The organism is Leisingera coralii, assembly GCF_049056525.1.
Taxonomy (GTDB): domain Bacteria; phylum Pseudomonadota; class Alphaproteobacteria; order Rhodobacterales; family Rhodobacteraceae; genus Leisingera; species Leisingera coralii.
Genome location: NZ_JBHUPT010000017.1, coordinates 1 through 109,236, shown reverse-complemented (window position 1 = coordinate 109,236; position 109,236 = coordinate 1). Strand labels below are relative to the sequence as shown.

The window sequence follows — 109,236 nt, the reverse complement described above, 5'->3', positions numbered from 1 at the left end:
GCAGGGATGGACCCATCATGACGGACGGCGGAAAGCAGCAGCGCGTTTACCGGGCTGATTTCACCTATGTAGACAAGCGGCTTGGCTGCGCGGTGATCGAGGATCGCAAGGGGCACGAAACTGACGTGTTTAAACTGAAACGGGCCATACTGCTCGCTCAGGGCATGGAGATCCTCGTGAGCCGTGCGAAGGGCTGAATTGATGGGGGAACTTCAGAACCTCGAAGCCGAGAACCGCCAGCTCCGCAAGTTGTTGGTAGAAGCCCAGCGCGCTGGGCGCCCCGCGCCACGAAAATCTTCAAAGCGGTCTGTCGAAATGCAGCTCGAGCTGCCGGAGGTGGCCCGCTATCCTCTGGCCGAGTTTGCTGCATCGCGTGGTCGCAATGTGCCGCTGCCGGAGACCGTCGCCGAGATTGCCGAGGTGATTGGTCGTGGCAATGCCGTTCGCTTGGTCGAGGGTACACGCGCCAAAGGCAGCCGGAAATGGCGGCGCCAGCTCTATGTGCCTGGAGAGATGCACGTTGAACATCGGATTGCGAAGATGATCGGCCGCGAGGCAGCAGACCTTCTGAGCCACAGTCACGCGAATTGCATCATTGAACTGCCAAGCTGCTTTGCGCTGCGCAAAGCATACATGGCTGACCATGCGTTGCTCCTTTGGGATACCGGGGCGTCACTCGATGAAATCGCCCGCGAGATGGGCGTCGAGCAGAAGACCGCAAAAAGATTGCTGGATGATGCGGAGTACTGGCGAGCTCGGTTGGTTAGCGAGGGCGGCTAAGGTCGCCCCGGCCATGTCAGGCAAAAACTGACTGGAGTTAGCTGAATGTTCTTGCGTGTTGGGGTGAAATCTCGCACCTTGTCAAAAAAATACCCAGAGGAAGTTTCGTCTTTCTGGTCGAGCGAGGATAACAGATGAATGAATTTGAACTTCTGCTTCAGAAGGCCGGACTGTCGGTTTCTGAAGCGGCTGAGCTGCTTGGTTACTCCGAAGGTCATGTATATCGCTGGAAACGTGGTGATGAACCGGCTCGCGAAGCGGTTCTCAAAGTCCTGCGAATGACTGTCGATGCCAAGAGGCCGTCAGAAGGCGCACCAGCGTTCTCGTTCATTGATCTTTTCGCAGGGATAGGCGGGTTGCGCAAGGCTATGGAAAGCATAGGCGGCCGGTGTGTCTTTACGTCCGAGTGGGACCGGTTCGCTCAGCAGACATACGATGCAAACTATAAAGATAACCGCCCAATCGAAGGTGATATTCGCGAGGTCGACGCAGATAGCATCCCGGAACATCAGGTGCTCGTGGCGGGCTTTCCTTGCCAGCCGTTTTCTATCGCTGGGGTGTCTAAGAAAAACGCACTCGGTCGTGCGCATGGCTTCGAAGATGAGACACAGGGGACGCTGTTTTTCGACGTATTGCGCATCCTTCAGCATCACAGGCCAGCAGCGTTCCTGCTTGAAAATGTTAAGAACCTGCGCAGCCATGATAAGGGCCGTACATTCGAAGTGATTATGCGAAAGCTGCGGGATGAACTTGGATATTTTGTGCCTGAACCGCGGGTCATTGATGCGGCACACTTCGTACCTCAGCACCGGGAACGTATCGTCATTGTCGGCTTCCGAAAAGACGTACCCTTTAGCTTCGATGACGTCTCACTCCCGCCTTATGGCATCAAGCGCATGCGGGATATTCTACACCCGGAAGATGGCACCGAAGATCCGGAAGGACATTTCACGCTGGGCAACGACGCGATCGTCAACAGCAAGTACACGCTGACTGACAAACTTTGGGCTTACCTGCAAAATTACGCTGCGAAGCATAAGGCCAAGGGAAACGGGTTCGGGTTTGGACTTGTCGATGGGGATAGTATCGCTCGGACGCTATCAGCCCGGTACTACAAAGACGGCTCAGAAATTCTTGTTAGCCGCGGCGAAGGTAAGAACCCCCGACGGCTCACACCCAGAGAATGTGCCCGTCTGATGGGCTATCCGGAAGATTTTCAGATCCCCGTATCTGATACGCAGGCCTACAAACAGTTTGGCAATTCCGTCGCAGTGCCCGTGTTCGCCGAGGTTGCGCGAGCTATGGAGCCGCACATCAGGCATCTGATTGAAGAAGAGCAAAAAATCCCGGTAGCTGCTGTTGCCTGATGTACACGACAAGGCAACGCGCAGCCGGAACATGGCAGCCATCCGTGGCAGCGATACCAAACCAGAAATGATTGTAAGGCGCGGGCTTCATGCCCGCGGCTTTCGTTTCAGGCTTCATGCTAAAGACTTGCCGGGCAAGCCAGACCTGGTATTGCCGAAACATCGAGCGGTAGTACTCGTTAACGGCTGCTTCTGGCATGGTCACGACTGCCCGCTCTTCAAGTGGCCAGCGAGCCGTGAGGAGTTTTGGCGTGACAAGATCCGAACAAATGTTGAACGCGACTTCAGGAACAGGAAGGCACTAAAGGCCAAGGGTTGGCGTGTGGCAGTTGTTTGGGAATGTGCTCTGAAGGGAAAGGGTAAAATGGTCGCGGGAGATGCGATTGACTCTCTCTCCCAATGGTTGCTGACTGCCGACTCGGAGCTCGTGATTGAGGGGTTCCGCTGAACTGAAGGAGTAGAACGTTTGTCGGGCCGTGGATTTCTATCGAAATACTTTATTGGTGCTGCGGCGAAAAGCCTTAGGGGAACTGAAGTCGATCCCAAAGTCTCGCGGGGGCATGAGTTCCAGGGCGTGGATGTCTTCCGAGCATTTGTCGGCACACCTACTGGCCGTGAAACTATCCCTGTCACCTACCTTTGGATGGATGACAGCGGAGAGGATCCGGTAAGCCTTGAGCTGACCGGAACCTGGTATAATAGCCGAAAACGACAGCCGCACCGTTCACCCGAATACCGCCTTTATTATCCTGCTGCGGCAGAACCCGTCGTTTATCGTGCCAAGGAAAACGATACGCTCTTCCTATGTATGACGGCGGACCGGAAGGTTCTGGCCATACTGTGTCCGTTAGGCAGTTCGATTGAGCAGAAGTTGCTCTGGCTGTTTGGTCTAACCCTGACCAGCGACTTTGAGTTGTCTCAGCGAGATATTGTGGGGGAAGGGGGACGTGATGTCGATTTCGCAGCACGATTTGTCCTAGAGGAAATCGGCATTGAACCTGAGGAAGCAACGCCAGCCGCGTTCGAGCAACTGCTGAAAAAGTTCGGATTGGTTTTTCCGCCTACAGCCAAGCTCTCCAAGTTCGCGAGAGACACGCTGAAGGATGTCGATCCTGTGGCTGAGCCGGACAAGACCTTGATGGCATGGATGGAACACGAAGAAGCTTTGTTCCGCCACATGGAAAAGGAAGTACTGGCAGAGCGTTTGAGAACAGGTTTCGTATCGGGAAGCGATGTAGATGTGGACGGTTTCCTGAAGTTCTCACTTGGCGTACAGAACCGTCGGAAGTCCCGGGCGGGCTATGCTTTCGGCCACCATATCGAGGCTGTATTGCAGGCAAACGCAGTACGCTACAAGCGTGAGGCGACTACCGAAAAACGGAACGCAGCGGACTTTCTGTTTCCTGGCGAAGCAGAGTATGCGGACCTGGCATTTCCTGCGGCCAGGTTGACTATGCTTGCGGCCAAGACGACCTGTAAAGATCGCTGGCGGCAGGTTTTGGCTGAGGCCGATCGAATCCAGGAAAAGCATCTGCTGACGCTTGAACCGGCAATTTCAAGAACGCAGACCGATGAGATGCTAAAGCAGAGCCTCAGGTTGGTGCTGCCGCAAGCGATACACCAATCATACCACGAAGATCAGCAAAGCTGGCTTCTGAGCGTGGAAAACTTCCTCGAAGTGGTTCGGAGCAAAGAGTAAAGGTGCCTTTGGTGCGCCGCCTAATGCAGATCGGAGCCTGATTTCCTCAGGCTCCGTTTCGCGGCTTCAATCATTCATCCAGTCAAAGTTGAAGCAAGCCGCATTTTGCCCGCAGAATTTTGACTGAACATTCAGGGAAAAGTGCCATAGGCAGTTTTTTCCGCTTTGCGCGACTGTGCTCAAAACGAGCACAAGGGCGCGCCGATGACGCTACACGAACGCATTGAACAGGCAACGACCGGGCTGGCAGTCGCTGCGGTTGCCGCCGTTGCCTCTGGTGCTGTCTGGCTGGTGCGTCGCATCTTCACAAACCAAAAACAGATCGAGTTGCTGCAGCAGTCTCTCGAGGCACGTGATCAGCTTCGCGAAGAAGACCGCGCGGGCTGGGCTGAGGTGCGTCAGGACGTGCGCGAAATGCGTGGCGAGATCCGCGAAATCCTTCATCGAAAGTGATCGGGCAATGCCCCGGTGCCGGGGTGAAAGGAGAGCTTTGCCATGAAACTTATTGAAAACTGGAAACAAACAGCCAAAGGCGCATGGTCGGTTCGGCTGATCGCCCTGGCGTGCATCATGTCGGCGGTGCCGGTGTCTGTCTCGCTGGTGTCTCCTGGCCTCTTGGGCATCGATCCCATCGTTTTCGCCGCGCTGGCCGCCCTGGCTAACGCGATGGCGATCCCGGCGCGACTGATCGCCCAGGCGGGTTTGACTGATGTATTGCGGGAGTTCCGAGCGGATGACAGTGGGGCGGTTTCCCGGCGCAGCGTCGGCGTCCTGGGCGCTGGCGGCGTTGCGCTGGCTGCAGCCGTCACCTTTGTCGGGCAATGGGAAGGTTTGCGCACCTCCGCCTATCAGGACTTGGTGGGCGTCTGGACGGTCTGCTATGGCAAGACGAAAGGGGTTCAGCCTGGCGACAGCTACACCAAGGCGGAATGCGATCAGATGCTCGCGCAAGAAATCGGGCGCTATGAAGCCGCATTGGACCGCTGCCTTACGGCCGACGTGCCGGTTGGCATGAAAATTGCCCTTGTATCCTGGACCTACAATGTCGGGCCGGGCGCGGCTTGCCGCTCGACGCTGGTGCGTAAGGCAAATGCGGGCGACCTGGTCGGCGCCTGTCAGGAGCTGCCACGCTGGAACCGGGCCGGTGGCCAGGTGTGGCAGGGACTCACAAACCGGCGGCTGTCTGAACGCAACATGTGCCTTGAAGCGGTTGCAAGGGCGGCATGATGCGCTTGCTGCCGGGCCTTTGTCTCTGTCTAGCTCTGGCGGCCTGTGGCTCACTCGCCGGGAAACTGGCGGGCGCTATCGGAGGCAGCCCAAACTTGGCAGCGAATGTGCAGGCCGGGCGCACCAACGCGCAAACGGTGGGGCAGGCCGTGTTCTCCGATCAACGGATCATCCGCCCGCAAGCGCGCAGCATTGAGCAAAGCGAAGGCCGCACGAGCGTGCGCAGCGAAAGCGTTCAAACCATCGTGGTGCAAGAAGATCCGCCGCCTTGGCTGCTGCTGGTAGCCTTGGCTGGCTGGCTGTTGCCGACGCCTTCGCAGATCGGCAGCGCAGCTTCGTCCGGCTTCCGCCGGATGCTTTCGCGGGTCCTTCCCAAGGGGGAGCACCATGTGGGTATGCGTATGCGCAGAAAATCATTTGTGCGTGGGGCCGGGGGATAGGGTTGTTTATTATTTAGATCGCGCAAGTTGCTGACAGAAAACGAACAATCGAGCTGAGAAAGTAAAATTGCGAGTTTCCGGCCCAGTTGGGCGGTTTCTATTTGCCGGGGGCGTAAGTGGCTGTGAATAAGAAGAAAGTACGTGGCAGAGAAGTAAACCGCGCGGATCTTGCGGAAATCAACGGTGTGTCGCTGCCAACCGTCGACGAGTGGGTGCGCCGTGGTTGCCCGGTGGTGCAGCGCGGCGGGCGCGGCCGGGCCTGGAAGTTCAACACCGCCGAGGTGCGCAGCTGGCGGGATGATGACATCCGGGCGCAGGCCGACCATGGCCCCAGCGCCACCAAGGAACAGCTGATCCTGCGCAAGCTGGCAGCCGAGACCGAACAGGCCGAGCTGGACCTTGCCAAGGCTCGGGAACAGGTGGTGCCGGTCGAGCAGCTCGAGCGCGCCCTGCAGAAGGCTTTTGGCGAGGTGCGGGCAGGCCTGCGCAATGTGGTGCCGAGCCGGGCTGCCCGGCGCCTGATCGGCGAGACCGACGAAACCGCGTTCAAGGAAGTGTTGCTGGAAGAGGTCGATCAGGCGCTGACCGCGCTGGCCAACAATGATCTGATCTTCGAGGAAGACATTGAAGGCGGCGAGGACGAAGAGGACAAGGGGGCGAAAGGTGAGTGAACGCCCGGGCTGATTTTTCCAATGCCCGCGCGGTCATTCGCGCATCGCGCCGGGCCCGCGCATTCCTGCGGCCGCCGCCCAAGCTGAAACCTTCGGAATGGGCCGAGGCGAATATTCAGATCCCGGTCGGCAATGCCGTGCCGGGCCCGCTGCGGTTCGACAATGCCCCATATCAGAGGGAGGTGGTCGACATGACGGCGGATCCGCGTTGCGAGCGGGTCACCCTGATGTGGGGTGCGCAGGTGGGCAAGACGCAGACGGCGCTGGCGGCGCAGGCTTATCGGATCGCCTTTGACCCGGTGTCGCAGATGATGATGCAGCCGAGCCAGGGCGACCTTACCACCTGGCTTGAAACCAAGTTCAACCCGCTGGTCGACGCCAATACCGATATGCAGGAGCTGATCGCCAAGCCGCGCGGGCGGGATGGCGTCAACAACCAGCGCATGAAGAGCTATCCGGGCGGGTTTCTGATGTTCAGCTGGTCGGGGTCGCCGAAGACAATGCGCGGCCGGTCGGCGCCCTTCATCGTCTGCGATGAAACTGATGGCTATGACCGGACCCAGGAAGGCCACCCGGTGGGGCTGCTGTGGCAGCGGGCGGCGACCTTCGGCGATCAGCGGCTGCTGCTGGAAATCAGCACCCCGACGCTCAAAGGGGCAAGCTGGATCGAGACCGCGTTTCTAGAAGGCGATCAGCGGCATTTCAATGTGGCCTGTCCGCACTGCGGCCATGTGCAAACCCTCAAATGGTCGCAGGTGGATTGGGACAAGGACGAAAACGGCGAGCACCTGCCCGAGACGGCAACCTACCTTTGCGAGGGGGAGGGCTGCGGCACCGCTTGGAATGACGGGGAACGGGTGGCGGCGATCCGTAACGCCGAGCGCGAGGGCGGCGGTTGGATCGCGAAGAAGCCGTTTCGGGGTCATGCCTCCTATCACCTGTCTGAGCTGTACAGCTGTTTCCGGCGGCTGAAAGACATCGTGCAATCCTTCCTCGACAAGAAGGCCGCGGGCGATCTGCAGACATTCGTGAACGTGTCGCTTGCCGAGACCTGGGAAGAGGAAGGCGACCGGCTCGAGTCTGGAGTGCTGATGAAGCGGGCAGAGGAATTTTCCGCACCGGTGCCGATGGGTGCCGGTGTGCTGACCGCTGGCATCGACATGCAGACCGACCGCCTTGAGGTCGAGGTGGTTGGCTGGGGGGTGGGCGAAGAATCCTGGTCGGTCGACTACCGAACCTTGTGGGGCGACCCGCTGCTGCCGGATGTCTGGCAGGAGCTTGACGATCTGCTGTCTGAGACCTGGAGCCATGAAACCGGCACCGAGCTGCGGATCTCTGCCGCCTGTCTCGATACCGGCGGCACCACCGGCGGCTATACACAGGCGGCCTATGATTACGCCCGAAAGCGGCTGGGCCGGAAGGTGTTTGCAATCAAGGGGGTCGGCGGCTGGGGCCGCCCGATCGTCACGGCGCCGACGAAGATCCGGCAACGCGGCGAGCGCCCTGTGCATTTGCACCCGATCGGCGTGGACGAGGCAAAGGTCGTGGTGGCGCAGCGCGCGCGGATCTCGGAACCGGGCAAGGGTTATTGCCACTTTCCGCTTGGGCGCGATCCGGCCTGGTTCGACATGTTCACAGCCGAGGCGTTGCGCACCCGTTTTGTCAAAGGTTTCGCCGTGCGGGAATGGCACAATGTGCGCCCGAGAAACGAGGCCTTTGACTGCCGCGTCTATGCCTATGCCGCGCTGCGCATCCTGAACCCCAACATTGCCCGCCTGGTGCGCGCCCTGGAAGAGCAGGGCCAGGAGGTCGAGGACACCCCTGCGGATCAGTCTGATCCGGTGCCAGACGGAAAACCGCCAGAGGCACCGGAGGCGCCGACAGGCGAGCCTGCGAAAAAGCGCGGTTGGGCGGCCAAGCGGCGTCGGCGGCGCAGGCACTGAATAGGGCGAGAACGTGGGCGGAATTCCAAAGGAAATCGGGGCGGGGCTGACCTTCCGCGCGGTGGTTGCGCTGCCGAATCTGCCAGCGCCAGAGTGGTCGCTGACCCTGCACCTGCGGGGCAATTCGGTCGTGGATCTCGCCAGCAGCGCGGAAGGTGTCGACCATCTTTTCGAAGCCGCCGCAGCGGTCACCGCGGCGTGGCAGCCCGGGCGCTATGCCTATGAGATCCGGGCGACGGACGGCTCGTACGTGCGCCGGGTCGAACGTGGCGAGCTGATCATCGCCCCGGACCTGTCTGCACAGGGCGAAAACTTTGACAGCCGGGATCATGTTCAGAAGGTGCTGGATGCGATCGAGGCGGTGATCGAGAACCGCGCGACCATCGATCAGCAAAGCTACCAGATCAACAACCGGTCATTGCAGCGCACGCCGCTGAGCGAGTTGCTGCAGCTGCGCGCCCGCTATCGCGCCGAGCTGGCCGCGAAAAAGAACGCGCGCCGGGGCTTTGGCCGCGTCATCAAGGTTCGGATGCGATGATCAGAAACTGGTTCAAGCGATCAGCGCCGGTCGAGGCGCAGCAAGACCGCCGCACGCCGCCGATGCTGATGGCGCCGCGCCGCAGGGGGCAGCGCATGTTTGCCGCGGCCGAAACCGACCGCATGACCAGCGGCTGGACCAACACGCCCATGCCTGCGGATCAGATTATCCGCCGCAATTGGCGGGTGCTGGTGGCGCGATCGCGCGAGCAGGCAGCCAATAACGGTTATGCCAAGGCCTTCAAGGCGAGCGCGCGCCGCAACCTGATCGGCCAAAAGGGTCTGGTGCTGCAGGCGCTGGTGTCCGAGGGCGATGGCAAGCCGGACGCAGGCGCAAACAAGGCAATCGAGACGGCTTGGCTTAACTGGTGCAAGGCTCGCAACTGCGACGTGAAAGGCCGCCGCACCTTCCGCCAGATCCAGAAAACTCTGGTGAACGGTCTTTGCACCGATGGCGAGTTCATGGTGCGCCTGGTTTATGGGCGCGATGCCGGACCTTGGGGCTTTGCTCTGCAGGTGCTCGATCCGGTTCTGTGCCCGGTGGATTTCGACGAGGAAAAGCGGCCCGGCGGCCGCTTCATCAGGGCCGGGATCGAATACAGCAAGATGGGCCGTCCTATGGCCTATTACTTCACCACGCTGGATCCGTCGCAGGCAGATTACCACTATTCCGGCCGGGCGTTCATCCGGGTGCCGGCCGATGAGATCATCCATTGGTTTGAAGAAGATTTCGTGGGCCAGAAACGGGGCTTGCCCTGGATGGCCACGGCGCTGTTGCGCATGCGTCAGCTGGGCGAGTTCGAACGCAGCGCCCTGAACAACGCCCGCGAAGGCGCCAACAAGGTCGGCGTGATCGAGTGGGATGAGGGCTATGGCCCGGCGATCGAGGATGGCGAGGAAGGCGAAACCTTCGAAGAGATCGAATTCGAAAGCGAGAGCGGGATCTACCATCAGATGCCCGGCGGCGCGCGCATGAAGAAGGTGGAAAGCCAGTATCCGAATGGCGAGCTGGCGGTCTTTTCTAAGCACATGCTGCGCGGCGCGGCGTCTGCGCTCGGAGTTGCCTACAATGATCTGGCGAATGATCTGGAAGGCGTGAACCTGTCGAGCATCCGGCACGGGGTGCTGAGTGAGCGCGACCAATGGCAGGAATTGCAGGAAAGCCTGATCGAGGCCTTCGCGCTGCCGGTCTATGAACAGTGGCTGGCACATGCGCTTTTGAGCAACCGTATCACTCTGGATAACGGATCTCCGCTGCCCGCAGCCAAGCGGTCGAAGTTCATGGCGGTGCGGTTCCAGCCGCGGCGCTGGCAATGGATCGATCCGGCCAAGGACGTGAAGGCTGACGCTGAGGCCGTCGACAATCTGTTCAAGTCCCGCGGCCAGGTGATCCGCGAGCGCGGCCGCGACCCGCGCGAGGTCTACGGCGAGATCGCCGCGGACATCGCGGCCATGCGGGAGGCCAAAATTCCCGAAAACGTCATCGAGGCGTTGATCTCAGCAAAATCCAAAGGAGGGCAGGGCAATGGCCAAGCAGCCGACCCAGAAGCCGGAAACGCCGGTGAAGGGGCCGACCAGGGAAATCCGAACACCGGCTGATCTTGTCGGGCGCACCCTGACCCGTGGGGTCACGCCGGAACAGATCAATGCGCGGGCCGAGGGAGGTCTGCGCCGGGCTGGTGAGGTTCGCGAGATCGATCAGGAAAGGCGCACGGTTGAGCTGGCGTTTTCCAGCACGACACCGGTGCGGCGCTGGTTCGGTGATGAAGTGTTGTCGCATGAGCCCGAAGCGGTCCAGCTCGATCGCCTGCTCGACGGCGGCGCGGTTCTGGTCGGGCACGATTGGGATGATCAGATCGGTGTCGTCGAAAGTGCGCGCATTGATGCGGATGGCGTCGGCCGCGCAGTGGTGCGGTTCGGCCGCAGCTCGCGCGCTGACGAGATTTTTCAGGACATCATCGACGGCATCCGGCGGCATGTGTCGGTTGGCTACCGGGTGATGAGGATCGAAGAGGAACACCGCGAGGCGGAGCCGAACCTGGTGACCGTCACGCGCTGGGAACCCTACGAGATCTCGATCGTGCCGGTTCCCGCGGATCCCAGCGTCGGGGTGGGCCGGGAACTGGAAATTCCGCCAGAGGGCGGCAGCCCCGCGGAGCGGCAAGCTGCGGGAGAAGTTACGGGCGCGGAAACCCAGCCCGCGGATACTCATAAAAGGGATAGTGAGATGAAAACGATCATCACCCGCGACGCCGAGGGCAATCTGGTCCGGGCTAAAGTGGACGCAGACGGCAAGATCGTCGAAGTGGTCGAGGTGCTCGAGCGTGCCGGAGAGGCTGAGACTGCAATCGTGCAGCGCGCACAGGAGCAGGAAGCGACCCGCGTGCGCGAGCTGACCGAGCTTGGCCGCGAATACAACGCGCCGGATCTGGCAAGCGAGATGATCGCGGAACGGCGCGGTGTTTCGGAGATGCGCGAGCGTCTGCTCGACCATCTGCATCAGCGCAGCACCGAAAATCGCCAGATCAACGAGCGCGGCGGCATCGGCCTGACCGATGGCGAGGCAGAGCAGTTCTCCTTCTTGCGGGCCATCCGTGCTTTGGCCAACCCGTCCGACCGGTCGGCGCAGGAGGCGGCAGCCTTTGAATTCGAGGCCTCGGACGCCGCAGCGGATGCGCAGGGCCGCGATGCCCAGGGCATCATGGTGCCGATGGAGGTTCTAATGCGTGCGCCGCTGAACACCGGCAGCGGTGGCGCCACTGCAGCGGATACCGGCGGGAACACCATTGCAAACCCGCTGCTGACCCAGAGCTTCATCCAGATGCTGCGTAACCGCACGATCCTGCTGCAGCTTGCGATGCCGCTGATGGGGCTGGTGGGCAATCCGGACATCCCGACCCAGGAAGGCGGTGCGACCGGTTACTGGATCGGCGAAGACGATGAGGCAGCCGAGGATCTGCTGAGCCTCGGGCAGCGCCAGTTCTCGCCGAGGACCGTTGCGGCCTATTCTGAGATCACCCGGCGCACCCTGAAACAGTCCAGCATGGATATCGAGGCGCTGGTGCGCAGCGATCTGGCGCTGGCTCTGGCGACATCGCTGGATCTTGCGGGCTTCTATGGCACGGGCACCGGCGATCAGCCGCTGGGGATTGCCAACACCAATGGCGTCAACGTGGTCGATTTCGGTGGCGCTGCTTCGGGCGGCGGCACGGCTCTGCCGACCTGGGCGGAGGTGATCGAAATGGAAAGCCAGATCGCCGCAGCCAACGCGGATGTGAACCGGATGGCCTATGTGCAGAACGCCAAGATGCGCGGCCACTTCAAGAGCACTCAGAAATTCTCGGGCACCAACGGGGCGCCGATCTGGGAGAGCGACAACACCGTGAACGGCTATCGCGGCGAAGTCACCAATCAGATTCAGGATGGCGACGTTTTCCACGGTGATTTCGGCAACGTTCTGGTCGGCATGTGGGGCGGGCTCGACATTACCGTCGACCCCTACACCCACAGCCGCCGTGGCCGCCTGCGCATCGTCTGCATGCAGGATGCCGACTACGTTCTGCGCCACCCGGCAGGCCTCTGCTACGGCACCGACGCCAGCTAACCTGCAGTGATCTTTTGCCCCGGCCAGTTGTGTCCAGGGCGATTTCCCCCGGAAGAGGACAAGAGACTATGAGCGACCAGAAAAAGCCCCAGAAAAAGACCTATACCGTCACCAGCGCATTCGTCTGGGACGGCGGGATCAAGAAATCCAAGGCCACCGTCGAGCTGACCGCTACCGAAGCCCATGGCCTGATCAAGCGCGGCAAAGTCGAAGCGCCGGGCGCGGTCAAGGGCAAGGCTTCGGCCGCCAAGAAAGAACCGGCAGCCAAGTCGGGTGAAGGCGAGGGCGGCGCAAGCTGATGCCTGCACCTTCCTGGGAAAATGCTGACGCCTTCCTGCAGCTTGATGATTTCGCCATCGAGGCGACCGTCACGCCGCAGGGGGGCGTTTCCCGTACCATCCGGGGCATCTTCGACGATCCGTATCTGAACGCCCAGCTCGGCGAGTATGAGGCCGACGCCAGCGACCCGCGCCTGACCTGCAAGGAAACGGACGTGGCCGATCTGGCTGAGCAGGACCAAGTGCAGATCGGGGCAAAAAACTATTACCTGCTGACCGCACCACAGCCGGATGGCACCGGCTTTGCGGTTCTGCGCATGGCCGAGGACTGAGGCCATGCTCGCCTTTGATTTCGATGCGAGGGAATTGAAACGCATCGCCGATGAGTTCGAGGCGAGCGAAAAAGATCTGCGGTTTGCCTATTCCCGGGCGTTGCGCCGCACCGCACAAACCATGAAGACCCGCGCCCGCAAAGGGCTGCGCACTGAGCTGCAGCTGCGCACGGCGGCAGAGCTGCGCAAGCGCCTGCAGGGGTTCCGGTTCAGCCGCGGCAAGAGCCTGGGCGAGGTGCGCATGTGGTTCGGTCTCAATGACATGCGCGTGTCTGCCTTCAAGGGCCGAGCCATGCGCACTGGCGGCGGCGCCCGGTATAGCGGGCAAGACTTCCCGGGGGCATTTGTCGGCCGGAACTCCAAGGGTCGGCCGACTGTGATGCGCCGGGCGACGCAGCGGGCCTATCCCATCAAAGAGGAACGCATGCCGATCGAGGACAAAGCGCAGATCTTCATCGAGGATGAGGTGTTCGACGAGATCGAAGAGTTGTTTTTCAAGAACTTCCGGGCCGAGGTGCGCGCCCTCACGATCTACGGCGTGGGGAGAGGGTAAGCTATGGTCGGCAATCTCGATCTGGATCAGCTGCATGACGCGATCAAAGCCAGGATCAGCGAACAGTTTCCGGCGCTGGCAGCCGTCGAGGATTACGGGGCTCCGCGGAAATCCCTGCAGGTGCCCGCGGTGCTGATCGAGCTTGCCGACATGGAAGCCGACCTGGACAGCGATCCGGGCACCGAACAGCTGGCTGTGGTGTCGAAATGGGTGGTGCGGGTGGTGTTGAGCTTCCGCGCCGAAAACGTGCAGCGAGAGATCCGCAAGCTGGCCGGAGCGCTGGGGGTGCTGGTGCAGCAAAACCGCTGGGGGCAGCGCGTGAGCCCGGCGCAGGTAACCTATATCGGTCCGGATGCCTTTGACCCGGAGTTGGACAAATTCGAGGTCTGGGCGGTCGAGTGGGACCAGCAGATTGATCTGGGGCAGAGCGTCTGGACCGGTGAAGGCGTCACGCCGGAACAGGTGATGATTGGCTACTCGCCTGACATCGGGCCGGGGCAGGAACCTGACTACACCGAGATTGATGGGAGTGGCGCATGAGCTATGGAGCGGCGCGCAATGAGCAGGCACGTGAGGGCATCGTGCGCTTTGGCTTGGTGACGGCCGTGGATGCAGGCGTCGCCCGCGCGAAGGTGAGCTTTGGCGGTGAAAGCGAGAGCAACTGGCTGCCCTGGCTGGCAGAGCGCGCGGCTACTATCAAAGTCTGGGCGCCGGTGGCCATTGGCGAGCAGGTGGTGGTTCTGTCAGAATCCGGCGATACCGCGCAGGGCGTGATTGTCGGTTCGGTGTTCAGTGCCAGCAACGCAGCGCCATCCGGTGATGGGGCGCAACACCTGCTGCAGCTGGGGGCTTCGTCGATAAGCGTGAAAGATGGTGCAATCGTGATTTCGTCAAACGGTTCAGCCATCACAATCGACGCTGGTGGTATCAGGCTCAACGGCGCTCGGATTGATTTGAACTGATGCCGGGTGTTTCGCGCATATCTCAGGATGCCGCGGGCGGCACGCTGATCGGCGTGCTGGCGCCGAGCGTCTTTGTGAACGGCACCAACGTCGCCGTGCTGGGCTGTGCGGTGGCTGGTCATGGAATTCCCCCGCATGCAGCACCGGTCATGGCGGGCGCCAGCAGCACGGTGTTCGCCGAGGGCATCGGCATTTGCAGGCAGGGCGACCCCGCGAGCTGCGGCCACCCTTCCAGCGGCTCTGGTAATGTAATCGCGCAGAGTTAATGTTCTTTCTGTGCTTCCAAGCATGTCCCAAAAGCGCAAATTGGGTGAAGCATTAAAGGTTTAGCTTGAACTCAAAATGTTCGACGCGACCATCTTTGATCCGTGCCAGTCTGTACTCGATCCTTTTCTCAAATCCTGTAGTAAAGTCGATGTGAAAGATGTTGTGGAAGAACGCCGAGCGAATTCTCGAAGGATCCATCCGAGTGGGAACCTGGTCGATCGCTGATCGTGCGTATTCATAATGATGACCTACCAGGGCGTGAAAGGTCGCCCAATCCAGTAGGGCATCTTCCCTGTTTGGATTGAACTGGGTTTGCCCAATAGGATTTGTCATAGGCGGGGTAGCGTTCCACCAGTCATTGATGCGGGAAAAGTAGACTTGGTAGCGGGCGATCATTACTGTCAACCATCGACGTGTAACAGGGTCAGCTGCACGAACGTTGTCTCGGATAATTTGAATGATCTCATCGTCTAACCGAAGCATCTCGCGCGCTTCCTCAAGACTGGTCGGCGGTCTGGAGTGTTCGCCAGAGGCGAGAAGAATGGCATTATCAGCGATGTCGATCATCCTTGTCAGCGCCAGAGGTAGAACTACTCGCGCAGAAGCAAGGTCTTGCCGTCGAACGTGGCTGAGTTGATACCGAGTGGTCCAAAGAACAACGAGTGCCGCCAAGAATGCGAAGGGTATCGCTGCCAAAGTTGCTAGTGTCGATTGTGACTCTGGCGAACTCTCTGAAAAAAGCCAAGCTAGCAGAAGCGCGAGCTCGCTTACACAGAATGATCCAAAAACGGCTCCATCCCAAAAATCAAACGTTCTGAAGCGACCCCTAATTGCCATTTCTATCCCCGTACACAAGATACTAAATGACCGACATTCTTTGCCAGCTAATTCGCGAGTAGTGTAGTCTCGCGCCCTCAGCAACCTGTCGGCGTACTTTATGTAGGGAAATCCGCCAGAGGGCAGGAGTTATCCTGCCCGGCCATGATCGCGGCATGATTGGCATCGACGCATCCACAGGAAAAGAACTCTCCGGCCTGGCGCATCTGCGGCAGTCGGTGCGGGATATCCTGACCACCCCCATCGGCACCCGCGTCATGCGCCGGGACTATGGCAGCCGCCTTTACCGGCTGGTGGATGCGCCGATGAACGACGCGACCCGCCTCGACATGATGGCGGCCACCTATGAGGCGCTCGAGACCTGGGAGCCGCGGCTGCAGGTCGAGCAGGTTTCAATAGAAATGCCCGAACCGGGGGGCATCGTGATCTCGCTCGAGGGGCAGTACCGGCCGACCGGTGAGCCGGTCACGCTTGATGGGATCGAGGTGCGCTAATGGCGGGCGGGTTTTCAGCAATTGATCTTTCTCTGCTGCCTGCGCCTGATGTGCTTCAGGCCGTAGATTACGAGGCGACCCTTGCCGCTATGCTGGCCGAGCTGCGGGCGCGTGATCCGGCCTTTGATGCTCTGGTCGAAAGTGATCCAGCTTTCAAGATTCTCGAGGTCGCAGCCTATTACCGGACCCTGGCATTGCAGCAAGTCAACGATGCGGCTCGCGCGGTGATGCCCGCCTATGCCCTTGGAGCGGACCTGGACAACATTGCCGCGCGCTATGGTGTGGAACGTCTGGTCATTGACCCGGGCGACCTGAGTGCTTTGCCGCCTAAAGCGCCTGTACTGGAAAGCGACGATGACTTCCGCCGCCGAATGCTGCTGGCATACGAAGGGTTGAGCACAGCGGGACCGGTGGGTGCCTATATCTTCCATGCGCTCGGCGCAGATGCGGATGTCGCGGATGCCAGTGTTCGAAGCCCGGCTCCTGGCGAGGTGCTGGTGACTGTCCTGTCCCGCACCGGGGATGGCTCTGCCAGCGCTGCTCTGCTGGCGGCAGTCGACGATGTGCTGAATGCCGACGATGTGCGGCCGCTGACAGACCGGGTGACCGTGCAAGGCGCGGCGATCCTGACTTATGCGATCGAGGCGGCCCTGACCGTGCTGCCAGGGCCCGACAGTGCGGTCGTGCGGCGGGCCGCAGAAAATGCCGCCACGGCCTATGCAGCTGAACAGCACCGGCTTGGCAGAGATGTGACGCTTTCCGGGCTCTATGCTGCCCTGCACCAGCCGGGCGTTCAGAATGTGGTATTGGCCAGTCCAACCGCCGACATCGTGACCAATTACGGGCAGGCGGCCTTCTGCACCGGAATTTCTCTGTCTGTGGGAGGCACCGGTGTCTGAGAGTCTGCTGCCTCACAATGCAACACCGCAGGAACGTTCAATTGAAGCTGTCACTGGCCCGGCCATGTTGCCGCAGGAGCAGTTTCGCGCGCTCTGGGATCCGCATAGATGCCCGGCCGAGTTGCTGCCGTGGCTCGCCTACGCTTTTTCGGTCGATGTCTGGGATCCGAACTGGCCGGAAGAAAACCGCCGGGCCGCTGTGCGTGAGGCCTTTGCCTTGCACCGGGAGAAAGGCACCAAGGCGGGTTTGGTGCGAGCACTGGCGGCCTTGGGCGTGGAAGTCGGCCTCGAAGAATGGTTCGAGTATGCGGGCAGGCCCTATACCTTCCGGGCGACAGTCCAGCCCACCGTGGATCTGATCGGCGATCCCAGCCGACCCTGGCTCAGCCTGGAACTGCGCGCCCAGGTGCGCCGGGTCCTGGAGAGTGTCAAACCGGCCCGGGCCCATGTCGATCTGGCCTTTCTGCTGGATTTCCCGGCTCAGCTCAAATCGGGTTCGTCCGCCCGCAGCCGCTCCTATTCCAGCGCCCGGCTGAGTATCGGCCGCATTGATCGTATCAGCCGCCTGGCAACCGTTGACAGTGCGGCACCCCGTGCGCGCCATTTCACCTATGCACGTTTGGAGGTCCAATGACCGTACCTGAGTTTCACCCGGTCTTGACGACTGTCGGCCGCGACGCAGTGGCCGAAGCACATGCGAACGGGCAAACCCTGCCCGTCACCAAGATCGCCATCGGCACCGGTTCCTACGTGCCGACCGGCGACGAAACCGCTCTGGCGGCTGAACAGGACCGCGCGAATATCCATCGCAGCGACTATGAAGGCGGCGGCGTCTGGCGCGTGGCCGCAACAGTGGAAGGCACCTCCAATTATATCGCCTGGGAAGCGGCGTTCTTTATCGAGGTGAACGGGCAGGATGTCCCATTGTTCATCCTGTCCAGCACAGAGCGGTCCTTCACCGCGGTGTCAGAAGGAGCCAAGACCACTATCGAGCTGCATGTGGCTCTGGGCGTCCTGCCGGAAGGGGCGGTTGAAATCCAGGTGCTGGATGCCGACCCGGTGACCTATGATGTTCTGGACGACATGTCAGGCCAGCATCTGCCCGGTAACAACTTCAATTTTGCGCTAACCCGCAATCTGAAGGAGCACATGTACAGCTCCATGGAGCAGTTCGAGCTGCTGGCGCAGATCCGCCGCGGCTACGGGCAATCCGGCATCCGCATGGGACGGCACTATGCCTATGGCGGCGATGCTGCTTATCATCGGCCCAGCGTTGCGGCCTTCGCCTCTTTCGGCGTCCACAACCATCCGAACTATCCGCTGATGTGCGGCATGCCCGAAATCACGGCCATCGTGAACGGGCACGAGGTCAATACGCGCCACATCGACTACAAGATCATACACAGCATCGGGGATGCCTATCTGGCGGTGGAAGATGCAGTGCCGCCGCCTGTGCCGCCGTCTGTTGCGGCGCAGGCGGCGCCCGAGGACCAGATCACGGAAATGCGCGAATACCTTCGGGCTTTCGGCGCCAAGGATACTGGCATACGCGATTACCGCCCGTATTTCGACACTTATCTGTCGGTGCTGGAAGTCTGGCTGGAGAACCTGGACGGCGACCAGCTGGTCGATACCTTCCCGAGCTTCCGCCACCAGCTTTCGAACCTCGGCCACAAGCACATGAACGATGACTACATCGCGCTGATGGCTTCGGGGTTGAAGCCCCGTTTTGAAAACGACGACTTCAAGCCGACAGTTGTGCGGGTCATGCGGCCGGACGGCGCTCCCCAGTTCGCGGTGCTGCGCTACCGTGTCAGCGCTGTTCGCCTGGGCAACTACGGCGAATATCCTGCGCATTTGATGACCAGCCAGGTTGATGATCCGGTGACACGCCAGGCGACCGGAAACTCCGATGCGCAAATGGATGCCAACCGCCTGGGGCGCTACCGGGTCAATTACGCGATCGGCGATGACAGCATCGCCCGCCGCTCAAATCCCGGCCTGCTGGATGAAATCATGAGCAAGGTGCCGGGCCTGGACGGGCTGGGTGCAGTGATCAATGAAGACTACACCGACACCAGTGACAGCGGAGCAGAGTTCGTCCAGCGTCTGATGAACTTCAAGACATCCGACCTGATGAACTCGGCCTGCTACGCCCGGTTCTACAGCTATGAGCATGCCGGAGCGGCCGGGCGCCGGAACTATCGTTTCGGCTACAATGACCCCTTCCTGTTCCGGGCCGCAACCACCCGCCAGGAGGTGACGTCTATACCCGGCATGGGGGGCGGACACCGCATTTCCTGGGCGATCCCGATGGAGCTGATCGTGGCCAGCCCGCTGGCCTCCTGGAACCCCTACAGCATTGCCGAGGGCGGATGGCCGACAGGGAACGGCAATTCCCAGGCAACGGCCTTTTCCAACGCGCACCGCAATGGACGCTGGTACATGACGCCGTCAGTCCTGTTCGATGGCGCAGGAGCGCCGCTGGACCCGGCGGACACCGATGCCGCGGCCTGGATGATGTGCGGCGACGGCCAAGCCCGGCTGATGCGCGGGTCCGGTGTGTACGTCCACATGCCTGAAATCCAAGGCGTGCAGACCGCCCGGATCCGCTATCCCATCGCACCGGTCCACCATGAGGGCAGCTTTGAGTTCGGCCACATGGAGGCGGTGCGCAAAGAAACCCAGCGTGCGTTGGCCGCGCTGGCAAACGAAATCCACGAAATGAAGCACACGGCTCGCTATGGAGGCAACAATGGGGCTTGAAAACAGCATTTCTGAAATGATCGAGCGGCAGGATAGCCTTTCGGACAAAGCTGACGCAGCGGAAGCTCGGCACGACGACTATATGGGCCAAACGGCACCCGGCCTTCAAACTCTGTTGGGTCTTCTGCCCAACCAGGCGGGTATCGACAGCACAGGAGATGGCCTCCCTGACGGGTGGTTCCTCCCCGCAAATAACGGCTTCACCTCGTGGTCATTGGCAGGCTCCAGCACCTACGGAGAGTCGACTGCCATCGTTCCGGGGTCTCTGGAAGAAGAGTTTTATCAATCGGTCCCTACCTCTTATCACGGAGGGGCGAATTTTCGGAATTTCACGTTCAACTTCTGGCGGTTCTCCTGGGATTTTTCCGCCGGAGGTGAGCCCGAGGACATTCAGGTTTTCAGCCAGTCCAATGTGCCCTTTACTGGCATGTTCGGGTGCTGGGTCAAAGAGGAAGTGCCTGGGATCCTTGATCACCTGACCGAGCACGCCCTCTTCACACGGGGTTCGAATAACTGGGCTGTCTGGCATTCGCCGTTGAGTGTCTATGGGCATCTTAACTCACCGGGTCACTATATCCATCCGCGGATGAACTTCCGTACTGCTGACATTCCCGATGTCGGTTCGCTTCTGGTCTGCGGCCCGCAGGCTCTTACAACCAAGTATCCAGCAGATGTCATCGGCTGGGGGTTCTTCCCCGGCTTGGTTCGATTAAACGACAATGGCGACTACCACCACAAACTCAATTTCGTGACAAACGCTTGGGAGGCAAAACCGTGAAAATCTTGCATGACGGCATCCACCTTTTTGATGTCAGTGGTTTCGTGCCGTTGGCTGAAGCTTGCTCCCAAGCGCAGGGGGTCATCAGTGAAGGGTACGACGCAGGGAAAGTGGAGCGCATCCCGGTTTCTGCTGAAGAGACCCGCGCGCTGATCCGCGAGGGGATCGCGGCCAGCGCGGGCGACACCTTGTCCCTCTTGGGCACCGCCAGCGATGGCAGTGCGCTGGCCTTGTACCACCTGGCAGCCCTGATCAAAGGCCTGCACAGCGCCCAGTCCCTGGAAGAGGTGCGCGCGGCGGCGGCGGCTTTCGAGCCGGTTGCCAGCAGCTTTTTGGCCAAGGTGGAAGCCGGAGATGTGAAACTGCCCTTCCTGGTCAAAGGGGAGGCCGAGGTTATGGCCGAGATCGAGAACCGCGCGACTGCTGTATCCGAAGCGCTGACCAAATAAGCCGCCGTCTTTTTTGTCGGGTGGAAAACCGCCAGAGGCTCACTGCCGCTGGCGGTTTTATTGTGTCGGGGAATGCAGCAAACGCGAGGAAGAAATGGCTGGTTTTCTCCATGGGGTCGAGGTGCTCGAGATCGACACGGGTCCGCGCCCGATCCGCACCATTTCCACTGGCGTCATTGGCATTGTCGGCACGGCGCCGCAGGCAGATGCAGACGCCTTCCCCTTGAACACTCCGGTTCTGGTGGCGGGCAGCCGCGTCGAGGCGTCGAAACTGGACACCACGGAAGATGGCACCGGTGGCGGCACGCTGCCGGGTGCGCTCGATGGAATCTTCGACCAGATCGGGGCCGTTGTAATCGTGGTGCGCGTTGATGAGGGCGTCGACGATGCCGCGACGCTGGCCAACGTGATCGGCGGTGTGAACTCCGGCACCGGCCAGTTTGAGGGCGTGCATGCGCTGCTGGGCGCCGAGAGCGTTGCCGGTCATGCCCCGCGCATCCTCTGCGCGCCGGGCTGGACCCATCAGCGTCCGGAGGATGACGGCAACCCTGGCACCTATCTGGCCAACCCGGTTGTGGCCGAGCTGGAAGGCATCGCCGACCGCATCGGCGCCGTGATCATCGCGGACGGGCCGAACACCACCGACGCCGCGGCGCAGACCTATGCAGGCGACTGGGGCACCTCGGGCCGCATCTATGTGGTCGACCCTTGGGTCAAGGTGCTCGACAGCGCCGGTGATGTCGTTGACGAACCGGCATCGGCCCGCGTGGCGGGTGTGATCGCGCGCACCGACAATGACCGCGGGTTCTGGGTTTCTCCTTCCAACCAGGGGATTTTCGGCATCATCGGCACGTCCCGGCCGGTTGATTTCAAGCTCGGCGATCCGTCGAGCCGCGCTAACCTGCTGAATGAAAACGATGTCGCCACCATCATCCGCCAGGACGGCTACCGCCTCTGGGGCAACCGGGTACCGACTGCGGATCCGAAATGGCAGTTCCTGTGCGTGCGCCGTACTGCGGATGTGCTGAACGAAAGCATCCAGCGCGCCCATATGTGGGCCGTAGACCGGGCGATCACCAAGACCTACATGGACGATGTGGTCGAGGGCGTTAACGGTTTCATCGCCACGCTGATTGCCCAGGGGGCGCTGCTGGGCGGCGAGTGCTGGGCCGATCCGGATCTGAACACCCCGGCCAGCATCCAGAACGGGCAGGTGTGGTTCAACTTCGATTTCACGCCGCCCTATCCGGCGGAGCGGGTGACCTTCCGCTCGCATCTTACCAATGAATATATCTCGGAGGCGTTGGGCTGATGGCTATTCGCAACATCCTGAAGAACTTCAATCTGTTCGTTGATGGCCGCGGTTTCGCGGGCGAGCTGGGCGACTACACCCCGGCCAGCCCCTCGGTGGCGGCCGAGGAATACCGCGCTGGCGGGATGGACGGCCCGACCGACATCGATATGGGCATGGAGAAGATGACAACCAGCTTTGTGCTGCGCAACTACAGCGCAGACGTGCTGGCGCTCTGGGGCATCGCCCCCGGCGTGCTGATCCCGGTTGCCGCCCGCGGCGCGCTGGAAAGCGAGGACGGCACCGTGACGCCGGTGATCCACAATATGCGCGGCAAGATCATCCAGCCCGACCGGGGCACCTGGTCGCCGGGCCAGTCTGCCACGCTCACCGTGAACATGACGCTCGAGGCGTTCAAGGAAACCATCGGCGGGCAGGTGATCACCGAGATCGACATCATCAATATGGTGCGCATGGTCGGCGGGGTGGACCGCCTGGCCGAGCAGCGCGCAGCCCTGGGCATCTAAGGAGTCCTCATGACCCAAGACAACAAACTGCCGGACTACATCACCGAAGGCGCTGACGGCGAGCTGACCGTCGATCTGCTGCGAGGCATCACTGTGGATGGCATGCCGCAGAAATCGCTGACCCTGCGCGAGCCCTGCGTCGATGACATGCTCGCTGCAGATAAGACCGCCAAGAGCGATACCGCAATGTCCGAGGTAATCCTGATCGCCAACCTTGCCGGTGTGGATCCCGCGGCGATCCGGTCGGCCAAGATGAAGGACTATTCCCGCCTGCAGGAGGCGCTGGGTTTTATGAATGGCTGACGCCGGAAGCGGCGCGCGCCGGGGTTCTCGCCCTGGCGCACGTCACCGGCTGGTCATGTGCTGAAATCACCGGAATGAGCGGCAGCCGCTTCCGCTGGTGGCTTGGGGGACTGGATGGCAAATCAACGCCTTAACGCCACCATCACGATTGGCGGCGTTCTCGGAAAATCGTTCAAGAAAAACATCGGCCTGATCCGTTCCGGATTCGAGAGCGTTGGCGACAGCATCAAGGATGTGAAGAAGCGGCAGAAAGAGCTGTCGCGCCAGCGTGCTGACTTGATTAAACAGGGCCGGTCTGTCGAAGCGCTGGACCGGGAATATGAAGACCTCGAGCGCACGCTCGAGGATCTGGTGCGCAAGCAGCGGCGCTGGGAACGCGCCCTGCGCGACAGCAACCGTGTCGGCGAAACCTTCGGCCGGATGGCCAGCAACATTGGACGCCTCGGCCGCCAGGTGGGGGCTGGGCTTGCGGCGGCAGGCGCGGGGGTCTTCGCGCTGGCCAGCTCGACCGCCTCTTATGGCGACCAGGTCGCAAAGACCGCGGGCAAGCTCGGCATCGGCATCGAGGCGCTTCAGGAATTCCGCTATGCGGCCGAGCGATCCGGCGTATCCACCGAAACATTCGACAGCTCACTGACCGCGATGCAGAAGCGCCTGGGCGAGGCAGCCCAGGGTACGGGCGCCGCAAAGAAGGCGCTCGACCAGATCGGCCTGTCGGCAAAAGACCTGATGGCGGTGGGGCCGGAACGGGCGATGGGCGAGATCGCCGACAAGCTGAAAAGCATCGAAAGCCCGGCCGAGCGCGCGGCCATCGCGGCGGCGCTGTTCAGCCGGTCGGGTATCGGCATGGTCAACATGCTGGGTAGCGGGTCCGAGGCGCTGCAGCAGCTGCGCGAGGATGCCCGAAAAACCGGCTATGTGCTGAGCGAACAGGCGGCGCGGGACGCCGAAGCCTTCGCCGATGCGCAGCTTGACGCGCAGCTGACCGTCAAGGGGTTGAAGAACACCATCGGCGCCGAGCTAATGCCGGTGGTCACCCGATCGATGAAGAGTTTCAGCGCCTGGGCGGTGTCGAACCGCGAGGGCGTGGCCAAGTTTGCCGACACCGCTGCGCGCAAGCTCGAGGCCGCCGTGCCGGTGATCGGGCAGGTGGTCGAGGGCATGGGCAAGGTTTCGTCGGCGATTGGCGGGGTGATTTCCAAGGTCGCCGCCATGGTTGGCGGGTGGGAAAACTTCGGCATGGTGGTCGGCGGTCTGTTTGCCGCGCGCACTATCGGCAGTGTGCTGAGCTTTGGCTTCGCTGTCGGGCGCCTGGGAGTGTCCTTGGCCGCACTGGTGCCATGGGCATCGGCAGCAGGCGGGGCCATGGGAACCCTGTCCGGCGGCCTTGCCTTGGTGAAAATTGGCGTTTTGGCAGTCGGCCGCGCGTTGCTGATGAACCCTATCGGCCTTGCCGTAGCGGCCATCGCGGGATCAGCATATTTGATCTACAAGCACTGGGACAAGGTCGGGCCTTGGTTTGGCAAGCTCTGGGGGAATGTCAAACAGACGTTCAAGGGCATCGGCGGCTTTATCAGCGGCGTTTGGCGTGGTGATTGGGATGCCGCGGCTGACGGGCTGTCGTCCGCGTGGCAGGGCGCCAAGGGTTCTCTCTCCACCATTCTCGACGGCATAGGCGGCGTGTTCCGGTTCGCGTGGGACAAAGGCATCAAGCCGATCACCGACAAGCTGGGGATCACCGACCACATCACCGGCGCTTGGGCAAAGGTCAGCCCGTGGTTCGAACGCCATTGGGACGGCGTCAAGGCGACATTCGGCGGGTTTGGCGACTTTGTCCGTGGTGTGTGGCGGGGCGATCTAGACGGGGCCGCGGCGGGGCTTGGCACCGCTTGGGATGGCGCAAAGTCGGTGCTGTCGAATTCTCTGGACGCGCTGGGCGGGGTGTTTCAGACGGTGTGGTCCAATGCCATCAAGCCTGTCACCGACAAGCTGGGCGTGACCGAAATGATCACCTCGGCGTGGGAGCAGACCCGGGCGGGAATCGACACCGTGGTGACCGGGATCGGCACAGCGCTACGCAGCGCGTATGACGGCACCATCGGCCCGGTGATCGAGGCGCTTGGCTCGACCGGCGGGATCTCGGCCGCGTGGGATGAAGTCGAGAAGGCAGTGGGTGCTGTTGTCGACTGGCTCGGCGAGAAGTTTGATTGGTTGATGGCCAAGCTGGAGCCCGTTCTAAACGGGCTGTCCTGGTTGCGCGACAAGGGCGCCGGGGCCGTTGACGGCATTCAGGGTATCGGATCGGGCCTTCGCAGCTGGTGGAATGGGGAAGAGCAGGGGCAGCCCAGTGGTCAACCTGTGGCTTCAGCGAAGCAATCCGCGCCCCCAAGCAATCCGCGCAGCGGACGAGCTATACCGAAAAGGATTTCTGGCTCCTATCTGGGCGGCACGATCGGGCGCGGCTTCCGCGAAGTGGGCGAGCAGGGGCCAGAAACGATTTGGACCTCGAAAGGTGGCTATGTAGCGCATGCCAATGCGACCGAGCGGCTGGCGAGGCTGTCCGACCGCGCCGCTCCGCTGCTTGATGCGCTGGGTGTTGGCCTGCGCGGTGCTATGGCCAAGGCCGAAACTGCGGCGGTGCCTGTGGTGCAGCAAGTACAGCTGGCCGCCGAACGCATGGCACCGGCCGCGATGCCAGCCCAGGCACCGGGGCCGCAACCTGCCCCGGTGGTTATCCATGCCCAGATCAACGCGCAGCATCTGAGCGCCGCGCAGATTGCCGAGGAACTGGAACGCCGCGGCCGCGCAGCGCAGGCAGGCGCGCTCTATGACCAGGCTCATGATTATGGCCAGTACGGGGGCGGATGATGGCAGGCACAATGCTGCAGCTCGGCAGCTATCAGTTCAGCATAGACAATGCGGCGTATCAGAACCTGCAGCGATCGACAGAATACCGCTGGGCCGCGCAAGAGCGGATTGGCGCGGCGGACTGCCTTCAATTTACCGGCTTCGGCTCCGACTCCATCACTCTGCAAGGGGTGATCTATCCGCATTTCCGCGGCGGCCTCGGCCAGGTCGACAAGATGCGTCGGACGGCATCGCTGGGATTTCCGTTGCCGCTGGTGGCGGGCACGGGCCAGGTGCTCGGCGTGTGGGTGGTCGAGGGCGTCAGCGAGGGCCAGCGCACCTTTGCCGCTCAGGGCGCGCCGTTGCGCCAGGACTTCACAATCAGCATCAGGAGATATGATGGCGGGCTCCGCAGTCTTCTACCGTTCTAAAGAGGGCGAGACAGCCGACGAAATCGTCTGGCGCCACTATGGCAACCAGGTCGCGGGTGCGCTCGAGATTGTGCTGCAGGCGAATCCGGGGCTTGCCGCCTTTGGGCCGGTTCTGCCGATTGGCACCCGGATCGAGCTGCCGGAGATCGAAGCGCCGAAGAAGGCGGAGGCGGTGCGGCTATGGGATTGATGGATTTCCGGCCGTTCTTCCGCGTGGTGGTCGACGGGAAGGACATCAGCAGCACGCTCGCGCCGCGGCTGGTCAGCTTGACGCTGACAGATGCCGCTGGGGTTCAGTCCGACCAGGTGCAGATCACGCTGAGCGACACCACGCTGTTCGGCAAACTGGCTGAACCACGGGCCGGGGCCGAGATCCGCGTGTGGCTCGGCTATCCTCTGCAGCTGAAATACATGGGGCTGTTCACAGCCGACAGTGTCGAGGTGGAAGGCCCGCCTGACCAGATGACGATCACCGGCGTGGCCTCGGTGAACGGCGAGACCTCGGGCGGCAAGACAGCGCTCACCGATCAGAAAAAGCGCAGCTGGCCGCTCGGCACCACCATCGGCGCCATGGTCGCCAAGATCGCCGGAGAGCACAGCCTCGAGCAAGCGGTCTCCGAAAGTCTGACCGGGGTGGAACTGCCGCACATTGACCAGATCGACGAAAGCGACATCAACCTGCTGTCCCGTGTGGCGCGGGATCACGACGCCATTGCCAAGCCGGGAAACGGTCGGCTGGTCATGGCAAAGCGGGGCGAAAGCCTGACCGCCTCTGGCAAGCCGATGCCGGTGCTGGCCCTGACGCCGAAGAAGGTGAGCCGCTGGCGCTACCGCAACAGCACCCGGGAGAAGGCCGGGTCGGTGGTCGCAGTCTATCAGGATCTCTGTCAGGGCAAACCGGTGGAATGCACCGCGGGCAAGGGCGAGCCTGCCCAGAGGATCAAACGCCGGTTTCCAAACCAAGCTGCTGCACAGAAGTCGGCCGAGGCCGAGCTGCAGCGCCTGCAGCGCGCTGGGCAGTCCCTATCGATCGCCATGCCGGGTGATCCGGATGCCATGGCCGAGGCCAAGCTGCAGACGACCGGGTTTCGGCCATTTGTCGACGGCGAATGGCTGATCACGAGGGCTACGCATAGCCTCGACAGAGGCGGGTATCGCACTGGTATCGAGGCGGAGCCGTTAAAGTAGGGAAAGTCGAGGCGCTGTAGCCCCCAATATCAGATTTTGCGGAAGTATTTCCCAAAGGCCAAATCAGCCGCGCGCCAGAGTATTTTTGCCGCTTTTGGGGCGTATGCGAACACGGGTGAGCGGGCCGAACGAGAAACTTGAAAGCGATTATTTGCGTCTAAACATTCACGGTTCGTTCACCGTATGTCTGGCACTTGTCTAGTCGAAAAATGTAATAATTTCAGCGTGTCGCGATGGATTTGCAATCCGCTGCGTCACCACTCCGCCAACTCGCCATCCGTGGTGTAAGCCGTGATTAATCACATGCCCGGCGCCGGTGCAAGAGGCGTTTTGCCTTTGCCTGGGCTTAAAATGTTTTTCTTTCCGGATGGCTAGTTTCCCGCCTGGCCGGGCTTTGGTCAAGGCCGGCAGTCTCAGGCCGCCGTGCGGATGGCCTCGGCGATCAGTCTGGGAACGCCAGGCAGCGCGCCTGTGACCGGCAGCACGAGGCCTCTGAACCGGGCGGCTTCCAGCGCTTCGGGGATGTCCTCTTTCACGTGATCGCCAGCCTGGGCAAAGAAGGGCAGGCAGAGGGAGCGGGCGGGCAGGGGCGCCGCAGACGTTTCAACCTGCGGGTTCTGTTCGACGTAACCGGGTGTAACCGTGCAGCCGGGGAGAAGCAGGCGCAGCTTGGCGGCGAAGGCCTCGGCGGCTTCGGCCGCCTTGGGGCCGCGGGCGGAGCCGTGGGCGGCCAGCAGCAGATGGAGCCCGGTGAGATCCCATCCTTGCACCTCTGCTGCCTGCCGGGCCGCTTGGGCCGCCAGCGGCGGCAGCGCGGAATCAAGGCCGAAAGGCGCCGTAATGCGGCAGCTGCGGCCCTGCAGCCGGTCTGGCACGACCTTGGCGGTGAAATACCCCTGGGACATGAAGAACGGGTAGACCACGGCGCCGTCCTCCGTCATTTTCTCCAGCCGTCCTTGTGTTGCGAGAGTGGCGGAGCGCACATCCCACCCCGGCAGATGCGCGGCAACTTCCGCGGCGAGTTTTGCCAGCTCCGCTTCGGCCGGGGCAGGGGCGGAGGGCTGGCCGTGGGAGGTGATGACGGCGGTTTGCGGGCTTCGGGTCACAGCGTGCGTCCGGATTGTTCAGGGAGCTGCCTGGCAGCTGGATTATCCCATCATTTGGGGGGCTTGGGGGGCGTTCCGCAAGGGCTGCACAGAATTTTCCGGCCGCCCCCGGAGAAACCGGATCAAGATGGTTGACCTTCCCCGGTGCTTCACCTAAATCAGCGAATGTCCTGAGCGGGTATGGTGAAATGGTATCATAAGAGCCTTCCAAGCTTAAGGTGCGGGTTCGATTCCCGCTACCCGCTCCAGACCTTCCCCCGCTGCCACCCTTATGCCGCCTGCCTGAGTGCCGCACTGATACAGTGTGACGCGGGCTGCAGTTGTTTTCATGCGCTGTTTGAAACTGCTCTGCGCTTGACGCGCGGGGGCTGCGGGGCCATGAACCATTGGCAAATGCGCGGGAAACTCCCCGCAAGACCAAAAGTGCAGAAGGATCCGGAATGGCGCGGAGACAAGCGGCCCCGAACGCGGAACAGGAGCGGGAGAGCTCCCGGAAGATTGGCGTGCTCTCGGCACTGTGGCCGTTCATGCGGCCCTACCGGGGGCTGATGTTTGCGGCCACCTGCGCGCTGGTGCTGACGGCGGCACTGTCGCTGACGCTGCCCTTGGCGGTGCGCCGGGTGGTGGACAACTTCCGGGTTTCCGATTCCGAGCTTCTGAACCTCTATTTCAGTGCAGCCCTTGTCATTGCAGCGCTGCTGGCGGTGGGGACCGGCGTGCGTTACGCGCTGGTGACCCGTTTGGGCGAACGCGTTGTGGCCGACATCCGCAAGGCGGTGTTCGACCGGGTGATCGGTATGAGCCCGGAGTTTTATGAACGCATCATGACCGGTGAGGTGCTGAGCCGGATCACCACCGACACTACGCTGATCCAGTCAGTTCTGGGCTCGTCAGTGTCGATTGCGCTGCGCAACCTGCTGATTTTCCTGGGCGGCATGGTGCTGATGCTGCTGACCTCGGCCAAGCTGACCGCGATGGTGCTGCTGATCGTGCCCGCGGTGATCGTGCCGATCCTGTTCCTGGGCCGCCGCCTGCGCGCCATCAGCAAGGAAAACCAGGACTGGATCGCCGCGTCCTCCGGCAATGCGGGAGAGGCGCTGGGCGCGGTGCAGACGGTGCAGGCCTTCACCCATGAAAGCGCCAGCCGCCTGAAGTTCGGCGAGATGACCGAGACCGCCTATGACGTCTCGCGCCGCCGGATCCGGACCCGGGCCTTGCTGACCGTTATCGTGATCTTCCTGGTGTTCTCCGGCATTGTCGGGGTCCTGTGGATGGGCGCGAATGATGTTCGCGCCGGTGTGATGACAGAGGGCACGCTGATCCAGTTCGTGATCTATGCGGTGCTGGTGGCGGGCTCCGTCGCTGCGCTGTCCGAGATCTGGAGCGAACTGCAGCGCGCTGCCGGCGCCACTGAGCGGCTGGTCGAATTGCTGAATGCCGAGGATACCGTGCTGGACCCGGCAGCGGCGCAGGTGCTGCCCGCGCCGGTCAAGGGTGAGATCGAATTTGAGAATGTCTCCTTCCGCTATCCGTCGCGCCCGGACGTCTCGGCGCTGGAGGAGGTTTCGCTGGCCGTGAAGCCGGGTGAGACAGTGGCTTTTGTCGGCCCGTCCGGCGCTGGCAAGACCACCATCATTCAGCTGCTGCAGCGGTTCTATGATCCGAACCAGGGCGCCGTGAAGCTGGACGGCGTGGCGCTGAAGCATCTGCAGCGGGATGAGTTCCGCCGCCATATCGCATTGGTGCCGCAGGATCCGGTGATCTTTGCTGCGTCGGCCCGCGAGAACATCCGCTTTGGCCGCCCGGACGCCTCCGACGCTGAGGTTGAAGCTGCCGCCAAGGCTGCCGCGGCGCATGAGTTCATCTCGAAACTGCCGGACGGCTATGACAGCTTTGTCGGCGAGCGCGGGGTTATGCTGTCGGGCGGGCAGAAGCAGCGGATTGCCATTGCCCGCGCGATCCTGCGCGACGCGCCGGTGCTGCTGCTGGATGAGGCGACCTCGGCGCTGGATGCAGAGAGCGAACGGCTGGTGCAGGCTGCGGTGGATGAGCTGAGCCAGGGCCGTACCACGCTGATCGTGGCGCATCGTTTGGCCACCGTGAAAAAGGCAGACCGGATCGTGGTGATGGACCAGGGGCGGATTGTGGCCATGGGCAGCCACGATGAGCTGGTGGCGCAGGGCGGGCTGTACGCGCGGCTGGCCAAGCTGCAGTTCACCGAGGGACTGGCGGCGGAGTAACCGCAGAAAACTGCAGAACGTCAGGCGCCCCGGACATCGTTCGGGGCGTTTATTATTGCAAATGGTCAATTTCGGATGTGCTTGGCGTCACGTCATGCCGCAACCTGCCTTGACGTGACCCCCTGCCGGCGCTTGCGCAAATGCGCGATTGCAATAGTCTGTGGCGAACGAGAACACACCCCGAAACACCGGGGGAACGGGGAGGAGATTTATGGGTTTTTCCGGAATTGCGGACCGCGACGCGCTGCAGAATGAAATGCCGTATGAGGCGCGGGATCTGCCAGCCACGCTGTATGGGCTGCTGTCGCGCACGGCGGACAAATATCCGGACAGCAACGCGGTCAGCTATCAGATCCTCTCCGGCCCCACGGACAAGGCAGAAACCCTGACCTGGCGCATCCTGAAGGAGCAGGTGAGCCAGGCTGCCAACATGTTCCGCGCGCTGGGCATTGGCGAGAAGGATGTGGTCGCCTATGTGCTGCCCAATTGCAATGAGACGCTGGTGACCATGCTGGGCGGTGCGGTGGCAGGGATCGTGAACCCGATCAACCCGCTTTTGGAGCCGGAGCAGATCGCCTCGATCCTGCGGGAAACCAAGGCCAAGGTGGTGGTGACCCTGCGGCCCTTCCCCAAGACCGATGTGGCGCAGAAAGTGGCCGAGGCAGTGCGCCATGCGCCGGGGGTGAACACGGTTCTGGAGGTGGATCTGAACCGCTACCTGACGCCGCCGAAATCCTGGATCGTGCCGCTGATCCGGCCCAAGCTGGACAACCAGGCCAAGGCGGCCCACGCCGATTACCTTGACTTCTCCAAGGAGATGGCGAAACAGCCCAAGACGCTGAACTTCGCCGACAGCGACGGCGACCGGGTGGCCTGCTATTTCCACACCGGCGGCACCACGGGCATGCCCAAGGTGGCGCAGCACAAGTATTCAGGGCTGGTCTACAACGGCTGGCTGGGCAGCACCCTGCTGTTCACCGAAGAAGACAACATCATCTGCCCGCTGCCGCTGTTCCACGTCTTTGCGGTGCATGTGATCATGATGGCAGCCATCGCGTCCGGCGCGCATGTGGTCTTCCCGACGCCGCAGGGCTACCGCGGCGAGGGGGTGTTCGACAATTTCTGGAAGCTGATCGAGCGCTGGAAGATCACCTTTATCATCACCGTGCCCACGGCGGTGTCGGCGCTGATGCAGCGGCCGGTGGATGCCGATATTTCTACCGTGAAGACGGCCTTTTCCGGCTCGGCCCCGATGCCGATGGAGCTGTTCAAGCGGTTCGAGAGCGCCTCGGGCGTCACCATCGTCGAGGGCTACGGGCTGACCGAGGCCACCTGCCTGGTGTCCTGCAACCCGCCCGGTGGTGAGAAGAAGGTTGGTTCTGTGGGCATTCCGTTCCCCTACACGGATGTGCGGATCGTCAAGCAGACCAACAGCGGCCCGATGGAATGCGGGGTAGATGAGGTTGGCGAGATTTGCGTTTCCAACCCCGGGGTCTTTGCCGGCAATACCTACACCGAGGCCGAAAAGAACGTGGACCTCTACTATCAGGACAGGTTCCTGCGCACCGGCGATCTGGGCCGCATCGACGAAGATGGCTACCTGTGGATCACCGGCCGCGCCAAGGATCTGATCATCCGCGGCGGCCACAATATCGACCCGGCGGAGATCGAAGAAGCGCTCCTGGGGCATGCAGCGGTGGCTTTTGCAGGCGCCATCGGCCAGCCGGACGCCCATTCCGGGGAGCTTCCCTGTGCCTTTGTCGAGCTGGTTGAGGGCGCCTCGGCCAGTGAGCAGGAGCTGCTGGAGTACTGCAAGATCCACGTGCATGAGCGCGCGGCGATTCCCAAGCACCTGACCGTGCTGGACGCACTGCCGAAAACCGCCGTTGGCAAGGTGTTCAAGCCGGACCTTCGCAAACACGCCATAACCCGCGTCTACAATGGCGCGCTGGAGCAGGCCGGGGTGGCCGCGCGCGTGGTTAGCGTAATCGACGACAAGAAGCGCGGGCTGGTGGCTCAGGTGGCGGCCAATGGCAGCACGGAGGCTGAGATTTCCGGCGTTCTGAACAGTTTCACCCGCCCCTGGGAACCTGCCGCGGCGGCCTGAAGCTGCCGGCAGATGCAACAGCAAAGGCGCCCTGCGGGGCGCTTTTTCATTCAGGCATTCCATTTGCGGGAATCTCTGCCTAGGCTCGGGAAAACGCGGCGTGCAGGGAGGCTCGCAGATGGATTACGAACGGCTGATCGACGAGGAGACCTGGGATTTCATCCAGAAGACCGGGGAGCTCTATCCCGACGATGCCGTGGAAATGACCATAGACGAGCAGCGCCGCATTTATGACTCCATGGCGCGGGAATTCCGGGCGCCGCGGCCGGATGTTGTGTCTCCGCTGGACACTAAGGCCGGCGGCGTGCCGGTGCGGGTTTACACCGCGGGCCACCCGACCCGTACGGTGCTCTACTGCCACGGCGGCGGATTTGTGGTCGGCGGGCTCGACAGCCACGACGATATCTGCGCCGAATTCTGTGCCCAGACCGGCTACAGGGTGGTGGCGGTGGATTACCGCCTGGCGCCGGAGCACAAGCATCCCGCCGGGTTCGAAGATGCCTGGACCGCGCTGAACTGGGTGGAGAAGACATTTGGCAAGGGGATTGTGATGGCTGGCGACAGCGCCGGGGCGAATTTATGTGCCGCGGTGGCGCATCATGCCCGCGGCCGGACCGATGCCCTGCTGGGGCAGGTGCTGATATATGGCGCCTTGGGCGGTGATATGGACCAGGGCTCCTATATCGAACATGCGCAGGCGCCGATGCTGACCCGCGAGGACGTGATTTATTACATGGATATCCGGACGGATGGAGAAGCGCCGAAGAACGACCCGTTGTTTGCGTCCCTGCAGGACAGCGATTTCTCCGGTCTGCCGCCGACAGTTCTGGTGACAGCCGATTGCGATCCGGTGCGGGACGACTCGCGCGAGTACCGGGATCGCATTGCCGAAGCGGGCGGCAAGGCGCATTGGATCAACGAGCCTGGGCTGATCCACGGTTATCTGCGCGCGCGCCACAGCGTTGCCCGCGCCCGTGACAGTTTCGAGCGCATCTCGCTCGCGATCGAGTCGCTGGGGCAGGGGATCTGGCCTTACGACGACTAGGCCCGCCTAGCCCGCAAAGTCCCGGCATTTCTCCTCAAACAGCGAAGTATCCAGCCAGCCGCCGCTGGTGACCTGCCAGTCCGGGCCCGAGGTGGTCACATAGCTCCAGCTGCCAACCGGAATATGGGAATAATTCACGTAATCACCGGGGGTGATCTGGCCGACCAGCGGGGCGTCCGGCCGGTGTCCGGCCCGCAGGCCCGTCGCCGGGCCCAGCCAGCCCAGGCAGGCGCTTTCGAACTCGTCACGCACCGGCAGGTCCCATAGCTGATAGCGCAGAAACAGGTCGTCCAGGTTCAGAGAGGGCTGCCTGTTGTTCACCCGGCAGCCAAAGCGCGCTTCCATCTCCTTGACCCGCGCCACCAGCCGCTCGTCCTGCGGCGGCAGGGAGACGGATTTGCCAATACAGCCCCGGTTGTCAAAGACGGCCTGCCCCAGCGGCGAGCCGAAGCAGTATCCGGCCCGGTCGATGACAGCGTTTCTGGTGAACCACAGGTCGTGGCAGGCATCGCTGGCCAGAGCTGGCGCGGCCAGCAGGCAAAAGGCGGCAACAAGGGATTTCATGGCAATCGGTCCTGACAATTGAAAACGGCGGCTGCGGGCCATCCTAGCATACAGCCGCCGCAATCAGGTTATTTCAGGAACGGTTCCGCCTTCATGGTTTCGGCGATGGGCGCGCCTAGCCGCTTTAGAATGGCCGGGGCCAGCTGGCGCTGGTCGATGATATCGCTGTGGTCGGGGCCGTCGGCTTCGCCAAAGTAATAGAGCGCGGTTTCCTGCTGCAGCGGGCTGCGGCCGCCATGGTGGCCGCGCTCGTCCTGGCCGTGGTCGGCGGTGACGATCACCTCATAGCCCAGATCGCGCCAGCGGGTGATGAAAGGGGCCAGCATCTCGTCCATCACGAAGCAGGCGTGGTCCATCTCCTGGCAGTCGTGGAAATAGCGGTGGCCCATGCTGTCCAGGGTGCAGGTGTGCAGCATGCCGTAGTCGAGGCCGAAGCGCAGGCAGAGGTTGGTCAGGGTGCCGAACAGATCGACATCCGACGGGGTCATCTGGTTGTCCTTACCGTAGCCGGTCATGGTGTGGAACCGGCCGTGGTTGATACTCTTGCTTTCGGGCTCGTCGTATTCGATGTCGCGGACGTAGTCGAACGGGTGGCGGTTGAAGAAGGAGGACCAGTAGCTGTGCGCCACGGCACCGGTCACGCCGCCTGCCTCGCGCACCTGGCTGAACACGTCCTTTTCCTTGAGCCGGAACACGTTGGCATTGCCGGTGCAGCCGTGGATGGCCGGTGCCACGCCGGTGTGGATCGAGGCATAGCAGCTGGCCGAGATCGACGGCAGCACGCTGCGCAGCTTCCAGACGCGGGCATCGCCGCTGTCCACCCAGCCTTCCAGGTTGCCGAACAGGCGGCGGAAATTTCGCCAGGGCACGCCGTCCAGAATGATGAGCAGAAGTTTGTTGTCCATGGCCCGAATCCTTTTGCCTTGCGGTGGCTTCGGTGGCCCATTTTGATGTCAGATTCTTGAAGCGCCATTCAAAAAGCGAATGGATGGTCTGAATCCGGCATTTTCGGGAGATCTGGCGGGTCAGTTGCGGCTCAGACAGCGGTGGCAATCAGGTACACGCCGGCAATCATCAGCAGGACGCCGGTTGCAGGAACAAACAGCCTGGCGCGCGCCAGGAGTTTTTCGGCAAGCACGTACAGGGCAATACCGGCGATCCAGTAGAGGTTCATGATCCCGCCTGCGAACAGAAGCAGCATCAGTGCCCAGCAGCAGCCGAGGCAGTACATTCCGTGATGGGCGCCTACCAGCACAGCACCAGCCAAGCCTGTGCGGTAGTGCGCGGTCAGAAAATGAACCGGCATACGGCAGTGGGAGAGGCAGGCGTGCTTGTAGGGGGTAAACTGATAGGCGCCCGCCGCTAACAGCAACGCACCCGCAAAGGCACGGTTGCTGAGCGACATCATTGGGCCGTTTGACAGGCCAACTGTTTCCAGCCCCCATTGCAAAATGGTGGCTGCGATTGAAAAAAAAGCCCAGGCCAGCAGGTATCCGCTGAGGAACAAGAGGCTCAGCAGCGGCGCCTGGGCGGGATTGGAGCCGGCTTTCTTGATGGCGGTGAACAGCAGCAGGACAGGGGCTGCGCTGGGGGTCATCATGGCAATCATCATGATCCACCACATCAGGAAGATCAGCACCGCATATGCAGGCGTCCAAACCGTCTCCAGCCCCATCTGCATAGGTTCACCAACCGGGCCGGCCATGCGCGTCATTTCGATGGCGCTCATTTCCATGCCGGTGCCCGTCACCGTGTAAAGCGCGCTCAGCAGCACGACAAACCCCGCGGCGCCAAGCACCACAGCCTGGTCGTGACGGGCCAGCCTTTCCACTGGCCCCTGGATATGCGGCTTCCGGTCCATGGGCATCAGGCCGCGCGCTGCACGCCCGCACCGGTCAGGTGCAGCTCAGCGATATGGGCGTGGGTGTTGCTGTTTTTTTGCAGGCTGATGGCAGAGCCGGGGGTTCGGGTGCTGCCCCGTGCCACCGAGGCCTCGGAGTACTCAAACCCGTTCGGCAGTTTGATCTGCACCGAATGCGGATCCCCTGAAACGATATGCGGGATTGGCTCCACCGAGGTTTCGCCGATATCACCGGCCTTGGCATGGCCCTTGCCGGTTTCCTTGTCATAGTTCAGGGAGACCGGCGCGCTGAGGGTTTCGTGCCTGGTCGTGCACATGGCATTGAACACAAAGAACATCGTCGCAAACTCGGCGGTGTCCTGCCCGGTCATGATGGCTTCCAGCGCGGTCTTCTGGTCCGCAGTGGCCCGCTCGTCGATGATCAGCTGCATCTCGCCGTTGCCCTCGTGGATCGGGCCCGGCCACTTGTAGATCGCGGCGGCCAGCAGGCCATCCAGCTTGGTGTCCCCGTAGTGCCCCGAGTCGATGCGGAAGGTCAGCATCGCCTCGCAGGTGCCGTCTCTGGGCAGCTGCGAAAACTGGCAGGGGCAGCCCGGCAGGCAGTTGCAGTTGGCGATTTCCAGTCCGTGAATGGCCCAATCCGTCATGACAGTCCCTCCTGTTCTGCCTGAAAAAGCAAAACTGCCCGGCTCATTCGGGTTTGGCCTGCATGAAAACAGCCATGCTCGGTGATGATGCTATTGCTTGCGGCTGGTTCCGCCGCATTCTCCCCAGTGGAATTAAAATACCACAAAACAGGATGGTCTTAAAAAGAAAAAGCCCCCGTCAGCAATCTGGCGGGGGCTTTGCATCCTTTGGTGGAATCAGTTGCCGGCGCTTTCCATCTTGCGGTGGGCTATCACCTCTTCCAGCCAGCCGAGCTTCATTTCCGGTACGGAACTGAGCAGCAGATCGGTGTAATCGTCAAACGGCGGGCTCAGCACCTTGGACTTGCCGCCGTAGCGCTGCACCTTGCCTTGGTACATCACCGCGATGTTGTCGGAGATGGCGCGCACCGTCGCCAGATCGTGGGTGATGAACAGATAGGCCACATCCTCGATCTTCTGCAGGTCCAGCAGAAGCTTCAGGATGCCGTCCGCCACGAGCGGATCCAGTGCCGAGGTGACCTCGTCGCAGATGATCATCTTGGGCTTTGCCGCAAGCGAGCGGGCGATGCAGACACGCTGCTTCTGGCCGCCGGACAGTTCCGCCGGGTAGCGGTCGATGAACTTTTCGCCAAGTTCGATCTCGTCCAGCAGCTCGATGATCCGCTTCTTCTTCTCGGCGCCGCGCATACCGAAGTAGAACTCCAGCGGGCGGCCGATGATAGTGCCGACAGTCTGGCGCGGGTTCATTGCCACGTCCGCCATCTGATAGATCATCTGCAGCTCGCGCAGGTCCTCGCGGGTGCGCCCCTTGAGGTCCGGTGACAGGATGCGGCCGGCAAACTCGATCTGACCTTCGCGCGGCGGCAGCAGGCCGGTGATGACGCGGGCGAGGGTGGATTTGCCGGAGCCGGACTCGCCCACCACCGCCAGCGTCTGGCCGGGGTAGAGGTCGACGTTCACATTGTGCAGCACGTCGAAATTCGTGCCCTTGTAGCGCGCCGTGATGTTGCGCACGCTCAGCACCGGCTCCTCGGTGGGGGGCTTTTCCTCATGCTCGATGGAGCGGACCGAGACCAGCGCCTTGGTGTACTCCTCCTGCGGGTTGTTGATGATCTGGTCAACGTGGCCGTATTCGACCGTGTTGCCCATCTTCAGCACCATGATGTCGTCGCTCACCTGGGCCACAACCGCCAGGTCGTGGGTGATGTAGAGCGCGGCAACGCCGGTATCGCGGATCGCTTCCTTGATCGCCATCAGCACGTCGATCTGGGTGGTCACGTCGAGCGCGGTTGTCGGCTCGTCGAAGACCACCAGATCCGGCTCCGGGCACAGCGCCAGCGCGGTCATGCAGCGCTGCAGCTGGCCGCCCGAGACCTGGTGCGGGTAGCGTTCGCCGATATTGTCCGGATCCGGCAGGCCCAGCTTGGCAAACAGGGTGCGGGCGCGGGCCTCGGCCTCCTTGCGGGAGAACTTTTTCTGCTCCACCGCGGCCTCGACCACCTGGTCCATGATCTTCTTGGCCGGGTTGAAGGACGCCGCCGCCGATTGCGACACATAGGTCACCTCGGCCCCGCGCAGTTTGCGGATGTCCTTGTGGCTGCCCTTGAGGATGTCGCGGCCGTTGACCCAGACCTCGCCGCCGGTGATCTTCACGCCGCCGCGGCCATAGGCCATGGAGGCCAAGCCAATGGTGGATTTGCCAGCACCGGATTCACCGATCAGCCCCAGCACCTTGCCGGGCGCGAGGTCAAAGCTGACCCCGTGCACGATCTCGATGTCGCGGGGCTTTTCCCCGGGCGGGTAGATGGTCGCGCCGATTTTAAGGTCGCGGACTTTCAACAGGGTATCGCTCATCCGCGGCCTCCTTTCAGCGATGTGGTCCGGTTCAGCACCCAGTCAGCCACCAGGTTGACCGAGATCGCCAGGGTGGCGATGGCAAAGGCCGGGATCAGGGCCGCAGGAATGCCGTAGACGATGCCTTCCTTGTTCTCCTTCACGATGCCGCCCCAGTCAGCCTCAGGCGGCTGCACGCCCAGGCCCAGGAAGGACAGGGTGGAGACGAACAGAACTGCGAAGATGAAGCGCAGGCCCATCTCGGCGATCAGCGGAGACAGCGCGTTGGGCAGGATCTCGCGGAAGATGATCCAGGCGGTCTTCTCGCCGCGCAGGCGGGCTGCTTCGACGTAGTCCATGACTTCGATGTCGACCGCAACGGCACGGGCCAGACGGTAGACGCGGGTGGAGTCCAGAAGGCCCATCACCAGGATCAGGATAGGGACGGTCACCGGAGCCACGGACAGCACCACCAGGGCGAAGATCAGCGTCGGAATCGACATAACCAGATCGACGAAGCGGGACAGGGTCTGGTCGATCCAGCCGCCCATCACCGCGGCAAAGAAGCCGAGGACGGAGCCCAGGGTGAAGGACAGCACGGTCGCAGCCGTTGCGATGAAGATGGTGGTGCGGCCGCCATAGATCATCCGGCTGAGAAGGTCGCGGCCGATGTTGTCGGTGCCCAGCAGGTAATCAGAGCTGGAGGGCTCCCACACATCGCCGACCACTTCGCCGACGCCATACGGGGCCAGCAGCGGCGCAAAGATGGCACCTAGGAAGTACAGGGCGGTGAACAATAGCCCGATGAGTGCAGAAATGGGGATATTCTTCATTTCGGATGCCTCAGACGCGGGTTGCTCAGGATGGCGACGATATCGGCGATCATGTTGAGGCCGATATAGACGGCGGCAAAGATCAGGCCGCAGGCCTGGACAACAGGCACGTCCCGCTTGGACACGTGGTCCACCAGATACTGGCCCATGCCGGGGTAGACAAAGACCACCTCGATCACCACGACGCCCACCACCAGATAGGCGAGGTTCAGCATCACCACGTTGACGATCGGCGCGATCGCGTTGGGGAAGGCATGGCGGTAGATCACCTGAAAGGCATTGAGACCTTTCAGCTCAGCGGTTTCGATATAGGCCGACTGCATCACGTTGAGGATCGCGGCGCGGGTCATCCGCATCATATGGGCCAGAACAACCAGCGTCAGCACGGCGATCGGCAGGGCGATGGCGTTCAGTTTTTCAAACAGGCTCATGCTGTCGTTGATCATTGCCACTGACGGGAACCAGCGCAGCTGCACGGCGATGAAATACATCAGCACATAGCCGATCAGGAATTCCGGGATCGAGATCGAGGCCAGGGTGACGGCCGAGATCAGCTTGTCGGGCCAGCGGTCCTTGAAACGGACGGCAAGCAGGCCCAGAAAAATCGCCAGCGGGACCGCAACCACGGCCGCCCAGAAGGCGAGGAACAGGGTATTCCAGAACCGGCTGCTCAGCGCTTGGGCGATGTCCTGGCCACTGGTCAGAGCGGTGCCGAGATCGCCCTGTATGGCGCCGAAAAGCCAGGCAAAATAGCGCTCAACGGGCGGGTCGTTGACCCCCAGCTCCGCCCGCAGGTTGGCCAGTGCTTCCGGCGTTGCCGACTGACCCAGGATCGACTGTGCGACGTCGCCCGGCAGCACGATGGTGCCGGCAAAGATCACGATTGAGATGAGCAGCAAAAGAAGCAGGCTCAGCGCAATGCGCTGAGCCAGGAGTTTTACGATCGGGGACATATTAGGCTTTGACCCACAGCTTGCTGGCCGCGTAGCCGTTCATCAGAACCTGGCCCGGAATGCCTTCGACCCAGCCGTCCACCTTATCGGTGGTTGCCTCGACAAAGTCGTTGAACATCGGGCAGATCAGACCGCCTTCGTCGCGCAGGATCATCGACATGTCGGCGTACATCTGCGTCCGCTTGGCAACGTCCAGCTCGCCGCGGGCGGCGACCAGCATCTGGTCGAACTGCTCGTTGTTGAAGCGGGTGTCGTTCCAGTCCGCTGTCGACAGGTAGGCGGTAGTGAACATCTGGTCCTGGGTCGGACGGCCGCCCCAGTAGCTGGTGCAGAACGGCTTGTTGTTCCAGACTTCCGACCAGTAGCCGTCGTTCGGTTCGCGCTTCACGTCCAGCTTGATGCCTGCGCCGGCAAGCGACTGCTGGAACAGGGCGGATGCATCCGGCGCGCCGGGGAAGGAGTTGTCCGAGGTGCGCAGAAGGATGGCACCGTCGTGGCCGGCCTTCTTCATGTGGTGCATCGCCTTGTCCGGGTCGAACTGGCGCTGTTCCAGCTCGGTGTACATCGGATAGGAGGCGTTGATCGGGGTGTCGTTGCCCACGGTGCCATAGCCGTTCAGGATCTTGTCCACCATTTCCTGGCGGTTGATGCCGTATTTCAGCGCCAGGCGCACGTCGTTGTTATCAAACGGCGCGGTGTTGCAGTGCATGATGAACACGTAATGGCCGGCCGCGGAGGTCGAGTGCACGGTGATGTTCGGCGCGCGGTCCACCAGTTTCGCTGTGCGCGGCGGCACCCGGTCGATCACATCCACCTGGCCGGACTGCAGCGCGGCGACGCGGGCGGTGTCGTCGTTGATGACGATGATTTCCACGGTGTCCGCATTGCCCAGATCGCCCCAGTAGTTCGGGTTCTTCTCGGCGACGAAGCGCACGCCCATGTCGGCGGACTTGATGATGTAGGGGCCGGTGCCGATGGGCGCCGCCGGATCGTCATTGCCGCCGTTCGGCTGGATGATCAGGTGGTAGTCGGCCAGCAGGTAGGGCAGGTCGGCGTTCGGGCTGTCCAGTTCGAAGACAACGCTGTCGCCGTCCGCGCGCACGTCCTTGATGCCGCGCATGATCCCCAGCGCGCCGGACTTGGTGTCCTCGCCGCTGTGGCGCTCCATGGTCTTGACCACGTCTTCGGTGGTGACGTTCTGGCCGTTGGAATAGGTGACGCCCGGTCGCAGCTTGAAGGTCCAGGTCTTGGCGTCGGCGGAGGCTTCATAGCTTTCCGCCAGTTTGCCCTCGATGCCGCCGTCGTCGGCCAGTTCGACCAGGGTTTCACCCCACAGGCGGGTGACCATCAGGCCGACGGTGTTGGTGACCAGCGCCGGATCCAGGCTGTCGGTGGTGGAGCCGCCCTGCAGGCCGAGGCGGATGGTGCCCCCCTTCTGCGGGCCGGCCGCCTTGGCGGCGCTGGACAGCAGCAGGTTGGCGGAAACAGTGGTAAAGCCGAGTGCGGCGGCCTTGCCCAGGAAGTCGCGGCGGGACAGTTTGCCTGCCGCAGCCTGACTGGCCAGATACTGCATGTGTCTGTTCATAGAGTTCTCCCGATTGGTTGTGGTGCTCCAGGCACCCGTTTTTTTGATTGGTGGTTCAAGATTTGCGCATTTGCTGTCACCTCGCAAGCGTTATTCGCGCAACGCTTGGTAAGGCCGCACACGCGCCGGTGAGGCCCGCAAAAGGAAGGTCGCCTTTCTCAATTAAGGTGCCGTTTTTAGCTGCCGTTCCGGGTGTAAATCAAAAAAACATCCGGAATGCGACAGGAAATTTTTGTGCGCAGATATGATGGATTTTTTATGAATTGGCCGGATCGAGGCGCAATGCTGGCGGTAACGGGGAAAGAATCGATACTTTCTGGCCTGAAAACGTCGCCGTTGCCGCCTTCAGCCCGGACAGCGCCGCAGGGAGCAGCTGGTGCCAGAGCCTTGCCGGGCGCAGCAGGCATCCCGTTTGCGGCAGGCAGACTGCGACGGCCGGATCAGGCCTGTTCAGTATCCATCCAGATGGTCACCGGGCCGTCGTTCAGCAGCCGCACTTTCATGTCAGCGCCGAACCGTCCTTTTGCGGTTTCCAGACCGAGCCGGGACAGCTGATCCGCGAAATACTCATACAGCCGTTCCCCTTCGGCCGGGGAGGCCGCAGTTGAAAAGCCGGGCCGGTTGCCGCGGCGGGTATCGGCGGCCAGGGTGAACTGGCTGACCACCAGGGCGCTGCCGCCGGTCTCCAGCACCGAGCGGTTCATCTTGCCGCCTTCATCCTTGAAGATCCTGAGCTTGGAGATTTTCGCCGCCAGCTGATCCGCCTGCGCCTCGCTGTCGCCCTGCATGGCACAGACCAGGATCAGCAGGCCGGGGCCGATCTCTCCCAATGTCTCGCCGTCCACCGTGACCGAAGCCTCGCCGACCCGCTGAATCAATGCCCGCATCCGTGATTGTCCTTGTCCTGTCTCAGCCGCGCCAGTCCGCAAATTCCTCCAGCGCCGCCCGGCTGGTGCGGAAGCTGTTGGCCGGGTGGTCCCCGGCGCCGTAGCCAAAGGAAATGGCGCAGAGGATGATCCGGTCGTCCGGTATGTCCAGCAGCTCATGCAGCAGCGGCGCAAAGGAGGCAACCGCCGCCTGCGGGATGCTGGAAACCCCGGCGGCCTGGGCGGCCAGCGTGAAGGCGGCAACAAAGCCGCCGCAATCCATCGCGCCATAGGAGCCCAGCTCTGCCGGAGACGACAGGATCGCGCAATGCGGCGCGCCGAACAGCCGGTAATTCTCCATCATCTGCCGCGCCGACCCGGCACGGTCGCCTTTCTGCACGCCGACGGCCTCATACAGGGCCCAGCCGCAGTCGCGGCGGCGCTGCTGGTACTCCCCCGAGTAGCCATCGGGAAAGGGCAGGTCCGGGCTGTGCCCGCCACCCTCCGCCGCCTTGAGCAGGGCGGCCCGCACGCGTTCCGTCCCGGCACCGCTGCAGATGGTCACCTTCCAGGGCTGCGCATTGCACCAGGAAGGCACCTTTTGCGCTGTCCGCAGGATGTCCTCGATCACCGCGCGCGGCACCGGCTCCGGGCTGAAGGCCCGGCAGCTGTGGCGGGCGGCAAACAGGGTGTCCAGGCTTTGCAGATCGGGTGTCACGTTAAGTCCCTCCTAGCGGCTGATGGCAGACTGGCGTCAGAAATTCTTTTGCGCAAGCGCCCCGCTTGCGCGGGATCAAAGCAGTGCCGCGGCGTCAAGGGTACAATGGGCCGAAACAGGAAAGGAGGTTGGACTATGGTGGAAAAAACCGAACATGGCGGTTTCTGGCCGTCGCTTTATGACCCGTTCCGCAGCTTCGGAACCCGGCTCGCCGATTGGCTCAATCCCGCAACGGAGGCCTCTTCGGGCAAGGAGGCGTATGATATCGCGATGGAGCTTCCGGGCGTCGCCCTTGGAGATGTCGAGCTGACCGTGGACAACGGCGTGCTGACGATCCGCGGCGAGAAGAAGACACAGTCCGAGAAGACGGGCGACACCTGGTACTTCAGCGAGCGCCAGTATGGTGCCTTCCGCCGCTCCTTCCGCCTGCCGGAGGACGCCGACGGGCAGGCGGCCTCTGCCAAGATGGAGGACGGTGTGCTGCATATCTCGGTGCCGAAAAAGGCGCTGGAGCAGCCTGAAACCGCCCGCAAGATCGAGATCAGCAAAGCCTGATAGGGGGGGGCGGCCGTGGTTCCGGCTAAGCACCGGGGAAAGGAACCGGCCGCATCAGGAAGGGGGAGGCTGTTCCCCCTTCCGCTTTTTCATGGGTTACTGCTGGCTGGCGAGCAGGGCAACGCCCGCAGCAATGGCCAGTGCCAGAATGATCGCGGCGGCAATCTTCCAGGCCGAATAGGGCCGCTCGCCCTGCACCCGGCCCGATTGCCCGTTCACCACAAAGCGGTAGGTCTTGCCGCGGTACTTATAAGCCGCCAGCCAGACAGGCAGCAGGATATGCTTGAAGGTCACATCGGACATCTGCGTGTCGATGCTGCTGATGCGCTGCCGGTCGCCGCCAATGTCAAACCGCACATCGCGCTCGATGACACGCTCCATCTTCTGCCCCGCCTCGGCAAAGCCTGCCTCCAGGTCCACCGTGTAGGCTTCGGCCCGGAAGCCCGCCAGGTACTGCGGCTGATAGGGCTCAAGCTGCGACAGGTCCCAGGGTTCCAGCGCCTCGGTATAGCGTTTCGGCAGGCTGTTCGAAGCCAGCACCAGCACATCGTCAAAGAACCGCTGCACCCGGCCGGCCGCGGGCCGCCAGCGCACCTTGGCCACCTGCCGGGTCTGCATCTTGCCGTCCCGCTGAAAGGTTTCGGTCACATAATAGACAGTGCCGCGCTGACCGGTGTAGCTGCTGCGGGTCTGGGCGTCATAGGTCCAGTAGGGCACATAGATCCCTTGCATCCGCCGACCCTTGCGGGCGTATTCTTTCAGGCCGTTTGGCGCGAACCACAGCCGCCCCAGCCAATCCGTCATCGCCTTGTGCGCGGCCCGTTCGGTGACCGTAAAGGGCAGCACCCCCTTGGGTTTGATGTGCCGGTTCTCGCCAGTGCCGGTCACGACAGGGGTGGCACAGAACGGGCATTCCTTGGCGTGGGTGTCCGGGTCGAACTCCACCTGCGCCGCGCAGTTGGGGCAGACAAAGACCCGGGTGACTTCGATTTCCGCCTCCGGCAACTGCTCGGCCGCGGCAGCGCGGAAATCCAGCTCCCGCAGGGCTGAGCCCTTCCACGGGCCGCTGCGGACCTCTTCGCGGTGGCCGCAATGATCGCAGATCAGCGCGCCGGCGTTTGGATCAAAGCGGTAATCGGCGCCGCAATTGGGGCAGGGGAAACGGTGGCTGTCCTCCGGGGCAGAGGGCGCGCTGGCGGCTGGCGGCGGCGGGGGCATCGTCACGGGGAGGGGAACCTGCGGTGGCAAAACATCTGAAGGAATGAGGGCGGCAGCATCGCGGTCCCGATACCGCCGCAGCCAGGGCTCAGCCGGCGGGCGGCGGCGGAGGGGGCGGCGGCGGCAGGATGGTGAACAGCTGCGCCAGTTCCATCACCTCGCCGGCCCGTTTCCAGCCGTCCTGGCCCGGGGTCCAGACATGGGTGCCCCGTGTGAGGCTGCCGTCCTGAGCCATCCGGCCCATCCGCGCCTTGGAGAACGGGCCGGAAGTTTGCCCGTCCACCGCGATATGCCAGACATGTTCCACCGGCGGCGGGGGCGGTGCTGCGGGCGCGGCCCTTTGCGGCGCAGCGGGTTCGGGCCATGCGCCCCATGGCCCGGCCGGCTGACCCGCTGCCGGAGAGGCTGCGCCTCCCTGCAGGGCCTGGCCCATTTGCTGCGCCATCGCCAAGCCCATGCCCATCCCCATGCCGGCACCCATGCCGCTGTTCGGTGTCTGGGCCGCGGCGGTCATCGCTTCGGCGGCGGAAAACTGGGTATAACGCCCAAGGTCACCCAGCACCCCCATCTGGGTGCGCTTGTCCATCGCTTCCTCCACCGCGGGCGGCAGCGAGATGTTCTCGATGTATAGCTCCGGCATCATCAGGCCGTACTCCGCCAGAGTGCCGGAAATCTCTGCCGCCACCAGCTTGCCCAGATCAGCGGTGTTGGCCGCCATGTCCAGCACCGGAATGCCGGAGCCTGCAATAACGCGGCTGAACTCCTGCACGATGATGTTGCGGATTTGGTACGAGATCTCGTCCATGGTGAATTCGCCATCGGTGCCGACGATTTCGCTCAGGAAACGGGCCGGGTCGGCCACCTTGATCGTATAGGTGCCATAGGCGCGCAGACGGACCGGCCCGAACTCCGGGTCGCGGCAGATGATCGGGTTCTTGGTGCCCCATTTCAGATCGCTGAACCGGGTGGTGTCGACAAAGTAGATCTCCGACTTGAACGGCGACTGGAAGGCATGATCCCAATGCTGCAGCGTGGTCATGATGGGCATGTTGTTGGTCTCAAGCATGTAGAGACCGGGGGTAAACACATCGGCCAGCTGGCCCTCGTGCACGAACACCGCGGCCTGGCCCTCGCGCACCGTCAGCTTGGCGCCGTATTTGATTTCATGCCCCTCGCGCTCGAACCGCCAGACCATGGTGTCATGGGTGTCGTCCACCCAATGAATGACATCAATGAACTCGCCTTTGAGAAAATCGAAAATACCCATCTGCTGGTCCTCTTCCTTTGGCGGCCTACAATTCCTGGCCCATCGCCTCGCGGGCGAGAATGCGGATCAGGGGGCGGGCCTCTTCCAGGCTCATCCCCGTTTTCAATCTCGGATCATACAGCATCTGCAGCAGCTTTTCGTCAAAGCTGGTCAGCAGTGCAAATTCGTCGTCGTCATTGAAAATCGATGGACGCGCGCGCGGGCTGTCGTTCCTGAGGCCCAGGCCTTGCGCCACTTCCTCATGCACGCAGCTCTTGCGCACCAGGTCGGGGTGCTCGGCCCGGATCAGCGCCACCCCGCGGGTATAGGACAGCGGATCGCTTTGCGGCCCGCCTGCCACCACCAGGCAGTAAAAGCTGCGCGGCGGAGCGGCCAGCAGCGACAGGTCCCGCGCGCTGATCGAAGGCAGCAGCTCGCGCACCCGCTCGGCGACAAAGGCGCTGTCGTCGAGGCTGGCGAAGATCACGTGGAAATTGGCCCTGCCGCTGACGGTGCTGATGGAATGGCCGGTGATCCGCGCCAGACGCGCGGCGTATTCGGTGACCGTGTCGCGGTCGGTCCTGCGTCGGTCGGCAGGCACCGAGGGGCCGAATTCCGCCGCGATCCGGACCGGACCGGCCCAGCGGCCGAGGCCGCCGGAGATTCCCGAGCCGCCGTACTCGTCGTAAAACGCCAGCTGTTCAAAGCTCCTGGCCAGATCCTCGGCGTCATAAGGCGTGTCGGGGCCGCCGCCGTCGGTGCGCAGCAGGCCGCGGGTCAGCAGGTCGCGCTGCAGGGCGTTGTAGTAATAGGCCAGCTGCGCGCTGTCGGGGGAGGGGGTGTAGACCGCAGGTTCCGGCGCGGCAGGGCGGGGCTGCGGCACCAGTGATTCCGGCTGGGTAAACGGCAGGCATGCTGTCAGCGCTGCCAGCCCGGCAAGGGCTGCCCCGCTTTTCCAAACCGCTTTGCATGCGCGCACGCCCGCCACCGTCTTCAGTTCGGCACTGCGGTGCCGGCATTATCGCCAACCCCGTCGCGGCGGGCCTTGGCAGCGGCCAGCGTGTCACGCAGCTCGGCTTCCATCTTCTGCAGCTCCGCTTCCGCAGCGGCGCGTTTGGCCTTGCCCTCATCGGCGATCCGCAAGCTGTCCTGAATGGTGCCGATCAGATCCGCGTTGGCCTGCTTCACCGCCTCAATGTCGAACACGCCGCGTTCCATCTCCTGGCGGATCATCTCGTTGGACTGCCGCAGATTGGCGGCGTTGGAGGTCAAGAGCTCGTTGGTCAGGTCGTTGGCATCCCGCACCGCGGCCGCCGCCTGGGCCGAGCGCTGGATGGTCAGCGCCTGCGCCAGCTGGGTCTCCCACAGCGGCACGGTGTTCACCAGCGTCGAGTTGATCTTGGTCACCAGCGACTTGTCGTTCTCCTGCACCAGCCGGATCGAGGGCAGCGACTGCATGGTCACCTGGCGGGTCAGCTTGAGGTCATGCACCCGGCGCTCCAGGTCGTCGCGTGCGGCGCGGAGGTCGCGCAGCTCTTGCGCCTTCATCACCTGGTCGTCTTCGGCCGCGGCCTGCACCTCGGCTTCCTTGGCCGGGATGTCGGTGCCGTCCAGCTGAACCAGCTTGGCCTCGCCTGCCGCGATGTAAAGCGCCAGCTCGTCATAGAAGTTCAGCGTCTTCTCATACAGCATGTCGAGCGACTTGATGTCCTTCAGCAGCTGATGCTCATGGCCCAGCAGGTCGTCGGTGATCTGGTCGATCTGCCCCTGCACGGTTTCATAGCGCGCGGTGAATTTCACAAAAGGCGTTGCTTTGCCCAGGAGCCTCTCCCAGAAGGTCGGCTTGCGGCGGATATCCAGCTCGGACACCGAAAAGCCGCGGATGGTGGTCACGATATTGCGCAAGCTGTCGCCCGCGGGCCCCACATCCTTGTTGCGCACGTCCGAGAGCATTGCCTGGCTGATTGTCTGCAGTTCCGTCTGCGCGGCAGAGCCGAAATGGATGATCGAATTGGTGTCCTCCATGTCGATCTGGTCCATCCGCACCCGGATCGCCTCGCTGGTGGGCGCATCGGCCTGCTCCAGCGGCTGCACCACAGCAATAGGTTCCGGCAGCTCAATCGCCGTGACCTCCTTGACCAGGGCCTCGGCCTGAGCGGCTTTCTGTTGAACGGCTTCCGACATGAACGGCTTCCTCGCTAATCAGTTTTGGTCCAGATGGACCCCTTCACGCTGCAGCCTGTCGCGCAGCACATCAATTTCAATGGTCAGGTCCGCGCGGTCCTCCACCAGCATCTTGCGGGTGCGCGCGGCAAAGTTCTGTTCCAGATCGTCCAGCAGTGTCAGATAGCTTTCCCGGGCCTCGGCGTCCTGGCTGCGGGCATAGATATCGGCGAATTTCACCGTCGCGTCACGGGCGCCCTGCAGATAGACGGTCAGGTACTTCCGTGCAGCGGTCAGGTCGCGGGGATCTTCCTCGACCGTGCGGAACAATTCGCGCGCAACCGATTGGAACTGGTCGACCCGTGCCTCCACCCGGCGGTCGCGGGCGCGCCGGGCGGCGTCCTTCATCGCGGCAAGGCTCTGTTCCGCCTCGTCCACCGCGCGGGCGACGCGGGACTGCTGGAAATCGTCGACGCCTGCCACACCCTTGTCCTGCAGCGGGTCGATGCCAAAAGCGGTGAGGTGCAGACCGGTGGCCGCGGCGCCATAGACGGCGGCGATCAGGATGCCCGGCTCAGCCTTCCACGCTGCCAGTGCCGCGCCGGCGCCTGCCAGAAGAGCTGCCAGGATCTTGCGGGGCAGGGCGGGCTTGCGGGCCACCTTGCGGGCGGAAAAGGCGGCCTCCGCCTTCAGCCCCTCGCGCAGCAGGAAGGCGCCGCCCGTCCACAGGCCCGCGCCAGCCAGTCCCAGCGCCAGCCCGATTGCGCCGTCGTTCAGCGACAGCAGGGCCAGAAGTGCGGGCGGCACAAACAGAACGTTGGCGCGCACCCCGACCGGGTCAACTTGGGCATTGCGGTATGACTGCTGCGGAGCGGAGCCTTGCGGGCCGGGTTTGCTGCCGGGACTGTGTTTGCCGCCGTAACGCTGTGCCATTCGCTCAGCCCCCCACGATCCAGCCGGTGCTGAGGCCGAACATCAGGATCAATAGGGCAACATAGGCAATTTTTTGCACGCAAGCTCCCCCAGGAACGGCCAGCGAAGATTAACTGATTGGAAATCTAGGGGATAGCTGGCGCTGTTGCTAGGGGGAAGTCTGCGGGAAATGGCTCAGCGGCGGGGATTCTTGCCGGCCGGGCGCTTGCCGCCGCCGCGCGGATCCGGGCGGCCGCCGCGGGAAGGTTGCGCCTTGCCTGCGGGGCTGCCCGGTTTGCCCGGGCCCCGTGCCGCCTGCTTTCCGCCCGGTTTGGCTGCGGGCTTGCCCATCGGCTTGCCGCCGCGGGTGCGGGTGGGGCGGGCCGCCGGCTTTTCCTCTTCCTCCGCCAGCCCCAGCTGGTCGCGCACCACGCGGGGGCGCAGTTCCTCGACCTCACCGGGTTTCAGGTTGCCCAGCTGGAACGGCCCGTAAGAGACCCGCAGCAGCCGGTTCACGGTGAAGCCGATATCCTCCATCGCCCTGCGGATCTCGCGGTTCTTGCCTTCGCGCAGGCCCACGGTCAGCCAGGCATTGGCGCCCTGCTGGCGGTCCAGCGACACCGTCATCGGCTGGAACTTCTCCCCCTCGATCACCAGGCCCTTGCGCAGGGGGGCAAAATCCTCGTCCTTGGGGCGGCCGTTGATCCGCACCCGGTACTTGCGCAGCCAGCCGGTGGCGGGCAGCTCCAGCTTGCGCTTGATGCCGCCGTCATTGGTCAGCAGCAGCAGACCCTCGGAGTTGAGGTCGAGCCGGCCCACCGTCATCACCCGCGGCATGTCCTCGGGCAGCTCGTCAAAGATCGTCTTGCGGCCCTTCTCGTCGCTGTTCGAGGTCACCAGGCCGGTGGGTTTGTAATAGAGCCACATCCGCGGCGCCTCTGCCTCCGGCAGCGGCTGGCCGTCGACGCTGATCCGGTCCTTCGCGGTCACGTTCAGCGCCGGGCTGTCGATCTTCTTGCCGTTCACCGACACGCGGCCCTCGGCGATCATGCGCTCGGCCTCCCGGCGCGAGGCGACGCCTGCGCGCGACAGGACCTTGGCGATGCGGTCGCCCTCGGGCGAGGCACCGGCCTCAGGTTTGGCGGCAGCCTTGCGGGGCTGGGATTTCGGGCCGGGTTTGCCCTTGGGGGGTACGGGTGTTTTGCTCATGTGTGTGCCATAGAGCATTCCGCAGCCTTGCGAAAGCGGGCAATATGCGGCTTTAGCTTCAGCCCGCTGTTTCGATTTCGGTTCTGAATGAGGTCATCAATAGGTGCGGCCGGGCGCTGCCCGGCGTTGCCGCCGGGCGGAAACTTTTCTAAGTATATTGCCTTGCTGTAATCAGGCTGAGCGGAGCGCATGGCATTCACATCGCATATGAACAAGGCGCTCGACCAGGCACGCGCGGCCGCCGAGCGTGGCGAGGTCCCCGTGGGAGCTGCGCTGATTGCGCCGGACGGCAGCGTCGCTGCCTTGGCGGGCAACCGCACCCGTGAGCTGAACGATCCCACCGCGCACGCCGAGATTCTGACCATCCGCGAGGCTTGCGCCTCTTTAGGCAGCGAACGGCTCACTGGCTACGACCTTTATGTGACGCTGGAGCCTTGCGCCATGTGCGCTGCCGCCATTGCCGCCGCCCGCATCCGGCGCGTCTATTACGGCGCCTCCGACCCCAAGTCCGGCGGTGTGGCGCATGGCGCCTGCGTATTCTCCCACCCCCAGGCGCATCACACGCCAGAGGTCTACGACGGGATTGGGGAAGGCGAGGCCAGTGCGCTGCTCAAGGAGTTCTTCGCAGAGAAACGCTGAGCGCGCCGGGAGGACGAGCCGTGGCTGCCTCTGCTGTTGCCGGATTGGGGCATTTGTCCTATAGAGATTTAGGTCAATTGTCCTAGGGGCTTGATGTGGCGCAGGAAACAACCAGAAACCGGATCGCCGAAGCCGCGGATCAGCTGTTCTATGAGCGCGGGTTCGAGGCCACCTCCTTTGCGGACATTGCAGCGGCGGTCGGCATCTCACGCGGAAATTTCTATTATCATTTCAAGACCAAGGACGACATTCTCGAGGCGGTGATCGCCCGCCGCATGGATAGCACGCGCGTCATGCTGAGCGACTGGCAAACGGCGGGCGGCAGCCCGCTGGACCGGATCACCTGCTTCATCCGCATCCTGATTGCCAACCAGGCGAAGATCACGCTCTACGGCTGCCCGGTCAGCACGCTGGTGGCGGAGCTGGGCAAGCTGGACCACGCGGCCCAGGATCAGGCCAATGCCATCTTCACGCTGTTTCGCGACTGGCTGCGCCGCCAGTTCGAGGAGATGGGGTGCGGCACCGGTTCGGATGCCCTGGCCATGCACCTGCTGGCGCGCAGCCAGGGGGTGGCCACGCTGGCGCAGGCTTTTGGCGACGTGGATTTCATCAACAGGGAAGTGGGGCTGATGCTGGATTGGCTCCGGGATCGGCTGCCAAAAGATCACTCTGGCTAACATTCATCACAGGAGACACTGATGTACTTTATTTTGCTTTCCTTCGCGGCGCAGAAGGACCGCGTGGCCGAATTTCTGGAAGGCCACAAGGCGTGGCTGCAACAGGGGTTTGAGGACGGTGTGTTTCTTGCCGCCGGATCGATGACCGATGGCGAGGGCGGCGCGATTCTCGCTGTCGGTGAAAGTGAGGAGGCATTGGCCAGCCGGGTTGCGCAGGATCCCTTTGTGACGGGCGGCGTCGTTGAGCCTGAAATCATCGGCGTGGCGCCGACCATGATGGACCCCCGGCTTGATTTCCTGCGGGGCGGCGAATGAGCAGCACCATCACAGCCGCCGACGGTCATCCCCGCTGCGCCTGGAGCGCTTCGGCACCGGATTTCCTGCGCTACCATGACGAGGAATGGGGCTACCCGGTCGGCGACGACATCCGCCTGTTCGAGAAAGTCTGCCTGGAAAGCTTCCAGTCCGGCCTCAGCTGGAGGACCATTCTGGATAAGCGCGAGAATTTCCGCGCTGCCTTTGCCGGGTTCGATTTCAACGAAATGGCGAAGTTCGGCGCGGCGGATGTGGAGCGGCTGCTTCAGGACAAGGGCATCATCCGCCACCGCGGCAAGATCGAGGCGGTGATCAACAATGCCGCCCGCGCCCGGGAACTGGTGGCGGAGGCGGGCTCGCTGGCGGCGTTCTTCTGGAGCTTTGAGCCCAAGCCGGAAAACCTGCCGGAGCCGCAGACTGCTTCCACCAGCCCGGAGTCGGTGGCGCTCTCCAAGGCGCTGAAGAAACGCGGCTGGAAATTTGTCGGTCCCACCACAGCCTTTGCCTTCATGCAGGCGATGGGGCTGATCAACGACCACGCCCGCGGCTGTATCTGCCGGGAGAAGGCCGCTGCGGCGCGGCAGGGCTTTGCGGTGCCGCAGATGAAACCGGCGGCCTGAAACCCGTCCGCGCCGGGCCGCCAGGCCCGGCGCTGAGCCCAACGGGAGCGGATCTGCCCGGCAGATCCGGCGACGGGCGGGAGACCTCTGCTGCCCGCTGGGTTCAGATCTCGATCGCCTTCATCACTTCCGGCTCGATCACCTCCACCCCGGGCAAGCCTTCGATCAGGTCCTTGGCGTCCTGCTCCAGCACCGGGAAGCTCTTGTAGTGGCAGGGAATCACCGTCTTGAAATTGAAATAGCGTTTCGCCGCATAGGCCGTTTGCTTCATGTCCATGGTGAAATGGCCGCCCGCCGACAGGATGCCGACGTCCGGTTTGTAGTAATCCCCCATCCACTCCATGTCCGCCATGATTGCGGTGTCGCCGGACATATAGACCGTCTTGCCCTCCGCCATCAGCATGTAGCCCACTTCCGAACCGCCGGTGCGCAGCCCGTCCTGGGTGCTGAAGGTGGAGCTGTGCGAGGCCGGCACCATCGCAACCTTGACCCCGCCCAGGTCCACCGTGCCGCCCTTGTTGAAGCCGGTGGTCTGCACCCCTTCGGTCTCTCCCCACAAGCCCATCAGGTCGTATTGCCCGATCACCGGCACCTCCAGCCGCTTGGCAAGCGGCAGCACATCCACCACATGGTCGAAATGCACATGGGTGAGCAGGATGTGCGTTGCCCCCGAAACCGCCGCCTCGTGCTGGTCTTCGGGCAGCACCGGATTGCCCGTCAGCCAGGGATCCACCAGCAGCACCTGACCGCTTGTTTCGATGCGGAACGAGCCGTGTCCCAGCCAAATGATCTTCATCTCATTTCTCCTCCCGGTTTTGTTGGCTGCAGCCTAACAGGCTGGTGCGAAAATGATATGCAGACGTGCCGGAAATGCGGGTGCCGCGGGTTTCCGGGGTGCAGCACGCCGCAGCCGGCTTGCAGCGCAGGCGGCACGGCGGTAAATGCCTATCCAACACCAGATGAGGGTTTCCATGTCGATTGACCAAAGCACTGCCGCCAAGGTGGCCAAACTGGCCCGGATCAAGGTCGAGGATGACGCGCTGCCGGCGCTGGCAGACGAGTTCAACAATATCCTGGGCTTCATCGAGCAGCTGAACGAGGTGGATGTCGAGGGCGTCGAGCCGATGACCTCCGTCACCCCGCAGCGCCTCAAGCGCCGCAAGGATGAAGTCACCGATGGCAACCAGCAGGACAAGGTGCTGGCGAACGCACCGGACGCCCGCGAAGGCTTTTTCGCAGTGCCCAAAGTCGTGGAGTGAGAGACATGAGCGATCTGAACAAACTGGGCCTGGCAGAGGCCCGCGACGCGCTGCGCAAGGGCGACACCACCTCCGTCGAGCTGACCGAGGCCTGTCTTAAGGCGATCGACGCCGCGGATGCGCTCAATGCCTTCGTGCACAAGACGCCCGAGATTGCGATGGAGCGCGCCAAGGCCGCGGATGAACGCATCAAGGCGGGCGATGCGCCTTCCATGTGCGGCCTGCCGGTCGGCATCAAGGATCTGTTCTGCACCAAGGGTGTGCCTTCGCAAGCAGCCTCCAAGATCCTTGAAGGCTTCAAGCCGGAGTATGAATCCACCGTCTCGCAGAAACTGGCCGATGCCGGCTCCGTGATGCTGGGCAAGCTGAACATGGATGAGTTCGCGATGGGCTCCTCCAACGAAACCTCCGTCTACGGCAATGCCGTGAGCCCTTGGCGCCGCGGCAACGATGACGCCCAGCTGACCCCGGGCGGCTCCTCCGGCGGCTCCGCCGCTGCCGTGGCCGCGGACCTCTGCCTGGCGGCCACCGGCACCGACACCGGCGGCTCGATCCGCCAGCCAGCCGCCTTCACCGGCACCGTCGGCATCAAGCCGACCTACGGCCGCTGCTCGCGCTGGGGCATCGTCGCCTTTGCCTCCTCGCTGGACCAGGCCGGCCCGATGACCAAATCGGTGCGCGATGCCGCCATCATGCTGGAAGCCATGTGCGGCCACGACCCCAAAGATTCGACCTCTGCCGAACTGGCCGTGCCGGATTTCGAGGCGATGCTGACCGGCGATATCAAGGGCAAGAAGATCGGTATCCCCAAGGAATACCGCATGGACGGCATGCCGGGCGAGATCGAGAAGCTGTGGTCCGATGGTGCCGAGATGCTCAAGGCCGCCGGTGCCGAGATCGTCGACATCTCGCTGCCCCATACCAAATACGCGCTGCCCGCCTATTACGTGATTGCCCCGGCTGAGGCCTCGTCGAACCTGGCGCGCTATGATGGCGTCCGCTACGGCCGCCGCGCCACGCTGGAAGCCGGCGACGGCATCACCGAGATGTACGAGAAGACCCGTGCCGAGGGTTTTGGCCACGAGGTGCAGCGCCGCGTCATGGTCGGCACCTATGTGCTGTCGGCAGGCTTCTATGACGCCTACTACAACCGCGCCCGCAAGGTCCGCACCCTGATCAAGAAGGACTTCGAGGACGTCTTTGCCGCCGGTGTCGATGCGATCCTGACCCCGGCCACCCCGTCCGCGGCCTTTGGCCTGGGCGAAATGACCGAGGCGGATCCGGTGCAGATGTACCTCAATGACGTCTTCACCGTCACCGTGAACCTGGCAGGCCTGCCGGGGATTGCGGTGCCGGCAGGGCTCGACAAGCAGGGCCTGCCGCTGGGCCTGCAGCTGATCGGCAAGCCCTGGGAAGAGGGCGATCTGCTGAACACTGCCTATGCGCTGGAGAATGCGGCCGGCTTTGTAGCCAAGCCGCAGCAATGGTGGTAAACGTCTGCCTCAGCAATTGAGCAGAGCAGACAGGTAACCCCATGCGCGCATTCGCATCCTACGCCGCTGCAGGCAGCCTTTTGGTTATGGCTGCCTGTTCCCCCCAGGTCCCCGACAGCGCCGCAGGCGTTGGCATCGACGGCGATCCCTTCGCGCCGCCGCCTGCCGCCGGCACCACCATCACCGGCGAACCTTTGGTGCCGCCGGTCCGGGTGTCGACAGAACCGTACCTGGTCACGGCAGCTCCGCGCAGCGCGGGCTCGACGGCCGCGGCGGGCACGTTCAGCACTGCCAGCACCGCCGCCAGCGATGCGGACATCGCCCGCGAAACCGCCGCAGCCCTGGCGGCTTCCAGTGCCAACTCCGGTGTTGCGCCGCTGCAGGCGAGCCCGTCTAATCCGGCGCCGCAACCGGGTGGAAGCGCCCGGATTTCGGATGAGAACGACTTCCAGGCTGTTTCGGCCCGCCAGTCGATCGAAAGCGATGCTGCCCGGCTGGAGCGCCAGCGCGCGCAGTACCAGCAGGTGCAGCCGGTCGCGGTGCCGCAACGCACCGAGGACGCAGGTCCCAACATCGTGCGCTACGCCCTCAGCACCAGCAACCCCAAGGGGGTGCGCATCTACAGCCGCTCGGGCATCAACCTGAAGGCCCGCAACCAGCGCAACTGTGCAGAGTTTGCGTCGCCTGATCAGGCCCAGGTCGCCTTCCTCGAAACCGGCGGCCCGGAGCGCGACCGCAAGGCGCTGGACCCGGATGGCGACGGCTTTGCCTGCGGCTGGGACCCGGCACCTTACCGGCTGGCCGTCCAGAACTGATGGCCCCGGACCAGCGCGGGCCTGACCAGCCAGGCGCCCTCTGGCACCCCAGCCCGAACTTCGGGCCCCGCAGGGACGGTCTGATGCCGTCCCTGATCGTTTTGCACTACACCGCCATGAAGGGTGCGCAGGCCGCGCTGGAGCGGCTCTGCGATCCGGCGGCTGAGGTCTCTGCCCACTACCTGATCGGCGCTGATGGCACCCTTTGGCAGATGGTGGCGGAAGAGCACCGCGCCTGGCACGCCGGGGCCGGCGAATGGCGCGGCCAGGACGACATCAACTCCCGCTCCATCGGCATCGAACTCGACAACCTCGGGGCGCACCCGTTCAGCGCCCCGCAAATGGCGGCCCTGGAAGAACTGATGCGCGGTGTGATGCAGCGCTGGAGCATCCCGGCCGCGGGGGTGATCGGCCATTCCTGCATGGCGCCGGGGCGCAAATTTGATCCGGGCCCGCGTTTTGACTGGGAACGGCTGGCGCGGCAGGGACTGGCGGCAGACGCTGTCAATGGCAAGGCTCCGCAGCATTCTTCCTTTGAGCATTTCCGGAAGGCCGCCGCGGTGGCCGGCTTTACCGCCACGGCGGATGACGAGGCGCTTCTGGCCGCAGTCCGCTTGCGGTTCCGCCCTTGGGCGCGCGGCCCGCTGTCGCCCGCGGATTTCGCCTCTCTGGGGTCTGACGCGCTTGAAACCTGAAATAATGCGTGTCTCTGCCTTGCGCTCCGGGATATTCGGGGCCAGATGAATAACGGAGCCAATCTTCATCTGGCTGAAAATATCCTGGGGTGAGGAACGCCCGGAAAACCGTCCGGAGGCTGTTTTCAGTGACGGACGGGCGGGGCCCCGGCCAAGGGCCAAGAGGGGCAAAGCCCCTCCAGCCGCACTATCCGCTTGACGCGGCACGCTGTTGTTTCTACCCCTCCAGTCGCGCAGAAGGCTGGACGGCCGCGCGGGGCGCGCAAGCCCCTGCGAGGAAAGTCCGGACTCCATGAAGCAACGGTGCCGGGTAACGCCCGGGCGGGGAAACCCGACGGAAAGCGCCACAGAAAACAGACCGCCCGCCGGACCGGAGGTCCGCCAAAGGAGCATCCGCGCGGGTAAGGGTGAAACGGTGGGGTAAGAGCCCACCGCGCTGCTGGCAACAGCGGCGGCACGGCAAGCCCCACTGGGAGCAATGCCAAATAGGGCCCCCGCGCGGGCAGGTCCCGGGCAACCGGGAAACCGCCGCTAGGTACGCTTCAGCCGAGAGGGGCCGGGTTGGCAGCTTGAGCGGCGCAGCAATGCGCCGCCTAGATGAATGGCCGTCGAGCCCGGGATTACGGTCCCGGGGGGACAGGATCCGGCTTACAGGCCTTCTGCGCATAAATCCCTTGGGGAATAGGGGCGAATCCTATTGACTTGGGGGCTGGGGCGGGTAAAAGCCGGGCTTCAGACAGGAATTTACCGAAGGGCTTCCAGCCTTTCCGGACGCAGGAGAAGCACCATGGCGAAGCCGACCACCATCAAGATCCGCCTGAACTCGAGCGCGGGCACCGGCCACTTCTATGTCACCAAGAAGAACGCACGCACCATGACCGAGAAAATGGTCGTGCGCAAATACGACCCGGTTGTCCGCAAGCACGTCGAGTACAAGGAAGGCAAAATCAAGTAAGCCTTTCCTTCGGGGCGATTTCAGGAAACGGGTCGCGCCAGGCGCGGCCCGTTTTCTTTTGCAGGCCCTCCAGCGGATCGAGGCATTGCCTTGAATTGCCGGAAAATGCCGCTTGGATTGTCCGCATCCGCCTGCCGCGGCGGCATCTTTCCGCCGCAATTATGCACTAGGCTTGCCCCCGTGGGTTAATGAGCAAACGGGTGGATGTGCTGTGAAAACTCTTGTGATAGCCGCGGTGCTGGCAGCGGCCGCGACGCCGGTTTCAAGTTCCTTTGAAGCAGGGGCGGCTGTGCCGCCGCCGCCTGCAGTTGCGGCACAGCGCCTGCAGGCCCGGCCGGCGGCCCCTGTTCTGGCGGTGGAGCCTGACCGCGCTGTCGTGGACAGTATCGTGCAGCTTCAGGGCCGTGAACTGGCTTTGTGCCTGGTCCGTTCCGGCAGCGCAGGCATGGCAGTGCTGAGCGTTCCTGAGGACAGCGCGGTGCCCAGCCTGCCCGACATTGCCGAGGCGGATTTCCGCGGCCTGGTGACGGATGCTTCCGGCTGCCGGCTGGATGGCGAGATCCGCGAGGTGTCGAGCAGCCGCGGTACCATCGCCATCTCCGCTGGCCTGGACTGTTCGGGCACTGGGTCCTGATATCAGGTCCCTGAACCTGTGCCGGGCCTCAGACGCGCCATTCCGCCAGGGTCAGCACCGGCTCCATTCCCATCCCCTTCATCAGCGCGGCTGAGGCGGTGTTGAACGGCGCATAAGTGGCGGCAACCACCGTGGCGCCGGCCTCCAGCGCGCGGGCCTTCATCGCCTCGACCAGCGCCTTGCCGATGCCCATCCGGCGCCAGGCCTCGGTGACCGAAATATGGTGCAGCATCGCACGGGTTTCGGCAGGACGGACCGGCAGCGCGGGGCGCTCCTGCAACTCATAGATCAGAAAGCCCAGCAGGGTGCCTTGCGGGCTCTCTGCCGCCAGCGCAAAGACGTTGTCCCCGCTCAGCCAGTCCTCCAGCCATTTGGCCAGACCGTCGCTGCCTGGCGCCGGAATGTGGCGCTCCGGCTGATAGGCTACGTGCAGCGCGTGCAGATCCTGCAGCATCGGCACCAGGCGCTCTGCGCCGGTGGCGGGAATATCAATGATCTTCATGGTGTATGCCTTGTTATTGTTGTTGAAATGAGAAGGGGCGGATCGATCGATCCGCCCCTTGCAGTGCCTGGTATGGAGGTGCGCTTATTCGCGGTTGCCAAGCAGCTGGAGCAGCATCATGAACATGTTGATGAAGTCCAGATACAGGCTCAGCGCGCCCATGATCGCGGATTTTGCCAGCCACTCCTGGTCGCCCGCGTGGGCCATCTGCAGGTAGTCGTTCTTGATCCGCTGGGTGTCATAGGCGGTGAGGCCCGCAAAGATCAGCACGCCGATCACAGAGATCGCAAACGCCATGGCCGAGGAGGCCAGGAAGATGTTGACGATCGACGCCACGATCAGGCCGATCAGGCCCATGATCAGGAAGGCGCCCATGCCGGACAGGTCCTTCTTGGTGGTGTAGCCCACCAGCGACAGGCCTGCAAAGGCGATGGAGGTGATCAGGAACACCTGCACGATGCTCTCGCCGGTGAAGACCAGGAAGATCGAGCTGATCGACAGGCCCATCACGGTGGCAAAAACGTAGAACAGCAGCTGCACGCCCGCTGCGGACATGCGGTTTGCGGCGGCGCCGATGCCGAACACGAAGGCCAGCGGGGCAAACATGATCACCCACTTCAGCGGCGAGGCATAAAGCGCGTAGCCGACGCTGGTCAGATACTTGTCAGCGCTCAGCTGCGCCACGGCGTTTGCCGGGTCGGCGGTGACAGCCAGCCCGGCGATTGCCCAGGCGGCCAGGAAGGTGATGAACGTGCCTGCCGCCATGGTGGCGTAGACTTTGTTCATATGGGCGCGCAGGCCCTCATCAATCTGCGCGGCGCGGGCGCCGGCGGCAGACCGGATGGTGTCAAACTGTGCCATTCTCAATGGTCTCCGTAATCTACTCCCTTGCTGCCCGCGCGCGAATTGAGCCGTGGCCGGCAGCTTTCCCGGTAAATATCGGGCGAAGCGCGTTGCGGTTCAAGTATTTCGGAGCAAGAAATGCATGAAAAAAACGAGCAAACGGGCCGCCGTTCAGCGGCCCGCCGGAAAAGGCGGATTCGGGCTATTTCCCGCTCAGAGCAGCCAGTGCTCCGGCGCGCTCCAGAACCCGCGGCGGGCTTCGGCCTCCGCCTCTGCCCGGGTGACGCCGATATCGTCCAATGCGCGCTGATCCAGCTTGGCCAGCTGGCGGCGCTGGCGCCAGGCCGCCAGGTGCAGGCCAAGACGGGCGGACAGCGGCAGACGCGGGGCGGCGGCGCAGGGGGCGGCGCAGGAAAGGGGTGCATGGGTCATCGCGGAGGTCCTTCAGCTAAGTTTGTGATACTTCCCTTTTGGGTGATCAATTGTGTTGATGAATATGGTTCCCTGTGGCATATTTTTAAAACGAATGTTTTTGATGGAATGCATCAGGGGTCGTGATGGTAAGGAATCTTGATATCACCACGCTCCGCTCCTTTGTGGCGGTGGCGGACAATGGCGGCGTGACCCGGGCGGCGGGTTTTCTGCATCTGACCCAGTCGGCAGTCTCCATGCAGCTGAAGCGCCTGGAGGAACTGCTGGGGGTAGATCTGCTGGACCGTTCCGGCCGCACCATCGCGTTGACGGCGGAGGGCGAGCAGATGCTGGGGTATGCCCGCAAGATGGTGGCGCTGAACGACGAGGTGATCGGCAGGCTGACCGATCAGGCCTATGAGGGCGAGGTGCTGCTCGGGGTGCCGCATGATGTGGTGCACCCGGTGATCCCGAAGGTGCTGAAGCGCTTCAACCTCAGCTACCCGCGGGTGAATGTGAATCTCTGCACCTCCAACACCCGCGATCTCAAGGCGGAGTTCGGCCGCGGCGCCTTTGATCTGATCCTGACCACCGAGACCGGTGCGGGCGAGGGCGGCGAGACGATCCACAGCATGCCGCTGCGCTGGGTCGGCGCGCCGGACGGTTCGGTCTGGCGCCAGCGCCCCCTGCGGCTCGGGTTTTGCCGCAACTGCAGCTTCCGCCCGGTGGCCACGGCGGCGCTGGATGAGGCGGGCATCGAATGGGAGATGGCACTCGACAGCGATTCCGACCGCACGGTCGAGGCGACGGTCAGCGCCGATCTTGCCGTTGGCGTGCTGCTGGAGGGCACCCAGCCGGGCTATCAGGAACTGATCGACCAGGGCTGCGGCCTGCCGGACCTTCCCATGCAGCACATCAACCTCTACGGAGCCGAGCGGGTGCGCGCGCCCTATGTTGAGGAACTGGCCGAATTCATCCGTCAGGGCTTCCAGGGGCTGTGGTCGGCGCCGTTGCGCGCAGCCAGCTGACATACCAGAGCACGGGCCGGGCCGTTTACCGGCTCAGGAAGGCAGAGACAGGCTGGAGAAACCGGCAGGGGTGCTCCCGCGCCCGCAGGCTGCCCTGGCTTCGCCAGCGCATCCTTGGCGGCCTTGGGCCAGGCTCAGCGCCACAGGCGCTGAGCCTGGCCCAACGGGGGTGGTGCATTGGCAGATGCACCGGCGGCGGGCGGGAGCTGCCCGGCAGGAAACTGTTCCGCAGTTAGCCGTTCCGAACAGTCAGCCGCTGGTGCTGGTGGTGATCACGACCTTGCCGGTGGACTTGCGGCTGCGCAGCAGCTCCAGCCCTTCGCCGGTCCGCTCCAGCGGCAGCGTGTGGCTGATGTGCGGCTTGATGCGGCCTTCGCCGTGCCAGGCAAACAGTGTCTCGAAAGAGCGCCGCACCGCCTCGGGGCGGAACTTCATGTAGCCGCCCAGATAGAAACCGATCACTGTCAGGTTCTTCACCAGCAGGTGGTTGGCCGGGATCTGCGGCACTTCGCCGCCGGCAAAGCCCACCGGCAGCAGCCGCGCGCCGGGATTAGCGGACCGGAAGGCGGCCTTCCACACATCACCGCCCACCGCGTCATAGACCACATCAGCGCCGCCAAGCGCCTTGACCGCGCTGCGCAGGTCCTCCTCTGCGCCGATAAGATGATCCGCTCCGGCGACTGCTGCCACCTCCAGCTTCTCCTTGCCGCGGGCCTGGGCAATCACCGTTGCGCCCATCAGCTTGCCGATCTCCACCGCGGTCAGGCCGACACCGCCCGCAGCCCCGGTCACCAGCAATGTCTCACCCGGCTGCAGCCGGGCGCAGTGGTCCAGCGCCATGTGGCTGGTGCCATAGGCGATCTGCATTGCCGCGGCATGTTCGAAACTCATCGTATCGGGGATACGGATCAGCCGCGCGGCATCAAACACGCCTGCCTCCGCCAGCCCGCCGGAGCCGCTGAACACCGCCACCCGGTCGCCAACGGCAAATCCTTCAGTTCCTTCGCCAAGCGCTGTCACCACCCCGGCGGCCTCCAGCCCCAGGGTGAAGGGCGGCTCCGGGGTGTCCTGATAGCTGCCCTTCATCATCAGCAGGTCGGCAAAATTCAGGCCGCAGGCCCGCAGCGCCACGGCTGCTTCTCCCGGGCCCGGCGGCGGGCATCCGGTTTCCGTCAGGGCCGCTGGTCTGTCGAAGCCAGAAACTTGGTAAGCCAGCATAATTTAACCTCACCTTCTGCGGGAGCCGGAATGATTCGCACGGCCACACTGCCGGGTACCCGCACCGGGGCACACCTCGCTATTTTTGGGGAGGTACGCGATCGGCAGCCGCTTGGCAATAAAACGTTTAGAAAAATGATACATGAAATCATGCGGTTGAGCTTCCGGACCCCGCCGGGGGCGACGGCAGTCTTGCAATCAACCGCAAGGGTTGTACACTTTTGCATAGAGGTTGATCTCAGATCGCTCTGATGGGGAACCTGTTTCCGGCCAGGATTTGAAGGCGCCAGAACGGGTTAATAGGAATGCAGCGGTCCGGGTTGCGGCCGGATATAGAGACTAGGAGAAACGCATGGCTCATCCCGTTGACGTGCATGTGGGAAAGCGCATCCGCCACCGCCGGTGGCTGATCGGCATGACGCAGCAGCAGCTTGCCGAGCAGGTCGGCATCAAGTTCCAGCAGATTCAGAAGTATGAGACCGGTGCCAACCGGGTCAGCGCGTCCCGGCTGTGGGATATCTCCGACGCCCTCGAGGTGCCGGTGAGCTTTTTCTTCGAAGGCCTGCAGGAAGAGGGCAAGGCCCCGGCCGAAAAGGCTGCCGTGCCGGAAGACCTGATGGGCGACAAGGAAGCGCTCGATCTGGTGCGTTCCTACTACGCGATTCCCGAAAACCAGCGCCGCCGCCTGTTTGAACTGGCACGGGTGCTGAGCGACGCCGCCTGAAGAGCGGACGGGTCCTGAGCGGCCATTGCAGCGCAAAACCGGCCAGGAGACAGGTTTTGCGCTTGCAACGAAACCGGCCGGATGGCACCCGTTCAGACATGACACAGGCCGCATATTCCGATCTCGACGTTGCACACAGGATGGCAGACGCAGCCCGCGCCGCCATCCTGCCGTATTTCCGCACCACTGCTCTGAACACCGAGAACAAGCTGGCAGGCGGGTTCGATCCCGTCACCGTTGCCGACCGCGCGGCGGAGCAGGCGATGCGGGCGGTGCTGGCAGAGCTGCGCCCGGAGGACGGCATCCTGGGTGAGGAATTCGGCGCTGAACCCGGCACTTCCGGCCGCACCTGGGTTCTGGACCCGATCGACGGCACCCGCGCCTTCATCAGCGGCACGCCGACCTGGGGGGTGCTGATTGCGCTGGCGGATGAACACGGCCCGTTCCTCGGTGTGATCGACCAGCCCTATACCGGCGAGCGTTTCTGCGGCGGGGCGGAGATTGCGGCAATGACCGGCCCGCTCGGCGAAATGCCGTTGCAGACCCGCAGCACGGCTGCGCTGTCGGACGCGATCCTGTTCACAACCTTCCCCGAAGTCGGATCCGCCGAAGAGCGCGCAGGCTTCGAACGGGTTTCTGCCCGTGCCAAGCTGACGCGCTATGGCATGGATTGCTACGCCTATGCGCTGGTGGCGGCAGGGCAGGCGGATCTGGTGATTGAGGCGGGCCTCAACGCCTATGACATCCAGGCGCCGATTGCGGTGATCCACGCGGCAGGCGGCATTGTCACCGACTGGCAGGGCAACCCGGCTCACAATGGCGGCCGCGCCCTGGCAGCGGCCAATCCGGAGATCCACGCGGCAGCGCTGGAACTGTTGCGCCAGTTCTAGACGGGTTGAAATCGGCAACACTGGCCTGTAGGTTTGCCGCAGGCCGGTTCTTCGCCCGTTTTCCATCGGCCGATCACACATTCCCATGAAGCGGGCTGTCTATTGGAGTGTGTGGATATGACAGAGATCCTGATTCAAAACGCCGATACCGTCCTGACGATGGACGATTCCCGCCGGGTGCTGCACGGCGCCGATGTGCTGATCCGCGGCGGCGTGATTGCCGCAGTGGGGCAGGGGCTGCAGACCAGCGGCGAGACCGTCTCCGGCCGCGGCTGCGTGGTGACCCCTGGCCTGGTCAACACTCATCACCACCTCTACCAGAACCTGACCCGCGCGGTGCCGGGCGCTCAGGACGCGCTGCTGTTCGGCTGGCTCCAGCGGCTCTACCCGGTCTGGGCGCGGTTCACCCCGGACGAGATGTTCGTTTCTGCCCAATTGGGCCTGGCCGAACTGGCGCTGTCGGGCTGCACCCTCAGCTCCGACCACCTGTATCTTTATCCCAATGGTTCCCGACTGGAGGACACCATCCACGCCGCCCGCGACATCGGCTTGCGTTTCCACCCGACCCGCGGCGCCATGAGCATTGGCGAAAGCGACGGCGGCCTGCCGCCCGACAGCCTGGTCGAAAACGAGCGCGCCATCCTCGACGACATGATCCGGGTGGTGGATGCCTTCCACGATCCGTCCGAAGGCTCGATGTGCCGTGTCGGCCTGGCGCCCTGTTCGCCCTTTTCGGTCAGCCGCGAGCTGATGCGCGATGCCGCGCTGATGGCGCGCGACAAGGGGGTGATGCTGCACACCCACCTGGCCGAGAACGACGAAGATATCGCCTATTCCGAGGAGAAATTCGGCTGCCGCCCCGGCCAGTATGCCGAGGAGCTCGGCTGGACCGGAGACGACGTCTGGCATGCCCATTGCGTGAAGCTCGACGTGCAAGAGATTGATCTCTTTGCCAGAACCCGTACCGGGGTGGCGCATTGCCCCTGTTCCAACTGCCGCCTCGGCAGCGGCATCGCCCCGGTGCGCGCGATGCGTGATGCGGGTGTTCCGGTCGGGCTGGGGGTGGACGGCTCCGCCAGCAACGACATGGCCAGCCTCAGCGCCGAGGCACGCCAGGCCATGCTGCTGCAACGGGTCGCCAACGGCGCTGACGCGATGAGCGCCTATGAAACCCTGGAGATTGCCACCCGCGGCGGCGCCGATGTGCTGGGCCGCCCCGATTGCGGCCGGCTGGAACCCGGAAAGCGTGCGGATATCGCGGTGTGGGATACCACCGGCATCGCCTCCAGCGGCAGCTGGGACCCGGCGGCGCTGCTGCTGGCCGGGCCGGCCCAGGTCAAGCACCTGTTCGTCGAGGGCAAGCAGATCATCCGCGGCGGTGAGCTGACCACTCTGGACCTGCCGCAGCTGCTGGAACGCCACCGCGGCCTGGCGCAAAAGCTGATGGAGGGATGACGCCATGAAGAAGCGGCGGCTTGCCGCGGCCTTCATCCTCTTGTGGGCCGTGCAGGCCCAGGCGCAGGATGTGGACCGTTCCGCCGCCTTGGCAGGCATCAATGGCTTTCGTGCAGGCTCCGGCCTGCCGCCGTTGACCTATTCCGCCGGGCTGGAACAGGCCGCGCGCGCTCATGCCGAAGACATGGCACGTAACGGGTTCTTCTCCCACACCGGCAGCAGCGGCCGCACTCTCGGCGCCCGCCTGAAACATGTTGGCTATGGCTGGTGCGCGGCGGCAGAGAACATTGCCAAGGGCCAGCCCGGCCTGGACGAGGTGATGGCTAGCTGGCAAGCGTCCCGCGGCCATCGCAGGAATATGCTCAACCGTGAAGTGACCGAATTCGCCATCGCCCGCGGCAAGGGCCGTATCTGGGTGATGGTGCTGGCCCGTCCGGGCTGCTGAGCCTGCGCTTCCATCAGTCCGTGACCGGCTTGCCGCCGATCCAGACTTCGGCAATGGCCCGGTCATCGCCCATCATGATGGTCGGGAACACCGCTTCCCAGATATCCTCGGCCCGCTCGGACCGCTGGGCGATGGCTGGAGTGGAGGCCAGGTCCAGCACCACCAGGTCTGCCTCCATGCCTTCTGCGATATTGCCGATCTTCCCGTCCATCCTCAGCGCCGTTGCAGAACCCTGGGTCGCCAGCCACAGCAACTGCGCCGCGTGCAGCGGCGTGCCGCGCAGCTGGCCGATTTCATAGGCCGCCGCCATGGTGCGCAGCATCGAAAAGCTCGACCCGCCGCCGGTGTCGGTGGCCAGCCCGATCCGCTGCCCCTCCGCCATCAGCCCGGCCATGTCAAACAGGCCCGAGCCGATGAAGGTGTTGGACGTCGGGCAATGGATCAGTGCCGCGCCGTATTCGCGCAGCCGGTGCCGCTCGCGCTCCTCCAGGTGGATGGCGTGGCCGTACAATCCCTTGGCGCCCAGCAGGCCGAACTCCTCATAGGTGTCGAGGTAATCCCGCGCTTGCGGGAACAGCTCCCGGACCCAGGCAATCTCATCGGTCTGTTCGCTCAGATGCGTCTGCATCAGGCATTCCGGATGCTTGCCCCAAAGCGCGCCCATCGCCTCCAGCTGCTCCGGCGTCGAGGTGGGCGAGAACCGCGGCGTGATGGCGTATTCCAAACGGTCCACCCCGTGCCAGCGCGTGATCAGCGCCTCGCTGTCGTCATAGGCCGACTGCGCCGTGTCCCGCAGCCCCTCCGGCGCGTTGCGGTCCATGCAGGTCTTGCCCGCAGCCACCCGCTGGCCGCGCGCCTGCGCGGCGGCGAAGAAAGCATCGACGCTTTCGGGATGGATGGTGCAATAGCTGCAGACCGTGGTGGTGCCATGCGCTGCGGTCAGGTCCAGGTAGCGCCCGGCAATTTCCTCGGCATAGGCGCGGTCCGCAAACCGCATTTCCTCCGGGAAGGTGCAGCTGTTCAGCCAGTCGATCAGCCGCTTGCCCCAGCTGGCGATGATTGCGGTCTGCGGGTAGTGCACATGGGCATCGACAAAGCCGGCCAGGATCAGCTTCTGGCCGTACTCGCTGACCTCAGCCTCCGGCAGCAGCGCCTGCATCTCCGCCAGCGTGCCGGCACCCGCGATCAGGCCGTCCTGCACCGCAACCGCCTCCTGCAGCCGGACCGCGTCTTCCGGGCGGTCCCCGGTAAAGGGGGAGCGGGTAAAGGACAGAACTTGCCCCTTCAGGATGACGCCGGTGCCCATTCTTTCAACCCTTTCCTTGCAAAATGGCTCCGCTCAGGATACCCGCCGGAGCAGCGCTGGTAAATTGTGGCATTGCCATTGTTTTCCGGTCGCGGCGTCTTCTATTTTGCAGGCAAACGCGCAGAAAATCCGGGGGCATCACATGAGCAGCGGCGACAACATCTCCGGCGACCTGTCTCAGGACGACGCCTATGACCTGGACCGCAAGCTGGTGGCCCAGATTCTGGAGGCGGTGGAGCAGGGCGACCAGCAAACCCTGACCGAGCTGCTGGAAGACCTGCATGCCGCCGACATCGCCGACCTTCTGGAGCAGATCGATTCTGCAGAGCGGACCCGGCTAATCCATCTCTATGACCGGGAATTCGACGGCGAAATCCTCTCGGAACTGGACGACAGCATCCGCGAGGAAGTGATCTCCATCCTCAACCCCGCGGTCCTGGCCGAGGCGGTGCGGGAGCTGGAAAGCGACGACGTGGTCGACCTCCTGGAAGACCTGGAGGAGCCGCAGCAGGAGGCCATCCTCGACGTGCTGGAGGATGCCGACCGGGTCGCGGTCGAGCAGTCGCTGAGCTATCCCGAAAGCTCCGCCGGCCGTCTGATGCAGCGCGAAGTGGTGATGGCGCCGGAGCATTGGAATGTCGGCCAGGCCATTGATTACATGCGCGCCTCCGAGGATCTGCCGGAACAGTTCTATCACGTAGTGGTGGTCGACCCGCGGGCGCATCCGATCGGCAATGTCACCCTGGGCCGGATCATGGCCTCTAGGCGCGAGGTGCCGCTGACCGATCTGCTGGAAGACACATTCCAGGTCATTCCGGCGGATCAGGACGAGGAAGACGTCGCCTATGCCTTCAACCAGTACCACCTGATTTCCGCGCCGGTGGTGGATGACGAGGGCCGCCTGGTCGGGGTCATCACAATCGACGACGCGATGATCGTGCTGGACGAGGAGCACGAGGAGGACATCCTGCGCCTGGCCGGTGTCGGCGAGGAAAGCTCGCTGGCGGACAAGGTGATCGAGACCACCAAGCGCCGCTTCCCCTGGCTGGCGGTGAACCTGGTAACGGCGGTGCTGGCCTCGCTGGTGATTGCGCTGTTCGAGGATACCATCGCCCAGTTCGTCGCCCTGGCGGTGCTGATGCCGATTGTTGCCTCCATGGGCGGTAATGCCGGCACCCAGTCGCTGACGGTGGCGGTGCGCGCGATTGCCACCCGCGACCTCACCGGTTCCAACGTCTGGCGGGTGATCCGCCGCGAGGTGCTGGTGGGGCTGGTCAACGGGGTGATTTTTGCGGTGGTGATGGCGGTTGTCGGCATCGCCTGGTTCGGCTCGCCGATGCTGGGCGCAGTGATTGCCGTCGCGATGGTCATCAATCTGGTCGTCGCCGGGCTCGCAGGAACGGTGATCCCGGTTCTACTGGAGAAGTTTGGAATTGACCCGGCGCTGGCCTCAGGCGCGTTTGTGACCACGGTGACCGATGTGGTCGGCTTCTTTGCGTTCCTGGGCCTCGCCGCCGCCGTACTGCTGTAGGAGACCGCCATGACGGATCTGACTGAAATCAAGGCCGCCGCCCGCAAGGCTGCCTTTGCCCGCCGCAAGGAGGCGCACGCCCGCAATATCCCCGGCGCCGCAGGCCACCTGTCGGAGGTGCTGGCCGGCTACCGCGGCGTGCCGCTGTCGGGCTACATGCCGATCCGCACCGAAATCGACCCGCTGCCCGCCATGGCCGAGGCCGCCGCGCATGGGCCTGTCGGCGTGCCGGTGATTATGGGGGCGGGCCAGCCCCTGAAATTCAGCCGCTGGCAGCCCGGTGGCACGCTGCGCGAAGGCCCGTTCGGCGCCATGGTGCCCGAGGTTGACGACTTCTTTGAGCCGGAAATCCTGGTGGTGCCGCTGGTTGCCTTTGACGCCAGGGGCGGGCGGCTGGGCTATGGCGGCGGCTTTTATGACCGCACGCTGGAGCTGCTGCGCGGCAAGCGGGCGACGCTGGCGATTGGCTTTGCCTTTGATGCCCAGGAGGCCGAGGACCTGCCGCTGGAGCCCACCGACCAGCCGCTCGACATGATCGTCACCGAAAGCCGCGTTCTGCAATTCAGCCGCTGACGCCGGCCAGGCAGCCAAGATTTTTGTGAAAAATCTTGGCAAAACTTTTCAGAAAAGTTTTGCGCGCCCGCGGCAGGACTTGTCCTGCCGGGCGCATCCGCGTACCACGCCGCAATGCGAATTCTGTTTCTTGGCGATGTGATGGGCCGCGCCGGGCGCCGCGCCGTCACCGAAAACCTGCCGCGGCTGCGCAACGAGTGGCGGCTCGACTTTGTTGTGGTGAACGGCGAAAACGCCTCCAACGGCATGGGGCTGAGCGGCGAGCACGCCAAGCTGCTGCTGGATGCCGGCGTCGACTGCCTGACGCTTGGCGATCACGCCTTCGACCAGAAGGACATGCTGCAGTACATCGAGAAAGAGCCGCGCATCATCCGGCCCCTGAACTTTGCCAAGAGCGCACCGGGCCGCGGCTACCGGCTGTTCCAGGCCCCCGGCGGGCGCAAGGTTCTGGTGCTGCAGGTGCTGGGGCAGGTGTTCATGAAACGCGCCTTTGACGATCCCTTTGGCGCGGTGGAGGCGGTGCTGAAAGCGCATCCGCGCGGCGGGCTGGCCCAGGCGGTCATCGTCGACATGCATTGCGAGGCCACCTCCGAGAAGATGGCGATGGGCCATTTCTGCAACGGCCGCGCCTCGCTGGTTGCGGGCACCCACACCCATGTGCCGACCGCAGATGCGCAGATCCTCTCCGAAGGCACCGGCTATCTGACCGACGCGGGCATGTGCGGCGACTACAATTCGGTCATCGGCATGGACAAGGCCGAACCGATGCGCCGCTTCCTGACCGGCATGCCGAAGACCCGCTTCACCCCGGCGAACGGCGAAGCAACCCTGTCGGGCGTCTTTGTCGAAACCGACGACCGGACCGGTGCCGCCAAACAGATTCGCATGGTGCGCAACGGCGGGCTGCTGCAGGAGGCGCTCCCCTGAACGGGACCAAGTTCCGCGAAGCTGTTTGAGGCGGAAGGATTGGCCGGAATGTCAGGGAATTGCTGCAAATTCTCCTGAATAGCGCCGGAGGAGCCCCCGAAAATGCGGAAATTCTTGCTCCGCCAAGGGGTTTCGGGGAAACTGCGCGATGGCGGCGCGCCGCCCCGCGCGCTAAACCGGCGTTAATCAATATGGGCATAGTCACGGCACATGCAGTTTTTCCAATTTGGTGACACCGGCAGCGCGTTCCTGGCAATTGCAATTGTCCTGGCCATGTTTGTGGCTTTCCTGCGGGAAACCTACCCGACCGAGGTGGTGGCACTGACCGGCGTCGCCGCCATGCTGGCCACCGGCGTCCTGCCCTACAGCCAGGCGCTGCCGGTGCTGGCCAACCCGGCGCCCTGGACCATTGCCGCGATGTTCATCATCATGGGCGCCCTGGTGCGCACCGGCGCGCTCGATGCCTTCACCCAGGCGGCCAAGAAGCAGGCCGGGGTAAACCCGAGGCTCGCAGTGGGTCTGCTAATGGCCTTTGTAGTCTCCGCCTCGGCGGTGGTCTCCAATACCCCGGTGGTGGTGGTGATGATCCCGGTGTTCATCCAGATCGCCCGCACTCTCAATGTCTCGGCCTCCAAGATGCTGATTCCGCTCAGCTATGCAGCGATTCTTGGCGGCACGCTGACGCTGATCGGCACCTCGACCAACCTGCTGGTGGACGGTGTGGCCCGGGCGCAAGGTTTGAAACCCTTTACCATCTTCGAGGTCACCCCGCTGGGGCTGATCCTGGTTGCCTACGGGATGGTCTATTTGCGCTTCATCGCGCCGCGGCTGCTGCCGGCGCGCGACAGCATGGCCTCGCTGCTCAGCGACAAGTCGAAGATGAAGTTCTTCACCGAAGCGGTGATCCCGCCGGAAAGCAACCTGATCGGCCGCGAGGTCAACGGCGTGCAGCTGTTCAAGCGTCCCGGCGTGCGGCTCATCGACGTGATCCGCGGCGATGAATCGCTGCGCCGCAACCTCGAAGGGGTGGAGCTGCAGGTCGGCGACCGGGTGGTGCTGCGCACCCGGATGACCGAGCTTCTGAGCCTGCAAAGCAACAAGGAGCTGAAGCGGGTCGATCAGGTCTCCGCGGTGGAGACCCAGACCGTCGAGGTGCTGATCACCCCGGGCTGCCGTATGGTGGGCCGCTCTCTCGGCGCCATGCGCCTGCGCCGCCGCTATGGTGTCTATACGCTGGCGGTGCACCGGCGGAACCAGAACATCGGCGTGCAGCTCGACGATTTGGTGGTGCGGATCGGCGACACGCTGCTGCTGGAGGGCGCTCCCGCCGACATCCAGCGCCTGGCAGCGGATATGGACCTGGCGGATGTCTCGCAGCCGACCCAGCGTGCCTACCGCCGCAGCCACGCGCCGATTGCGGTTGTGGCGCTGTTCAGCATCGTGGTGCTGGCGGCCTTCGGTGTTGCGCCGATCCTGATGCTGTCGGTGCTGTCGGTGTCGCTGGTGTTTGTCACCCGCTGCATCGACGCGGATGAAGCGTTTTCCTTTGTCGACGGGCGGCTGCTGGCGCTGATTTTCTCGATGCTGGCGATTGGCGCGGCGCTGGAAAGCTCCGGCGCCGTCAGCCTGATCGTCAACGCCATTGCGCCGGCCCTGTCGATGCTGCCGCCGTTCCTGCTGGTCTGGGCGGTCTACCTGCTCACCTCGGTGCTGACCGAGCTGGTCTCCAACAACGCGGTGGCGGTGGTTGTCACCCCGATTGCCATCGGCCTGGCGCAGGCTATGGGCGTCGATCCGCGGCCGCTGGTGGTGGCGGTGATGGTGGCGGCCTCAGCCTCCTTCGCCACACCGATCGGCTATCAGACAAATACGCTGGTCTACGGCCCCGGCGGGTACAAGTTCACCGATTTCCTGCGCGTCGGCATCCCGCTGAACCTGACCGTCGGCATGCTGGCCTCGCTGATCATCCCCTTCATCTGGCCGCTCTGATCAAGGTTAAAGAGACGCGAAAGCGGCGGACTCCCGCTGTGCTTGCAAATGTTTACGGGAAATTAACAACGCAGGCCCCATATGAAACAGGGTGAGTGTCCTGATGGGGGTAAGAATGGAGTTCAGAAAGGTATTCTTGTGTGTCGTGCTGGCGGGGTCGACGGCGATTGCGCTGGCGTCGCACGCTTGGGCGGGCGATGCGGGCCAAGCGGTTCAGTCTGCAGTGGAGGCGGCAAAATCCTTGTGAAGGATTTTGGCAAAACTTTTCCGTAAAAGTTTTGCGCCGCCCGTCACAGCGGCCAGAACACCAGAATGGCCGGGATCGACACGGCGATGACCAGCACTTCCAGCGGCAGCCCGATCCGCCAGTAATCGCCAAAGCGGTAGCCGCCGGGCCCCAGCACCAGCGTATTGTTCTTGTGGCCGATAGGGGTCAGAAAGGCCGCGGAGGCCGCAACCGCCACCGCCATCAGGAACGGGTCCGGCGAAACCCCCAGGGTTTCCGCCATCTGAATGCCCACAGGGGCCGCGACAATCGCCGTTGCGGTGTTGTTCAGCACATCCGACAGCGTCATGGTGACCACCATAAGCACCGTCAGCACCGCCCAGGCCGGCAGCCCTGCGGTCAGCCCGGTCAGCGTCCCTGCAATCAGCGCCGTGCCGCCTGAGGCATCCAGCGCCGCGCCCAGCGGGATCATCGAGCCGAGCAGCACCACCACCGGCCATTCCACGTGGTCATAGATTTCCGCCACCGGCAGGATCTTCAGCAGCACATAGCCCACCGCAACCAGACCCAGCGCCACCGGCAGGTACAAAATCCCCATCGAGGCCGCCAGCACCGCTGCGGCAAACAGCCCGATGGCGGCCCAGGTCTTGTCATTTGCTGTCACCGACAGGCCGCGGGCGGCCAGCGGCAGGCAGCCCAGCCAGTCGGCCACATCGGCGCTGCGCCCGCGCGGGCACAAGAGCAGCAGGATATCCCCCGCCTCGATCTGCGTCTGGCGGATGTGATGGGTGATCCGGCGGCCCTGCCGGGAAATCCCAAGCAATACCGCGCTTTGGCGCCAGGACAGGCCGATGGCCTGGGCGCTGCGGCCGCGGATGCGCGCGGTCTCGGGCACCACCAGCTCCAGCAGCTCCAGGCCTTCCCCCGCCGCAGTCAGTTTTTCCTGCCGGGCGGCGTCGGCAAAATCCAGATTCAGCGCGCTGCGGAATTCATCCAGCGCCTCCGGCTCCGCTTCGATCACCAGTGCGTCGCCCTCCCGCAGAATGGCCGCGACAGACCGCCCGTACCGCCGCTTGCCATCCCGGATCAGCCCGAGAATGGCGACATCGGCCTTCTCGGCCTCCTCATCCAGCTCCCCCAGCCGCCTGCCGATCAGGCCGGATCCTTCCCCCACCGTCAGCTCGGCTATATAGGGCGCCAGCTGCGCCTCGGAGGCGCCGGCCGCATTCTCCCGCGCCGGGATCAGCCGCCAGCCGATCAGCGCCACAAAGGCGAGCCCCGCCAGTGCCGCTGCGCCGCCCACCGGGGCGAAATCGAACATCCGGAACGGCTCGCCCAGCGTCTCCTCGCGGATCGCGGCAATGATGATATTAGGCGGCGTGCCAATGAGCGTGGCCATGCCGCCCAGGATGGTGGCAAAGGACAGGGGCATAAGGCTCAGCCCCGGCGCGCGGCCCGCTTTGCGGGCGGTCTGGATGTCTACCGGCATCAGCAGCGCCAGCGCCGCCACATTGTTCATGAAGGCCGACAGCACCGCGCCAACCCCGCCCATCAGCGCGATATGGGCGCCCAGGCCGCGGGCGCTATCCACCAGTGTCCGGGTGATCAGGAACACCGCGCCCGAGCGCACCAGCCCGGCCGAGACGACCAGCACCAACGCCACCACCAGCGTTGCCGGATGCCCGAAACCGGCAAAGGCCTCGCCCGCGGGCACCACCCCCAGCACCACGCCGGCCATCAGCGCGGCAAAGGCCACCAGGTCGTAGCGCCAGCGCCCCCACAGAAGCAGACCGAATACGGCGGCAAAAAGGGCAAATAAAACACCTTGATCGAATGTCATACCGCCACCTTAGCCGCTCAAAACAGGGGAACAAGGAGCAAGACGGGGCGGCAGCGCTTGAAAGCGGGCCGCCCCCAAGGCTATATGAGCGCCAATTCAAGTTTACAGCAGCAAGGATGCACCATGGCAGGCCATTCAAAATGGGCTAACATTCAGCACCGCAAGGGCCGTCAGGACGCGGCGCGGTCGAAACTGTTTTCCAAGCTGGCCAAGGAGATCACCGTGGCCGCCAAGATGGGCGACCCCGATCCCGACAAGAACCCGCGCCTGCGCCTAGCCGTGAAAGAGGCCAAATCGCAGTCCGTCCCCAAGGACGTGATCGAGCGCGCCATCAAGAAGGCGGTCGGCGGCGACGCCGAAAACTACGATGAAATCCGTTACGAGGGCTACGGCCCGGCCGGCGTTGCAGTGATCGTCGAGGCGATGACCGACAACAAGAACCGTACCGCCTCGAACGTGCGGTCGATCTTCGGCAAGAACGGCGGCAACCTCGGTGAAACCGGCTCGGTCGGCTTCATGTTCGACCGCAAGGGCGAAGTGACCTATCCGGCCACCGTTGGCGATGCCGACACGGTGATGATGGCGGCGATCGAAGCCGGCGCCGAGGATGTCGAAAGCTCCGAGGATGGCCACATCATCTATTGCGCCGACTCCGATCTGAACGATGTCTCCAATGCGCTGGAGGCGGAGCTCGGCGAATCCGAGTCGACCAAGCTGGTCTGGAAGCCGACCACCACCACCGAGCTGGATCTGGACGGCATGCAGAAGCTGATGAAGCTGGTCGACGCGCTGGAAGACGACGACGACGTGCAGCGCGTCACCACCAATTTCGAAGCCTCCGACGAGGTCATGGCGCAGCTCTGAGCCGCCGCTTGATACGACCCATTGAGGCCCGCCAGTCCGGCGGGCCTCTTTTGTTTCGCAAAAGCGCAATTCCGCTTCTTCTGGCTGGAAATATCCCGGGGGTGAGGCCCAAAGGGCCGAGGGGGCAGCGCCCCCTCAGAACGCCTCCCCGGTGAGCACCCCAGCCGCCCGCAGCTCGGCGCTTGACGGGATCCACAGCTCCCCATTGCCGGCGGCGAAAACTTTGCGGGCAAACTCTGCGCGGATGCCCTGCTGCCGGAAAAAGGCCAGGTCCTTCTGCTGCTCCTGCAGCAGATCCACCTGCGGCAGCCCGCCTTCGAACATCAGCGCATAGCCGTGAAATCCCAGCTTCCCGCCCTCGGCCAGGCGGCGGGAGCGCCCGGCAGCAAAGACCAGCGTGCAGGCAGAGGCGCAAAGCGCAGCGGCCTCGGTGTCCAGCTGATACCGCCGGATCAGCTTTGCCGCGCCGCGGGCCTCATAGATCAGCCCGCCAGGGCCCGACAGCCGCACCCTGCGCACGTCCGGCGCACTTGCCAGCACCGCTTCCATCCGCCGGGTCAGCCCGTGGGTGATTTCGCCATCAAAAACCAGGACAAGCCCGTCTTCGGACACACGCAGGCTGTATTGGGCTTCGCGCTCCAGCCGCCGCTGCTCGGCATAGGCGGGCTCCTCCACCGCCCGGGCAATCAGCAGCGCGTCCCACCACAGGATCAGGGCTGCAAAGCCCGCAAACAGCAGCACCAGGTAGCCGCCCCAGACCGGCATCATCGCCCCGGTGCTGCGCACATGCGCATCGGCGCTCAGCTGGAATGCCCGGGCCTGCCACAGCAGAAACAGCCCGTCCGCCGCCATCAGCACAAAGGCCAGCGGCACCGGCAGCCGGATCCATTGGTTCAGCGCCAGCCATCCCAGCACGATGCAGGCCCGCGGCAGCACCACCTGCAGACCCAGGCTGCGGGGCAGGGAAGCGGGCGGTGTCAACAGCTGCGCCGCCTGCCAGGCGCGGTGCAATTTTCTTGCAGGAAAATTGGCCGGAAAAGCCGGATTTTCCGGGCCCCCGCGGCTGGTGTCACTCTACAAATGCGGCGATCTCCTCCAGCGGTTTCTTCAGCTTGGCAACAGCCGGCACCGTGGCCTCTGCCGCGGGATGCCCCACGGCAATGATCATGGTGGGCTTTTCCGAGGCCGGGCGCCCCAGCGCCTCGTTCAGGAACTTCATCGGGTTCGGCGTGTGCGTCAGCGTGCACAGCCCCGCCGTATGCAGCGCCGTCAGCAGCACGCCGGTGGCGATATTCACGCTCTCCGGCACGTAGTAGTTCTTGAAGCGGCTGCCATCCTCGAACTCGCCCCAGCGCTGGGCAAAGACCACGATCAGCCAGGGCGCGACGGTCAGATGCGGCTTGTCGGCATCGGTGCCGATCGGCTCCAGCGCCTTGATCCATTCGTCGCCCGCACCGCCGGCATAAAACTTCTTTTCCTCCTCCTCGGCCTCCGCCCGGATCCGCGCCTTCAGCTCCGGGCTGGAGACCGCGGCAAAGAACCAGGGCTGGTGATTAGCGCCGGAGGGCGCGGTGCCGGCAGCAAGGATGCAGTCCTCGATCACCGCCCGCGGCACCGGCCGGTCCGTATAGTCCCGCACCGTATGCCGCCGCCGCATATGGGCTAGGAACGCCGCAGCTTTCTCCTGCATTTCCGCATCCGAATACTCCGCCCGGTCGGGCAAGGGCAGCGGGTCATAACTCAAGGCGTCTTTCGAGAACATCGGCAGGCTTTCCGGATTAGTTTTGCGTCAAATAGAGTTTAGCCGATTTCTGCACCGCGCGGGTCACCTCGGCAAGGGCAGGCGCCATCACCCGCGCCACCTGCCAAGTCAGCGGCACCGGCAGCGTGCTGTCCGGGATCAGCTGCACCAGGCGGCCGGAGCGGATGTCCTCCTCCACCATCGCCAGCGGGTTCATGCCCCAGCCCAGGCCCGCGGCTGCGGCATCGATGAACGCCTGGGTCGAGGGCAGGAAATGGGCAGGCGGCGCCAGCCCGGGCGCCACATTCCGCTCCAGCCACAGCCGCTGCAGATTGTCCTTTGCGTTGAAGATCATACAAGGCGCTTTTGCAGCAGCCTCCGCGGTCACACCGTCCGGAAACCAGCGCGTCATGAAACCCGGGCTGGCGGTTGCCGCGTAATCCAGCGTGCCCAGCGGAGTGGCCTCGAACCCGGTCACAGGCTTGGAACTGGCGGTCACCGCGGCAGAGACCTCGCCCCGTTTCAGCCACTCGGCGCTATGGTCCTGATCATCGACCAGCAGATCGAACAGCACGCCCTCCACTGCGGCCATCGCATCAATGAACCAGCTCGCCAGGCTGTCAGCATTGACCGCAATCCGCAGCCGCACCGGGCTGTGGTCCGCCTCGAGCGCCAGCTCCCGCGCCAGCTGCGCCTCCAGCAGGCCGATATCCTCGGCGTGTTTGGCGATCCTGAGCCCCGCCGCGGTGCCGGTGCAAGGCGACCCGCGCAGCACCAGTGCAGTGCCAATGCGGTCCTCCAGCGCCTTGATCCGCTGCGAGACGGCCGAGGGCGTCACGGACAGCGCATGCGCCGCCGCCTCAAACGAGCCAAGACGCAGCACCGCGCTCAATGCCGCCAGCTGGCTGGGCTCCATCTGCATTAGCAACTCTAATCTGGCCTGAAACTCTTTAACTGGATTAAACGCGCGGCGGCCGCTAGTCAAATCCCAGCACAACGATGGAGACAGCAATGCCCCCCAGCCTGATTGCCGGATTTGCCCTTGGCCTCAGCCTGATCATGGCGATCGGCGCCCAGAACGCCTTTGTCCTGCGCCAGGGGCTGCGGCGCCAGCATGTGTTCTGGATCTGCCTCACCTGCGCCGGCTCCGATGCGGTGCTGATCACCGCGGGCGTCTTTGGCTTCGGTTCCCTGGCACTGGCGGTTCCGTGGTTCGAACAGGCGATGCGCTGGGGCGGTGCGGCCTTCCTGATCTGGTACGGCGCCCGCGCCCTGCGGGCCGCCTGGCAGGGCGGCGAAACGCTGGAGGCCGCGCAGGAGGGCGCGGGTGCGGCGCTCTTGCCGGTGCTGGCCACCGTGCTGGCGCTCACTTGGCTGAACCCGCATGTCTACCTCGACACCGTGGTCCTTCTCGGCTCGATCTCCGCCCAGTATCCCGAACCGCTGGTCTTTGCCGCCGGGGCCGCCATCGCCAGCTTCACTTTCTTCTTCACCCTCGGCTACGGCGCCAGCCTGCTGGCCCCAGTCTTTGCCCGTCCGCGCGCCTGGCAGGTGCTGGACGCCATCGTCGGCCTCACCATGTGGGCGATTGCCGCCAAGCTCCTCTTGATGTGACGAACAGCCCCTGTGCGCGGGCTCCCCTAACGCCTGCGCAGAAACGCGCTACCTTTTCCCCATGACATAAGACAGGAGGGAAGGATGAGCTGGAACCCGGCACTGGAACCGCAATGCCCCGACGCGGGCAATCTCGACTCGATCGAAACGGTGATCATCCCGCGCGCCCGCGACATCGGCGGATTTGAGGTCCGCCGCGCGCTGCCTGCGCCGCGCCGCCAGATGGTCGGGCCCTTCATCTTCTTCGACCAGGCCGGGCCTGCGGAGTTCCTGACCGGCCAGGGCATCGACGTGCGCCCGCACCCGCATATCGGCCTCGGCACCGTCACCTACCTTTACGAGGGCGAGTTCGAGCACCGCGATTCCCTGGGCACCCACCAGATGATCTATCCGGGCGAGGTGAACTGGATGGTGGCGGGCGAGGGCGTCACCCACTCCGAACGCACTTCCGCCGCCACCCGCCAGGGCGCCAGCAGCCTGTTCGGCATCCAGACCTGGATCGCGCTGCCCGACAGCCACGAGGATGTGCCGGCCGCCTTTGAACACCACGGCAAAGAGGCGCTGCCGCTTCTCGAAGGGGAGGGCAAGGCCGTGCGGCTGATCCTTGGCACGGCTTGGGGGGAGAAGGCGCCCGCAACGCTCTATTCAGAAACCTTCTATGCCGATGTGGTGCTGCAGGCCGGGTCCAAGCTGCCCTTGCCCTCCGACCACGAGGACCGGGGCATCTACGTGACCCAGGGCTCGGTCGAAATTGCCGGCGAAACCTTCGAGGCCGGCCGCATGATGGTGTTCCGCCCGGGCGACGAGATCACCGTGACCGCAGGCCCCGCAGGCGCCCGGCTGATGGCGCTGGGCGGCGAGACGCTGAACGGGCCGCGTTACATCTGGTGGAACTTCGTCGCCTCCTCCCGTGACCGGATCGAGGCCGCCAAGGCTTCCTGGGCCGCCGGTGACTGGCAGCACGGGCGCTTTCAGCTGCCGCCCGGCGACGATCAGGAGTTCATCCCGCTGCCGTGACGCCGCAGCGTTCCGGGGCGGAAAGCTGCCCGCCCGGAAATATTTCACATGTGAAGCCTTGTGCCGCCGCCCCAACGGGTGTTCTGTCACCCCATGAGCCAGACCGCAGACACCGCCCAAGCCGCCCAGAACCCGCTCAAGGGGGTGTTCTGGATGGTGGTGACCGGCCTCTGCTTTGTCGCGGTGACCGCGCTTGTCAAATATCTCGGCACCCGCATCCCGCCCGCCGAAAGCGCGTTTCTGCGCTATCTGCTGGGGCTGGTCTTTCTGCTGCCGATGATCGGCGCCTTGCGCAAGGCGCGCCTGACCCCGCGGCTGTGGGGGCTCTATGCGGGCCGCGGCGCGGTGCATACGGCGGGTGTGATCCTGTGGTTTTACGCCATGACCCAGATCCCGCTGGCCGAGGTCACGGCGATGAACTACCTCTCGCCGGTTTACGTCACCTTGGGCGCGGCGCTGTTCCTGGGCGAAAAGCTGGCATTCCGCCGGATCACCGCCATTGCCGTTGCCTTGATCGGCGCGCTGATCATCCTGCGCCCGGGCTTCCGCGAGGTCTCGCCCGGCCACATCGCCATGCTGTTCACCGCAGTGTCCTTTGGTGCCTCCTACCTGATCGCCAAGTTCACCGTCGGCAGCAACAGTCCGGCGGTGGTGGTGGCGATGCTTTCGGTCTTTGTCACCCTCGGGCTCGCGCCCTTTGCCTGGGCGGTCTGGGTGACGCCAACGCTGGCGGAGGTCGCGGTCCTGTTCGGCGTCGCCTGCTTTGCCACGGCGGGCCATTACACCATGTCCCTGGCCTTTGCCGCCGCCCCCGTTACGGTGACTCAGCCGGTCACCTTCCTGCAGCTGGTCTGGGCCACCCTGCTGGGCGCCCTGGTCTTTGCCGAGCCGGTGGATATCTGGGTGGTTTCCGGCGGCGGGCTGATCCTGGCTGCGGTCAGCTTCATCTCCTGGCGTGAAGCCAGGATAAAAAGGAAAAGCCTTTCATCTTCCGGTAATGCGGCTGGCGTTTGATCGTCTTATGGATGTTACAAACCTGGGATAACCTCCTGCTCTTACGGATGATTGCAGGGGCCGTGAATGATGAAATGCCTTTGGCTTCCGGCTCTGCTGCTGGCAGCACTCCTCGATATGACAACTGCTCAGGCCGGGCCGCGGATCTGCAATGATACCGGCGCCCTGCATCACCTGGCCGTCGTCCTGCGTGACGGCGGCAGCTGGGTGGCGCAGGGCTGGCAGCGTCTTCATCCGGGCGACTGTGCGGAGCCGGTGCCGCGGGAGTACCAGGGCAAGTTCCTCTATTTCCGCTCGGAAAGCCCCGGATACAACTTCCGCGACGACGGCGTGCGGTTCTGCACCGCACCGGGCCGGTTCCGCATCACACACGGCGGCGATTGCGCAGGCAAAAACCAGGTGCTGCGCGGGTTTGCCAAGGCGGACCTGGACCAGAGGGGGCAGCCCGTCCTTCTCAGCACCCGCTCCAAAGGCGGCGAGGACGGGGAAACAGCGTCCCGCCCGCATCATCAGCAACACAACACGGATGACGGGCTGCACTTTTCCGCTGAAGTGGTCTTTCAGGGCTGCAAGCTGAACCCTGCAGAAGAAACCGTCACCTGCAAATTTGTCGGCCACGGCATTGAAATCGGCTCCGAAGGGCGCCTGCAGGTCAGTGACCCGGTCTTTACCTACCTGCTGGGGCTGCTGCGCGGTGCCCCGGTGGAGGTCGATGGTGACATGATTTCCCGATTGGGGTCCTTTGGCGAATTGGACCTGCATAGCGTCACGCCGCGGGTGCCGGACCGTTTCGACCGGATTTTGCAGATGATGCAAGGGGTCTGGCAGTCGGAGCGCAGCCCGCTGGACAGATTTGCCATTTCCGGCGCCATGCGCCGGGTCAGCTACGCCGGGCGGCGGATGACGCCGGAGTTCCTCTCAGTGCAGGACAGCTGCCAGGGCGCAGGCGGCGCGGATTTCCTGATGGCCTGGGACAGTCTGCGCGGCTCCAGCCTTTGCTACCAGATCAAATCCCTGACGGAGGATAGAATGACGCTGATCTATCTGCCGCGCGGCATCCGGCTGGACTACCGGCGGGTGCACTAGGGCCTTCCGGCAGGTTTCAGGGGATTACCAGGTCCACCACCCGGTGCGCCGCGGCGCGGGCGTCCTCCGGGTCCAGCGGCTCCTCGGATTGCGCTGCCTGCAGCCAGACCCCGTCCATGTAGCACTGCAGCGCCTGGCGTGCGGTTTCCACCCGGTCCGCCGGCAGCAAGGCCCGCAGCTCGGCCAGGAAATGGCTGCGCACCCGGGCCCGGTTGATTCGGTGCAGGCGGCTGAGGCGCGGCGAATAGGGGGCATTTGCCCAGAACTGCATCCAGATGCTGCACTGCGGAACGGTGTACAGATCGTCGGCAAAGTTCGCATCCATCACCGCGTACAGCCGTTCGCGCGGGGTGCGCGCGGTGGCGTAACCTTCGCTCATCGCCTGCCTCAGCTTGCCCAGAAGATGCAGCATCGTGGCTTCCATCAGCCCTTCCTTGGAGCCGAAATAGTAGTTGATCGAGGCCGCCGATGCCCCGGCCTCCCGCGCGATTTCCGCCATGGTTACAACGCCGTAACCACGCTTGTGCACGGCAACGATGGTGGCCTCGATCAGCTCCTCGTTGCGGATGTCCCGGATGCGTTTCCTGCTCATGATTAAGTTGTGCGGCAATTGGGCCGGTGTTTCAACTGTTGTTCTCGCGAATCCGAATCTTGAATGGCCGTTTAAAAAACTGTTTGGCGCCTCAGCCTGCTGTGATATGTACTCCTCCCATGTCTTAGGGCGGAAACCGCCCGGAAATGGGAGGGACATATGACTTCAATCATCTCATTCGGGATCCTGCTGGCCTTTGCGCTGGTGGCGTTCTGCGTGATCAAGTGGTGGAACGTCCGCAACGTCGGCGTGACCCCCGTTCACCTTTTCACCTTCATCGCAATCCTGTTCACCTCCGGTCTGGACGTGGGCCTGATCATGTTCCCGCTGGCCTGGGACTTCCCGCTCTATGCGGACACCGCGGCGGAGCCTGCCTACGGCTTCACCAACCCGCTGGCGCTGGAGTTCGGCTTCTGGGGCTTCCTGATCTGGGGCTTCTACTTCCTGACGACCTTCTACTTCTGCGTCATCGAACCGCGGGTGAAGTTCTTCGAGATCCCGCTGGTGAAGTGGATCAACAACATCGTGATCATTGGCACCTGCGCCTTCACCGGCGCGCTGTTCCTGATCTACCTGCCGTATTACGCCACTTTCATGGGCGACGGCGAGACGGTGATCCCGGCCTTCTATGTCATCACCTTCCTGGTGATCCTGTTTGCCGCCTTCTCCTCCACCGACATCAAATACGTCCGCATCCTGTCGGTCGGCTCCACCGTGCTGTTCATGGCGCTGATCCTGGGCATGTGGGCCTATGCCGGCATGGGCCTGGGCGCGTTCGCCGATACCGCCTCCAGCATCGGCGGCTATTTCGCGAACATCCACAAGTTCATCCTGCCGCTCACCGACTACCATGAGTTCTACCTGTTCTGGTGGTTCGCATGGTCGATCATGATCGGCCAGTTCACTTCCCGCTTTGTCGGCGGCCTCAAGACCTGGCAGGTGCTGGCAGCACTGCTGATCTTCCCGTCGATCCCGCTGGGTGTGTGGTTCTCGGTGCTGTACTACTACCACCTGAACAGCATTGAGACGACGCTGCTGATCAACGTCTCCATGGTCGCGGTGGGCATCATCTTCGTGGTCAACTCCTTCGACTCGCTGATCCGCCTTTACACCGACAACCTGAACCTGACGGCCAAGCGTTTCGGCACCATCCCTTACGTGCTCGGCAACGCGGTTGTGCTCTTCGGCCTGACCCTGGCCTTCCAGAGCCAGTGGCTGCAGATCCAGTGGATCGGCACCATCGTGATCGCCATCTATGTGGCCTGCCTGGCCTACATCATGATCGCCAAGCGCAGCGAAGTGATGAGCATCGACGCCTCGCCCGAGGAAAACGTGCTCGACTTCGAGAAGATCAAGGCAGCCCACTAAGGGCGGTCTCCCGGCTGGACCTCTGTTTCCCCGAATAGTCGGTTCAGCCACCAACTGCCTGGCAGCGCCTTCGGGCCTGCCGGGCGCCTTTCGAAGAAACATCGCCTTAACTGGGAGGTCCGCGATGAGTGCCCCGAATATCCTGATCCTGATGGTTGACCAATTGAATGGGACACTTTTCCCGGACGGCCCCGCCGAATGGCTGCACGCTCCGAACCTGAAAAAGCTGGCGGAACGCTCCACCCGCTTTGCCAACGCCTACACCGCGTCGCCGCTCTGCGCGCCGGGCCGGGCGTCCTTCATGTCCGGCCAGCTGCCCTCGCGCACCGGTGTCTATGACAACGCGGCTGAATTCCGCTCCGACATTCCGACCTACGCCCACCACCTGCGCCGCGAGGGTTACTACACCTGCCTCTCGGGCAAGATGCACTTTGTCGGCCCCGATCAGCTGCACGGGTTCGAAGACCGGCTGACCACCGATATCTACCCGGCCGACTTCGGCTGGACCCCGGACTACCGCAAGCCGGGCGAGCGCATCGACTGGTGGTACCACAACATGGGCTCCGTCACCGGGGCGGGGGTGGCGGAGACCTCCAACCAGATGGAATACGACGACGAGGTCGCCTACAACGCCACCGCCAAGCTCTATGAGCTGTCGCGCGGGCTGGACGGCCGCCCCTGGTGCGTCACCGTCTCCTTCACCCACCCGCACGACCCTTACGTCGCGCGCCGCAAATACTGGGACCTCTATGAGGACTGCGAGCACCTGCTGCCCGAAGTCCCCGCCAAGGCATACGAGGACCACGACCCCCACGCGCAGCGGATCTTTGACGCCAACGACTGGCGCAGCTTCGACATCACCGAAGAGGACATCCGCCGTTCCCGCCGCGCCTATTTCGCCAATATCTCCTATCTGGACGACAAGATCGGCGAGATCCTGAACGTGCTGGAGACCACAAGGCAGGAGGCGATCATCCTGTTTGTCTCCGACCACGGCGACATGCTGGGCGAGCGCGGGTTGTGGTTCAAAATGAATTTCTACGAGGGCTCCGCCCGGGTGCCGCTGATGATCTCCGCGCCGGACCTGCCCGCGGGCCGTATCGACACGCCGGTCTCCACCATCGATGTGACCCCGACGCTGGGCGCGCTGGCCGGTGTCGACATGGGCGAGATCGAGCCCTGGACCGACGGCCACAGCCTGGTGCCGCTGGCCACCGGAACCGAACGCAGCGCGCCGGTGCTGATGGAATACGCGGCAGAGGCGTCTTACGCGCCGCTGGTCTCCATGCGCTACGGCAAGTGGAAGTACAACCGCTGCGCCCTGGACCCCGATCAGCTGTTCGATCTGGAAGCCGACCCGCACGAACTGACCAACCTGGCAGAGGACCCGGCCCATGCCGGCACCCTGCAGACCCTGCGCGCCAAGTCGGAGGCGCGCTGGAACCTGGAAACCTTCGACGCAGATGTGCGCGCCAGCCAGGCCCGCCGCTGGGTCGTCTACGAGGCCCTGCGCCAGGGCGGCTATTACCCCTGGGACTACCAGCCGCTGCAAAAGGCCTCCGAGCGCTACATGCGCAACCACATGAATCTCGACAACCTCGAGGAAAGCAAACGCTTTCCCCGCGGCGAATAACCTTAGCAACCGTTCAGCATCTCCCCCTGCTGAAGACCCCCGCTGGAGACACACAACATGACACATCCCGCACAGCCCAAGGCCAGCCACTTCATCAACGGCGAATACGTCGAAGACACCGCAGGCACCCCGATCCCGGTGATCTATGCCGCCACCGGCGAGCAGATCGCCACCGTCTACGCTGCCACCCCGGCCATCGTGGAGCAGGCGCTGTCCACCGCCAAGGAAGCCCAGAAGGCATGGGCCAAGATGACCGGCACCGAGCGCGGCCGCATCCTGCGCCGCGCCGCCGACATCATGCGCGAGCGCAACCATGAACTCAGCGTTCTGGAAACCTACGACACCGGCAAGCCGCTGCAGGAAACCCTGGTGGCCGACGCCACCTCCGGCGCCGACGCGCTGGAATACTTCGGCGGCCTGGCAGGCTCGCTGACCGGCGAGCACATCCCGATGGGCGAGGACTGGGTCTACACCGTGCGCGAGGCGCTGGGCCTGTGTGTGGGCATCGGCGCCTGGAACTACCCGACCCAGATCGCCTGCTGGAAAGGCGCGCCCGCGCTGGCCTGCGGCAACTCGATGGTGTTCAAACCCTCCGAGACCACCCCGCTCTGCGCCCTGAAGGTGGCCGAGATCCTGCATGAGGCCGGTGCACCCGCCGGTATCTATAACGTGATCCAGGGCATGGGCGAGGTCGGCGGCGCGCTGGTCACCGATCCGCGCGTCGACAAGGTCTCGCTGACCGGCTCGGTGCCGACCGGCAAGAAGGTCTATGCCGCCGCCGCAGAAGGCATGAAGCACGTCACCATGGAGCTGGGCGGCAAGTCGCCGCTGATCATCTTTGATGACGCCGACGTTGAAAACGCCGTCGGCGGCGCCATCAACGGCAACTTCTACTCCTCCGGCCAGGTCTGCTCGAACGGCACCCGCGTGTTCGTCCAGAAAGGCATCAAGGAGAAGTTCCTGGCCCGCCTGGCGGAGCGCACCGGCGCTGCCGTGCTGGGCGACCCGCAGGACGAGGCCACCAGCTTCGGCCCGATGGTCTCCGAGAACCAGATGAACATCGTGCTGGGCTACATCGAAAAGGGCAAGGCAGAGGGCGCCCGCCTGGTCTGCGGCGGCAACCGCGCCGACATGCCGGGCTTCTTCGTTGAGCCCACCGTCTTTGCCGATGTGACCGACGATATGACCATCGCGCGCGAGGAAATCTTCGGCCCGGTGATGTCCGTCCTCGACTTCGACACCGAGGAAGAGGTGATCGCCCGCGCCAATGACACCGAGTTCGGCCTGTCCGCCGGCGTCTTCACCAACGACTTCAGCCGCGCCCACCGGGTGATCGGCCAGTTGGAGGCCGGCAGCTGCTTCATCAACTCCTACAACGACGCGCCGGTCGAGGCGCCGTTCGGCGGCGTGAAGGCCTCCGGCGTGGGGCGCGAGAACTCGAAAGAGGCGATCAAGCACTTCAGCCAGGTGAAATCCGTCTACGTCCGCATGGGCGACGTCGAAGCGGCGTTCTGATCGGCGCTGCCTGAAAGCAACGGCCGGGCAGGGCGCCCCGCGCGCCCGCCCAATCTGAAGAAAACGGCAGCAGTCCAGATCTTCCGGCTGCCGGATGGAGAATGGAAATGAACGCGGATTATGTGATTGTCGGGGCCGGCTCTGCCGGTTGTGCCATGGCCTACCGGCTCAGCGAGGCCGGCAAGAAGGTCCTGGTGATCGAACACGGCGGCACCGATGCCGGGCCGTTTATCCAGATGCCGGGCGCGCTCAGCTACCCGATGAACATGCCGCTTTACGACTGGGGCTACAAATCCCAGCCCGAGCCGCACCTGGGCGGCCGCGAACTGGTCTGCCCGCGCGGCAAGGTGATCGGCGGCTCCTCCTCGATCAACGGCATGGTCTATGTGCGCGGCCACGCGGGCGACTACAACCACTGGGCCGAGTCGGGTGCTGCCGGCTGGTCCTATGCCGACGTGCTCCCGTACTTCAAGCGCATGGAAACCTGGAACGACCGCGGCCACGGCGGCGACCCGGACTGGCGCGGCAAGGACGGCCCGCTGCATGTGACCCGCGGCCCCCGCGACAACCCGCTGCACGACGCTTTCGTCAAGGCGGGTGAGCAGGCCGGCTACCCGGTCACCTCCGACTACAACGGCGAGCAGCAGGAGGGCTTCGGCCCGATGGAGATGACGGTCTACAAGGGCCGCCGCTGGTCCGCCGCCAACGCCTATCTGAAGCCCGCGCTCAAGCGTGAAAACTGCGACCTGATCCGCGCCTTCGCCCGCAAGGTGGTGATCGAGGACGGCCGCGCCACCGGCGTCGAGATCGAGCGCGGCGGCAAGGTCGAGGTGATCCGTGCAAACGCCGAGGTGATCCTGGCCGCGTCCTCGCTGAACTCCCCCAAGATGCTGATGCTCTCGGGCATCGGCCCGGCCAAGCACCTGGCCGAGCATGGCATCGACGTGGTCGCCGACCGCCCCGGCGTCGGCCAGAATCTGCAGGACCACCTGGAATTCTACTTCCAGTTCGCCTGCAAGCAGCCGATCACCCTGTTCAAATACTGGAACCTGTTCGGCAAAGGCCTGGTCGGGGCCCAGTGGATGTTCACCAAGACCGGCCTGGGCGCTTCGAACCAGTTCGAAAGCGCCGCCTTCATCCGCTCCGACAAGGGCGTGGATTACCCGGACATCCAGTACCACTTCCTGCCCATCGCGGTCCGCTACGACGGCCAGGCGGCGGCAGAGGGCCACGGCTTCCAGGCCCACGTCGGCCCGATGCGCTCGCCTTCGCGCGGCGAGGTCACGCTGGCCTCTGCCGACCCCAAGGACGCCCCGAACATCCTGTTCAACTACATGTCGACAGAGCAGGACTGGATCGACTTCCGCAAATGCGTGCGCCTGACGCGTGAAATCTTTGGCCAGGACGCCATGAAGCCCTTCGTCAAGCACGAGATCCAGCCGGGCGCGGACGTGCAGACCGACGACGAGATCGACAGCTTCCTGCGCGAGCACGTGGAAAGCGCCTATCATCCCTGCGGCACCTGCAAGATGGGCGCCGCGGACGATCCGATGTCGGTGGTCGACCCGGAATGCCGCGTCATCGGCGTCGACGGCCTGCGGGTCGCCGACAGCTCGATCTTCCCGCGCATCACCAACGGCAACCTCAACGGCCCCTCGATCATGACCGGCGAGAAGGCCTCCGACCACATCCTGGGCCGCCGCCTGCCGTCCTCGAACGCAGAGCCGTGGTTCAACCCGAACTGGCGCGAAGCGCAGCGCTGATCCTGCTGCCGAGCCAGCAAGCCGCCCGCCACCTCCCCTTTGTGCGGGCGGCTTACTTTCCGCAGAAATTCTTTCTGAAAATCAGCGCGCCGCGCACATCTTTTGATCCGCGTCAAAGTGGCGGGGCAGGGGCCGGCATAATCTGCAAGCGACCCTAGGAAGAAGGAGCGAGCAGGTGTCCAATACTCCCCATGAGCTGGCCGAGGAATTCCCGGAAAAAGCCGCGCTGATGAGCGAGCTGAAACAGTCCGACGCGCATTTCGCCAAGCTGGCGGAAGACTACCACGCGGTGAACCGCGCCGTGCACCGGGCGGAAACCAACGTGGAGCCGGTCAGCAGCCAGGCCGAGACCGACATGCGCAAACAGCGCGCCGCGCTGAAGGACGAGATCTGGGGGATCCTGTCCAAGGCGTGAGGCCGGCAGATACCGAGTTAGGAAAGGGGCGCCTGCGGCGCCTCTTTTTGCATCCGGGGCGGGCGCACCCGTCAGCGCCTTGGCCGCCATGCGATTCGCGGCGGCCGGATTGATCGCAAACCGGCGACAATGCTGCGCAGACCGGCCAATGTTTATGAATCCCTCCAGGAAATGAGGCGATTTTGGTGAATTTAAGGCAAATTCGTCAAAATTATGACCGAAGGCGCTATTTTCAGACTGCAGCTCAGGTTTGGCCTCAGACCGGCTGCTGCGAAGTAGTGTGCGAGGGAGCAACCGTATGGGACACACCTATCAGCCGGGGCTTTGGCAGGAGATTGAGGGGAAGCCGGCCGAAACCTCCGACGCAGAAATCCTTGCAGCGGTCCGAAGCGTGATCCGGGCAGACACGGCGGTGCGTGCCGAGGAGGAGAAACCTGCACCTGGCCGCGTGCGCCAGTGGCAGCCAGCCCCAAAGGATCAGTCCAAACAGCCGCCGGACGCGGCCGTTCAGGCGGAACGCGCCCTGCTGATCCGCCTGCTGGACCGCCTGCGCGGCTGACATTTCCCCCGTATTTCCGCGGGCCGGTCTCAGCTCGCCTCATAAGGCGGTACAGTGCCGGGCAGCAGCCACAGGTCTTACTCCGCGGCGGCCTCCCGAAGAAACGCTTCGCCTGCCGCAAGCCCCGCGTCCCAGGTCGCCTGGATCTTCTCAGGATCGGTGAAGTCGATCTTGTCCGCGGGCACCTCTTCCGCGGGTGCAACATACAGCCGCCCCGCCACCTCCGGCAGGCGTTTGTAGTTGCGGGTCAGCAGCACCAGGGTGCGCCCATCATCCGGCTCTGGCATCGGCGCCTGATCGGCCATGCCGCCGTCGATCACCGCCCGCCCGTGCCAGCGCGGCGGCTCGAACACCGGCGGGATGGTGGCGGCGAATCGCACCAGATCGGCCAACCTGCCGTCCCGCGCCGCCTCATTGGCGTCCACCAGGCTGGAGGTCACACCCAGCCGCTCCGCCCAGTTGAAATGCGGCGAGCCGATCAGGTGCAGCTCCGCCTCATAGGCCATCGTCGCCAGGCTGCCGGTCAGCCGCACCCAGCGGTCCGAGGGCGGATGGCCGATCAGGATCTGCGCCTGCGGCCCGGCAGCCACCCGCGCCATGGCATCGCCATCAAGCGACCGGGTGACGACTTCTTCATAGACACGCTGGTGCGGGGTCAGCCCGCCCTCGCCAAGCTGGTGCCAGCTGATGTTGCTGGGGCCTTGCGGAAGGCCTCCTTCATCTCCGCCAGCACCCGCTCGCCGCGGCCCGCCAGGAACCCGGCCAGCGTCAGGGCACCGCCGGAGACCCCGGTCACCCGGGCGGGGCTCAACGGCAGTTCATCCTGCACCACATGCAGAAATCCGCCCTGCCAGAAACAGCGGCAGCCGCCGCCGGACAGGACCAGTTGTTCGAAATCCGCCATGACCCTAACCTAGGACGCGCAGCCCACGCGGGCCAGCCGCAGCTCAGCTCACCTCATAGGGCAGCACGCCACGCTGGTCGGTATTGATGGTCAGCCGCCGCTCCAGCGGCGGGACAGAGCGCTGGTGGCAGTCCTTGCGCTCGCAGATGCGGCAGGAAATGCCGATCGGCTCATAGGCGCTGTCCTGGCTCACATCCAGCCCGTCCGCATAGACCAGCGCGTCCGCATGGCGCACCTCGCATCCCAGCGCAATCGCATAGCGCCTGACCGGCGCGCCAAAGGAGCCGCCGGGCTTGGACACGTCCCGCGCCAGCGAGATATAGCGCACCCCGTCCGGCGTCTCCGCCAGCTGGCGCAGGAACCGGCCCGGGGTCTCAAACGCCCGGTGCACGTTCCACAACGGGCAGGCACCGCCAAAGCGGGCGAACTGCAGCCGCGTGGCCGAGTGACGCTTGGTGATGGTGCCCGCCTGATCGACCCGCACGAAAAAGAACGGCACCCCCTTGGCGCCGGGCCGCTGCATGGTCGAGAGCCTGTGCGCAATCTGCTCGATTGAGGCGCCAAAGCGGATCGACAAGAGCTCCAGGTCGTGGCGGCAGGCCTGCGCCGCCTCCAGAAACCTTGTGTAGGGCATCAGGGCGGCCCCGGCGAAGTAGTTGGCAAGGCCGATCTTGGCGATGGCGCGGGCCTCCTCGCTCTGGAACTTTGCAAAATCCAGCGTCGCTTCCAGCAGCTGGTTCTGCCGCAACAGGGCAACTTGCAGCAGCATCTGGAACAGCTGCGTCTGCGGCGCGGAGCGGTTGGACAGATGCAGCACGCCCGCCTCCGCATCATAGTGGCGCAGCCCCTCCATCTCGGTCTGCTTCACGACAACGCCGCCGCGCTCCAGCTCTGCCACAGCTGCAGCGCGGATATCGCTGGTGGCGGCAAAATGCTCCGCCGCGCGGTCGACCGCGTCGATGTAGTTGTCGCAATAGTGGAAGAAATCCCGCACCTCTTCCCAAGGGGAGGCCTGGATGCGCGCATCCTCCCGCCCCAGCGCTTCATCCAATGAGGCGAGGCGCTCGTGGGTCTGGCGGTAGGCCTGGTGCAGGGTCAGAAACGCCCGCGCCAGCGCCGGGGCGTTCGATGCCGTCAGCCGCAGGTCCGCCAGCGGCGGCGCATCATCGGCAAACACCGGATCCGCCATCGCCTCGCGCATGTCGCTGACCAGCCGCTCGCTGTCACCGGCGCTCAGCTCGGTCACATCCATGCCGAACTCCTGCGCCAGCGCCAGCACCACCGTGGTCGACACCGGGCGGTTGTTGTTCTCCATCTGGTTCAGATAGGGCAGGGAGACGCCCAGCTTGGCGGCAAAATCCTTCTGCGTCAGCTCCAGCCGCTGCCGCATCTCGCGCAGCTTGGCGCCGGCGTAAAGTTTCTGGGTGGCCATCGGGTGCGCCTTTGCAAATCGAACTCCTGCGAAGAGTATAATTGCAAAAGGCGCCCCGCAAGCCTCCGGCGATTGTTATGCGCCGATCTGCCGCTCCCGCCAGACCACCAGCAGGATTGCAACCAGCCCGCAGGTGGCGGTGCCGAACATGATCGCCAGCAGCGGCACCGCGGTGGATCCCGGCACCAGCAGCATCCCGGCAAAGGCGCTGAGCGCGGCGCCCGCGCCAATCATGATCGCACCGCTGAGGCCGGAGGCCGTGCCCGCCAGATGCGGGCGGACGGAAATCGCGCCGGCAGTGGCATTGGGGATCGCCATGCCGTTGCCCAGCCCGACAAAACACATGAGGCCAAAGAAGGTGAACACGCTGTCCGCCCCCGCCATTGCAATCAGCAGCGACAGCAGCACCCCGCCGCCATTGATGATGCAGCCCCACAGGACCATGCGGTTGACCCCCAGCCGGGTGGAATAACGCCCGGAGACGAAGTTGCCGGCAAAATACCCCACCGCAGGCGCCGAGAACCAGACACCCAGTTCCGCGGTGCTCAGCCCGTAAACTTCGGTGCCGACAAATGGCGCGCCGCCCAGATAGGCAAAGAACGCGCCGGAGGCGAGGCCCGAGGACAGCGAATACCCCCAGAACCGCGGCGAACGCAGCAGCTCCGGATATTCGCGGAACTGCGCCATCAGCGTCTTGCCGCTCTTGTGCGCGGTCTCGCCAAAGTCGGTGAAGGTGATCGCCAGCGTCGCCGCACCCACCAGGAACAGCAGCCAGAAATTGGCCTGCCAGCCCATCCACTGATCCAGGAAACCGCCGATCGCCGGGCCGATCATCGGCACCACCGCCATGCCCATGGTGACATAGCCGATCATGCTGGCGGCCTCGTTGGTGTCATACATGTCGCGCACCGCGGCGCGGCTCAGCACCATGGTGGCCGCCACCGCCGTTTGCGCAACCCGGAACATCAGGAACACTTCGGCCGTCGGCGCATAGATGCAGCCCAGCGTCGCCAGCAGGAACAGCACGATGCTGCCCAGAATGACCGGCCGCCGCCCCATCTGGTCGGAGATCGGCCCGACAAAGATCTGCACCACCGCATTGCCCGCCAGGTACAGCGCCACCGACAGCTGCATCACCCGGTATTCGACCGCGTAATACTCGGACATGCCCGCCAGCGACGGCAGATGCAGGTTCATGCCAAGCGCCGACAGGCCGGCGAGCAGGATCAGGGTGAAAATGCGCGGGGGCGTCCGCTGTCCGGACACGCGGGTATTATATGTGGACATACCATCGGGTTAGAGCAGTCCGGGGCGGTTGTCCATCAATCCTCTGCGCGGCTGCGCACAGGCTTGCCGCAGCGTCAGAATACCCTTGCATGAATTTCGAGCCGTCACCTATGGTTGCCTAGGCAGTGCATGTTTTCGCGCATTTCCCCAAGGCCGCCCCTTTGTTGTGTTGAGGTGATACATGGCCAATACCCCGGATCCGCTTGCCAACAACCCGGCCATCCGCCAATGGGCCGAACGGTTTTATGCCATCAAGGCCTGGACCATGCCGGACCCGCCGGACGCCGGAGACGAGGAACTTGAGAACCGGCGCAAGGCGGCGCTGGCGGAACTGGCCAAGATCTCCATCCCCGCCGCCCTCAGCTCCGGCGCCCGGCGCAGCCTGGCGGGCGGGCGCAAGGCGCTGAAAAAGGAAATCCTCGGCGCAGGCGGGGTGGATGCCTTCGATCAGATCGACAGCGATATCCAGGAATTGTCCACCCAGATCGCCGCTCAGCTCGCAACCGCGGCGGCCCGGGACAAGGCGCAGGCCGCTCTCGCGGCGGCGGAGGCGAAATTCGCCGCCGTGCGCGACACGCTGGATCAGGGCGCCTTCACCTATCTCGAAGGGCTGATCAAGGCGGCGCACAAGGCGATGGCCGCCGCTGTCTCAGCCTCTGATTTCGAGGCAGTGGAGGCGCAGGCCAAGGACATCACCGCCAAGGCGGAGGCCGCCAATACCTATGGCCTCTACTTCGACAACTGGACCCGCAGCACGCTCTCGCTGATTGCCGCGATGAGCGGCGGCGCCAAGAACACGGCAGAGGCCGACCGCGGCGCCAGAATGAAAACCGCAGCCGGGCATTCCAAGGCCGGCGATTTCGGCGCCGCCCAAACGGCGCTGGAGGGCTGGAAGGCCAACCTCGGCGACGAGGGCGATATGGCCAAGGCGCTCAGCTTTGACGCGCTTCTGGCGGACTACATGGCAAACACCCATGACCGCTGCGATTTCATCCTGTCCAGCATGGTCCCGGATGCAAAGGATTACCGCAACCACCTGAAGAACGCCAAGAAAAAGGCCTATAAGGAACAGAAGTTCACCGAAGCTGAGGCCCTGCTGCAGGAGCTGATCAACTATAGCTCCCCGGACCGCAGCGCGCTGGCCCGCTACATGCGCACCTTCGATGCGTCGCTGAAGGCGGACAAGGGGTTCCGCGATGCCCTGGCCGCTGCCGATGCCAAGCAGAAATTCAAGGGCACCAACAATCCCGCCGGGGCAATGGCGGATTTGAAGGTCTGGGAAAAGGCCAACCGCGTGCTGATGCGCCAGAGCCGCTCCAAGCAGATCGTCAAGGCGCTGGAGAAGAAATACGAGGCCCTCAAAAAGGTCCTGGCGGAGCCTGAGCTGTCCGACCTCACCGCCACATGGGACGCGCATAAGGTGCTGGCGGATGCGGGGAACTTTGACAAGGACGCCGGCGCGCCGCAGTACCACGTCAAGCTCAATGCGCTGTTCCAACTCATGAAGGTTGTCGATGAGCGGCGCGAGATGGCGCAGATCCTGGGCCAGTATCCAGCAGCTTCCGGCTATGATTTCCAGAAGCCGGTGAGCGATGCCCTTGCCGCGCAGAAATATCCGGAGGCGGTGGCCGCGGTTCCCGGGGCGCTGGCGCTGCTGCGCGCGATGCCCGCTTACCTGGACACCCGGCAGGCCGCGCAGGACCTTCTGGCGGTGCTGCCCGGTGACGCGGATGAGCTGACCGGCCCGCTCGACGCGGCGGTCAAGGCGGCAGAGGCCACCGCCCGCGGCGGCGATCCGGCCAAGGCTGCCAGCGACCTGCAGGCGGTGCTGGACGGGGCCGATTACATGGACCTGGTGCTGGCCATGGCGGACTACCGCGCCAAGCTGGCCAAGGTTCAGAAAGAGCACAACCGGACCAAAAAATACCTCAAGCTGGCACCGGCAGAGGATGCGCTGGATGCGTCACTGAAGACCGCCACGGACCGGGCGGACAATGACAAGGAATACGGCGACGCTTTCCTGTTGCTGGACACCCACCAAAAGCTGCTGCAGCAGGCCAAGCCGATGGCCACGGCGCGGTTTCAGGTCCAGGGCATCCTCAAGGCGCTGGAGCGGGCCGGCACGGAGGCCGGCAAGCTGACGCCCTTCAAGGAGCGGGTCGCGGCGGCTGAGGAAGAGGCGAAGAAGCCCGACTTCCCCAAGGCCAAGACCGCTTTCGACGGCATCCGCACCGACCTGCAGGCGCTGTGCAAGGAAGCGGCCGAGGGCTGCGAGGCAAAGGACGGCGTCGACAGCAACGCGGGCCACTCGCTGGACCGCCACGGCCCGGACGTCAGTGACGAGGACCTGATCCAGCGCCTCAAGACGGGCAAGCCACCGAATGCAAAAACCGAAGATGAGCGCTCCTACACCGGCGCCTCCTCCAAGTTCCACAGCCCGCAGGACTGGCTGGCAGGCCGCGAACTGGCGGCCCAGGCGGCCTCGGGCAAGGGCATCAACATTGATGATACCAAAATGGATGTCTCCGGCGATCCGCTGGACTGGCCGGAGGAAAACTTCGACTGCACCGTCGAGCACGGCCGCCCGATCGACAAGGCCTTTGTCGGCCACAAGAAGCACGTGCGCCTCGACGACAATGGCGAGCCGATCCCCGACAAGACCTATGAGAGCTTTGAGGAGATCGAGGGGCTGACCCGCGCCTATGTGAACTTCATCTGGGAACCGGCCAAGCTGCCCGCCGAAACCACTCCCTTTCCCGCCGACCCGACGGACCACCCCGAGGAAAAGGCCCAGGACAACGCCGACTACTTCGAGAAATACAAGGCGAGGCACAATACCGCGCCGAGCGAGATCCCGGGCCGCTGGGTGATGATGCAGCAATATCCGGTCGCTGACGGCTGGGACAATGAGACCAAGACTTACACCAACGCCAATCCGGGGAACATGATCCCATGAAAATCCGCAAAGAACTGATTGCTGGCTACACGCGGCTGCTGACCATGGGCCGGGCCGTCAACGCGCCCGATCCGATGGCCGATCTGGCCCAGTTCGACGCCGACATCCGCGCCATGCACAGGCGCGCCCACAAGGACGGAAACCTCGACTGGCTGCGGCTGGCGCTCGACTCTCTGATCGCCAATCCGCGCGGCCGCATCGGCCAGTTCGCGGGCCAGCAGTATCCCTTTGACGACGCCGAACTGCAGGCGCTGTTCCGCCGCGCCTATGAGACGATCTGGCCGGATCAGCCGCTGTCGGAGCCCGGCGATGAGGCGGAATTGGAGTTCGTTGACATGAGCGCGGAGGACTGGGCCGCCTTCAGCGGCGCCAGCTAGGAGGATGCCATGCCAGACCAGGCTTTTGATTCCGACGCCGTCCTGAAGCTTCTGAAAAAGTCCAAGGTTTCCGGCAAGGAGCTGCCCTTTGCCTTCGGCCTGGCGGGCAAGCCGGAAAACTGCGGCCTGATGATCGACCTGCGCAAGCCCGGCAAGGTGATGCGCGGCGACATGAAGAAGATGCCGGGCATCAAGAAAACCTGCTTCGGCACCCTTCGGGTGGAGGAAAACGAGGTCTTCCTGCAGCCCGAAAAGCCGCTCAAGGGCATCGTCAAGCAGCTGAAGAAGAAGTTTAAAACCGAAGGCATGGTCAAGTTCAAGCCGGTGCTGGTCGGCCCCGACGGCAGCATCATCGACGAGGACAGCCTGCCCGATGACGATGCTGAGCTGCCTGAAACCAGCGCGCCGGAACAGCCGGATGACGGAACGGCAGCAGCGTTGAAGCAGCGCATCGCCGCCGCCGCGGAAACGGTCAAGGCGCTGGGCAATCCTGAGCTCGCGGCCAAGCTCGCACCGGAAATCAAGGCCAGCGCCAAGCTGCTGGGGCAGGGCGACCACGACGGCTGCGCTGCCCGGCTCGACCGGCTGGAGGCGGCGCTTGCCAAGCTTCAGGCGCAGCCCAAACCGGCCCCGGCGCAGTCAGAGCAGGCGGCCAAGCTGAGCAAGCTGCTGGCAGCGCAGGCAGCCAGGATCAAGGCCCTGCCGCCGGAGCAGGCCGCACCGCTGGCCGAGCAGGCCCGCGCCATTGCCGCCACCCTCAAATCCGGCGCCCTGCCGGAGGCCGCGGAGGGGCTGAAGGCGCTGATCGCTGCCCTGGACACCCCGGCAGAGGCGGAGAAGCCCCAGGCCGACCCGATGGAAATCTGGCAGGCCGCCAAGGAGGACGTCGACCGCGGCGTCTCCAGCCTGCAGGACGCGCTGAGGGCACAGAACCACCCGGTGCTGGCGCAGATCGCCGATGCCGGGCTGGCGGGGGCTACCGACGGCAACCAGACCGCCCTGATGAAGGCGCTGTTCGAGATGAAATCCGCCACCGGCGATGCCCGCAAGACAGCGGCGCAGGCGCTGCTGGCGCAGATCGCCGCGTATCTCAAGTTCCTCAAGGACGATCCTGTGATCACCATGGTTGAAGACAACCCCTTTGGCGTCTCCGTCCCGGTCAAGGCGCCGCTGACGGCGGCGTTGCGGCAGATGGCGGATATCGCAAAAGCCGCCTGACTCCGCTGTCCCGCCTGCGGCACGCGGCGGGAAAACGGCGCTCGGACTTTGCTGATTTTCAGATTTGCTAACATCATATGCAAACGGTTTGCAAATTTGCGAAAATTACCTTTGGCTTGCTGCGCGCGCAATATATGGTCCCGGTGAAATCTACAGGGGACATGTGCCATGAAAGACATCCTTTCCGAGCTGGAAGACCGCCGCGAGGACGCGCGGCTGGGCGGCGGCCAGCGCCGCATCGACGCACAGCATGGGCGCGGCAAGCTGACAGCCCGCGAACGGATCGAGCTGCTGCTGGACGAGGGCAGCTTTGAAGAATTCGACATGTTCGTCAGCCACCGCTGCGCCGATTTCGGCATGGAAGACAACAAGCCGGCGGGCGACGGCGTTGTCACCGGCTGGGGCACCATCAACGGCCGCCAGGTCTATGTGTTCTCCCAGGACTTCACCGTGCTGGGCGGCTCGGTGTCGGCAACCCATGCCCAGAAGATCTGCAAGATCATGGACATGGCGGTGCAGAACGGCGCGCCGGTGATCGGCATCAACGACTCCGGCGGCGCCCGTATCCAGGAAGGCGTCGATGCGCTGGCCGGCTACGCCGAGATCTTCCAGCGCAACATCATGGCCTCCGGCGTGATCCCGCAGATCTCCGTCATCATGGGCCCCTGCGCCGGCGGCGCGGTCTACTCGCCCGCGATGACCGACTTCATCTTCATGGTCAAGGACACCTCCTACATGTTCGTGACCGGCCCGGACGTGGTGAAAACCGTGACCAACGAAGTGGTCACGGCCGAGGAACTGGGCGGCGCCTCCACCCACACCAAGAAATCCTCCGTCGCCGACGGCGCCTTTGAAAACGATGTAGAGGCGCTGGCCGAAGTCCGCCGCCTGGTCGACTTTCTGCCGCTCAACAACCGCGAAAAGCCCCCGGTGCGCCCGTTCTTTGACGAGCCCGGCCGAATCGAGACCAGCCTCGACACCCTGATCCCGGAAAACCCCAACAGCCCCTACGACATGAAGGAGCTGATCACCAAGGTTGCGGACGAGGGCGACTTCTACGAGATCCAGGAGGATTTCGCCAAGAACATCATCACCGGCTTCATCCGCCTCGAAGGCCAGACCGTTGGCGTCGTTGCCAACCAGCCGATGGTGCTGGCCGGCTGCCTCGACATCGACTCCAGCCGCAAGGCCGCCCGTTTCGTGCGCTTCTGCGACTGTTTCGAGATCCCGATCCTGACCTTCGTCGACGTGCCGGGCTTCCTGCCGGGCACCTCTCAGGAATACGGCGGCGTCATCAAGCACGGCGCCAAGCTGCTGTTCGCCTATGGCGAAGCCACCGTGCCCAAGGTCACCGTGATCACCCGCAAGGCCTATGGCGGCGCCTATGACGTGATGGCCTCCAAGCACCTGCGCGGCGACTTCAACTATGCCTGGCCGACCGCCGAGATCGCGGTGATGGGCGCCAAGGGCGCCACCGAGATCATCCACCGCGCTGATCTGAACGATCCCGAAAAGATCGCCCAGAAGACCGCGGAGTATGAAGACCGGTTCGCCAACCCGTTTGTGGCGGCAGAGCGCGGCTTCATCGACGAGGTGATCATGCCGCAGTCCACCCGCCGCCGGGTTGCCCGCGCGTTTGCCTCGCTTCGCGGCAAGCAGCTGAAGAACCCGTGGAAAAAGCACGACAACATTCCGCTTTAACGGCGGATGTTCCAGCGGGGGCTGTCTGCCCCCGCACCCCCGAGGATATTTTTAACCAGATGAAAAGGGATCCTGGAGTCTTGCCCCGCAGCCGTTGGCATATCACCCGCACGGAGGACGCTCTGACGCTGTCGCGCCGCCTGCCTGCGCGTTTCGATGTGGTGGCAGAAACGGTGCTGCCTGCCGCTGATCCCCTGCGGCTGGCGCATCAGATCCGGCAGGACATGTGGCGGCAGTTGCAATCCTTGCGCGGCTTTTCCCCGGTGGTGGAGATCTCCCGGACAGGGCAGGGGCTTTGTGTCCGCGCAGGCGGGCAGGTGACGGGCCGGGTGCCTTCGAATGCGGCGCAAAGTATTGCGGAGGTTCTGGAAAATCCGTCCAGCCGCGCCCGCTGGATGCGTCATGCAGCCCGGCGCAGGAGCCGCCCGGAAACCGGCCTGAATACGAAGAATCCGCCCAAAATTGCGGCAAAATTTGACATGGGGAGCGAATCAGTCTCATGATCCGCGTCAGCCAGATACAGACAGCGCGCGCTTTTTGTGCTGCGCCTGCAGCTCCGGCCGGAGGAGCCTGGTTCGCCAGGGGCCGGGGCTGCAGTCTTGTGGCGGCTATTCCCTTCGCAATTCATGCCCTGTCTGCAGTCGCTGCTGAGCCGGTTGCCGTGCCCTCCGGGCAGGCAGTGACGCTGGCCGAAGTGCTGCTGGACGAATCCGCGGGCCAGCCGGGCCAGACCTGGGCGCGCTTCCGCTTCCTGGCACCGGACATCGCGCGGGAGACCGGCACCGTTTCCTACGAGGCGGCAGCCCCCGATATGGATCATCTCTGCGACACCCTGGTGCTGCCCTATCTGGCGCAGCACGGGCTGGCACCAGCGCGGGTGGTGATTTCCCTGTCCGACCGGATGGTCCCCTTCGGCGCGCAGGACCCCGCCGCCACCCAGTTCTTCGAGGCCTACCGCCCCGAGGCCGCGGGCTGCATTTGGGAGGCTTTCTGATGCATCCACAATATCTTGCGCGGCAAAGCTCAGATCGGCGGAATCTTGCGGCATTGGAGCCACAGCGCCGCCAATTGCCGCGAATTGCATGTGACTCGGATGCAAACCCGGCTATCCTTGGCGCGGGCGGCTTGCGGGCTGCCTGCACTTTGAGGTTGAGGCACGCGGCGGGCGAAGCCCCCGCAGGTTTCGCATTTCTAATCAGGAGACAGAGATGTCCAAGAGCATCAAGCTTATCGCCATGGCCGGCCTGCTGGCCGCCGTTGCAGCCTGCGCCCAGCAGGAAGAAGAATTCGTCGTGGTCGAGCCCGAGCCGATCTCGCAAGAGCCGGAATTCACCGGCAAGTACAAGTAACGACCAAAAGGGTCCGGCCCTGCGGCCGGCCCTTGCCCGCCCGCGGGGTGCCGGACTGGAGGCACCCATATGCTGAAACACCGCGGGTTCCCGGGCCGTATGCCCGGCACAGATTTCCAATTCACCATCCGCCGCCCCAATCCCAAGGGGGTGACGCCGCTGATCCGGCGCGAGCGCTTCCGCGACCGCAAGAACGTCGACAAGCGCGTCGACCTGACCTTCATGCAGGCGCTGTGGGAGCATTTCGGCGACCAGCCGTTTGAGCGCGGCAACCTGGACGCCGGCCGCCTCAGCTGGCTGTTCGGCCGCGAGGTGATCCCCGCCGAGGATCCGTTCGATCCGGAAAGCTACGAGGCGCTGCTGGTCATCGACGAGGCGGTGGCGCGCGCCTCTTTCCCGGAGGCGTTTGATTGATGGCGCGGCCCTGGACGCATATCACGGAGCTGGCGCCGCGGGTTCGCGCGCGCGGTCCGGTGCTGCGTCCGGGGCGCCGCCTGCCGGTGCAGCCTGCCGCTAACCCGCGCCGCAGCTGGTCCGGCTACGCGCCAGCGCTGCCGCCATTCGGCGCCGGCTTTGGTCCCGCAGACCGTTATGTCGGCGTGAACTTGCACAAGCCCTGCGCGATTCAGCAGGAATCTGCCCAAATTAACGGCCTTGCATTTCAGGGGCTTACAGCAGGGTCCGCGCCGTGCATCGTGATCCAAGCAGCGCAGCCACGCTGCTGTGCCGAGCATCTGTTCCGGCCCCTTCGCCTGAACGGGCAGGTTCGCGCCCCCATCCGCGGCCTGCCCGTCTTTTATCCCCTTCAGGCACCGGCGGAAGCTTGCCGTATACCCCCCCCAATGCGGCAAGCCTCCGCCCAACTGATGGGCCGCGGCTGTCCGCCGTTGCGCAAGCCCGTTGCGCCTGCAAATTCCGCCGGGACACTCACGTCCCCGGAAGAAGGAACTTGGACATGCGGGCAAAATCTCTTATCGCGGCGCTCTCGCTGTGCGGCCTGGTTGCGGCCTGCGGCGACACCACCGGCGAGCGGCTCATCTACGGTGCAGGCGCCGGTGCGGCCGGCTCGGCGCTGCTCAACGGCAACCTGGTCACCGGCGCTGCAATCGGCGCTGCGGCCAACCTCGTCTATTGCCAGGAAAACCCGCGCCGGTGCTGAGGCACCCGCCGCTCATTCTCTGAACAGCCGGTCCGCAGGGGCCGCTCGTGACATCGCGCATACGCCGTGCCTGGGTTCGCCCCGGGCGCGGCGTTTTGCATTCCGGAATACCAAGAAACAAGGGACTGCCTATGTTTGATAAGATCCTGATCGCCAACCGGGGCGAGATCGCCTGCCGCGTGATCAAAACCGCGCGGAAAATGGGCATCAAGACCGTTGCCATCTACTCCGACGCCGACAAGCAGGCCCTGCACGTGCAGATGGCCGACGAGGCCGTCCACATCGGCCCGCCGCCGGCCAACCAGTCCTATATCGTCATCGACAAGGTGATGGAGGCGATCCGCCAGACCGGCGCCCAGGCCGTGCATCCGGGCTACGGCTTCCTGTCCGAGAACTCCAAGTTCGCCGAGGCGCTCGAGGCCGAAGGCGTTGCCTTTGTCGGCCCCCCGAAAGGCGCGATTGAGGCGATGGGCGACAAGATCACCTCCAAGAAAATCGCCCAGGAGGCAGGCGTCTCCACCGTGCCCGGTTACATGGGGCTTATTGCCGATGCTGACGAGGCGGTGAAGATTTCGAATGAGATCGGCTACCCGGTGATGATCAAGGCCTCCGCCGGCGGCGGCGGCAAGGGCATGCGGATCGCCTGGAACGATGAAGAAGCCCGCGAAGGCTTCCAGTCCTCCAAGAACGAGGCCGCGAACTCCTTTGGCGACGACCGGATCTTCATCGAGAAATTTGTCACCCAGCCGCGCCACATCGAGATCCAGGTGCTCTGCGACAAGCACGGCAACGGCATCTACCTGGGCGAGCGCGAATGCTCGATCCAGCGCCGCAACCAGAAAGTCGTTGAAGAGGCCCCGTCGCCGTTCCTCGACGAGGACACCCGCCGCGCCATGGGCGAACAGGCCGTCGCGCTGGCCAAGGCGGTGGGCTATTCCTCGGCGGGCACCGTGGAATTCATCGTCGACGGCGACAAGAACTTCTATTTCCTGGAAATGAACACCCGCCTGCAGGTGGAGCACCCGGTCACCGAGCTGATCACCGGCGTCGACCTGGTGGAGCAGATGATCCGCGTCGCTGACGGGGCGGAGCTGCCCATGCGCCAGGAGGACGTCAAGCTCACTGGCTGGGCTATCGAGAACCGGCTTTATGCCGAAGATCCGTACCGCGGCTTCCTGCCCTCCATCGGCCGCCTGACCCGCTACCGCCCGCCGGCGGAGACCGCCGCAGGCCCGATGCTGGTCAATGGCAAATGGCAGGGCGATGCGCCCGAAGGCGAGTCCGCGGTACGCAACGACACCGGCGTCTATGAGGGCGGCGAGATCTCAATGTACTACGACCCGATGATCGCCAAGCTCTGCACCTGGGCACCGACCCGCGAGGACGCGATCGAGGCGATGCGCAATGCGCTGGACGGCTTCGAGGTGGAGGGCATCGGCCACAACCTGCCGTTCCTGTCGGCGGTGATGGACCACCCGATCTTCATCGAAGGCTCCATGACCACCGCCTTCATCGAGGAGCAGTATCCCGAGGGCTTCGAAGGCGTCGAACTGCACAGCGACGACCTGCGCAAGATCGCGGCCTCCTGCGCCGCGATGCACCGGGTTGCCGAAATCCGCCGCACCCGTGTGTCCGGCCGGATGGACAACCACGAGCGCAAGGTCGGCACCGATTGGGTCGTCACCCTGCAGGGCCAGTCCTTCAACGTGGTGATCGACGCCGACCGCGAGGGCGCAACCGTCAATTTCGAGGGCGGCGGCAGCTACCGTGTGACCTCGGACTGGACCCCGGGCGACCAGCTTGCCACCCTGCAGGTGAACGGCGAGACCCTGGTTCTGAAAACCGGCAAGGCGACCCAGGGCTTCCGCATCCGCTCCCGCGGCGCTGACCTGCAGGTCAAGGTCCGCACCCCGCGCCAGGCAGAGCTGGCTCAGCTGATGCCGGAGAAAGTGGCGCCCGATACCTCCAAGATGCTGCTCTGCCCGATGCCCGGTCTGATCGTGAAGGTCGACGTCGAAGTGGGGCAGGAGGTCCAGGAGGGCCAGGCGCTCTGCACCGTCGAGGCGATGAAGATGGAAAACATCCTGCGCGCCGAGAAGAAGGGCGTCGTCTCCAAGATCAACGCGGGCGCAGGCGACAGCCTGGCGGTCGACGATGTGATCATGGAATTCGAATGATGCACCGCGGGGCAGGCACATATGCAGACGGGCAGGCGGGTTTTCCCGCCCCCGCGGGCGTGCCTGCCCCGCACCGCAGGGTGCCATGCACCAAATCTTCAGGAATGTCTGCGACACTGGCGGCGTTTGACGACTTCAAGGTGCCGCATGACTCGTCTCCTGACCTGCTTTCTGGCCGCTTTGGCCATCCTCTCCGGCTGCGCCCTGGACAAGGAGGAGGCGCTGCGCGCCCAGCTCTCCGCCTGGGTCGAACTGGGGGAGACTTACTTTTTCCAATCCTCGATGAGCTGCACGGCGGCGGTGTTCCACACGGCCGAAAGCCCGCGGATCACCTCGCTTCTGGACCGCGCCCGCTCCATCGAGACCGGGATGAAAATGCTCGATGCGGGCAAGCCGGTGGTGTTCAACGTCTCCGGAAAATCCCCCAACGCAGTGACAGAGGAGATCATGTCCCGCGACCTGCCGCAGGGGCTGGGGGTTCTGAATTCGGGCCTCGCGGGCGTCAGCTGCATGACCGATCTGGTCAAGGCGATCTATTACCAGGCGATCCGCAACCCGGCGTCCAAGCTGGTCTTTGTGCCGGACGGCCACGCCATGCTGGTGCTGGACAAACAGGCGATGGCGCTGATCTACGTGCGCGGCAACAGCTAGACACCCGCCGCGGCCAAGCTCAGCCGCCGCGGCGTTCTTCCACTTCGCGCAGGCGTTCGGGGAATTTGTCGATGCTGCGGGACAGCTCGCGGACCGTCCAGGGATGCGGCTTGCGCAGCTTGACGCCGCCGTCCTTGCCCACCAGCACCAGCATGAACCCGCGCGGCCGCAGCTTCTTGCGCAAAGCCGAGCGCGCCGCCGGATCGGTATCGGTCAGCACCACCACATCGCGTTCGCGCAGGGCTTCGGCGCCCTGCATAAGCCGCTCGATCTGTTCATGGTACCGCGGGTCCTCGGGGCTGTCGGCAAACACCACCACCGGCCGGTGCGTCCACTGGAACTCCTCCAGGTCCACATCGTACCCGGGCTGGATCAATTCAGGGGTGCTGCCATCGGCCGCCACGGCCGCCAGCGGAAGAAAACCTGCCAAAACAACGGATAGGATTGCTTTCATGATCTCTCCTGTCCCGTTGAATATATGTGCAGCGGCGGCAAATGCGACGGAGAAATCCGGCACACGGGCAAAAAATATCATTGTTAACGGGATAATGAGGGGTTGCCGGCCATGATTGTGCAATTCCCCATGACCGGGCTGCGGCCTGCGGCCCTCCAGCAGAGGTCCCGTAACACGATGAAAGTCATCCTTCACACCGGTGCGCACCGCTGCACCACCACATCGTTCCAGGAATACATACGCCAGAATGCGCACGGGCTTGCCAGGCAGGGTATCGGATACTGGGGCCCGTTCCGCACCCGGAACGGCCTGTTCCACGGAATCCAGCCCGGACCGGCGCGGGTCAGCGGCCGCGACCTGGCCAGGCGCGCCCGCGGGCGGCTGCAGCTCAACCTGGCAGACTGCAAGGAGCAGGGCGTGCACCAGCTGCTGGTCAGCGATGAAAACATGATCGGCACGCCGCGCGTCAATCTGCGCCTCGGCGAACTTTATTGCGGCGCGGGGGAGCGGATGGCCCGGTTTGCCGAGGCCTTTGGCGGCAGCCTGGGCAGCGTCGTGCTCAGCATCCGCAGCCTGGACAGCTACTGGACCTCGGCACTGGCCTTTGCGGTGGCGCGCGGCCACCCGGTGCCCTCGGCGGCGCTGCTGGACCGGCTCACGCAGGCGCCGCGCAGCTGGCGCGACGTGATCACCGATATCGCCTGCGCCATGCCCGGCGTGCCGCTGCAGGTGCTGCCGTTCGAAACCTTTGGCGCCCGGCCGGAGGCGGCGCTGGAAGCCCTCACCGGGGCAGAGGCGCCGCGCACCCACGCGCGGGTGCGGCTCAACGCCTCGCTCTGCCTGCAGGACCTGCGTGCCAGCCTGCCGGCCTCCACGGCCGCCAAGCTGCCCCAGGGGGCGGGCCGCTGGCGCCCCTTCGACGACACGCAGACCGCAATTCTGCGTGAACGCTATGCCGACGACATGATGTGGCTGGCTGCCGGCGCCGATGGTGCCGCCACGCTGGTGCACGACCCGGATAAACTGGCGGCGGGACTGAACCCGCCCGATATCGGACTGACAAGAGGAAGACCTGATGACAAACAAAGACGAATGGCGCGCTCTGGCTGAGAAAGAGCTGCGCGGACGGGCGGTTGACGACCTCAATTGGCAGACGCTGGAAGGCATCGAGGTCAAGCCGCTCTACACCGAAGACGACACCAGGGACTTGCCCCACATGGGCACGCTCCCCGGTTTCGGCCCGTTCACCCGCGGGGTGAAGGCCACCATGTACGCAGGCCGCCCCTGGACCATCCGCCAGTACGCGGGCTTCTCCACCGCGGAGGAATCCAACGCCTTCTACCGCCGCAACCTGGCCGCGGGCCAGCAGGGCGTCTCGGTCGCCTTCGACCTCGCCACCCACCGCGGCTATGACAGCGACCACCCGCGCGTGGTCGGCGATGTCGGCAAGGCGGGCGTGGCCATTGATTCAGTCGAGGACATGAAGATCCTGTTCGACGGCATCCCGCTCGACAAGGTCTCGGTCTCGATGACCATGAACGGCGCGGTGATCCCGGTGCTGGCCTCCTTCATCGTCGCGGGCGAGGAGCAGGGCCACGACAAATCCCTGCTTGCGGGCACCATTCAGAATGACATTCTGAAGGAGTTCATGGTCCGCAACACCTATATCTATCCGCCGAAACCCTCGATGCGGATCATCTCGGACATCATCGAGTACACCTCGAACGAGATGCCCAAGTTCAACTCCATCTCGATCTCCGGCTACCACATGCAGGAGGCCGGCGCGAACCTGGTGCAGGAGCTGGCCTATACCATCGCCGACGGCCGCGAATACGTGCGCGCCGCGTTGGACGCCGGAATGGACGTGGACAAATTCGCAGGGCGGCTCTCGTTCTTCTTTGCGATTGGCATGAATTTCTTCATGGAAATTGCCAAGCTGCGCGCCGCCCGAACCCTGTGGCACCGGGTGATGACCGAATTCGGGGCCAAGTCCGAACGCTCCAAGATGCTGCGCACCCACTGCCAGACCTCGGGCGTCAGCTTGCAGGAGCAGGATCCCTACAACAACGTGATCCGCACTGCCTATGAGGCGATGTCTGCAGTGCTCGGCGGCACCCAAAGCTTGCACACTAACGCGCTGGATGAGGCCATCGCGCTGCCCACCGACTTCTCCGCCCGCATCGCCCGCAACACCCAGCTGGTGCTGCAGGAAGAAACCGGCGTCACCAACGTCGTCGACCCGCTGGCCGGCTCCTACTACGTCGAAAGCCTCACCAACGAACTGGTGGAAAAGGCCTGGGCGCTGATGGAAGAGGTCGAGGAGATGGGCGGCATGACCAAGGCCGTCGAGAGCGGCATGCCCAAGCTGCGCATCGAGGAAAGCGCTGCCCGCCGCCAGGCGATGATCGACCGCGGCGATGAGGTTGTGGTTGGCGTCAACAAGTACCGCAAGGACAAGGAAGACCCGATCGACATCCTCGACGTCGACAACCATGCGGTGCGCGAGGCGCAGATCGCGCGCCTTGAGACGATGCGCAAGACCCGCGACGAGGCTGCCTGCCAGGCGGCGCTCGACGAACTCACCCGCCGCGCCAAGGAAGGCGGCAACCTGCTGGAGGCCGCGGTAGAGGCGGCCCGTGCCCGTGCTTCAGTCGGAGAAATCAGCATGGCGATGGAAAAGGAATTCGGCCGTCACCGCGCCGAGGTGAAAACCCTGGCCGGCGTCTATGGCGCTGCCTATGAGGGCGACGAAGGCTTTGCCGCGATCCAGAAGTCGATCGAGGACTTCGCCGAGGAAGAAGGCCGCCGCCCGCGCCTCTTGGTGGTGAAAATGGGCCAGGACGGCCACGACCGCGGCGCCAAGGTGATCGCAACGGCCTTTGCCGACATCGGTTTCGACGTCGACGTGGGCCCCTTGTTCCAAACCCCGGAAGAGGCTGCCCAGGACGCCATCGACAACGACGTGCACGTGATCGGCATCTCGTCCCAGGCCGCAGGCCACAAGACCCTCGCGCCGCAGCTGGTCGAGGCGCTGAAGGCGGAAGGCGCCGGCGACATCATCGTGATCTGCGGCGGCGTGATCCCGCAGCAGGATTACGAGTTCCTGTACAGCAAAGGCGTCAAGGCGATCTTCGGCCCGGGCACCAACATCCCCGAAGCGGCCCAGGACATCCTGCGCCTGATCCGCGAAGCGCGCGCCTAAGCGAATACGGCACCTGCGGGGCAGGGGAGGTTCTCCCGCACCCGCAG

At 63.9% G+C, this 109,236-nt stretch carries 113 protein-coding genes, 1 tRNA gene and 1 other RNA gene (1 of these 115 only partly in view); 81 read left to right on the top strand and 34 right to left on the bottom strand.

The annotated features are described in order from the left end of the window. The 19 genes from ACFMBG_RS07110 to ACFMBG_RS07020 form a co-directional block, all read left to right on the top strand. Positions 1-197, top strand: partial view of a DUF1064 domain-containing protein gene (locus tag ACFMBG_RS07110; RefSeq protein WP_421054008.1) — the 3' end only. Its footprint begins 232 nt before the window's first position; the window shows 197 of its 429 coding nt (coding positions 233-429); the start codon falls outside the window, past its left edge; its stop codon occupies positions 195-197. Between the two features lie 4 nt (positions 198-201). Then, positions 202-780 (top strand): hypothetical protein, encoded by a 579-nt coding sequence (locus tag ACFMBG_RS07105; protein WP_421054007.1) that lies wholly within the window; start codon positions 202-204, stop codon positions 778-780. Positions 781-914: 134 nt separating this feature from the next. Beyond that, positions 915-2,147: a DNA (cytosine-5-)-methyltransferase gene (dcm, locus tag ACFMBG_RS07100; protein WP_421054006.1), complete on the top strand. Its 1,233-nt coding sequence runs from the start codon at positions 915-917 to the stop codon at positions 2,145-2,147. Next, entirely contained in the window at positions 2,140-2,595 is a 456-nt protein-coding gene (locus tag ACFMBG_RS07095) for a very short patch repair endonuclease (protein ID WP_421054005.1), read from the top strand. Before dcm ends, ACFMBG_RS07095 begins: the two co-directional genes overlap by 8 nt. An 18-nt stretch (positions 2,596-2,613) precedes the next feature. Beyond that, the gene (locus ACFMBG_RS07090; protein ID WP_421054004.1) at positions 2,614-3,846 is read left to right on the top strand and encodes a type II restriction endonuclease; all 1,233 of its coding nucleotides are present in this window, start codon (positions 2,614-2,616) and stop codon (positions 3,844-3,846) included. A 204-nt stretch (positions 3,847-4,050) separates the two neighbouring features. Then, entirely contained in the window at positions 4,051-4,299 is a 249-nt protein-coding gene (locus ACFMBG_RS07085) for a hypothetical protein (RefSeq protein WP_421054003.1), read from the top strand. A 42-nt stretch (positions 4,300-4,341) separates the two neighbouring features. Then, positions 4,342-5,073 (top strand): lysozyme, encoded by a 732-nt coding sequence (locus ACFMBG_RS07080; protein ID WP_421054002.1) that lies wholly within the window; start codon positions 4,342-4,344, stop codon positions 5,071-5,073. Beyond that, a complete protein-coding gene (locus ACFMBG_RS07075; RefSeq protein ID WP_421054001.1) occupies positions 5,070-5,513 on the top strand; it encodes a bacteriophage spanin2 family protein in 444 nt (147 codons plus the stop codon). Before ACFMBG_RS07080 ends, ACFMBG_RS07075 begins: the two co-directional genes overlap by 4 nt. A 116-nt stretch (positions 5,514-5,629) precedes the next feature. After that, positions 5,630-6,184 carry a terminase small subunit gene (locus ACFMBG_RS07070; RefSeq protein WP_421054000.1) on the top strand — a complete coding sequence of 185 codons (555 nt, stop codon included), beginning with the start codon at positions 5,630-5,632 and terminating at the stop codon, positions 6,182-6,184. Beyond that, on the top strand, positions 6,181-8,127 hold the full coding sequence (locus tag ACFMBG_RS07065; RefSeq protein ID WP_421053999.1) for a phage terminase large subunit family protein: 1,947 nt from the start codon (positions 6,181-6,183) through the stop codon (positions 8,125-8,127). The genes ACFMBG_RS07070 and ACFMBG_RS07065 overlap by 4 nt, the downstream gene beginning before the upstream one ends. 13 nt (positions 8,128-8,140) lie before the next feature. Continuing rightward, positions 8,141-8,665, top strand: a complete 525-nt coding sequence (locus ACFMBG_RS07060) for a hypothetical protein (RefSeq protein WP_421053998.1) — start codon at positions 8,141-8,143, stop codon at positions 8,663-8,665. Continuing rightward, on the top strand, positions 8,662-10,263 hold the full coding sequence (locus ACFMBG_RS07055) for a phage portal protein (RefSeq protein WP_421053997.1): 1,602 nt from the start codon (positions 8,662-8,664) through the stop codon (positions 10,261-10,263). The genes ACFMBG_RS07060 and ACFMBG_RS07055 overlap by 4 nt, the downstream gene beginning before the upstream one ends. Further along, positions 10,190-12,268, top strand: a complete 2,079-nt coding sequence (locus ACFMBG_RS07050; protein WP_421053996.1) for a phage major capsid protein — start codon at positions 10,190-10,192, stop codon at positions 12,266-12,268. The genes ACFMBG_RS07055 and ACFMBG_RS07050 overlap by 74 nt, the downstream gene beginning before the upstream one ends. Before the next feature lie 68 nt (positions 12,269-12,336). Continuing rightward, positions 12,337-12,567 (top strand): hypothetical protein, encoded by a 231-nt coding sequence (locus ACFMBG_RS07045; protein WP_421053995.1) that lies wholly within the window; start codon positions 12,337-12,339, stop codon positions 12,565-12,567. Next, the gene (locus ACFMBG_RS07040) at positions 12,567-12,878 is read left to right on the top strand and encodes a head-tail joining protein (protein ID WP_421053994.1); all 312 of its coding nucleotides are present in this window, start codon (positions 12,567-12,569) and stop codon (positions 12,876-12,878) included. The genes ACFMBG_RS07045 and ACFMBG_RS07040 overlap by 1 nt, the downstream gene beginning before the upstream one ends. A gap of 4 nt (positions 12,879-12,882) precedes the next feature. After that, positions 12,883-13,431 carry a phage tail protein gene (locus ACFMBG_RS07035; RefSeq protein WP_421053993.1) on the top strand — a complete coding sequence of 183 codons (549 nt, stop codon included), beginning with the start codon at positions 12,883-12,885 and terminating at the stop codon, positions 13,429-13,431. Between the two features lie 3 nt (positions 13,432-13,434). Then, on the top strand, positions 13,435-13,971 hold the full coding sequence (locus ACFMBG_RS07030) for a hypothetical protein (protein WP_421053992.1): 537 nt from the start codon (positions 13,435-13,437) through the stop codon (positions 13,969-13,971). Then, the gene (locus ACFMBG_RS07025; RefSeq protein WP_421053991.1) at positions 13,968-14,393 is read left to right on the top strand and encodes a phage baseplate assembly protein V; all 426 of its coding nucleotides are present in this window, start codon (positions 13,968-13,970) and stop codon (positions 14,391-14,393) included. The genes ACFMBG_RS07030 and ACFMBG_RS07025 overlap by 4 nt, the downstream gene beginning before the upstream one ends. Further along, positions 14,393-14,659 (top strand): PAAR domain-containing protein, encoded by a 267-nt coding sequence (locus ACFMBG_RS07020; protein WP_421053990.1) that lies wholly within the window; start codon positions 14,393-14,395, stop codon positions 14,657-14,659. The genes ACFMBG_RS07025 and ACFMBG_RS07020 overlap by 1 nt, the downstream gene beginning before the upstream one ends. A gap of 52 nt (positions 14,660-14,711) precedes the next feature. On the opposite strand, the gene ACFMBG_RS07015 is transcribed toward ACFMBG_RS07020, so the two are convergent. Further along, on the bottom strand, positions 14,712-15,227 hold the full coding sequence (locus ACFMBG_RS07015; protein ID WP_421053989.1) for a hypothetical protein: 516 nt from the start codon (positions 15,225-15,227) through the stop codon (positions 14,712-14,714). A gap of 425 nt (positions 15,228-15,652) precedes the next feature. On the opposite strand from ACFMBG_RS07015, the gene ACFMBG_RS07010 reads away from it, so the two are divergent. From ACFMBG_RS07010 to ACFMBG_RS06950, 13 genes are all read left to right on the top strand, one after another. After that, a complete protein-coding gene (locus tag ACFMBG_RS07010; protein WP_421053988.1) occupies positions 15,653-15,991 on the top strand; it encodes a GPW/gp25 family protein in 339 nt (112 codons plus the stop codon). Beyond that, positions 15,991-16,890 carry a baseplate assembly protein gene (locus ACFMBG_RS07005; RefSeq protein WP_421053987.1) on the top strand — a complete coding sequence of 300 codons (900 nt, stop codon included), beginning with the start codon at positions 15,991-15,993 and terminating at the stop codon, positions 16,888-16,890. Before ACFMBG_RS07010 ends, ACFMBG_RS07005 begins: the two co-directional genes overlap by 1 nt. After that, positions 16,883-17,524: a phage tail protein I gene (locus tag ACFMBG_RS07000; protein WP_421053986.1), complete on the top strand. Its 642-nt coding sequence runs from the start codon at positions 16,883-16,885 to the stop codon at positions 17,522-17,524. The genes ACFMBG_RS07005 and ACFMBG_RS07000 overlap by 8 nt, the downstream gene beginning before the upstream one ends. Next, on the top strand, positions 17,521-19,656 hold the full coding sequence (locus ACFMBG_RS06995; RefSeq protein ID WP_421053985.1) for a phage tail-collar fiber domain-containing protein: 2,136 nt from the start codon (positions 17,521-17,523) through the stop codon (positions 19,654-19,656). Before ACFMBG_RS07000 ends, ACFMBG_RS06995 begins: the two co-directional genes overlap by 4 nt. Continuing rightward, entirely contained in the window at positions 19,646-20,434 is a 789-nt protein-coding gene (locus tag ACFMBG_RS06990; RefSeq protein WP_421053984.1) for a hypothetical protein, read from the top strand. The genes ACFMBG_RS06995 and ACFMBG_RS06990 overlap by 11 nt, the downstream gene beginning before the upstream one ends. Next, a complete protein-coding gene (locus ACFMBG_RS06985) occupies positions 20,431-20,883 on the top strand; it encodes a hypothetical protein (RefSeq protein ID WP_421053983.1) in 453 nt (150 codons plus the stop codon). Before ACFMBG_RS06990 ends, ACFMBG_RS06985 begins: the two co-directional genes overlap by 4 nt. 94 nt (positions 20,884-20,977) lie before the next feature. After that, a complete protein-coding gene (locus tag ACFMBG_RS06980) occupies positions 20,978-22,195 on the top strand; it encodes a phage tail sheath C-terminal domain-containing protein (RefSeq protein ID WP_421053982.1) in 1,218 nt (405 codons plus the stop codon). Then, positions 22,195-22,701 carry a phage major tail tube protein gene (locus ACFMBG_RS06975; protein ID WP_421053981.1) on the top strand — a complete coding sequence of 169 codons (507 nt, stop codon included), beginning with the start codon at positions 22,195-22,197 and terminating at the stop codon, positions 22,699-22,701. Before ACFMBG_RS06980 ends, ACFMBG_RS06975 begins: the two co-directional genes overlap by 1 nt. A gap of 9 nt (positions 22,702-22,710) precedes the next feature. Continuing rightward, complete coding sequence (locus tag ACFMBG_RS06970; RefSeq protein ID WP_421053980.1) at positions 22,711-23,004, top strand: phage tail assembly protein; 294 nt, start codon at positions 22,711-22,713, stop codon at positions 23,002-23,004. Positions 23,005-23,118: 114 nt separating this feature from the next. Continuing rightward, positions 23,119-25,872, top strand: coding sequence for a phage tail tape measure protein (locus ACFMBG_RS06965; protein WP_421053979.1), 2,754 nt, complete (start codon positions 23,119-23,121; stop codon positions 25,870-25,872). Beyond that, entirely contained in the window at positions 25,872-26,282 is a 411-nt protein-coding gene (locus ACFMBG_RS06960; protein WP_421053978.1) for a phage tail protein, read from the top strand. Before ACFMBG_RS06965 ends, ACFMBG_RS06960 begins: the two co-directional genes overlap by 1 nt. Further along, positions 26,251-26,472 carry a tail protein X gene (locus tag ACFMBG_RS06955; protein WP_421053977.1) on the top strand — a complete coding sequence of 74 codons (222 nt, stop codon included), beginning with the start codon at positions 26,251-26,253 and terminating at the stop codon, positions 26,470-26,472. The genes ACFMBG_RS06960 and ACFMBG_RS06955 overlap by 32 nt, the downstream gene beginning before the upstream one ends. Beyond that, positions 26,463-27,470, top strand: coding sequence for a phage late control D family protein (locus ACFMBG_RS06950; protein WP_421053976.1), 1,008 nt, complete (start codon positions 26,463-26,465; stop codon positions 27,468-27,470). The genes ACFMBG_RS06955 and ACFMBG_RS06950 overlap by 10 nt, the downstream gene beginning before the upstream one ends. A gap of 413 nt (positions 27,471-27,883) precedes the next feature. Here the strand turns inward: ACFMBG_RS06950 and ACFMBG_RS06945 are convergent, their stop codons facing one another. Next, positions 27,884-28,576 carry a sirohydrochlorin chelatase gene (locus ACFMBG_RS06945; protein WP_421053975.1) on the bottom strand — a complete coding sequence of 231 codons (693 nt, stop codon included), beginning with the start codon at positions 28,574-28,576 and terminating at the stop codon, positions 27,884-27,886. Between the two features lie 174 nt (positions 28,577-28,750). Between ACFMBG_RS06945 and ACFMBG_RS06940 the strand changes: the two genes are divergently transcribed. The 4 genes from ACFMBG_RS06940 (at position 28,751) to ACFMBG_RS06925 (ending at position 33,968) form a co-directional block, all read left to right on the top strand. Beyond that, positions 28,751-28,824: transfer RNA gene (locus tag ACFMBG_RS06940), tRNA-Gly, on the top strand. 192 nt (positions 28,825-29,016) lie between these two features. After that, positions 29,017-30,816: an ABC transporter transmembrane domain-containing protein gene (locus ACFMBG_RS06935; protein WP_421053974.1), complete on the top strand. Its 1,800-nt coding sequence runs from the start codon at positions 29,017-29,019 to the stop codon at positions 30,814-30,816. Positions 30,817-31,027: 211 nt separating this feature from the next. Beyond that, complete coding sequence (locus ACFMBG_RS06930) at positions 31,028-32,923, top strand: acyl-CoA synthetase (protein ID WP_421053973.1); 1,896 nt, start codon at positions 31,028-31,030, stop codon at positions 32,921-32,923. A 118-nt stretch (positions 32,924-33,041) separates the two neighbouring features. Continuing rightward, complete coding sequence (locus tag ACFMBG_RS06925) at positions 33,042-33,968, top strand: alpha/beta hydrolase (RefSeq protein ID WP_421053972.1); 927 nt, start codon at positions 33,042-33,044, stop codon at positions 33,966-33,968. A gap of 6 nt (positions 33,969-33,974) precedes the next feature. Here the strand turns inward: ACFMBG_RS06925 and ACFMBG_RS06920 are convergent, their stop codons facing one another. The 10 genes from ACFMBG_RS06920 to ACFMBG_RS06875 all read right to left on the bottom strand — a co-directional run bounded on the left by ACFMBG_RS06920 (position 33,975) and on the right by ACFMBG_RS06875 (position 43,828). Further along, positions 33,975-34,532 carry a DUF4453 domain-containing protein gene (locus tag ACFMBG_RS06920; protein WP_421053971.1) on the bottom strand — a complete coding sequence of 186 codons (558 nt, stop codon included), beginning with the start codon at positions 34,530-34,532 and terminating at the stop codon, positions 33,975-33,977. Between the two features lie 68 nt (positions 34,533-34,600). Next, positions 34,601-35,437: an alkaline phosphatase family protein gene (locus tag ACFMBG_RS06915; protein WP_421053970.1), complete on the bottom strand. Its 837-nt coding sequence runs from the start codon at positions 35,435-35,437 to the stop codon at positions 34,601-34,603. 131 nt (positions 35,438-35,568) lie between these two features. Then, entirely contained in the window at positions 35,569-36,306 is a 738-nt protein-coding gene (locus ACFMBG_RS06910) for a DUF2182 domain-containing protein (protein ID WP_421053969.1), read from the bottom strand. A 92-nt stretch (positions 36,307-36,398) separates the two neighbouring features. Further along, positions 36,399-37,040, bottom strand: coding sequence for a DUF1326 domain-containing protein (locus ACFMBG_RS06905; protein ID WP_421053968.1), 642 nt, complete (start codon positions 37,038-37,040; stop codon positions 36,399-36,401). Positions 37,041-37,256: 216 nt separating this feature from the next. Then, a complete protein-coding gene (locus tag ACFMBG_RS06900; RefSeq protein WP_421053967.1) occupies positions 37,257-38,894 on the bottom strand; it encodes an ABC transporter ATP-binding protein in 1,638 nt (545 codons plus the stop codon). Then, positions 38,891-39,706, bottom strand: a complete 816-nt coding sequence (locus ACFMBG_RS06895; protein WP_421053966.1) for an ABC transporter permease — start codon at positions 39,704-39,706, stop codon at positions 38,891-38,893. Before ACFMBG_RS06895 ends, ACFMBG_RS06900 begins: the two co-directional genes overlap by 4 nt. Further along, complete coding sequence (locus ACFMBG_RS06890; RefSeq protein ID WP_421053965.1) at positions 39,703-40,659, bottom strand: ABC transporter permease; 957 nt, start codon at positions 40,657-40,659, stop codon at positions 39,703-39,705. The genes ACFMBG_RS06895 and ACFMBG_RS06890 overlap by 4 nt, the downstream gene beginning before the upstream one ends. A 1-nt stretch (position 40,660) precedes the next feature. Continuing rightward, a complete protein-coding gene (locus tag ACFMBG_RS06885) occupies positions 40,661-42,244 on the bottom strand; it encodes an ABC transporter substrate-binding protein (protein ID WP_421053964.1) in 1,584 nt (527 codons plus the stop codon). 440 nt (positions 42,245-42,684) lie between these two features. Continuing rightward, on the bottom strand, positions 42,685-43,131 hold the full coding sequence (gene dtd, locus ACFMBG_RS06880) for a D-aminoacyl-tRNA deacylase (RefSeq protein ID WP_421053963.1): 447 nt from the start codon (positions 43,129-43,131) through the stop codon (positions 42,685-42,687). A gap of 22 nt (positions 43,132-43,153) precedes the next feature. Beyond that, on the bottom strand, positions 43,154-43,828 hold the full coding sequence (locus ACFMBG_RS06875) for a nitroreductase (RefSeq protein WP_421053962.1): 675 nt from the start codon (positions 43,826-43,828) through the stop codon (positions 43,154-43,156). A 135-nt stretch (positions 43,829-43,963) separates the two neighbouring features. Between ACFMBG_RS06875 and ACFMBG_RS06870 the strand changes: the two genes are divergently transcribed. Continuing rightward, on the top strand, positions 43,964-44,383 hold the full coding sequence (locus tag ACFMBG_RS06870; protein ID WP_421053961.1) for an Hsp20/alpha crystallin family protein: 420 nt from the start codon (positions 43,964-43,966) through the stop codon (positions 44,381-44,383). 96 nt (positions 44,384-44,479) lie between these two features. Here the strand turns inward: ACFMBG_RS06870 and ACFMBG_RS06865 are convergent, their stop codons facing one another. The 6 genes from ACFMBG_RS06865 to ACFMBG_RS06840 all read right to left on the bottom strand — a co-directional run bounded on the left by ACFMBG_RS06865 (position 44,480) and on the right by ACFMBG_RS06840 (position 51,131). Next, positions 44,480-45,601, bottom strand: a complete 1,122-nt coding sequence (locus tag ACFMBG_RS06865) for a TFIIB-type zinc ribbon-containing protein (RefSeq protein ID WP_421054049.1) — start codon at positions 45,599-45,601, stop codon at positions 44,480-44,482. Between the two features lie 88 nt (positions 45,602-45,689). After that, on the bottom strand, positions 45,690-46,868 hold the full coding sequence (locus ACFMBG_RS06860) for an SPFH domain-containing protein (RefSeq protein WP_421053960.1): 1,179 nt from the start codon (positions 46,866-46,868) through the stop codon (positions 45,690-45,692). A gap of 25 nt (positions 46,869-46,893) precedes the next feature. Next, positions 46,894-47,730, bottom strand: a complete 837-nt coding sequence (locus ACFMBG_RS06855; RefSeq protein ID WP_421053959.1) for a DUF2927 domain-containing protein — start codon at positions 47,728-47,730, stop codon at positions 46,894-46,896. Positions 47,731-47,840: 110 nt separating this feature from the next. Continuing rightward, on the bottom strand, positions 47,841-49,031 hold the full coding sequence (locus ACFMBG_RS06850; RefSeq protein WP_421053958.1) for a toxic anion resistance protein: 1,191 nt from the start codon (positions 49,029-49,031) through the stop codon (positions 47,841-47,843). Positions 49,032-49,049: 18 nt separating this feature from the next. Beyond that, positions 49,050-49,943, bottom strand: a complete 894-nt coding sequence (locus ACFMBG_RS06845; protein ID WP_421053957.1) for a 5-bromo-4-chloroindolyl phosphate hydrolysis family protein — start codon at positions 49,941-49,943, stop codon at positions 49,050-49,052. A 174-nt stretch (positions 49,944-50,117) separates the two neighbouring features. Beyond that, on the bottom strand, positions 50,118-51,131 hold the full coding sequence (locus ACFMBG_RS06840) for a pseudouridine synthase (protein WP_421053956.1): 1,014 nt from the start codon (positions 51,129-51,131) through the stop codon (positions 50,118-50,120). Positions 51,132-51,320: 189 nt separating this feature from the next. On the opposite strand from ACFMBG_RS06840, the gene ACFMBG_RS06835 reads away from it, so the two are divergent. From ACFMBG_RS06835 to ACFMBG_RS06820, 4 genes are all read left to right on the top strand, one after another. Further along, on the top strand, positions 51,321-51,770 hold the full coding sequence (locus ACFMBG_RS06835) for a nucleoside deaminase (RefSeq protein ID WP_421053955.1): 450 nt from the start codon (positions 51,321-51,323) through the stop codon (positions 51,768-51,770). A gap of 95 nt (positions 51,771-51,865) precedes the next feature. Next, positions 51,866-52,447 carry a TetR/AcrR family transcriptional regulator gene (locus ACFMBG_RS06830; RefSeq protein WP_421053954.1) on the top strand — a complete coding sequence of 194 codons (582 nt, stop codon included), beginning with the start codon at positions 51,866-51,868 and terminating at the stop codon, positions 52,445-52,447. Positions 52,448-52,468: 21 nt separating this feature from the next. Continuing rightward, positions 52,469-52,762: a YciI family protein gene (locus tag ACFMBG_RS06825; RefSeq protein ID WP_421053953.1), complete on the top strand. Its 294-nt coding sequence runs from the start codon at positions 52,469-52,471 to the stop codon at positions 52,760-52,762. Further along, the gene (locus ACFMBG_RS06820) at positions 52,759-53,382 is read left to right on the top strand and encodes a DNA-3-methyladenine glycosylase I (protein WP_421053952.1); all 624 of its coding nucleotides are present in this window, start codon (positions 52,759-52,761) and stop codon (positions 53,380-53,382) included. The genes ACFMBG_RS06825 and ACFMBG_RS06820 overlap by 4 nt, the downstream gene beginning before the upstream one ends. A 103-nt stretch (positions 53,383-53,485) precedes the next feature. Here ACFMBG_RS06820 and ACFMBG_RS06815 read toward each other — a convergent pair whose 3' ends face one another. Beyond that, a complete protein-coding gene (locus ACFMBG_RS06815; protein WP_421053951.1) occupies positions 53,486-54,178 on the bottom strand; it encodes a metal-dependent hydrolase in 693 nt (230 codons plus the stop codon). A 175-nt stretch (positions 54,179-54,353) separates the two neighbouring features. Between ACFMBG_RS06815 and gatC the strand changes: the two genes are divergently transcribed. The 7 genes from gatC to ACFMBG_RS06780 all read left to right on the top strand — a co-directional run bounded on the left by gatC (position 54,354) and on the right by ACFMBG_RS06780 (position 59,233). Further along, a complete protein-coding gene (gene gatC / locus ACFMBG_RS06810) occupies positions 54,354-54,641 on the top strand; it encodes an Asp-tRNA(Asn)/Glu-tRNA(Gln) amidotransferase subunit GatC (RefSeq protein WP_421053950.1) in 288 nt (95 codons plus the stop codon). A gap of 5 nt (positions 54,642-54,646) precedes the next feature. Further along, entirely contained in the window at positions 54,647-56,134 is a 1,488-nt protein-coding gene (gene gatA / locus ACFMBG_RS06805) for an Asp-tRNA(Asn)/Glu-tRNA(Gln) amidotransferase subunit GatA (protein WP_421053949.1), read from the top strand. Between the two features lie 41 nt (positions 56,135-56,175). Next, the gene (locus ACFMBG_RS06800; protein WP_421053948.1) at positions 56,176-56,949 is read left to right on the top strand and encodes a hypothetical protein; all 774 of its coding nucleotides are present in this window, start codon (positions 56,176-56,178) and stop codon (positions 56,947-56,949) included. After that, positions 56,949-57,644, top strand: coding sequence for an N-acetylmuramoyl-L-alanine amidase (locus tag ACFMBG_RS06795; RefSeq protein ID WP_421053947.1), 696 nt, complete (start codon positions 56,949-56,951; stop codon positions 57,642-57,644). The genes ACFMBG_RS06800 and ACFMBG_RS06795 overlap by 1 nt, the downstream gene beginning before the upstream one ends. A gap of 233 nt (positions 57,645-57,877) precedes the next feature. After that, an RNA gene (rnpB, locus tag ACFMBG_RS06790) (RNase P RNA component class A) lies at positions 57,878-58,311 on the top strand. A 120-nt stretch (positions 58,312-58,431) separates the two neighbouring features. After that, complete coding sequence (gene rpmG / locus ACFMBG_RS06785; protein ID WP_008554190.1) at positions 58,432-58,599, top strand: 50S ribosomal protein L33; 168 nt, start codon at positions 58,432-58,434, stop codon at positions 58,597-58,599. Between the two features lie 211 nt (positions 58,600-58,810). Beyond that, positions 58,811-59,233, top strand: a complete 423-nt coding sequence (locus ACFMBG_RS06780) for a hypothetical protein (protein WP_421053946.1) — start codon at positions 58,811-58,813, stop codon at positions 59,231-59,233. 28 nt (positions 59,234-59,261) lie between these two features. On the opposite strand, the gene ACFMBG_RS06775 is transcribed toward ACFMBG_RS06780, so the two are convergent. The 3 genes from ACFMBG_RS06775 to ACFMBG_RS06765 form a co-directional block, all read right to left on the bottom strand. Further along, on the bottom strand, positions 59,262-59,735 hold the full coding sequence (locus ACFMBG_RS06775) for a GNAT family N-acetyltransferase (RefSeq protein WP_421053945.1): 474 nt from the start codon (positions 59,733-59,735) through the stop codon (positions 59,262-59,264). Between the two features lie 84 nt (positions 59,736-59,819). Then, positions 59,820-60,596, bottom strand: coding sequence for a Bax inhibitor-1/YccA family protein (locus ACFMBG_RS06770; RefSeq protein ID WP_421053944.1), 777 nt, complete (start codon positions 60,594-60,596; stop codon positions 59,820-59,822). Between the two features lie 195 nt (positions 60,597-60,791). Beyond that, a complete protein-coding gene (locus tag ACFMBG_RS06765; RefSeq protein WP_421053943.1) occupies positions 60,792-61,010 on the bottom strand; it encodes a YjiS-like domain-containing protein in 219 nt (72 codons plus the stop codon). A gap of 125 nt (positions 61,011-61,135) precedes the next feature. Here ACFMBG_RS06765 and ACFMBG_RS06760 point away from each other — a divergent pair, with 125 nt between their 5' ends. Next, complete coding sequence (locus ACFMBG_RS06760) at positions 61,136-62,017, top strand: LysR family transcriptional regulator (protein WP_421053942.1); 882 nt, start codon at positions 61,136-61,138, stop codon at positions 62,015-62,017. A gap of 249 nt (positions 62,018-62,266) precedes the next feature. On the opposite strand, the gene ACFMBG_RS06755 is transcribed toward ACFMBG_RS06760, so the two are convergent. After that, complete coding sequence (locus ACFMBG_RS06755; RefSeq protein ID WP_421053941.1) at positions 62,267-63,235, bottom strand: NADPH:quinone oxidoreductase family protein; 969 nt, start codon at positions 63,233-63,235, stop codon at positions 62,267-62,269. A 352-nt stretch (positions 63,236-63,587) separates the two neighbouring features. On the opposite strand from ACFMBG_RS06755, the gene ACFMBG_RS06750 reads away from it, so the two are divergent. From ACFMBG_RS06750 to ACFMBG_RS06735, 4 genes are all read left to right on the top strand, one after another. Further along, positions 63,588-63,959, top strand: coding sequence for a helix-turn-helix domain-containing protein (locus tag ACFMBG_RS06750; protein WP_039168241.1), 372 nt, complete (start codon positions 63,588-63,590; stop codon positions 63,957-63,959). Between the two features lie 98 nt (positions 63,960-64,057). Beyond that, positions 64,058-64,849: a histidinol-phosphatase gene (gene hisN, locus ACFMBG_RS06745; RefSeq protein WP_421053940.1), complete on the top strand. Its 792-nt coding sequence runs from the start codon at positions 64,058-64,060 to the stop codon at positions 64,847-64,849. A 117-nt stretch (positions 64,850-64,966) separates the two neighbouring features. Beyond that, complete coding sequence (locus tag ACFMBG_RS06740) at positions 64,967-66,304, top strand: 8-oxoguanine deaminase (protein WP_421053939.1); 1,338 nt, start codon at positions 64,967-64,969, stop codon at positions 66,302-66,304. Positions 66,305-66,308: 4 nt separating this feature from the next. Continuing rightward, entirely contained in the window at positions 66,309-66,749 is a 441-nt protein-coding gene (locus ACFMBG_RS06735; RefSeq protein WP_421053938.1) for a CAP domain-containing protein, read from the top strand. A 13-nt stretch (positions 66,750-66,762) separates the two neighbouring features. On the opposite strand, the gene guaD is transcribed toward ACFMBG_RS06735, so the two are convergent. Then, the gene (gene guaD / locus ACFMBG_RS06730; protein ID WP_421053937.1) at positions 66,763-68,055 is read right to left on the bottom strand and encodes a guanine deaminase; all 1,293 of its coding nucleotides are present in this window, start codon (positions 68,053-68,055) and stop codon (positions 66,763-66,765) included. Positions 68,056-68,197: 142 nt separating this feature from the next. On the opposite strand from guaD, the gene mgtE reads away from it, so the two are divergent. From mgtE to ACFMBG_RS06710, 4 genes are all read left to right on the top strand, one after another. Beyond that, on the top strand, positions 68,198-69,586 hold the full coding sequence (gene mgtE / locus ACFMBG_RS06725; protein WP_421053936.1) for a magnesium transporter: 1,389 nt from the start codon (positions 68,198-68,200) through the stop codon (positions 69,584-69,586). 9 nt (positions 69,587-69,595) lie between these two features. Beyond that, positions 69,596-70,159 carry a 5-formyltetrahydrofolate cyclo-ligase gene (locus ACFMBG_RS06720; protein ID WP_421053935.1) on the top strand — a complete coding sequence of 188 codons (564 nt, stop codon included), beginning with the start codon at positions 69,596-69,598 and terminating at the stop codon, positions 70,157-70,159. 114 nt (positions 70,160-70,273) lie between these two features. Further along, on the top strand, positions 70,274-71,086 hold the full coding sequence (locus ACFMBG_RS06715; RefSeq protein WP_421053934.1) for a TIGR00282 family metallophosphoesterase: 813 nt from the start codon (positions 70,274-70,276) through the stop codon (positions 71,084-71,086). Between the two features lie 210 nt (positions 71,087-71,296). Then, positions 71,297-73,075: an SLC13 family permease gene (locus tag ACFMBG_RS06710; RefSeq protein ID WP_421053933.1), complete on the top strand. Its 1,779-nt coding sequence runs from the start codon at positions 71,297-71,299 to the stop codon at positions 73,073-73,075. A 290-nt stretch (positions 73,076-73,365) separates the two neighbouring features. On the opposite strand, the gene ACFMBG_RS06705 is transcribed toward ACFMBG_RS06710, so the two are convergent. Next, positions 73,366-75,141 (bottom strand): SLC13 family permease, encoded by a 1,776-nt coding sequence (locus tag ACFMBG_RS06705; RefSeq protein WP_421053932.1) that lies wholly within the window; start codon positions 75,139-75,141, stop codon positions 73,366-73,368. 123 nt (positions 75,142-75,264) lie between these two features. On the opposite strand from ACFMBG_RS06705, the gene ACFMBG_RS06700 reads away from it, so the two are divergent. Continuing rightward, a complete protein-coding gene (locus ACFMBG_RS06700) occupies positions 75,265-76,005 on the top strand; it encodes a YebC/PmpR family DNA-binding transcriptional regulator (protein ID WP_421053931.1) in 741 nt (246 codons plus the stop codon). Between the two features lie 135 nt (positions 76,006-76,140). Here the strand turns inward: ACFMBG_RS06700 and ACFMBG_RS06695 are convergent, their stop codons facing one another. From ACFMBG_RS06695 to ACFMBG_RS06685, 3 genes are all read right to left on the bottom strand, one after another. Continuing rightward, entirely contained in the window at positions 76,141-76,986 is an 846-nt protein-coding gene (locus ACFMBG_RS06695; protein ID WP_421053930.1) for a COG3904 family protein, read from the bottom strand. Between the two features lie 88 nt (positions 76,987-77,074). Then, positions 77,075-77,767 carry a nitroreductase family protein gene (locus ACFMBG_RS06690; RefSeq protein ID WP_421053929.1) on the bottom strand — a complete coding sequence of 231 codons (693 nt, stop codon included), beginning with the start codon at positions 77,765-77,767 and terminating at the stop codon, positions 77,075-77,077. A 16-nt stretch (positions 77,768-77,783) separates the two neighbouring features. Beyond that, positions 77,784-78,668 (bottom strand): LysR family transcriptional regulator ArgP, encoded by an 885-nt coding sequence (locus tag ACFMBG_RS06685; RefSeq protein WP_421053928.1) that lies wholly within the window; start codon positions 78,666-78,668, stop codon positions 77,784-77,786. Positions 78,669-78,757: 89 nt separating this feature from the next. Here ACFMBG_RS06685 and ACFMBG_RS06680 point away from each other — a divergent pair, with 89 nt between their 5' ends. The 4 genes from ACFMBG_RS06680 (at position 78,758) to ACFMBG_RS06665 (ending at position 82,477) form a co-directional block, all read left to right on the top strand. Continuing rightward, positions 78,758-79,360: a LysE/ArgO family amino acid transporter gene (locus ACFMBG_RS06680; protein WP_421053927.1), complete on the top strand. Its 603-nt coding sequence runs from the start codon at positions 78,758-78,760 to the stop codon at positions 79,358-79,360. Between the two features lie 84 nt (positions 79,361-79,444). Then, entirely contained in the window at positions 79,445-80,377 is a 933-nt protein-coding gene (locus ACFMBG_RS06675) for a pirin family protein (RefSeq protein WP_421053926.1), read from the top strand. Positions 80,378-80,470: 93 nt separating this feature from the next. Beyond that, on the top strand, positions 80,471-81,391 hold the full coding sequence (locus ACFMBG_RS06670) for a DMT family transporter (RefSeq protein ID WP_421053925.1): 921 nt from the start codon (positions 80,471-80,473) through the stop codon (positions 81,389-81,391). Between the two features lie 117 nt (positions 81,392-81,508). After that, positions 81,509-82,477: a DUF1036 domain-containing protein gene (locus ACFMBG_RS06665; protein WP_421053924.1), complete on the top strand. Its 969-nt coding sequence runs from the start codon at positions 81,509-81,511 to the stop codon at positions 82,475-82,477. Between the two features lie 16 nt (positions 82,478-82,493). Here ACFMBG_RS06665 and betI read toward each other — a convergent pair whose 3' ends face one another. Further along, the gene (betI, locus tag ACFMBG_RS06660; RefSeq protein ID WP_421053923.1) at positions 82,494-83,069 is read right to left on the bottom strand and encodes a choline-binding transcriptional repressor BetI; all 576 of its coding nucleotides are present in this window, start codon (positions 83,067-83,069) and stop codon (positions 82,494-82,496) included. A 159-nt stretch (positions 83,070-83,228) separates the two neighbouring features. On the opposite strand from betI, the gene ACFMBG_RS06655 reads away from it, so the two are divergent. From ACFMBG_RS06655 to ACFMBG_RS06630, 6 genes are all read left to right on the top strand, one after another. Beyond that, positions 83,229-84,437: a BCCT family transporter gene (locus tag ACFMBG_RS06655; RefSeq protein WP_421053922.1), complete on the top strand. Its 1,209-nt coding sequence runs from the start codon at positions 83,229-83,231 to the stop codon at positions 84,435-84,437. A 124-nt stretch (positions 84,438-84,561) separates the two neighbouring features. Continuing rightward, on the top strand, positions 84,562-86,070 hold the full coding sequence (gene betC, locus ACFMBG_RS06650) for a choline-sulfatase (protein WP_421053921.1): 1,509 nt from the start codon (positions 84,562-84,564) through the stop codon (positions 86,068-86,070). Between the two features lie 57 nt (positions 86,071-86,127). Then, the gene (betB, locus tag ACFMBG_RS06645) at positions 86,128-87,585 is read left to right on the top strand and encodes a betaine-aldehyde dehydrogenase (RefSeq protein WP_421053920.1); all 1,458 of its coding nucleotides are present in this window, start codon (positions 86,128-86,130) and stop codon (positions 87,583-87,585) included. A gap of 107 nt (positions 87,586-87,692) precedes the next feature. Further along, positions 87,693-89,348, top strand: a complete 1,656-nt coding sequence (betA, locus tag ACFMBG_RS06640) for a choline dehydrogenase (protein WP_421053919.1) — start codon at positions 87,693-87,695, stop codon at positions 89,346-89,348. Positions 89,349-89,523: 175 nt separating this feature from the next. Then, positions 89,524-89,763 (top strand): HP1242/YdcH family protein, encoded by a 240-nt coding sequence (locus tag ACFMBG_RS06635; RefSeq protein WP_421053918.1) that lies wholly within the window; start codon positions 89,524-89,526, stop codon positions 89,761-89,763. A gap of 298 nt (positions 89,764-90,061) precedes the next feature. Next, positions 90,062-90,322 carry a hypothetical protein gene (locus ACFMBG_RS06630; protein WP_421053917.1) on the top strand — a complete coding sequence of 87 codons (261 nt, stop codon included), beginning with the start codon at positions 90,062-90,064 and terminating at the stop codon, positions 90,320-90,322. A gap of 77 nt (positions 90,323-90,399) precedes the next feature. Here ACFMBG_RS06630 and ACFMBG_RS06625 read toward each other — a convergent pair whose 3' ends face one another. The 4 genes from ACFMBG_RS06625 to ACFMBG_RS06610 form a co-directional block, all read right to left on the bottom strand. Beyond that, on the bottom strand, positions 90,400-90,981 hold the full coding sequence (locus ACFMBG_RS06625) for a patatin-like phospholipase family protein (RefSeq protein ID WP_421054048.1): 582 nt from the start codon (positions 90,979-90,981) through the stop codon (positions 90,400-90,402). After that, the gene (locus ACFMBG_RS06620; protein ID WP_421053916.1) at positions 90,978-91,226 is read right to left on the bottom strand and encodes a patatin-like phospholipase family protein; all 249 of its coding nucleotides are present in this window, start codon (positions 91,224-91,226) and stop codon (positions 90,978-90,980) included. Before ACFMBG_RS06620 ends, ACFMBG_RS06625 begins: the two co-directional genes overlap by 4 nt. Before the next feature lie 43 nt (positions 91,227-91,269). Next, on the bottom strand, positions 91,270-92,658 hold the full coding sequence (locus ACFMBG_RS06615) for a helix-turn-helix domain-containing protein (RefSeq protein WP_421053915.1): 1,389 nt from the start codon (positions 92,656-92,658) through the stop codon (positions 91,270-91,272). A gap of 75 nt (positions 92,659-92,733) precedes the next feature. Then, the gene (locus ACFMBG_RS06610) at positions 92,734-93,945 is read right to left on the bottom strand and encodes a multidrug effflux MFS transporter (protein WP_421053914.1); all 1,212 of its coding nucleotides are present in this window, start codon (positions 93,943-93,945) and stop codon (positions 92,734-92,736) included. Positions 93,946-94,126: 181 nt separating this feature from the next. On the opposite strand from ACFMBG_RS06610, the gene ACFMBG_RS06605 reads away from it, so the two are divergent. From ACFMBG_RS06605 to ACFMBG_RS06555, 11 genes are all read left to right on the top strand, one after another. After that, positions 94,127-96,901: a hypothetical protein gene (locus tag ACFMBG_RS06605; RefSeq protein WP_421053913.1), complete on the top strand. Its 2,775-nt coding sequence runs from the start codon at positions 94,127-94,129 to the stop codon at positions 96,899-96,901. Next, a complete protein-coding gene (locus ACFMBG_RS06600; RefSeq protein WP_421053912.1) occupies positions 96,898-97,278 on the top strand; it encodes a hypothetical protein in 381 nt (126 codons plus the stop codon). The genes ACFMBG_RS06605 and ACFMBG_RS06600 overlap by 4 nt, the downstream gene beginning before the upstream one ends. A gap of 9 nt (positions 97,279-97,287) precedes the next feature. Continuing rightward, positions 97,288-98,496, top strand: a complete 1,209-nt coding sequence (locus ACFMBG_RS06595; protein WP_421053911.1) for a hypothetical protein — start codon at positions 97,288-97,290, stop codon at positions 98,494-98,496. Between the two features lie 168 nt (positions 98,497-98,664). Next, a complete protein-coding gene (locus ACFMBG_RS06590; protein WP_421053910.1) occupies positions 98,665-100,197 on the top strand; it encodes an acyl-CoA carboxylase subunit beta in 1,533 nt (510 codons plus the stop codon). Continuing rightward, the gene (locus tag ACFMBG_RS06585; RefSeq protein WP_421053909.1) at positions 100,167-100,700 is read left to right on the top strand and encodes a hypothetical protein; all 534 of its coding nucleotides are present in this window, start codon (positions 100,167-100,169) and stop codon (positions 100,698-100,700) included. Before ACFMBG_RS06590 ends, ACFMBG_RS06585 begins: the two co-directional genes overlap by 31 nt. Beyond that, positions 100,697-101,191: a DUF6497 family protein gene (locus ACFMBG_RS06580; protein WP_421053908.1), complete on the top strand. Its 495-nt coding sequence runs from the start codon at positions 100,697-100,699 to the stop codon at positions 101,189-101,191. Before ACFMBG_RS06585 ends, ACFMBG_RS06580 begins: the two co-directional genes overlap by 4 nt. A gap of 214 nt (positions 101,192-101,405) precedes the next feature. Next, the gene (locus ACFMBG_RS06575) at positions 101,406-101,546 is read left to right on the top strand and encodes a hypothetical protein (RefSeq protein WP_421053907.1); all 141 of its coding nucleotides are present in this window, start codon (positions 101,406-101,408) and stop codon (positions 101,544-101,546) included. A 69-nt stretch (positions 101,547-101,615) separates the two neighbouring features. Further along, complete coding sequence (locus ACFMBG_RS06570; RefSeq protein ID WP_421053906.1) at positions 101,616-101,960, top strand: hypothetical protein; 345 nt, start codon at positions 101,616-101,618, stop codon at positions 101,958-101,960. 541 nt (positions 101,961-102,501) lie between these two features. Beyond that, positions 102,502-102,705, top strand: coding sequence for a hypothetical protein (locus tag ACFMBG_RS06565; RefSeq protein WP_222502803.1), 204 nt, complete (start codon positions 102,502-102,504; stop codon positions 102,703-102,705). A 131-nt stretch (positions 102,706-102,836) separates the two neighbouring features. After that, complete coding sequence (locus ACFMBG_RS06560; RefSeq protein WP_421053905.1) at positions 102,837-104,882, top strand: acetyl-CoA carboxylase biotin carboxylase subunit; 2,046 nt, start codon at positions 102,837-102,839, stop codon at positions 104,880-104,882. 147 nt (positions 104,883-105,029) lie between these two features. Further along, positions 105,030-105,533 carry a hypothetical protein gene (locus ACFMBG_RS06555; RefSeq protein ID WP_421053904.1) on the top strand — a complete coding sequence of 168 codons (504 nt, stop codon included), beginning with the start codon at positions 105,030-105,032 and terminating at the stop codon, positions 105,531-105,533. A 19-nt stretch (positions 105,534-105,552) separates the two neighbouring features. Here the strand turns inward: ACFMBG_RS06555 and ACFMBG_RS06550 are convergent, their stop codons facing one another. After that, complete coding sequence (locus tag ACFMBG_RS06550; RefSeq protein WP_421053903.1) at positions 105,553-105,987, bottom strand: DUF4174 domain-containing protein; 435 nt, start codon at positions 105,985-105,987, stop codon at positions 105,553-105,555. 177 nt (positions 105,988-106,164) lie between these two features. Between ACFMBG_RS06550 and ACFMBG_RS06545 the strand changes: the two genes are divergently transcribed. Together ACFMBG_RS06545 and scpA are read left to right on the top strand one after the other, a co-directional pair. Further along, positions 106,165-107,097, top strand: a complete 933-nt coding sequence (locus ACFMBG_RS06545; protein WP_421053902.1) for a hypothetical protein — start codon at positions 106,165-106,167, stop codon at positions 107,095-107,097. Next, positions 107,063-109,189 carry a methylmalonyl-CoA mutase gene (scpA, locus tag ACFMBG_RS06540; RefSeq protein ID WP_421053901.1) on the top strand — a complete coding sequence of 709 codons (2,127 nt, stop codon included), beginning with the start codon at positions 107,063-107,065 and terminating at the stop codon, positions 109,187-109,189. The genes ACFMBG_RS06545 and scpA overlap by 35 nt, the downstream gene beginning before the upstream one ends. Positions 109,190-109,236: the final 47 nt, after the last annotated feature.

Excerpts from the sequence above, each read along its gene's own strand:
- ACFMBG_RS07105 (WP_421054007.1), top strand. The coding sequence starts at position 202 with ATGGGGGAACTTCAGAACCTCGAAGCCGAGAACCGCCAGCTCCGCAAG.
- dcm (WP_421054006.1), top strand. The coding sequence starts at position 915 with ATGAATGAATTTGAACTTCTGCTTCAGAAGGCCGGACTGTCGGTTTCT.
- ACFMBG_RS07085 (WP_421054003.1), top strand. The coding sequence starts at position 4,051 with ATGACGCTACACGAACGCATTGAACAGGCAACGACCGGGCTGGCAGTC.
- ACFMBG_RS07080 (WP_421054002.1), top strand. The coding sequence starts at position 4,342 with ATGAAACTTATTGAAAACTGGAAACAAACAGCCAAAGGCGCATGGTCG.
- ACFMBG_RS07075 (WP_421054001.1), top strand. The coding sequence starts at position 5,070 with ATGATGCGCTTGCTGCCGGGCCTTTGTCTCTGTCTAGCTCTGGCGGCC.
- ACFMBG_RS07055 (WP_421053997.1), top strand. The coding sequence starts at position 8,662 with ATGATCAGAAACTGGTTCAAGCGATCAGCGCCGGTCGAGGCGCAGCAA.
- ACFMBG_RS07050 (WP_421053996.1), top strand. The coding sequence starts at position 10,190 with ATGGCCAAGCAGCCGACCCAGAAGCCGGAAACGCCGGTGAAGGGGCCG.
- ACFMBG_RS07045 (WP_421053995.1), top strand. The coding sequence starts at position 12,337 with ATGAGCGACCAGAAAAAGCCCCAGAAAAAGACCTATACCGTCACCAGC.
- ACFMBG_RS07040 (WP_421053994.1), top strand. The coding sequence starts at position 12,567 with ATGCCTGCACCTTCCTGGGAAAATGCTGACGCCTTCCTGCAGCTTGAT.
- ACFMBG_RS07035 (WP_421053993.1), top strand. The coding sequence starts at position 12,883 with ATGCTCGCCTTTGATTTCGATGCGAGGGAATTGAAACGCATCGCCGAT.
- ACFMBG_RS07030 (WP_421053992.1), top strand. The coding sequence starts at position 13,435 with ATGGTCGGCAATCTCGATCTGGATCAGCTGCATGACGCGATCAAAGCC.
- ACFMBG_RS07025 (WP_421053991.1), top strand. The coding sequence starts at position 13,968 with ATGAGCTATGGAGCGGCGCGCAATGAGCAGGCACGTGAGGGCATCGTG.
- ACFMBG_RS07020 (WP_421053990.1), top strand. The coding sequence starts at position 14,393 with ATGCCGGGTGTTTCGCGCATATCTCAGGATGCCGCGGGCGGCACGCTG.
- ACFMBG_RS07015 (WP_421053989.1), bottom strand. The coding sequence starts at position 15,227 with ATGATCGACATCGCTGATAATGCCATTCTTCTCGCCTCTGGCGAACAC.
- ACFMBG_RS07010 (WP_421053988.1), top strand. The coding sequence starts at position 15,653 with ATGATTGGCATCGACGCATCCACAGGAAAAGAACTCTCCGGCCTGGCG.
- ACFMBG_RS07005 (WP_421053987.1), top strand. The coding sequence starts at position 15,991 with ATGGCGGGCGGGTTTTCAGCAATTGATCTTTCTCTGCTGCCTGCGCCT.
- ACFMBG_RS06995 (WP_421053985.1), top strand. The coding sequence starts at position 17,521 with ATGACCGTACCTGAGTTTCACCCGGTCTTGACGACTGTCGGCCGCGAC.
- ACFMBG_RS06990 (WP_421053984.1), top strand. The coding sequence starts at position 19,646 with ATGGGGCTTGAAAACAGCATTTCTGAAATGATCGAGCGGCAGGATAGC.
- ACFMBG_RS06980 (WP_421053982.1), top strand. The coding sequence starts at position 20,978 with ATGGCTGGTTTTCTCCATGGGGTCGAGGTGCTCGAGATCGACACGGGT.
- ACFMBG_RS06975 (WP_421053981.1), top strand. The coding sequence starts at position 22,195 with ATGGCTATTCGCAACATCCTGAAGAACTTCAATCTGTTCGTTGATGGC.
- ACFMBG_RS06970 (WP_421053980.1), top strand. The coding sequence starts at position 22,711 with ATGACCCAAGACAACAAACTGCCGGACTACATCACCGAAGGCGCTGAC.
- ACFMBG_RS06965 (WP_421053979.1), top strand. The coding sequence starts at position 23,119 with ATGGCAAATCAACGCCTTAACGCCACCATCACGATTGGCGGCGTTCTC.
- ACFMBG_RS06960 (WP_421053978.1), top strand. The coding sequence starts at position 25,872 with ATGGCAGGCACAATGCTGCAGCTCGGCAGCTATCAGTTCAGCATAGAC.
- ACFMBG_RS06955 (WP_421053977.1), top strand. The coding sequence starts at position 26,251 with ATGGCGGGCTCCGCAGTCTTCTACCGTTCTAAAGAGGGCGAGACAGCC.
- ACFMBG_RS06950 (WP_421053976.1), top strand. The coding sequence starts at position 26,463 with ATGGGATTGATGGATTTCCGGCCGTTCTTCCGCGTGGTGGTCGACGGG.
- ACFMBG_RS06935 (WP_421053974.1), top strand. The coding sequence starts at position 29,017 with ATGGCGCGGAGACAAGCGGCCCCGAACGCGGAACAGGAGCGGGAGAGC.
- ACFMBG_RS06930 (WP_421053973.1), top strand. The coding sequence starts at position 31,028 with ATGGGTTTTTCCGGAATTGCGGACCGCGACGCGCTGCAGAATGAAATG.
- ACFMBG_RS06925 (WP_421053972.1), top strand. The coding sequence starts at position 33,042 with ATGGATTACGAACGGCTGATCGACGAGGAGACCTGGGATTTCATCCAG.
- ACFMBG_RS06920 (WP_421053971.1), bottom strand. The coding sequence starts at position 34,532 with ATGAAATCCCTTGTTGCCGCCTTTTGCCTGCTGGCCGCGCCAGCTCTG.
- ACFMBG_RS06915 (WP_421053970.1), bottom strand. The coding sequence starts at position 35,437 with ATGGACAACAAACTTCTGCTCATCATTCTGGACGGCGTGCCCTGGCGA.
- ACFMBG_RS06905 (WP_421053968.1), bottom strand. The coding sequence starts at position 37,040 with ATGACGGATTGGGCCATTCACGGACTGGAAATCGCCAACTGCAACTGC.
- ACFMBG_RS06900 (WP_421053967.1), bottom strand. The coding sequence starts at position 38,894 with ATGAGCGATACCCTGTTGAAAGTCCGCGACCTTAAAATCGGCGCGACC.
- ACFMBG_RS06895 (WP_421053966.1), bottom strand. The coding sequence starts at position 39,706 with ATGAAGAATATCCCCATTTCTGCACTCATCGGGCTATTGTTCACCGCC.
- ACFMBG_RS06890 (WP_421053965.1), bottom strand. The coding sequence starts at position 40,659 with ATGTCCCCGATCGTAAAACTCCTGGCTCAGCGCATTGCGCTGAGCCTG.
- ACFMBG_RS06885 (WP_421053964.1), bottom strand. The coding sequence starts at position 42,244 with ATGAACAGACACATGCAGTATCTGGCCAGTCAGGCTGCGGCAGGCAAA.
- dtd (WP_421053963.1), bottom strand. The coding sequence starts at position 43,131 with ATGCGGGCATTGATTCAGCGGGTCGGCGAGGCTTCGGTCACGGTGGAC.
- ACFMBG_RS06870 (WP_421053961.1), top strand. The coding sequence starts at position 43,964 with ATGGTGGAAAAAACCGAACATGGCGGTTTCTGGCCGTCGCTTTATGAC.
- ACFMBG_RS06865 (WP_421054049.1), bottom strand. The coding sequence starts at position 45,601 with ATGCCCCCGCCGCCGCCAGCCGCCAGCGCGCCCTCTGCCCCGGAGGAC.
- ACFMBG_RS06860 (WP_421053960.1), bottom strand. The coding sequence starts at position 46,868 with ATGGGTATTTTCGATTTTCTCAAAGGCGAGTTCATTGATGTCATTCAT.
- ACFMBG_RS06850 (WP_421053958.1), bottom strand. The coding sequence starts at position 49,031 with ATGTCGGAAGCCGTTCAACAGAAAGCCGCTCAGGCCGAGGCCCTGGTC.
- ACFMBG_RS06845 (WP_421053957.1), bottom strand. The coding sequence starts at position 49,943 with ATGGCACAGCGTTACGGCGGCAAACACAGTCCCGGCAGCAAACCCGGC.
- ACFMBG_RS06840 (WP_421053956.1), bottom strand. The coding sequence starts at position 51,131 with ATGAGCAAAACACCCGTACCCCCCAAGGGCAAACCCGGCCCGAAATCC.
- ACFMBG_RS06835 (WP_421053955.1), top strand. The coding sequence starts at position 51,321 with ATGGCATTCACATCGCATATGAACAAGGCGCTCGACCAGGCACGCGCG.
- ACFMBG_RS06825 (WP_421053953.1), top strand. The coding sequence starts at position 52,469 with ATGTACTTTATTTTGCTTTCCTTCGCGGCGCAGAAGGACCGCGTGGCC.
- ACFMBG_RS06820 (WP_421053952.1), top strand. The coding sequence starts at position 52,759 with ATGAGCAGCACCATCACAGCCGCCGACGGTCATCCCCGCTGCGCCTGG.
- ACFMBG_RS06815 (WP_421053951.1), bottom strand. The coding sequence starts at position 54,178 with ATGAAGATCATTTGGCTGGGACACGGCTCGTTCCGCATCGAAACAAGC.
- gatC (WP_421053950.1), top strand. The coding sequence starts at position 54,354 with ATGTCGATTGACCAAAGCACTGCCGCCAAGGTGGCCAAACTGGCCCGG.
- gatA (WP_421053949.1), top strand. The coding sequence starts at position 54,647 with ATGAGCGATCTGAACAAACTGGGCCTGGCAGAGGCCCGCGACGCGCTG.
- ACFMBG_RS06800 (WP_421053948.1), top strand. The coding sequence starts at position 56,176 with ATGCGCGCATTCGCATCCTACGCCGCTGCAGGCAGCCTTTTGGTTATG.
- ACFMBG_RS06795 (WP_421053947.1), top strand. The coding sequence starts at position 56,949 with ATGGCCCCGGACCAGCGCGGGCCTGACCAGCCAGGCGCCCTCTGGCAC.
- rpmG (WP_008554190.1), top strand. The coding sequence starts at position 58,432 with ATGGCGAAGCCGACCACCATCAAGATCCGCCTGAACTCGAGCGCGGGC.
- ACFMBG_RS06775 (WP_421053945.1), bottom strand. The coding sequence starts at position 59,735 with ATGAAGATCATTGATATTCCCGCCACCGGCGCAGAGCGCCTGGTGCCG.
- ACFMBG_RS06770 (WP_421053944.1), bottom strand. The coding sequence starts at position 60,596 with ATGGCACAGTTTGACACCATCCGGTCTGCCGCCGGCGCCCGCGCCGCG.
- ACFMBG_RS06765 (WP_421053943.1), bottom strand. The coding sequence starts at position 61,010 with ATGACCCATGCACCCCTTTCCTGCGCCGCCCCCTGCGCCGCCGCCCCG.
- ACFMBG_RS06760 (WP_421053942.1), top strand. The coding sequence starts at position 61,136 with ATGGTAAGGAATCTTGATATCACCACGCTCCGCTCCTTTGTGGCGGTG.
- ACFMBG_RS06755 (WP_421053941.1), bottom strand. The coding sequence starts at position 63,235 with ATGCTGGCTTACCAAGTTTCTGGCTTCGACAGACCAGCGGCCCTGACG.
- ACFMBG_RS06750 (WP_039168241.1), top strand. The coding sequence starts at position 63,588 with ATGGCTCATCCCGTTGACGTGCATGTGGGAAAGCGCATCCGCCACCGC.
- hisN (WP_421053940.1), top strand. The coding sequence starts at position 64,058 with ATGACACAGGCCGCATATTCCGATCTCGACGTTGCACACAGGATGGCA.
- ACFMBG_RS06740 (WP_421053939.1), top strand. The coding sequence starts at position 64,967 with ATGACAGAGATCCTGATTCAAAACGCCGATACCGTCCTGACGATGGAC.
- ACFMBG_RS06735 (WP_421053938.1), top strand. The coding sequence starts at position 66,309 with ATGAAGAAGCGGCGGCTTGCCGCGGCCTTCATCCTCTTGTGGGCCGTG.
- guaD (WP_421053937.1), bottom strand. The coding sequence starts at position 68,055 with ATGGGCACCGGCGTCATCCTGAAGGGGCAAGTTCTGTCCTTTACCCGC.
- mgtE (WP_421053936.1), top strand. The coding sequence starts at position 68,198 with ATGAGCAGCGGCGACAACATCTCCGGCGACCTGTCTCAGGACGACGCC.
- ACFMBG_RS06720 (WP_421053935.1), top strand. The coding sequence starts at position 69,596 with ATGACGGATCTGACTGAAATCAAGGCCGCCGCCCGCAAGGCTGCCTTT.
- ACFMBG_RS06715 (WP_421053934.1), top strand. The coding sequence starts at position 70,274 with ATGCGAATTCTGTTTCTTGGCGATGTGATGGGCCGCGCCGGGCGCCGC.
- ACFMBG_RS06710 (WP_421053933.1), top strand. The coding sequence starts at position 71,297 with ATGCAGTTTTTCCAATTTGGTGACACCGGCAGCGCGTTCCTGGCAATT.
- ACFMBG_RS06705 (WP_421053932.1), bottom strand. The coding sequence starts at position 75,141 with ATGACATTCGATCAAGGTGTTTTATTTGCCCTTTTTGCCGCCGTATTC.
- ACFMBG_RS06700 (WP_421053931.1), top strand. The coding sequence starts at position 75,265 with ATGGCAGGCCATTCAAAATGGGCTAACATTCAGCACCGCAAGGGCCGT.
- ACFMBG_RS06690 (WP_421053929.1), bottom strand. The coding sequence starts at position 77,767 with ATGTTCTCGAAAGACGCCTTGAGTTATGACCCGCTGCCCTTGCCCGAC.
- ACFMBG_RS06685 (WP_421053928.1), bottom strand. The coding sequence starts at position 78,668 with ATGCAGATGGAGCCCAGCCAGCTGGCGGCATTGAGCGCGGTGCTGCGT.
- ACFMBG_RS06680 (WP_421053927.1), top strand. The coding sequence starts at position 78,758 with ATGCCCCCCAGCCTGATTGCCGGATTTGCCCTTGGCCTCAGCCTGATC.
- ACFMBG_RS06675 (WP_421053926.1), top strand. The coding sequence starts at position 79,445 with ATGAGCTGGAACCCGGCACTGGAACCGCAATGCCCCGACGCGGGCAAT.
- ACFMBG_RS06670 (WP_421053925.1), top strand. The coding sequence starts at position 80,471 with ATGAGCCAGACCGCAGACACCGCCCAAGCCGCCCAGAACCCGCTCAAG.
- ACFMBG_RS06665 (WP_421053924.1), top strand. The coding sequence starts at position 81,509 with ATGACAACTGCTCAGGCCGGGCCGCGGATCTGCAATGATACCGGCGCC.
- betI (WP_421053923.1), bottom strand. The coding sequence starts at position 83,069 with ATGAGCAGGAAACGCATCCGGGACATCCGCAACGAGGAGCTGATCGAG.
- ACFMBG_RS06655 (WP_421053922.1), top strand. The coding sequence starts at position 83,229 with ATGACTTCAATCATCTCATTCGGGATCCTGCTGGCCTTTGCGCTGGTG.
- betC (WP_421053921.1), top strand. The coding sequence starts at position 84,562 with ATGAGTGCCCCGAATATCCTGATCCTGATGGTTGACCAATTGAATGGG.
- betB (WP_421053920.1), top strand. The coding sequence starts at position 86,128 with ATGACACATCCCGCACAGCCCAAGGCCAGCCACTTCATCAACGGCGAA.
- betA (WP_421053919.1), top strand. The coding sequence starts at position 87,693 with ATGAACGCGGATTATGTGATTGTCGGGGCCGGCTCTGCCGGTTGTGCC.
- ACFMBG_RS06630 (WP_421053917.1), top strand. The coding sequence starts at position 90,062 with ATGGGACACACCTATCAGCCGGGGCTTTGGCAGGAGATTGAGGGGAAG.
- ACFMBG_RS06620 (WP_421053916.1), bottom strand. The coding sequence starts at position 91,226 with ATGGCGGATTTCGAACAACTGGTCCTGTCCGGCGGCGGCTGCCGCTGT.
- ACFMBG_RS06615 (WP_421053915.1), bottom strand. The coding sequence starts at position 92,658 with ATGGCCACCCAGAAACTTTACGCCGGCGCCAAGCTGCGCGAGATGCGG.
- ACFMBG_RS06610 (WP_421053914.1), bottom strand. The coding sequence starts at position 93,945 with ATGTCCACATATAATACCCGCGTGTCCGGACAGCGGACGCCCCCGCGC.
- ACFMBG_RS06605 (WP_421053913.1), top strand. The coding sequence starts at position 94,127 with ATGGCCAATACCCCGGATCCGCTTGCCAACAACCCGGCCATCCGCCAA.
- ACFMBG_RS06600 (WP_421053912.1), top strand. The coding sequence starts at position 96,898 with ATGAAAATCCGCAAAGAACTGATTGCTGGCTACACGCGGCTGCTGACC.
- ACFMBG_RS06595 (WP_421053911.1), top strand. The coding sequence starts at position 97,288 with ATGCCAGACCAGGCTTTTGATTCCGACGCCGTCCTGAAGCTTCTGAAA.
- ACFMBG_RS06590 (WP_421053910.1), top strand. The coding sequence starts at position 98,665 with ATGAAAGACATCCTTTCCGAGCTGGAAGACCGCCGCGAGGACGCGCGG.
- ACFMBG_RS06580 (WP_421053908.1), top strand. The coding sequence starts at position 100,697 with ATGATCCGCGTCAGCCAGATACAGACAGCGCGCGCTTTTTGTGCTGCG.
- ACFMBG_RS06575 (WP_421053907.1), top strand. The coding sequence starts at position 101,406 with ATGTCCAAGAGCATCAAGCTTATCGCCATGGCCGGCCTGCTGGCCGCC.
- ACFMBG_RS06570 (WP_421053906.1), top strand. The coding sequence starts at position 101,616 with ATGCTGAAACACCGCGGGTTCCCGGGCCGTATGCCCGGCACAGATTTC.
- ACFMBG_RS06565 (WP_222502803.1), top strand. The coding sequence starts at position 102,502 with ATGCGGGCAAAATCTCTTATCGCGGCGCTCTCGCTGTGCGGCCTGGTT.
- ACFMBG_RS06560 (WP_421053905.1), top strand. The coding sequence starts at position 102,837 with ATGTTTGATAAGATCCTGATCGCCAACCGGGGCGAGATCGCCTGCCGC.
- ACFMBG_RS06555 (WP_421053904.1), top strand. The coding sequence starts at position 105,030 with ATGACTCGTCTCCTGACCTGCTTTCTGGCCGCTTTGGCCATCCTCTCC.
- ACFMBG_RS06550 (WP_421053903.1), bottom strand. The coding sequence starts at position 105,987 with ATGAAAGCAATCCTATCCGTTGTTTTGGCAGGTTTTCTTCCGCTGGCG.
- ACFMBG_RS06545 (WP_421053902.1), top strand. The coding sequence starts at position 106,165 with ATGAAAGTCATCCTTCACACCGGTGCGCACCGCTGCACCACCACATCG.
- scpA (WP_421053901.1), top strand. The coding sequence starts at position 107,063 with ATGACAAACAAAGACGAATGGCGCGCTCTGGCTGAGAAAGAGCTGCGC.